This is a genomic window from Phytohabitans kaempferiae (genome assembly GCF_042433955.1).
Classification (GTDB): domain Bacteria; phylum Actinomycetota; class Actinomycetes; order Mycobacteriales; family Micromonosporaceae; genus Phytohabitans; species Phytohabitans kaempferiae.
Map to the genome: position 1 here is coordinate 1 of NZ_JBHLUH010000105.1, position 81747 is coordinate 81747.

The 81747-nt window shown below is 67.4% G+C and carries 68 protein-coding genes, 1 pseudogene and 1 riboswitch; of the genes and pseudogenes, 46 read left to right on the forward strand and 23 right to left on the reverse strand.

Annotation, left to right across the window (positions count from 1 at the left end; translation table 11 throughout):
• Positions 1 to 37 precede the first annotated feature (37 nt).
• The 7 genes and pseudogenes from ACFFIA_RS42065 to ACFFIA_RS42095 form a co-directional block, all read right to left on the reverse strand.
• Positions 38 to 757, reverse strand: coding sequence for an enolase-like domain-containing protein (locus ACFFIA_RS42065; RefSeq protein WP_512700744.1), 720 nt, complete (start codon positions 755 to 757; stop codon positions 38 to 40).
• Positions 758 to 822: 65 nt separating this feature from the next.
• The gene (locus ACFFIA_RS42070) at positions 823 to 1887 is read right to left on the reverse strand and encodes a LacI family DNA-binding transcriptional regulator (protein WP_377262773.1); all 1065 of its coding nucleotides are present in this window, start codon (positions 1885 to 1887) and stop codon (positions 823 to 825) included.
• A gap of 120 nt (positions 1888 to 2007) precedes the next feature.
• A pseudogene (locus ACFFIA_RS42075) lies at positions 2008 to 2544 on the reverse strand (acyl-CoA dehydrogenase family protein); the annotation flags it as partial.
• A 264-nt stretch (positions 2545 to 2808) separates the two neighbouring features.
• Positions 2809 to 3717, reverse strand: a complete 909-nt coding sequence (locus tag ACFFIA_RS42080; RefSeq protein WP_377262776.1) for an HpcH/HpaI aldolase/citrate lyase family protein — start codon at positions 3715 to 3717, stop codon at positions 2809 to 2811.
• Entirely contained in the window at positions 3714 to 4955 is a 1242-nt protein-coding gene (locus ACFFIA_RS42085) for a CaiB/BaiF CoA transferase family protein (RefSeq protein ID WP_377262779.1), read from the reverse strand. The genes ACFFIA_RS42080 and ACFFIA_RS42085 overlap by 4 nt, the downstream gene beginning before the upstream one ends.
• Positions 4952 to 5485 carry a MaoC family dehydratase gene (locus ACFFIA_RS42090; protein ID WP_377262782.1) on the reverse strand — a complete coding sequence of 178 codons (534 nt, stop codon included), beginning with the start codon at positions 5483 to 5485 and terminating at the stop codon, positions 4952 to 4954. Before ACFFIA_RS42090 ends, ACFFIA_RS42085 begins: the two co-directional genes overlap by 4 nt.
• Positions 5486 to 5573: 88 nt before the next feature.
• Positions 5574 to 6299 (reverse strand): FadR/GntR family transcriptional regulator, encoded by a 726-nt coding sequence (locus tag ACFFIA_RS42095; protein ID WP_377262785.1) that lies wholly within the window; start codon positions 6297 to 6299, stop codon positions 5574 to 5576.
• 134 nt (positions 6300 to 6433) lie between these two features.
• On the opposite strand from ACFFIA_RS42095, the gene ACFFIA_RS42100 reads away from it, so the two are divergent.
• From ACFFIA_RS42100 to ACFFIA_RS42200, 21 genes are all read left to right on the forward strand, one after another.
• A complete protein-coding gene (locus ACFFIA_RS42100) occupies positions 6434 to 7324 on the forward strand; it encodes an IclR family transcriptional regulator (RefSeq protein ID WP_377262788.1) in 891 nt (296 codons plus the stop codon).
• Positions 7321 to 8571, forward strand: a complete 1251-nt coding sequence (locus ACFFIA_RS42105; protein ID WP_377262790.1) for a CaiB/BaiF CoA transferase family protein — start codon at positions 7321 to 7323, stop codon at positions 8569 to 8571. The genes ACFFIA_RS42100 and ACFFIA_RS42105 overlap by 4 nt, the downstream gene beginning before the upstream one ends.
• Positions 8558 to 10456 (forward strand): CocE/NonD family hydrolase, encoded by a 1899-nt coding sequence (locus ACFFIA_RS42110; protein ID WP_377262793.1) that lies wholly within the window; start codon positions 8558 to 8560, stop codon positions 10454 to 10456. Before ACFFIA_RS42105 ends, ACFFIA_RS42110 begins: the two co-directional genes overlap by 14 nt.
• Positions 10457 to 10572: 116 nt before the next feature.
• Positions 10573 to 12099, forward strand: a complete 1527-nt coding sequence (locus ACFFIA_RS42115) for an ABC transporter substrate-binding protein (protein WP_377262796.1) — start codon at positions 10573 to 10575, stop codon at positions 12097 to 12099.
• Between the two features lie 28 nt (positions 12100 to 12127).
• Positions 12128 to 13069: an ABC transporter permease gene (locus ACFFIA_RS42120; protein WP_377262799.1), complete on the forward strand. Its 942-nt coding sequence runs from the start codon at positions 12128 to 12130 to the stop codon at positions 13067 to 13069.
• Entirely contained in the window at positions 13066 to 15015 is a 1950-nt protein-coding gene (locus ACFFIA_RS42125) for a dipeptide/oligopeptide/nickel ABC transporter permease/ATP-binding protein (protein WP_377262801.1), read from the forward strand. The genes ACFFIA_RS42120 and ACFFIA_RS42125 overlap by 4 nt, the downstream gene beginning before the upstream one ends.
• Positions 14981 to 16015: an ABC transporter ATP-binding protein gene (locus tag ACFFIA_RS42130; RefSeq protein ID WP_377262804.1), complete on the forward strand. Its 1035-nt coding sequence runs from the start codon at positions 14981 to 14983 to the stop codon at positions 16013 to 16015. Before ACFFIA_RS42125 ends, ACFFIA_RS42130 begins: the two co-directional genes overlap by 35 nt.
• Positions 16012 to 16209 (forward strand): alpha/beta fold hydrolase, encoded by a 198-nt coding sequence (locus ACFFIA_RS42135; protein ID WP_377262807.1) that lies wholly within the window; start codon positions 16012 to 16014, stop codon positions 16207 to 16209. The genes ACFFIA_RS42130 and ACFFIA_RS42135 overlap by 4 nt, the downstream gene beginning before the upstream one ends.
• Before the next feature lie 14 nt (positions 16210 to 16223).
• Complete coding sequence (locus ACFFIA_RS42140) at positions 16224 to 17051, forward strand: sugar phosphate isomerase/epimerase family protein (RefSeq protein ID WP_377262810.1); 828 nt, start codon at positions 16224 to 16226, stop codon at positions 17049 to 17051.
• 8 nt (positions 17052 to 17059) lie between these two features.
• Positions 17060 to 18109 (forward strand): Gfo/Idh/MocA family protein, encoded by a 1050-nt coding sequence (locus ACFFIA_RS42145; RefSeq protein WP_377262813.1) that lies wholly within the window; start codon positions 17060 to 17062, stop codon positions 18107 to 18109.
• Between the two features lie 260 nt (positions 18110 to 18369).
• Entirely contained in the window at positions 18370 to 19359 is a 990-nt protein-coding gene (locus ACFFIA_RS42150) for a LacI family DNA-binding transcriptional regulator (protein ID WP_377262816.1), read from the forward strand.
• A gap of 786 nt (positions 19360 to 20145) precedes the next feature.
• Positions 20146 to 21801 carry an AMP-binding protein gene (locus tag ACFFIA_RS42155; protein ID WP_377262819.1) on the forward strand — a complete coding sequence of 552 codons (1656 nt, stop codon included), beginning with the start codon at positions 20146 to 20148 and terminating at the stop codon, positions 21799 to 21801.
• The gene (locus tag ACFFIA_RS42160) at positions 21798 to 22595 is read left to right on the forward strand and encodes an enoyl-CoA hydratase/isomerase family protein (RefSeq protein WP_377262822.1); all 798 of its coding nucleotides are present in this window, start codon (positions 21798 to 21800) and stop codon (positions 22593 to 22595) included. Before ACFFIA_RS42155 ends, ACFFIA_RS42160 begins: the two co-directional genes overlap by 4 nt.
• Positions 22592 to 23347, forward strand: a complete 756-nt coding sequence (locus tag ACFFIA_RS42165) for an SDR family NAD(P)-dependent oxidoreductase (protein WP_377262825.1) — start codon at positions 22592 to 22594, stop codon at positions 23345 to 23347. The genes ACFFIA_RS42160 and ACFFIA_RS42165 overlap by 4 nt, the downstream gene beginning before the upstream one ends.
• 122 nt (positions 23348 to 23469) lie before the next feature.
• Entirely contained in the window at positions 23470 to 25443 is a 1974-nt protein-coding gene (locus ACFFIA_RS42170; RefSeq protein ID WP_377262828.1) for a CocE/NonD family hydrolase, read from the forward strand.
• Between the two features lie 127 nt (positions 25444 to 25570).
• Positions 25571 to 27082 carry an ABC transporter substrate-binding protein gene (locus ACFFIA_RS42175; protein WP_377262831.1) on the forward strand — a complete coding sequence of 504 codons (1512 nt, stop codon included), beginning with the start codon at positions 25571 to 25573 and terminating at the stop codon, positions 27080 to 27082.
• 48 nt (positions 27083 to 27130) lie between these two features.
• Complete coding sequence (locus ACFFIA_RS42180; protein WP_377262834.1) at positions 27131 to 28072, forward strand: ABC transporter permease; 942 nt, start codon at positions 27131 to 27133, stop codon at positions 28070 to 28072.
• Positions 28069 to 30054, forward strand: a complete 1986-nt coding sequence (locus tag ACFFIA_RS42185) for a dipeptide/oligopeptide/nickel ABC transporter permease/ATP-binding protein (RefSeq protein WP_377262837.1) — start codon at positions 28069 to 28071, stop codon at positions 30052 to 30054. The genes ACFFIA_RS42180 and ACFFIA_RS42185 overlap by 4 nt, the downstream gene beginning before the upstream one ends.
• Complete coding sequence (locus ACFFIA_RS42190; protein ID WP_377262840.1) at positions 30023 to 30868, forward strand: ATP-binding cassette domain-containing protein; 846 nt, start codon at positions 30023 to 30025, stop codon at positions 30866 to 30868. The genes ACFFIA_RS42185 and ACFFIA_RS42190 overlap by 32 nt, the downstream gene beginning before the upstream one ends.
• Positions 30831 to 31670, forward strand: a complete 840-nt coding sequence (locus ACFFIA_RS42195) for a sugar phosphate isomerase/epimerase family protein (protein WP_377262843.1) — start codon at positions 30831 to 30833, stop codon at positions 31668 to 31670. The genes ACFFIA_RS42190 and ACFFIA_RS42195 overlap by 38 nt, the downstream gene beginning before the upstream one ends.
• 19 nt (positions 31671 to 31689) lie before the next feature.
• Entirely contained in the window at positions 31690 to 32724 is a 1035-nt protein-coding gene (locus tag ACFFIA_RS42200) for a Gfo/Idh/MocA family protein (protein ID WP_377262846.1), read from the forward strand.
• Positions 32725 to 33415: 691 nt separating this feature from the next.
• Here the strand turns inward: ACFFIA_RS42200 and ACFFIA_RS42205 are convergent.
• Positions 33416 to 34729 (reverse strand): MFS transporter, encoded by a 1314-nt coding sequence (locus ACFFIA_RS42205; RefSeq protein WP_377262849.1) that lies wholly within the window; start codon positions 34727 to 34729, stop codon positions 33416 to 33418.
• Positions 34730 to 34735: 6 nt separating this feature from the next.
• Complete coding sequence (locus ACFFIA_RS42210) at positions 34736 to 35566, reverse strand: sulfurtransferase (RefSeq protein ID WP_377262852.1); 831 nt, start codon at positions 35564 to 35566, stop codon at positions 34736 to 34738.
• A 299-nt stretch (positions 35567 to 35865) separates the two neighbouring features.
• Here ACFFIA_RS42210 and ACFFIA_RS42215 point away from each other — a divergent pair, with 299 nt between their 5' ends.
• The 9 genes from ACFFIA_RS42215 (at position 35866) to ACFFIA_RS42255 (ending at position 47342) form a co-directional block, all read left to right on the forward strand.
• Positions 35866 to 36747 (forward strand): sulfurtransferase, encoded by an 882-nt coding sequence (locus tag ACFFIA_RS42215; RefSeq protein ID WP_377262855.1) that lies wholly within the window; start codon positions 35866 to 35868, stop codon positions 36745 to 36747.
• Between the two features lie 66 nt (positions 36748 to 36813).
• Entirely contained in the window at positions 36814 to 38190 is a 1377-nt protein-coding gene (locus tag ACFFIA_RS42220; RefSeq protein WP_377262858.1) for an NtaA/DmoA family FMN-dependent monooxygenase, read from the forward strand.
• Between the two features lie 32 nt (positions 38191 to 38222).
• Positions 38223 to 39248, forward strand: coding sequence for an ABC transporter permease (locus ACFFIA_RS42225; protein ID WP_377262861.1), 1026 nt, complete (start codon positions 38223 to 38225; stop codon positions 39246 to 39248).
• A 5-nt stretch (positions 39249 to 39253) separates the two neighbouring features.
• Positions 39254 to 40126 (forward strand): ABC transporter permease, encoded by an 873-nt coding sequence (locus ACFFIA_RS42230; protein WP_377262963.1) that lies wholly within the window; start codon positions 39254 to 39256, stop codon positions 40124 to 40126.
• Positions 40123 to 41796, forward strand: coding sequence for a dipeptide ABC transporter ATP-binding protein (locus ACFFIA_RS42235; protein ID WP_377262864.1), 1674 nt, complete (start codon positions 40123 to 40125; stop codon positions 41794 to 41796). Before ACFFIA_RS42230 ends, ACFFIA_RS42235 begins: the two co-directional genes overlap by 4 nt.
• Before the next feature lie 68 nt (positions 41797 to 41864).
• Positions 41865 to 43502 carry an ABC transporter substrate-binding protein gene (locus ACFFIA_RS42240; protein ID WP_377262867.1) on the forward strand — a complete coding sequence of 546 codons (1638 nt, stop codon included), beginning with the start codon at positions 41865 to 41867 and terminating at the stop codon, positions 43500 to 43502.
• A gap of 78 nt (positions 43503 to 43580) precedes the next feature.
• Positions 43581 to 44549, forward strand: a complete 969-nt coding sequence (locus ACFFIA_RS42245) for an LLM class flavin-dependent oxidoreductase (RefSeq protein ID WP_377262870.1) — start codon at positions 43581 to 43583, stop codon at positions 44547 to 44549.
• Complete coding sequence (locus ACFFIA_RS42250; protein ID WP_377262873.1) at positions 44546 to 45886, forward strand: NtaA/DmoA family FMN-dependent monooxygenase; 1341 nt, start codon at positions 44546 to 44548, stop codon at positions 45884 to 45886. The genes ACFFIA_RS42245 and ACFFIA_RS42250 overlap by 4 nt, the downstream gene beginning before the upstream one ends.
• A gap of 142 nt (positions 45887 to 46028) precedes the next feature.
• Positions 46029 to 47342 (forward strand): aminotransferase class I/II-fold pyridoxal phosphate-dependent enzyme, encoded by a 1314-nt coding sequence (locus tag ACFFIA_RS42255; protein ID WP_377262876.1) that lies wholly within the window; start codon positions 46029 to 46031, stop codon positions 47340 to 47342.
• A 258-nt stretch (positions 47343 to 47600) separates the two neighbouring features.
• Here the strand turns inward: ACFFIA_RS42255 and ACFFIA_RS42260 are convergent, their stop codons facing one another.
• Positions 47601 to 47981, reverse strand: a complete 381-nt coding sequence (locus tag ACFFIA_RS42260) for an alcohol dehydrogenase catalytic domain-containing protein (protein WP_377262879.1) — start codon at positions 47979 to 47981, stop codon at positions 47601 to 47603.
• Positions 47982 to 48021: 40 nt separating this feature from the next.
• Complete coding sequence (locus tag ACFFIA_RS42265; RefSeq protein WP_377262882.1) at positions 48022 to 49215, reverse strand: MFS transporter; 1194 nt, start codon at positions 49213 to 49215, stop codon at positions 48022 to 48024.
• Positions 49216 to 49274: 59 nt separating this feature from the next.
• Between ACFFIA_RS42265 and ACFFIA_RS42270 the strand changes: the two genes are divergently transcribed.
• Positions 49275 to 49667: a MerR family transcriptional regulator gene (locus ACFFIA_RS42270; protein WP_377262885.1), complete on the forward strand. Its 393-nt coding sequence runs from the start codon at positions 49275 to 49277 to the stop codon at positions 49665 to 49667.
• A gap of 296 nt (positions 49668 to 49963) precedes the next feature.
• Here ACFFIA_RS42270 and ACFFIA_RS42275 read toward each other — a convergent pair whose 3' ends face one another.
• Complete coding sequence (locus tag ACFFIA_RS42275; RefSeq protein ID WP_377262888.1) at positions 49964 to 50554, reverse strand: dihydrofolate reductase family protein; 591 nt, start codon at positions 50552 to 50554, stop codon at positions 49964 to 49966.
• 157 nt (positions 50555 to 50711) lie between these two features.
• Between ACFFIA_RS42275 and ACFFIA_RS42280 the strand changes: the two genes are divergently transcribed.
• A complete protein-coding gene (locus ACFFIA_RS42280) occupies positions 50712 to 50987 on the forward strand; it encodes an NAD-dependent epimerase/dehydratase family protein (RefSeq protein WP_377262892.1) in 276 nt (91 codons plus the stop codon).
• A gap of 166 nt (positions 50988 to 51153) precedes the next feature.
• On the opposite strand, the gene ACFFIA_RS42285 is transcribed toward ACFFIA_RS42280, so the two are convergent.
• The 6 genes from ACFFIA_RS42285 to ACFFIA_RS42310 all read right to left on the reverse strand — a co-directional run bounded on the left by ACFFIA_RS42285 (position 51154) and on the right by ACFFIA_RS42310 (position 57550).
• Entirely contained in the window at positions 51154 to 51846 is a 693-nt protein-coding gene (locus ACFFIA_RS42285; protein WP_377262895.1) for an ABC transporter ATP-binding protein, read from the reverse strand.
• Positions 51847 to 51859: 13 nt separating this feature from the next.
• Positions 51860 to 53611 carry an ATP-binding cassette domain-containing protein gene (locus ACFFIA_RS42290; protein ID WP_377262898.1) on the reverse strand — a complete coding sequence of 584 codons (1752 nt, stop codon included), beginning with the start codon at positions 53609 to 53611 and terminating at the stop codon, positions 51860 to 51862.
• Entirely contained in the window at positions 53608 to 54597 is a 990-nt protein-coding gene (gene nikB / locus ACFFIA_RS42295; protein ID WP_377262901.1) for a nickel ABC transporter permease, read from the reverse strand. Before nikB ends, ACFFIA_RS42290 begins: the two co-directional genes overlap by 4 nt.
• Entirely contained in the window at positions 54564 to 55961 is a 1398-nt protein-coding gene (locus ACFFIA_RS42300; RefSeq protein WP_377262904.1) for an ABC transporter substrate-binding protein, read from the reverse strand. The genes nikB and ACFFIA_RS42300 overlap by 34 nt, the downstream gene beginning before the upstream one ends.
• A gap of 209 nt (positions 55962 to 56170) precedes the next feature.
• Positions 56171 to 56351, reverse strand: a riboswitch (cobalamin riboswitch).
• 126 nt (positions 56352 to 56477) lie between these two features.
• Positions 56478 to 57200: a hypothetical protein gene (locus ACFFIA_RS42305; protein ID WP_377262907.1), complete on the reverse strand. Its 723-nt coding sequence runs from the start codon at positions 57198 to 57200 to the stop codon at positions 56478 to 56480.
• A gap of 2 nt (positions 57201 to 57202) precedes the next feature.
• Positions 57203 to 57550 (reverse strand): hypothetical protein, encoded by a 348-nt coding sequence (locus ACFFIA_RS42310; RefSeq protein WP_377262910.1) that lies wholly within the window; start codon positions 57548 to 57550, stop codon positions 57203 to 57205.
• A gap of 140 nt (positions 57551 to 57690) precedes the next feature.
• On the opposite strand from ACFFIA_RS42310, the gene ACFFIA_RS42315 reads away from it, so the two are divergent.
• From ACFFIA_RS42315 to ACFFIA_RS42325, 3 genes are all read left to right on the forward strand, one after another.
• Positions 57691 to 59736: a sensor histidine kinase gene (locus ACFFIA_RS42315; protein ID WP_377262913.1), complete on the forward strand. Its 2046-nt coding sequence runs from the start codon at positions 57691 to 57693 to the stop codon at positions 59734 to 59736.
• The gene (locus ACFFIA_RS42320) at positions 59733 to 60374 is read left to right on the forward strand and encodes a response regulator transcription factor (RefSeq protein WP_377262916.1); all 642 of its coding nucleotides are present in this window, start codon (positions 59733 to 59735) and stop codon (positions 60372 to 60374) included. The genes ACFFIA_RS42315 and ACFFIA_RS42320 overlap by 4 nt, the downstream gene beginning before the upstream one ends.
• 638 nt (positions 60375 to 61012) lie before the next feature.
• Complete coding sequence (locus tag ACFFIA_RS42325; RefSeq protein ID WP_377262919.1) at positions 61013 to 61831, forward strand: hypothetical protein; 819 nt, start codon at positions 61013 to 61015, stop codon at positions 61829 to 61831.
• Here ACFFIA_RS42325 and ACFFIA_RS42330 read toward each other — a convergent pair.
• Positions 61828 to 62970 carry a PucR family transcriptional regulator gene (locus ACFFIA_RS42330; RefSeq protein WP_377262922.1) on the reverse strand — a complete coding sequence of 381 codons (1143 nt, stop codon included), beginning with the start codon at positions 62968 to 62970 and terminating at the stop codon, positions 61828 to 61830. The genes ACFFIA_RS42325 and ACFFIA_RS42330 overlap by 4 nt on opposite strands.
• Before the next feature lie 124 nt (positions 62971 to 63094).
• Between ACFFIA_RS42330 and ACFFIA_RS42335 the strand changes: the two genes are divergently transcribed.
• Positions 63095 to 64021, forward strand: a complete 927-nt coding sequence (locus ACFFIA_RS42335; protein ID WP_377262925.1) for a proline dehydrogenase family protein — start codon at positions 63095 to 63097, stop codon at positions 64019 to 64021.
• A gap of 35 nt (positions 64022 to 64056) precedes the next feature.
• Complete coding sequence (pruA, locus tag ACFFIA_RS42340) at positions 64057 to 65724, forward strand: L-glutamate gamma-semialdehyde dehydrogenase (RefSeq protein ID WP_377262928.1); 1668 nt, start codon at positions 64057 to 64059, stop codon at positions 65722 to 65724.
• 95 nt (positions 65725 to 65819) lie between these two features.
• On the opposite strand, the gene ACFFIA_RS42345 is transcribed toward pruA, so the two are convergent.
• The 4 genes from ACFFIA_RS42345 to ACFFIA_RS42360 form a co-directional block, all read right to left on the reverse strand.
• Positions 65820 to 66533: a GntR family transcriptional regulator gene (locus ACFFIA_RS42345; protein ID WP_377262931.1), complete on the reverse strand. Its 714-nt coding sequence runs from the start codon at positions 66531 to 66533 to the stop codon at positions 65820 to 65822.
• A 130-nt stretch (positions 66534 to 66663) separates the two neighbouring features.
• Positions 66664 to 67428, reverse strand: a complete 765-nt coding sequence (gene istB, locus ACFFIA_RS42350; RefSeq protein WP_377262934.1) for an IS21-like element helper ATPase IstB — start codon at positions 67426 to 67428, stop codon at positions 66664 to 66666.
• A 10-nt stretch (positions 67429 to 67438) separates the two neighbouring features.
• The gene (gene istA / locus ACFFIA_RS42355; RefSeq protein ID WP_377262937.1) at positions 67439 to 68830 is read right to left on the reverse strand and encodes an IS21 family transposase; all 1392 of its coding nucleotides are present in this window, start codon (positions 68828 to 68830) and stop codon (positions 67439 to 67441) included.
• Positions 68831 to 68971: 141 nt separating this feature from the next.
• Positions 68972 to 71314 carry a S9 family peptidase gene (locus ACFFIA_RS42360; protein ID WP_377262940.1) on the reverse strand — a complete coding sequence of 781 codons (2343 nt, stop codon included), beginning with the start codon at positions 71312 to 71314 and terminating at the stop codon, positions 68972 to 68974.
• A 188-nt stretch (positions 71315 to 71502) separates the two neighbouring features.
• Between ACFFIA_RS42360 and ACFFIA_RS42365 the strand changes: the two genes are divergently transcribed.
• The 9 genes from ACFFIA_RS42365 to ACFFIA_RS42405 form a co-directional block, all read left to right on the forward strand.
• Positions 71503 to 73233 (forward strand): CocE/NonD family hydrolase, encoded by a 1731-nt coding sequence (locus tag ACFFIA_RS42365; protein ID WP_377262943.1) that lies wholly within the window; start codon positions 71503 to 71505, stop codon positions 73231 to 73233.
• 125 nt (positions 73234 to 73358) lie between these two features.
• Positions 73359 to 74453: a dipeptidase gene (locus ACFFIA_RS42370; RefSeq protein ID WP_377262946.1), complete on the forward strand. Its 1095-nt coding sequence runs from the start codon at positions 73359 to 73361 to the stop codon at positions 74451 to 74453.
• Complete coding sequence (locus tag ACFFIA_RS42375) at positions 74450 to 75247, forward strand: aspartate dehydrogenase domain-containing protein (RefSeq protein WP_377262949.1); 798 nt, start codon at positions 74450 to 74452, stop codon at positions 75245 to 75247. The genes ACFFIA_RS42370 and ACFFIA_RS42375 overlap by 4 nt, the downstream gene beginning before the upstream one ends.
• A 216-nt stretch (positions 75248 to 75463) precedes the next feature.
• Positions 75464 to 76957: a peptide ABC transporter substrate-binding protein gene (locus ACFFIA_RS42380; RefSeq protein WP_377262951.1), complete on the forward strand. Its 1494-nt coding sequence runs from the start codon at positions 75464 to 75466 to the stop codon at positions 76955 to 76957.
• A gap of 99 nt (positions 76958 to 77056) precedes the next feature.
• Positions 77057 to 77980, forward strand: a complete 924-nt coding sequence (locus ACFFIA_RS42385) for an ABC transporter permease (protein ID WP_377262953.1) — start codon at positions 77057 to 77059, stop codon at positions 77978 to 77980.
• Positions 77977 to 78867 (forward strand): ABC transporter permease, encoded by an 891-nt coding sequence (locus ACFFIA_RS42390; protein ID WP_377262955.1) that lies wholly within the window; start codon positions 77977 to 77979, stop codon positions 78865 to 78867. The genes ACFFIA_RS42385 and ACFFIA_RS42390 overlap by 4 nt, the downstream gene beginning before the upstream one ends.
• Before the next feature lie 54 nt (positions 78868 to 78921).
• Positions 78922 to 79950 (forward strand): ABC transporter ATP-binding protein, encoded by a 1029-nt coding sequence (locus ACFFIA_RS42395; protein WP_377262957.1) that lies wholly within the window; start codon positions 78922 to 78924, stop codon positions 79948 to 79950.
• Positions 79922 to 80917, forward strand: coding sequence for an ABC transporter ATP-binding protein (locus tag ACFFIA_RS42400; protein WP_377262960.1), 996 nt, complete (start codon positions 79922 to 79924; stop codon positions 80915 to 80917). Before ACFFIA_RS42395 ends, ACFFIA_RS42400 begins: the two co-directional genes overlap by 29 nt.
• 124 nt (positions 80918 to 81041) lie before the next feature.
• Positions 81042 to 81747, forward strand: a 706-nt coding sequence (locus ACFFIA_RS42405; protein WP_377262966.1) for a proline racemase family protein, incomplete at its 3' end; no start/stop codon positions are given.

The following is an 81747-nucleotide window of genomic DNA, read 5'->3' on the forward strand; positions in this document are numbered from 1 at the left end:
ATGGACACCCACTAAACCTGTACATTCCACCCTGAAGTTAACAAACCACCGCTAGTCGCTTGCCGAGCTTGGCCGCTTGGATGGGGGTCAGGCGGTGGTGTGCGTCGTGCAGCAGGGGCAGCTCAGGGCCGAACTCGGCGCGGACGGCCTCGAACACCGACGGAATGTGGCGTAGGTACGCGGCGGTGTCCCAGGTCTCCTCGACCGGGCGGGGCGCTCGACGGGCGGGATCGTAGTCGTAGCGTCCCCCACCGTCCGGGGTCGCCGACGAGGCCACACCGTATACCGTCGCCATGCCCGGCACGCCGGTCTGCACCCGCACAGCTTGGTAGCCCAGCCCCAGATGCGCCCGGATCGAGTCGAACAGTTCGGGCAGGTCCCTCCCACTCGCGTGTCCGTAGGTAAGGCAACCGGTCCGGCACCTACCGCCCAGGAGTTGGTACAGCGGAAGGCCGGCGGACTTCGCTTTGATGTCCCACAGGGCGGTGTCCACTGCGGCGATGGCCGCCATGGTCACCGGTCCGCGCCGCCAGTACGCGCCACGGTAGAGGTACTGCCAGGTGTCCTCGATGCGGTGCGCGTCCCGTCCGATCAGCAGCGGGACGACGTGGTCGGCCAGGTAGCTGGCCACGGCGAGTTCGCGGCCGTTCAGCGTCGCGTCGCCCAGTCCGACGTGCCCGTCCGATGTGGTGATGCGCAGCGTGACGAAATTTCGTCCAGGGCTCGTGACGAGGACTTCCGCGGACGCGATATGCATGCTTGTCACCTTCCGGCTGTACAGCTTCGTGAACTCGCGACCGGATCATTTCGGCACGGCGTGGACTAGCGTGGCAACCGGTTGCCACGAGTTGTCTTCGTCGGGTTCGGCCGACGCCCCGGACAGCGCCGAGCGGTCGAGTCCCGGATGATCAGGCGGACCGGCAGCACCATCGGCTGCCCGGTGTGTCCGGTCGCGCCATCGATCATGGTGAGCAGATGCTTCGTGGCGGCCGCCCCTTGGGCGAACAGTGGCGCCGCGATGGTCGTCAGTCGGGGAGTGACCAGGTCGGCGGCGACGATGTCGTCGAAGCCGACCACGCTGACGTCGCCTGGAACGTCGATTCCCAGTTGGCTCAGACCACGGATGAGCCCTATTGCCATCTGGTCGTTGTAGGTGATCACGGCCGTCGTGGGCCGTCGGCGCAACTCGTCGGCCGCCGCCCTCCCGCCATCAATAGTGGGACTGAACGGTCCGATCCGGCGGATCTTGATGTCGAGTGCCGTGGCCGCTTCGAGCACGGATCGCCAGCGGATCCCGTTCGCCCACGACGGCTCTGGCCCGGCGGCGTAGGTGATGTGGTCATGCCCCAACTCTCTGAGGTGTTCGGCCGCCCGGCGGGCACCATGCGGATTGTCGGTCACCACACAGGGGATGTCCGGAATATCCCGGTTTAGGACCACGATCGGCCGCTGCTTGGAGATCATCCGGATGGCGGCGTCCGACAGGCGGCTGCTGGCCAGGACGACGCCGTCGACGATCGGCAGCGCCCGCTCCAGCGCGGCGCGTTCCAAACGGTCCGACTCCTGTGCGTCGATCAACACCGTTGTCGACGCTGCATCAGCGGCGGCTTGCTGCACCCCTTGGACCAACTGCGCGAACACCGGGTTGGTGAAGTCGGCGACGACAAGAGCGATCAGATGGGTGCGCGCCGTGGTGAGTGCCCGAGCCAGTGGATTCGTCCGATACCCGAGTCGCTCGGCGACCTGCCGAACCCGTGCGGCTGTGTTCGAGTTGACGCGGCTCGGCTTGGAGAATGCCCTCGACACTGTCGAGGGCGCGACGCCGGCTTCGCGGGCGACGTCATAGATCGTGGTGCGCTTGACTGGCGATTGGTGGGGCTGGGACATCTCAGTGCTCCCGCAGCGGCAAACCGAGTGATCACTCTAAGCCACCCGTGACCTGCCGACCAATCACCGCGTGTGCTCCCCGCGGGGGCACCAGTCCGGCAGGCACTCGTGGCCGGCGCGCTAGCGAGTGTCTTTGAGTAGCCGTCGGGCCATGACGATGCGTTGGATCTGGTTGGTGCCCTCGTAGATCTGGGTGATCTTCGCGTCCCGCATCATCCGCTCCAAGGGGAAGTCGCGGGTGTAGCCGTAGCCGCTTAGCAACTGGGCCGCGTCGGTGGTAATAGCTATGGCCGTGTCGGAGGCGAAGCACTTGGCTGCGGCGCCGAAGAACGTCAGGTCCGGCTCGTCGCGTTCGGACTTGGCTGCGGCCGTGTAGGTCAGCTGCCTGGCCGCGGCGAGGCTGGCGTTCATGTCGGCGAGCATGAACTGTATGCCTTGGAAGTCGGCGATCGGCCGGCCGAACTGACGGCGTTGCTTGAGGTACCTGAGGGCGTAGTCATGGGCGGCTTGGCCGATGCCGACTGCCCCCGCGGCGATCGTCACCCGGGTGTGGTCCAGGGTGCGCAAGGCGGTGGCGAAGCCGGTGCCGGGTGTCCCGATCATCCGGGACGCGGGTATCCGGACGTTGTCCAGGTAGACCTCGCGGGTGGGCGAGCCGTCGGATGAGCCGGTGCCGGCGAGGTCGACGAGCAGGCTGGCGTTTGCCGTGGTCGGCGAACCAGCGCGCCGAGGCGTCGTGGGCGACGCCGGATGCCAGGTCTTTGCGGTAGGGCAGCAGGGTCAGCAGTGCCGGCACTGCATGGTTGACGAGGGACGGTGCAGATCGGCGGACAACGTGACGTCGGGTTCCGAGGTGGGGACGCGTACGCCACGGAGCACCTCGATGGATGCCTTGTCGGGCATTGGCGTCTCCGGTGATGGCTATGAGTGGTGGCGCAGGCTTTCGAGGGCGCGTAGGTAGATCGGGTGGTCGACGAACTTTCCGTCGACCCGCACGGCGGCCTGACCGTGTGCCCGAGCCTCCTCGAAGGCGGCCACGATGCGGCGTGCTCGCTGTACGTCCTCCTGGCTCGTCTCGGCGTACGCCAGGTCGACCGTTTCGTTCTGACGGGGATGCAGTGTGATGCGGCCCTGGAACCCGAGCCGCCGGGACCGCCGGCAGTCGCCGGCCAAGCCTTCGAGGTCATCCAGCCAGGTCCAGGGACCGTCGATCGGTGCGGTCAGGGCTGCGGCACGGGCCGCGATCACGAGCCTCGAGCGGGCATATTGAAGCTCCGCCGCCTCCGGCGTGAGATCCACGCCGAGGTCGGCGGTGAGGTCGCCGGACCCGAGTAGCGCGGTGAGGACTCGCGGTGGTGCGCCGGCCAGGATGTCGTCGCAGCGGGCGACGCCGGCGGCGGTCTCGATCAGTGGAAGGAGGCGGACCGCGCCGGTCGGTAGGCCTGCGGCCTGTTCGACACCGGTGATGAGGGCGTCGGCTTCCGCCAGTTCGCTGGGATCCTGGACCTTGGGCAGGATCACCGCGCCAGGGCCCGCGGCGACGACGGCGGTGAGGTCGTCGGCGAGCAGGCCGGAGCCGGTGCCGTTGACACGTACCGCCACGGCTCGCCCGCGGTATGCCGGCAGCCAGTCTTGGGCGGCAGCCCGCGCGGCCGCCTTCCTCTCGCTGGCGACCGCGTCCTCCAGGTCCATGACCACTACGTCGGACCGGAGTCCGCACGCCTTGCGTAGCTTGCCTTCGTCGCTGGCGGGTACGAAGAGCCACGACCGCCGGGGACGGTCGTCGAAAATCGCCGGAGGGCTGTTGTCGACGCCGGATCCGGGGTTCACCGTTCGCTCACAGCTGTGGAGGGAGCCGGTCTGGCCGGCGGCTCCGCGCCGAAGACGTGCGCCGCCCGGAGCCGCTCGACGACGGTCTGGTCGTAGCCGAGCAGGCCGGTAAGGATCTCCTCGGTGTGCTCGCCGCGGCGTGGCGCACGATGGTGCCGCCTACGGTCAATCCCGACCCGCACCGGCGATCGGACCATCCTCACCTGGCCGAAGACCGGGTGGTCGGCAGTTACGACGAGCCGCCGCGCGGCGGTTTGTTCCTCGTCAAGGGCCTGGGAGACGTCGTTGACCGGCGCGCAGGGTACGGCGGCGGCGCGTAACAGGTCCAGCCACTGTGCGACGGTCCGGGTGGCCAGGACACCGTCGAGGATGTCCTGGAGTTCGGCTTGGTGTACGGCCCGGTCCTTGAAGGTGGCGAACCGTGGGTCGCCGGCGAGCTCGGGCCGGTCGAGCGCCTTGACCAGACGATGCCAGAACTTTTCCTTCGCGCACCCGAGGACAAGCCAGCCGTCCTTGGCGGAAAAGACCTGGAACGGTACCAGAGACGGGTGCGCCGAGCGGCGTGTGCGCCCTGGTTCGTACCCGGCGTTGAGGTGCCATGTCGCTAGGTAGGTCAGCATGCCCATCGCGGTGTCGTAAAGGCTGAGATCGCAGTCCATTCCTACGCCGTCGCGGCGGGCGGCGTGGACCCCTGCCAGCAGCGAAATGGCCGCTACGAGGCCACCGCTGTAATCCACAAGGGATGGTCCGGTCTTGGCTGGCGGCCCGTCGGGTTCGCCGGTGAGCGTCATCCATCCGGCGAGCCCCTGCAACACGTAGTCGTAGCCGGGCTCCGCCGATCGCGGCCCGGTCATTCCGAATCCGGAGAGCGAGCAGCAGACGATGCGGGGGTTGACCTCCTTGAGGTCGTCGTACCGGATGTGCAGCTTGGCCGGCACGTCGCCGCGGAGGTTGGAGTACACGGCGTCGGCGTTGCGGACCAGGTCTTCGAAGACCGCGCGCCCCTGCGGATGGCGGATGTCCAGGCCGATGCTGCGCTTGTTTCGGTTGAATGTCTCGAAGAACAGCGAGTCCTCGCCGTCGGCGTACGGGGGGACGTACCGGCCGACGTCACCGCCGGCCTCCGGGTCCTCAATCTTGATCACGTCGGCGCCGAGGTCGGCGAGGTGCACCGAGCCGAACGGGCCGGCCCCGTACTGTTCCAGGGCGATGACGCGGATGTCGGCCAGCGGCATCATGGCCGCTCCTCGGCCGTCGCGGTGAACGGTGTCGTGGCGGTCGGGAAGCTGCGGCGTGCGCCCTCCGCGCCGCGCTTGTACACATAGAAGGTGCGCAGAAACGACAGGACCTCGTCGCCGTGCTGGTTGAGCGCCCGCGTCTTGATCGTGACGATACCGGCCTGTGGCCGACTGGCGGACTCTCGCACCGCCACCACCATGGATTCGGACCACAAGGTGTCCCCGGCGAACACCGGCCGGGAGAGGACCACGTTGTCGAAGCCGAGGTTGGCGAACGCGTTGAACGTCGTGTCGATGACGCTCTGCCCGACGGTGATGGCGAGCGTCAGGGTCGAGACCACCAGCGACCGGCCGAACTCGGAGGAGCGGCCGGTCTCGGCGTTGAAGTGCGTCTCGGCCGTGTTCATGGTCAGCAGCGTGAACCAGGTGTTGTCCGTCTCGGTGATCGTCCGGCCCAGGGGGTGCTGGTAGACGTCGTCGATCTCGAAGTCTTCGAAGAAGCGGCCCTGCCAGCCTGGCTTGATCGTCACTGCGGTTCCCTCCCGTCATCGCGACGCGACGATGATCAACAGACGGAGTCGCGTCGCCCGGGAGCATAAACCTCTGAGGTTTAGGTGGTCAATCGCCGGGATTCAGCTCGCGGTCGATGCGCTTGTACGTCCGTGTGAGGTACCTCAGGTGAGCCCTGGCCGCCTCGCGCGCGCCCGCCTGGTCGCGGGCCTCGAGGTGGCCGAGGATCTCGCGATGGTCGGCGTCGACCTGATGCCAGAACCGCTCTGGCGCGCGGTCGCGCAGGAGGCGCTCCTTGATCACCGCGAAGATGGGCTCCACGACCATCTCGATCATCGGGTTGTGCGCGGCCCGCAGCACTGCGATGTGGAAGTCGCGGTTCGAGGTGAACACCGTCGCCGGATCGACCTGGTCGGGATCGAACAGGGCCTGGCGGATCGCTGAGATCTCCTGCGTGGTGTGGCGCAGGGCCGCCATCTCGGCCGCTGGCACCTCGAGCAGCTCCCTCATCTCCAGCAGGGCCGCGATCGACACGTGGGTACCGGCGGTCAATCGCACCAGGGAGTTCTGCAAGGTCTCGCTGACCTGTTCGGGATCGGGGGGCGCCACGAAGACTCCGCCGGCCACGCCGCGCCGGATCGTGACGAAGCCCTGGCTCGCGAGGGCGCGGAGCGCCTCCCGGGCGGTGCTGCGACTGACCTTGAAGCGGCTGGACATCTCCGGCTCGGTCGGAAGCCGATCCCCGGGACGCAGTTCTCCGGCGAGGATCTGGTCGCGGATCGCCTCCGCGAGCCGGTCGTACGCGGTCGCCACTGATCCACTCCGGCCAGGCATCGTCCCCACCCTGATTTTGATCACGAAGAGCGCTCGAGGCCGGCAGCCCCGCCAGCTTTCTTGACGGACCGTCGACCCGACGTTAACGTACCCCAAAAGCTCAGAGGTTTCATCACTGTGAAGCCCGTGTGTCGATGAGTCCACAGGCGGCGATCGGTTCGCTCTTGCGTTCGCGGCAACACCGCCTTAACGTGCCCTTACTCATCTGGCAAAACTTATTCTCACCACATGAGAGGGCTGCAGTGAGTCAAGCGGCGGAGAAGGCGTTGATGGTGTTGGAGCATGTGACCTCGGCCAGGGAACCGGTCAGTGCCATGGCGGTCGCCGGGGAGTTGGGGCTGGACAAGTCCACCGGCTCGCGCCTGCTCGCGATGCTGACCGAGCGGGGCTGGCTGGTGCGCGACGACCGGACCCGCCTGTACAGCGTGGGACCGACGATGGTGCGGCTCGGTGCGAGCGCCGCGGCGGCGAGCACCTCGTTGCGGGTGATCCTGCTGCCGTTGCTGACCCGGTTGCGCGACCACACGGAGGAGACGGTCAGCTTCCACCGGCTCATCGGTGACCGCCGGGTCTGCGTCGCCGGGGTGGAGAGCGAGCGGGTTATCCGGCGCGCGTTGCCGATCGGTGAGGCGTTCGCTTTACACATCGGACCGACGGGCAAGGCGATCCTGGCCTTCGTCGATCCGGCGCAACGCGAGCAGGTGCTGCAGGCGGCGGGGACAGAGGCGGACCAGGTGCGCGCGTACCTCGACGCGGCGGTCCGGACCGGTGTGGTGTCGACCGATGGCGACCACGCCCCCGAGGTCGCCGGCCTCTCCGTGCCCGTGTTCGACCAGACCGGGGTCTTCGGCGCGCTGACCGTGGCCGGGCCGGTGCACCGGTGGGTGCCGGCGCTGCGGGCCCAGGCCGCGCCGGTGGTGCTGGCGGCCGCCCGGTCATTGTCGGAGTCGCTGGGCGCGTCCAGTGGCCGGTACTTGGGCTGGGAGAAGACATTGCAGGCCGTGCCGCAGGGAGCGCCGGCGTGAGCCGCGGCGGGATGCTGGACGGTTGCACCGTCCTGGACATGTCGACGCTGTTCGCCGCGCCGCTGGCCGCGACGCTACTGGCCGACCACGGCGCCGACGTCATCAAGATCGAGCATCCGCGTGGCGACGACCTACGCCACTGGGGGCCGCGCAAGGACGGCCACGCCCTGTGGTGGAAGGTCGTCAACCGCAACAAGCGCAACCTCGCGATCGACCTGCACCACCCTGCCGGGCAGGAGGTGGTGCGGCGGCTCGCCGGTACCGCGGACGTGCTCATCTCCAACTTCCGTCCGGGCCGGCTCGACGCGTGGGGCCTGGGCTGGTCCGTGCTGCACGAGCTGAACCCGCGGCTGATCCTGGCCGAGGTCACGGGCTTTGGGCAGCGCGGCCCGTACAGCGGACTGCCCGGGTTCGGCACCCTCGCCGAGTCAATGAGCGGGTTCGCCGCGGTCAGCGGTGAGCAGGACGGACCGCCGTTGCTGCCGCCGTTCGGGCTCGCCGACGGGATCGCCGGCGTCACCACCGCGTTCGCCGTCGCCGGTGCTCTGTGGGCACGGGAGCGTAGCGGCGTCGGGGTCCGTATCGACACCGCGCTGTACGAACCGTTGATGTGGATCGTCGGCAGCCACCTCGTCGAGTACGACCAGCTCGGTATCGTCCAGGAGCGGATGGGCAACAAGGTGCCGCAGATAGTGCCGCGCAACGCCTACCGTACGAGCGACAACCAGTGGGTGGCCCTGTCCGGCGCCGCCCAGGCGGTCACCGCCCGGCTCTTCGCCATTGTCGGCCGACCTGACATGGTCGAGGACTCCCGGTTCGCCACCAACGCCGCCCGCCTGCGGCACCGAGACGAGATCGACTCGATCCTGGGCAAGTGGATAGGCGAGCGCACCCAGCAGGAAGTCGTCACCGCCCTGCGGCAGGGGGACGTCGCCATCGCCCCCATCTACGACGCGACCCACATCCTCGCCGATTCGCATTTTCGCGACCGCGGCAGCATCGTCCAGGTCGCGGACGACGATCTCGGCATGCTCCAGATGCAGGGCGTCTTCCCGGTCGTCGACGGCCGGCCCGGATCGGTGCGCTGGAGCGGAAACAGCCACATCGGCGCCGACACGACATCGATCCTCAGTGGACTCGGATACAGCGACGCGGAGATCCAAGCCATGCACGGGCAGGGCGCCGTCGCGGGCAGCCGCCCGCCCGCGAGTCAGGAAGGCGAGGGCCGCGACGATGCCGACCGCTGAACCGACTGTCGAGATCCAGATCGTCCGGGACGCCCGCGTGCCCGGACCGTACCCCGGCTACACGCTCTCCGCCGATCTGTTCCTGCCCGCCGGGGGTACACCGGTCCCGGCGCTGGTCACCGTCCTTCCGTACCGCACGGATCTCGGCGGCGCGCACGATGCGTCGTACCGCTGGCTTGCACGGCACGGATACGCCTGCGTGCTGGTGAACCAGGCGGGCGTCGGGTCGTCCGACGGCCTGCCGCACCAGCCGTGGGGGCCCGGCGAGACCGACGACGCCGTCGCGGCGATCCGGTGGGCCGCGGCACAGCCGTGGTGTACCGGCGACGTCGGCATGTGGGGCACCTCCCACGGCGGCTTCACCTCCATGGCCGCGGCCGGCCGGGGCCTGCCCGCGCTGAAGGCGATCATCGCGATGGAGAACGCCCTGGACGTCGAGCACGACATCATGCACCCGGCCGGCGAGCGTGGCGACTTCCTGCGACTGGCCTCGTGGGGCGGGCGGATGCTTCTCCAGCAGATCCTGCCGCCACTTCGGAATCACACATCCCTGGCCGAGCAGCGCCGGTGGCGCCGGCGGCTGCACGAGGTCGAGCCCTACCTCGTCGAGTTGGCGAGTATGGGGCCGGGTGATCCCCGGTGGCGCGAGCGCGCCGTCGACCCGACCGCCGTGACCGTGCCGACGATGTGCGTGGGCGGCTGGTACGACCCGTACGCAGACGCGGTGCCACGCGCGTACGAACAGCTGACCGTCCCCAAGAAGCTCATCATGGGCCCGTGGGGTCACGTGTTACCGCACGAGTCGCCCTCTGATCCCATCGACTTTCTCGCCATCGCGCTGCGATGGTGGAACCGCTGGCTGCGCGGTATCGACGACGGGTTCATGGACGAACCCGAAGTCGTCCTCCATGTGCGGGGCCACAACGCCGGGTGGCGAGCGTTCGAGGCGTGGCCGCCCGGCAAGGACCAACTGGTGCTGGGGACCGGGGCCAGCACGGTCCTGTGCACCACACCCCGCGCGGAAACCGCGCCCGCGCCGATCGCCGCCTACGACCCGGATCCGACCGCCGGAGCGCTCAGCGGCCTGCGCGGCGTCGCCGCCCCCGCCCGCCCGCTCGACCAGCACACCGACGACATGCGTGCCCTCCATTTCACCAGCGAGCCGTTGCCCGCCGACGTGTTGCTCTGCGGCCGTCCCGAGGTCTCGGTCCGGGTCGCCGGTACTGGTGCACTGCCGCAGCGGCTGGTCGTACGGCTGACCGACGTGGACCCCGACGGCCGGTCGACGTTCGTGACCGACGGGATCCACCGTCCCGGCGCGCCGGCGGCCGAACATCGGGTGACGCTCGGCGCCGCCGCGTACCGGCTACGGGCGGGCCACCGGCTTCGCCTCGTGGTCGGCGATGCCGACTTCCCGCGGCTGACCCCGCTGCCGGAGCCGGCGGCCTTCCAGGTCACCGCCGTGGCCGTGGTTCTCGCCACGGTGGCCGACGACGCCGGCAGCCCGGTGGACGTGCCGCCGCTCGGCACCGCCCCGACCGACCGGCGCGACCGGCAAGCCGGGTGGGCGCTCACCCGTGCCCCGGTCGCAGACAGCGTCGAGATCAGCGTCGGCAGTGAGACCGGCCCGGTGCTCACGCCGGACGGGCACCGCCTCACCACAAACTCGGACGTCCGGGCGCGGGTGCGCCGCGACCACCCTGAGGAATCCGTCGTCACGGCCATGCACACGGGCACGGTCCGTACCGATGCCGGCGAGACGATCGCCGGCCACGTCACGCTGCGCTGCACGCAGACTGCGCTGCACGCGCGCGCGACCCTGACCATCGACGGGCTCACCACCTACGAGAAGGCATGGGACGTGCCGCTCGTCCCGCTCAGCTGAGCGGCGTGGGCGACGCGGCCCGGCCGCGATCCGCAATCTTCCACTTTGGAGCGCATATGTCACCGATACGAAAAGGCACCCCCGTTCCCGGACCGTTCCGCGTCAGCCGGCGCGCCTTGCTCAAGACGACCGGCGCGGCGGCCGCGGCGACCGTATTCGCCGGCGCCTGCTCCGGCGACAGCGGCGGCACCTCGCCGTCCGGGCCGGCCACGACGCTCACCATTGGACAGACATACGGCCCTAACAGCCTCGACCCGGCGAAGACCAACGGCGCGTTGCAGATGTACGTGTGGCCCGCCTACGAACCGCTGGTGTACTGGGCGCCGGACGGCAGCCTCCAGCCGCGGTTGGCGACATCGTGGAAGTACGTCGGCACGGGCAACACGCGGTTCGAGATGACGCTGCGGCCCGGCGTCAAGTTCAGCGACGGTTCACCACTGAACGCGGAGGTCGTCAAGGCGAACATCGAGTACGCCAAACAGGCCGGCGGCGAGATCGTCCCGCTGCTGGCACCGATCGCGTCCGTCGAGGCCGTGGACGAGCTCACCGTAGGGCTGTCGCTGTCCGAGCCGTTCCCGCTGCTGCCCACGCTCTTCACGCAGAGCCGCGGCTCTGGCCGCCCGATCAGCGGCGAGGCGCTACGGCGGCCCGAGAAGCTGGCCACGGAGTCGTTCGGAGCGGGGCCGTACATGCTGGACCCCGCGGCGACCGTCGCCAACGACCACTACGCGTACGTGCCCAACCCGCACTACTGGGACACGGCGTCGGTGCGCTACGAGAAGGTCGTCGTCAAGATCCTGCCGAACCCGAACACCGCATTGGCGGCGCTCAAGACCGGCCAGGTCGACGTCATGCCCGGCAGCCCCACCACGATCGAAGCCGCCAAGGCCGCCGGCCTGGACGTGCGGCACGCGCCGGTCTCCTTCTCCGGCCTGGCGTTCGCCGACCGTACCGGCGATCTCGTCCCGGCCCTTGGCGACGTACGGGTCCGGCAGGCCATCAACCACGCACTGGACCGGGAGAAGATCACGAAGGGCCTGTTCGGTGAGTACGGTGCCCCGGCACAGCAGATCGTCGCGCCGGGCATGGACGGCTACAACGACACCACCTTCTACAACTACGACGTGGCCAGGGCGCGGCAGCTGATGGCCGAGGCGGGCTACGCGGACGGCTTCGACCTGCCGGTGCTGACCAGCGCCAACACCAACCTGATGGGGCAGGCGATCGCGGACGAGCTCAGGCAGATCGGCGTCCGGGTGAGGATTTCCAACCAGGCGGAGGCGGCGAACTACCTCAAGGAGATGGCGACCGGGAAGTTCGCCGCGTACGTCATCGGCTATGGCATGAACCAGGTCGTGCTGATGGGCCCGAACCTCTTCCTGCCAAAGTCGGTGCAGTTCAACCCGCGCAAGAGCTCCGACCGGCAGATCGAGGCCTGGTATCAGCAGGCGCTCGCGGTCGACGACGCGGCCCGGGGCGAGCTGACGAAGAAGATCGTGGCACGCCTCGCCGAGCAGGCGTGGTTCGCCCCGGTCACCTACACCTCGGCGTCGGTCTACTCCCGGTCCACCGTGTCGGACGTGCAGATCACGGCGCAGCGCCCTTCGCTGTACCCGCTCGAGTGGAAGCCCGCGACGGCCTAGCCGGGCCCGAGGAGAGCGAGGAACTCACGTGGCGCGACTTGTCATTCGCCGGCTACTGGTGTCAATACCTCTAATTCTGGTCGTCACCTTGTTGACGTTCCTGCTTCAGGCGGCGGCACCGGGCGATACGGCCCGGACGATCCTGGGCGAGAACTACACACCCGAGGCGTACGAGCAGTTGCGTCACCAGTTGGGCCTGGACCGTCCGGTGCTGGTGCAGTACTGGGACTGGCTGACCGGTGCAGTGCGCGGCGACCTGGGCACCTCGCCGATCAGCGGGCTGGAGGTGAGCTCGGAGGTGGCGAACCGGCTCGGGGTCACCGTCTCCCTGGCGGTGGCGACCTCGCTGGTGGCGGTACTGATCGGTGTCGGCCTGGGCGTGGTCAGCGCGATCCGCGGCGGCTTCCTCGGCCGGCTGGTGGATGTCGTGTCGCTGCTCGGGCACGCCCTGCCGAGCTTCTGGCTCGGGCTGGTACTCGTCACCCTGTTCGCGGTCGCGATCCGGCTGCTGCCCGCCACCGGGTATGTACCGATCCAGCAGTCGCCCGAGGCGTGGGCGCGCAGCCTGGTGCTGCCGGTGGTCGCGTTGACCAGCGGTATCGTCGCCTCGCTCGCCAAGCAGACGCGGGACGCGATGCGTGAGGTCATGTCTCGCGAGTTCGTGCACGCGCTGCGCGCTCGGGGCGTCTCGGAGACGTCGATCATCTTCCGGCACGGGTTGCGGAATGCCTCGATCCCGATCCTGACCGTCGCCGGGCTGCTGTTCGTCGGCCTGTTGGAGGGCACGGTGCTGATCGAGGCCGTGTTCGCCATGCCCGGGCTTGGTGGACTGGCGATCCAGGCAACGACCCAGCACGACCTGTTGACGCTGCAAGGTGTGGCTCTGACGTACACGCTCTTCGTCGTCGTCGTGAACCTCGTGGTGGATCTCGCCTACGGTTGGCTCAACCCCAGGGTGCGTGTCGCATGACCACGACTTCGGGAACTGGGCCGGTCGGCCGGCGGCCGCGGCGACCGTGGCAGACGGTGCTGCGTCGACCGGTGGCGGTCGCCTCGCTCGGCTACCTTGTCGTCGCGCTCGCCGCGGCCGTGGCGGCACCGCTGTTCGCGCCGTACGATCCGACCGCCACCGACCTCAACCATGTGCTCGCCGGGCCGAGCGCCGGCCATCTGCTGGGCACCGACACGCTCGGCAGAGACGTGCTGAGCCGGTTGATGTACGGGGGGCAGGTGAGCCTGCTCGGCGTCGCGCAGGCCGTGGTGACCGTGCTGGCCATCGGGGTGCCGCTCGGGCTCCTGTCCGGCTTCCTCGGCGGATGGTTGGACCGGCTGATCAGCTCGATCGTCGACATCGCGCTGGCCATCCCCACACTGGTGATGCTGCTGGTCGTACTTGCCATCTTCGGCAGCAACCAGGCCGCCGCCATGATCACGCTCGGTGTGCTCGCCTCGCCCGGATTCGCCCGCGTGGTCCGGGGAGCCACCCTCGCCGTGCGGCACGAGCTGTACGTGGCGGCCGCCCGCGTCGCGGGGCTGCCGCCCCGGCAGATCATCGTCAAGCACATCCTCCCGCGGGTGGCCGGCCCGATCATCGTGCGCACGTCGCTGTTCGCCGGGGGTGCGCTGCTGGCCCAGAGTGGGCTGAGCTACCTCGGACTCGGGGTGCAGCCCCCCACCCCCACATGGGGCGGGATGGTCGCCGAGGCGTCCGTCGTCATCGACCAGCAGCCGTGGTTGCTGGTGCCGCCCGGTGTGGTGATCGGGCTTGCCATCCTCGCCTTCGGGCTGGTCGGCGACGCGGTCCGGGATGCCACCGCGGACCGGTCGCTGCGGCCAGCCGTCCGCCGTCCGCGTCGGGTGGCACCAGCGGTCAGCGACGGCGGGGCCGAGGCGTCCCGGTCCGCCCTGCTGTCGCTTCGCGGGGTGTCGGTGGAGCTGCCCACCGCCGACGGCCCGGCCATCGTTGTGCAGGGCCTCGACCTGGACATCGCCCCTGGCGAGACGGTCGGCCTGGTTGGTGAGTCGGGATGCGGAAAGTCGATGACCGGCCGCGCGATCCTGGGGCTGCTGCCGGAAGGCGGCCGGTTGAGCACCGGTCGAGTGGTCTTCGACGACATCGACCTGACCACCCTGGGCAGGCGGGCATTGCGGCGGCTGCGCGGGCGCCAGATCGCTCTGGTGTCGCAGGAGCCGATCGCCAGCCTCGACCCCGTCTACCCGGTGGGCCGGCAACTGGCCGAACTTGTCCGCTGCTACGACCGCCGGCTACCCCGAGCCGCCGTACGGAAACGGGTCCACGAACTGCTCGCCACCGTCAACCTGCCCAATCCAGAGCAGGTGGCGCGGCGGTACCCGCACGAGTTGTCCGGAGGAATGGCGCAGCGGGTCGCCATCGCGGCGGCCCTCGCCGGACGGCCCCGGCTGCTCATCGCCGACGAGCCGACCACCGCGCTGGACGTGACCGTACAGGCGGAGATCCTGGACCTGCTCCGCCGCCTCCAGCGGGAGACTGGCATGGCGATCCTGCTGGTCACCCACGACTGGGGTGTGGTCGCGGACATCTGCCGGCGCACCTACGTCATGTACGCCGGCCAGGCGGTCGAGGCCACCACCACGGAGCGCATGTTCGACCACCCCAAACACCCCTACACCGCCGGCCTTCTCGACTCCACACCACAGCCGGACCACAGGGGACACCGGCTGCCGGCGATCCCCGGCACCGTGCCCAGCCCTGGCCGGTGGCCGGACGGCTGCCGGTTCGCTCCCCGCTGCCCGTACGCGACCGCCGAATGCACCGCCGCCCCGGTGGCGTTCGCCGAACCGCAGCAGGGCCATCTGACCCGCTGCCTGCATCACGAGCAGGTCAACAAGGGAGGTGACCGTGACCGCACCGCAACCGCTGCTGGAACTGCTTGACCTCACCGTCGACTACCGCGCCGGCACCGGCCGCAGGCGACGCGCGCTGCGCGCGGTGGACCAGGTGAGCCTGACCCTGGCGGCCGGCCAGACGCTCGGCCTGGTCGGCGAATCCGGCTCCGGCAAGTCCACCATCGGCAACGCGGTGCTCGGCCTCACCGCCGTCACCAGTGGACAGATCCTCTTCCGGGGGCAGGACATCGCTCACGCCACCGCCGCACGACGGCGCGACCTCAGCCGGCACCTACAGGTGGTCTTCCAGGACCCGTACAGCTCGCTCAATCCGTCCCGCACGATCGGCCAGACCCTCACCGACCCGCTGCGCGCGCACGGCGGCACCAGCCGCGCCGAGGCCGCCGCGCGCGTCGGTGACCTGCTCGAACGCGTCGGCCTCAACGCCGACGCCGCCGGCCGCTACCCGGGCCAGTTTTCCGGTGGTCAGCGCCAGCGCATCGCCATCGCCCGGGCCCTGGTCCTGGAGCCAGAACTGATCATCTGCGACGAGCCCACCAGCAGCCTCGACCTGTCCGTCCAGGCTCAGGTCCTCAACCTCCTGCAGGACCTGCAGGACAAGCTCAACGTCGGGTACCTGTTCATCTCCCACGACATCGGAGTCATCCGCCACCTGTCCCACAACGTCGCCGTTCTCCTGCACGGCCACCTGGTCGAGTACGGAGCAGTCGACGCTGTCGCCGACCATCCCGCCCACCCCTACACCCGCACGCTCCTGGCCGCGACGCCGGTAGCCGACCCGCGTCACCAGGCGGCTCGCCGCGCCGCCCGCGGCCGTCTGGGCACACGGCCGTCCACCACGCCCGACCAGCACACCGGCTGCCCCTTCGCCAGCCGTTGTCCCTCCGTCATGGCCATCTGCGCGAGCCAGCGACCCGCCCCCCGATCGGCCGGGGCTACGCAGGCCGCCTGCCACCTGTACCCAGACCACACCACTGCCGATACGCCAGCGCCAACCACCGGCGCCAGCGCGGAAGGACGTATGTGAGCGACGCAATCCTGTCCACGACCGAATACGGCAACCCCACCGGCACACCGGTCGTGGCCCTGCACGGAGGCCGCTGCACCCGGGAGTACTGGCTACGAACGGCCACCGAAGGCATCCCGCGACGGCGCTGGATCTGCCCGGACCTGCGCGGGCACGGCAGGGTCACCCATACCGGGTCCGCGACGATCGCGTGAGGAGTGTCTATCCGATGTGGACGCTTTCAGGGTTCTCGGACGAAATCTCGGCAGACCTGCAAACGCAATGCCGCACGCTGGCGAGCCTCGGGCTGACGCACCTCGAGTTCCGCAGCGCCTGGGACGTCAACGTGCTGGACCTCGACGACGACCAACTCGACCTCGTGGCCGCGATGTTGCCGCGGTACGGGCTCGCCGTATCGTCAATCGGCTCGCCCATCGGCAAAGTCCCCATCGACGCCGACCTCGATGAGCACCTGCGGCGGTTCGACCGGGCACTGTACGTCGCCAAGGTGCTGGCGGCGCCGTACATCCGCGTCTTCTCCTTCCTCATGCCGGCCGGTTCCACGGCCCGTGACCACCGCGACGAGGTACTGCGGCGGATGACCGCACTCGCCGCACGCGCCGACGGCCACGATGTCGTTCTGCTCCACGAGAACGAGAAGGGCGTCTACGGCGACTCGCCAGAACGCTGCCGCGACCTCGTCGAGAGCGTCGGCTCACCGCGGCTGCGGCTCGCCTGGGATCCGGCCAACTACGTCCAGTGCGGCTTTCGCCCGTACACCGACGGCTACCGCCAGCTCCGCCCGTACCTTGAGTACGTGCAGGTCAAGGACGCGTTGCTGACGAGCGGAGCGGTGGTCCCGGCGGGGGCCGGGGACGGCGAGCTGCGCGACACGCTCGCGGCTCTGCACGCCGATGGGTTCGACGGGTTCTTCTCCCTGGAGCCGCACCTGGCCGAAGGCCACGACCTCGGCGGGTTCAGCGGGCCGGAGCTGTTCGCCACCGCCCACCGAGCGCTCGTGGACATCCTCCACGAGCAAGCGATCGCGTACCGGTAGGGGAGAGCATGCCAGCGCTACGCTTCGCCGTCGTCGGATGCGGGGTCATCGGCCGGGTCCACGCTGCCGCCATCGCGTCGCTCGCCCCGCACGCGCGGTTCGTCCTGGCCGTAGACGAGGACCTCCGCCACGCCGAGGCCCTCGCACAGCGGTACGACGTGAAGGCCACCGACTCTGTCGCCGACGCGCTCAACCGCGACGACATCGACGCCGTCGCCGTCTGCACGCCCAGCGGCACTCACGCCGACCTGGCCATTGTGGCGATGCGGTCAGGCAAGCACGCCGTGGTGGAAAAGCCGCTGGACGTCACCGTCGATGCGGCCCGGCGAGTAGCCGCCGTACAGCGGCAGACCGGACGGACGCTGACCGTCATCAGCCAGCACCGCTTCGATCCCGCCAGCCAGGCCGTCCACGAGGCCATTCGCGGTGGACGGCTCGGGCGGCTCACCTCAGGTGTCGCCAGCGTCGCCTGGTGGCGCGACCAGTCCTACTACGACTCCGCCGGCTGGCGGGGCACCTGGGCGCTCGACGGCGGCGGCGCCGTGATGAATCAGGGCATCCACACCATCGACCTGCTGCTGTGGATGCTCGGCACACCGGTCGAACTGTTCGCGTACGTTGACTTGCTCGCCCACGAGCGAATCGAGGTCGAGGATACGGCCGCCGCCGCCATCCGGTTCGCCAGCGGAGCCCTCGGTACCATCCACTGCACCACCGCCGCTCACCCGGGCCTTACCGCGAGGCTCCAGATCCACGGCGACCGCGGCTCCGCCGCCATCGACAACAATGAGCTGAGCTACCTCTACCTGAACGGGAACCAGCCTGGCCCGCCGTCCCTCGATCCCACACCGGCACGGTCCACAGCGGCGGATCCAGCCGCGCTGGAAGCCGCTGCGCACGCCGCCCAGTACCGGGACTTCGTGGCTGCGGTGCGGGACCGCCGTGAGCCCTTGGTCACGGTCGCGGACAGCATTCGCAGTGTCGGCGTGATCAGCGCCATCTACCAGTCGGCGCGCACCCGCCAACCGGTCGACCTTCAGGGTCTGCCGTTCGCCTGACGCAGATGGTGGCTCGAGGGTGGAGTTTGGCGATGCCCGGGGTTCGACTGGCGTGAAAGTGGCCTTCGCGCCTTACGCGGTCGCGCGTTTCGATGTGCCTCCAGGCTGAGGTGGCCGCCGGCACCTTCCGAGTCGCCTGACCGCCGGGGTGCGCTCGGTGTGGTATAGAACGTGGGCGTGGCGCTGGCCATGTCGGGTCGGGCAGCGACGGTCGTATAGTCGAGAGAGCGTCGAACTCCTCCGATCGAACGGGTGGCTTGGTGGCAACGATCTATGACGTCGCGAAACTCGCGGAGGTCAGTCCCTCGACCGTGTCGCTCGCGCTCAACAATCCGGGCCGAGTCAAGCCGAGCACGTTGCAGCGCATTCTGCAGGTCGCCGACGAGATCGGGTTCGTGCCGAAGACCGAGGCCGTGACGCGCGCTCGTCGTGGCGTTGGACGGCTTGGCGTGATGGCCCCGCTGACGTCGTATCCCTCTTTTGGGCGTCGGCTGAACGGCGTTCTTCGCGCTACGCGGGACAGCTCGTGGGAGATCGTCGTCTACGACCAGGAGTCGGCCGCGGTAACCTCGCCTACGCTGGCCATGATCCCGTTGACGCGTCGGCTCGATGGCCTGATCATCATGTCTTTGCCGGTGGATGACGTGGTCGCCCAGCGGCTGGTCACGCAGCAGCTGCCTACCGTTCTGGTTGATACCCAGCACTCGCTGTTCAGCAGCGTGGCCATTGACGACGGTGAAGGCGGCCGGCTTGTCGCGGAGTACCTTCTCGAACGCGGCCATGAGCGGTTCGCGTTCGTCAGTGAGGAGAAGCGGGGGCAGCGTGGCCATCTACGACCGGAAGCGCGGTTGGAGGCGTTTCGGAAGACGTTGGCCGGCGCCGGGCTCGACCTTCCCGACAGCCATGTGCGGCATGTGTCGTACATGGTCGAAGGCGGGCGCCGCGCGGCGCACGAGCTGCTCAACCTGCCCGTCCGGCCGACGGCGATCTTCGCGCATGACGACATCCTGGCCTCGGGGGTCCTGATGGCCGCACGCGACCGAGGACTTCGAGTGCCGGAGGAACTCGCGGTCGTCGGGTTCGACGACGCCGATGTCGCCGAGCCACTGGGATTGACGACCGTTCGGCAGCCGCTGGAGGAGTCCGGTGAGCTGGCCGCGCAGATTTTGCTTGGCCAACTCGCCACGCCGGGGCGAAGCGTTCACCAGACGACCTTGCGACTGTCGCTGGTCGTGCGGTCAAGCGCGTAGCACGGCGCCCGGAACCCTCTTCGCGCTCGGCGACTACTCTACGTAATCGCAAGTGGGTCAATTCTGGTGTCTCTTCGTCAGACATCGCCAGAGCTTGCTTCGTGGGCCAACGTTCTATAGTCGCCGTGCGACAACGTGACCAGGATGGTGGACCCGGCGAGGCCGGGTTCATTCGCTTGCGCTGACACCACGCTCCCGCGTGCCGTCGTGGTTGCGGCTTGTAATCAAACTGCTCCGATAGGAGGGGTTGACAAGTGTGTGTCGTCGGTGTTTCCTGTGAGCTAACTCGCCGTGACGAGGGCGGGAGCAGGTAAGACAGGCGCCCCTGACCCGTCCCACGCCGAACGCGGAGGGACTGACGACTGGCGCACAGTGGAGGCGATCGTGGCTCTTGGCGAGATTGTCGAAGACGTGCCGTCGCGTGGCCCGCACGCGGTGGCCGTGGCCCTTGACGCTCAAACCTTCAGAGACAGCACGAACCGGTGGCGTCGACCAGCGGCGCCTGGAACGTGCCCGCGACCGGTTGAAGCACCGGACGTGCGACGGCAGCCGCCGGCGGCGTCCCCGACGGGCGATCCGAGGCACAGGGGGCGAGCGACCTTGCCCAGGTAGGACCTGGCGACGGCTGCGGGCAGACGCGGTCACGCGTGCAGGACCGGCGATGTACCAGACAACGCCGTGATTGCCGTCGACGACGGCTTCGTTCCCACCTCGGGTTCGCATTCTGCGACCCGCCACCAACACGGCCATCAAGAGATGGCAGCGCTAGCCCTCAGGAGGTCGACGGTGTCCACGCCGCTGCGGCGATCGCTTGATCTGCTCGCCGACTATCAGGCCGCCGGCGCCTGCGCCGCGCAGATCCTGTGTGATCGGCACGATCCCACCGCCCGGGCTTTCACGGTAATCAATGATGACCTGACCAGCGAAGATCTCACCTACGGGCAGCTGCGGGCCGAGTCGACGGCGGTGGCGGGCAGCCTCGCCCGACTCGGGGTCGGGCCCGGTGACCGGGTGGCGACGCTGGCAGGGAAAAGCCGACCGTACCTGGTTACGGTGATGGCGATCTGGCGCCTCGGGGCCGTGCACGTGCCGCTGTTCACAGCGTTCGCGCCGGCGGCCATCGCGGAGCGGTTGGCGGCCAGCCGCGCGAAGGTGGTGGTGTGCGACACCAGGCAACGACCGAAGCTCACACAGGGACGCGGCATCACTGGTGCCTACCCGTCCCACGTCGTCGTCATCCGGGACGCGGACGACGCCTTGGACCCTGCGGACCTGGACTTCGCTGAGCTCGCTACGTTCGCCAACTCCGCGGATCCGACCGCGGCGGTCGGCGGGGACGCGCCGATGGTGCAGATCTACACCTCGGGCACGACCGGCCGTCCCAAAGCGGTCGCGATACCAGTCAAGGCGCTGGCGACCTGGCAGACATATCTGGAGTACGGGCTCGACGTCACGGACGATGACGTGTTCTGGTGCGCCGCCGACCCGGGCTGGACCTACGGCCTCTACGTCGCGCTGGCCGGCCCGCTGGCCGCAGGGCGTCGCTCGTTGGTTGTCCGGCCGCAGTTCAACCCCGCCACCACCTGGTCCGTCCTGGCGAGGTTTGGGATCACCAACTTCGCCGCCGCTCCAACGATCTACCGGGCCCTGCGCGGCCTGCCCACCATCCCGGAGCGGCCTCGGCTGGCGTTGCGGCGGGCGTCGAGCGCCGGCGAACCGCTTACGCCGGAGGTCAACCAGTGGGCACCTGACGCGATCGGCGTCCCGGTTCATGACCACTTCGGACAGACCGAGGCCGGGATGCTGCTGTGTAACCACCACCATGCGGACCTCGCTAGGCCGCTGCGGCCTGGATCGATGGGTCATCCGGCGCCCGGCTGGTCCGCCGCGGTTCTGTACGAGGACCGGGACCAGCCAGCCCCACCTGGAACGGTCGGTCGCATCGCCTTCAACCTCGCCGACAGCCCGATGGCGTGGTTTACCGGCTACCTGGACGAACCCGACAAGACAGCGGAGAAGTTCACCGCGGACGGCCGCTGGTACCTTACCGGCGACACAGGAAGCTGCGACGACGACGGCTACTTCCGCTTCCACGCCCGCGACGACGACGTCATCATCATGGCCGGCTACCGCATCGGCCCGTTCGACGTCGAGTCGGTGCTGTCCAGCCACTCAGCTGTCGCCGAATGCGCCGTGATCGCCGCACCCGACCGAATGCGCGGCGAGGTCATCGAAGCGTATGTCGTCCTCGCCGGCGGCACGGATCCGAGCCCGGACCTTGCCACTGAGCTTCAACAGTGGGTGAAGGACGGCTACGGGGCTCATGCACATCCACGCACAGTCCACTTCGTACCCGACCTACCCAAGACGCTCAGCGGAAAGCTTCGCCGCAACGTCCTACGGGACCAGCGCCGTGCCGAACTCGCCGAGGTGAACGGATGACCACGGTCGACAGGGGAGGCCCGCCGCTGACTGTCGAGCGGCGATCGAACCGGGCGTGGCTGCGGCTCAACCGGCCGGCCAAGCGCAACGCGCTCAACCCGGCACTCGTCGGCGCACTCGGTGCTGCGGTGCGGGACGCTGTCGACGACGAGCGGGTCAGGGTCATCGTCATCGCCGGTAACGGACCTTCCTTCTGCGCCGGTGCTGACCTCGGCTACCTGCACGACTGTGCTCGATTGGGCCGTGACCCGCTGACATTTCTGCGGACGGTCAGCGACATCTTCACGGCCATCGCGCACAGCCCCAAACCGGTCGTCGCCGCCGTCCACGGTCACGCCGTAGCCGGGGGCCTCGAACTGGCCCTGGTCTGCGATGTCGTAGTCGCTCAAACCGGAACTCTGATCGGCGACGGGCACGTGCGCAACGGACTGGTGCCTGGCGGCGGTTCCAGCCTCCGGTTGCCGCGACTTGTCGGGGAGCCGCTGGCACGCTGGCTGCTCCTGACGGGAGAACTCGTCCCCGCCGAGCAGTTGCTGCCGAGCGGCCTCGTGCACGCGGTCATACCACACGAGGGGTTTGACGAGGGAGTCGATGACGTGGCGGCACGCCTGGCGGGCGTTCACGCCGGAGCCCAACGTGTCGTCAAGACACTGCTCCATCAGGCGCGCCGCCACGACGACGCCCTCCTGGACGCCGAACTCGCGGCGTTCGCTTCTCACTGGGCCACCACGGACATGGCGTCCAACCTCAACGCGTTCCGTCATGCCGGTCCAGCAGAGGTTGATGCCTCATGAGCGTTTTCAACGGACACGTCATCGCCATTACCGGCGCAGGACAAGGACTCGGTCGAGCGATGGCACAGCGGTTCGCTGCCGAAGGCGCTGTCGTCGCCCTCGCCGACCTCAACCCAGAGTCCGTAGCCAGGGTTGGCGACGATCTTCGCCGTCGGGGCACGACCTGCCGAGCGGATCAGCTCGACGTGGCTTCGCCCACCGATGTCAATCGATGGATTCGCGACCTGTGCCAGGAGTACGGCCGCATCGACGTCATGGTCAACAACGCGGGCGTGATTCGCGACAACCGAGTCGAAAACATCACCGACGACGACTGGCGCCGAGTGCTCGACGTCAACCTGACCGGCGCCTTCCATTGCGTACGGGCCGTGCTCCCGGTCATGCGATCTCGGCAGTACGGGAGGATCCTGTTCTTCTCGTCCATGTCGTGGCGCGGCAATTTCGGGCAAGCGAACTACGTCGCCGCCAAAGCTGGGATCGTCGGCCTCACGCGTGCCGTGGCCCTGGAGGGAGCAAGGGACGGCATCACCTCCAACGCCATCGCTCCTGGCCTCATCGAGACGCCGATGCTGGCTTCCATGAACGATCGAGCCAGGGACAAGCTCGTCGGCAAGGTTCCCATGGGCCGTACCGGTCAACCTGGCGACATCGCGGAGGCGGCGACATTTCTCTGCTCCCCGGCGGCCGGCTACATCACCGGTGTCGTCCTCGATGTCGACGGCGGCGTATCAATCGGGTCTTCGCTGCGATGACACGGCCCGCAAACGAATCGGAACGAGGCGAATGATGACTTGTCGGCCGCGACACCGCCTCACCGGTACCGCAGTCCCTGCGCGATAGGTACGGCCAGATGAGCCGAGTCAACGGAGGAAGCATGTCCGCTGTCCATGAAGCTGTATCGGCATCGTCCGGACGCGCCCCCTACGGCGTGTCCGTGCTTCGAGACGTCCGCATCCCGACCGAAGATCCGGCGGTCACGCTCTCGGCCGACCTGTTCCTACCGGTCGGCGCGGCGGCGGTGCCCGCGTTGGTCATGCTGCTGCCCTATCGCAAGGACGCCGTGTGGGGCATCCGCGACACCGCGACGTTCCGCTGGTATGCCAGGCACGGCTACGCCAGCGTCGTGGTCGACTTCCGAGGCTGTGGTTCGTCAGACGGCCTGCAACGCCCTCCCTTCGACTCAGGTGAGGCCTTCGACGGCGTGGCCGCCGTCGAATGGGCGGCGAAGCAGCCGTGGTGCAGCGGAAATGTCGGCATGTGGGGTCCCTCGTACGGCGCCGTGACATCGTTGCGCACCGCGAGCCGGCAACCGCCATCGCTCAAAGCCATCATGCCGATCGTCGGCATGACCGATCCAGAACGCGATTTCGTCCACCCATCCGGCATGCGAGGCATGGGGTCCATCGCCTCCTGGGGGTCGCAGCAACTGCTGTATCAGCTCCTGCCACCGCTGCGGGAATACCACTCCGCAGTCGAGCAGCAGCGGTGGCTGAGCCGCATGCACGCGGCGGAGCCCTGGGTTCTGGACCTCGTGCGACGAGGACCAGGCGATCCGGAATGGCGGCTCCGCGCCATTGAGGCCTCGAACGTCACCGTTCCCGCCTTCTGCATCGGCGGCTGGCGTGACTTCTTCCTCGAGGGGACGTTTCGGGCCTACGAACAGATCGACGCCCCGAAGAAGCTGCTTGTCGGACCGTGGATGCACGACCTGCCCGATGCTCAGCCGGTCGAACCCGTCAACTTCCGCCAGCTGAGCCTGCGGTGGTGGGACTACTGGCTCAACGGAGTCGACAACGGTGTCATGGACGAACCGGCCGTCACCTTGTACCTGCAGGGCGACAAGCCGAGATGGCACCAGTTTCCGAGCTGGCCGCCAACCCAGGACGAAGTCCGGCTGGCAACCGCTGGCAACACCGCCCTTGTCAGATTGGCGGACAACGAGACGGGGGGCGATCCGAGTGGGATCATTGGTGAAGCTCCCATGGACCCCACCGTCGGGATCCTGAGTGGACTGTCGACGGCGCCAGGCGGGGGTTCGGGACGTGCCCTCGACCAGCACGACGACGATATGCGCAGCCTCACCTGCACCAGTGAGGCCCTCACCGACGCGCTGGTGATCGCTGGCCGTCCACGAGTCGCGTTGCGTCTGGAGAAAGGCCGCTCCCCAGCGCGAGTGGCGATACGGCTCGCCGAGGTCGATCCCCGCGGGTCCTCGAACCTCATCGGGGCGGGCGAGGTCGCGCATCCCGGGACTGCCTGCACCGTGACGCTGACACCGACCTACCACGAGGTCGCCGCGGGAAACCGCCTGCGTGTCGTCGTGAGCGATGCGGACTTTCCCAGGCTCTGGCCGGTATCCGGCGCCGCCGAAGGCGGGCACCGGCTGCGCGTGGCTGCGGCCGAACTCAACCTGCCTGTCGTGTCCGACCCGGTCAGCGTGGAGGTGAGCCTGCCGGCGCCCGAACAGGCCGCTCCCGAGAGCAGCGGTGTGGCGTTGCAACGCCCGTCGTGGACGCTGACGCGGGACCACGTCAACGACACGGTCAAGGTGAGCGTCGCCCATGAGATGGTCGCCCCGACGCCCGAGAGCAGGCATCTGCTCGAGATCTACAAGGACATGACGGCCAGCGTCAACCGTCGAAACCCGTCGGCCGCGGTCGCTCGCGGCACTGCCTCGGCCATCGCTCGGCTGACCAGCGGCGAGACCGTCGACGTTCGCGCGTCCCTGCAGATCACCGGCGCGGCTCTGTCCGCCGACGCCGAAATCCACGTCGACGGCCTGACGGTCTTCTCCCGCCGGTGGGACCTGGCGGTTCCCGGCCCAACCCCTGAAGCGCCGGGCGAGTGAGGTGAGCTCCTTGACCACTTGGCACGCCCCGTCTACCTGACAGAAAGGCCTGCAAATGAGAGCTGATAACAGAGCCGACAGCAGAGCAGACACATCCTCGTCGGTCAGGACCCTCGTAGGACGCGTCATGGCCGTCGGTATGTCCGCCGCGGTACTTCTGACCACCGCGTGCACGCTCGATGGGACCAACGAGGAAAGCGGATCGGCTCCCACCCTCAACATCGGCTTTCAGTTCCAACCGAACAGCCTGGATCCCGCGAAGATCAACAGGGCGTACGCATGGTACGTCAACCTGGCCTACGATTCGCTCATCTACTGGGCGCCTGACGGCAGTCTTCAGCCGCGGCTGGCGACGTCGTGGAACTATGCCGGGTCGGACAACCGGATATTCGAGATGAAGCTCCGGCCGAACGTCACCTTCAGCGACGGATCGACGCTGACCGCGGACACGGTCAAGGCGAACATCGACCATTTCCGCGCCGCGGGCACCGTTACCTCACCCTTCCTGGCGGCGGTTGCCTCCGTCGAGGTGGTGGACCCGTCGACCGTCCGGCTCAACCTGTCGAAGCCCAACCCGGAGCTGCCGAGGATTCTCACACAGCACTACCTGGCTGGAAGCGTGATCAGCGGTGAGGCGTTGAAGAATCCGGAGCAGCTCGCCACCATGACAGCCGGCGCTGGGGCATACGTCCTTGATCCTTCCGCGACTGTGGCCAACGACCACTACACCTACAAGCCCAACCCTCGATACTGGGACGAGGCGAACATCCACTACGACAAGGTAGTGATCAAAGTCCTGCCCAACCAGAACACGGCGCTGAGCGCGATGAAGACCGGGCAGATCGACATACTCCAGGGAGTCATCGACACCGCGGCGGCGGCCAAGTCGGCGGGTTTTCAGGTCGTCTACTCTCCGCAGGTCTTCCAGGGGCTCGCCCTCGCCGATCGAGGCGGCGAGGTGCTCCGGCCACTCGGGGACGTACGCGTCCGGCAAGCACTGAACTACGCGGTCGACCGAGTGAAGATCACAAAAGGGCTCTTCGGAGAGTACGGGCTGCCGACCGAACAGATCGTCCTTCCCGGTGTCGACGGATACAACGACGCGACGGTGTATCCGTACGATCCGCAGAAGGCCAAGCAGCTCCTCGCGGACGCCGGGTACCCAGCAGGCTTCACGCTTCCGGTGCCGACCACCTCCGTCAACGTCAAGATCGCGCAGGCTATCGCAGACGACCTGGCCGCTGTCGGCGTGCGGATGGAGATCAAGAACAGCGACAACGCCAACAACTACTTCACCGACATCGCCAGCAAGAAATTCCCCGCGTACGCCATCAACAACGGGTCCGAGACGATGTACCTGAAGGGTCCGCTGCTGTTCCTGCCCGAGGGGGCGCAGTTCAACCCGTTCCGGAGCTCGGACGGGGAGATCTCGAGGCTCTACGACGAGTCCGCCACGGCTGACGCGAGTACAAGAGTCGAAATCGACAAGAAGATCGTCGCCAGACTCCGCGACCAGGCGTGGTTCGTTCCCGTTTCGTTCGTTCCCGTGTTCTTTTTCGCCCGGCCGACCGTGGCCGGTGTCCAGTCAACGCCGAACCTGCCCACGCCCTGCCCGAATGAATGGCGGCCGCAGCCCTAGGGGCGTCTTCGCCAGGGCGGTCCGCGAACGAAAGGTTGGCGATCTACGATGTGGCGTTTGATCGTTCGGCGCCTATTAATGTCGGTTCCCTTGTTAGGCGTCGTCTCGTTGTTGACATTCGTGCTGACTGCGCTCACGCCGGGCGACACGGCACGGACGATCCTTGGCGAGAGCTACACGCCCGAGGGGTATGCGCAGCTTCGACACCAACTGGGCCTCGACCGGCCGCTGATAGCGCAGTACGGAGACTGGCTCGCAGGGGCGGTCCGCGGAGATCTCGGCATATCGCCCATCAGCGGGCTGAACGTCAGCGACCAGATCGTGTCCCGGATGGGCACGACACTGTCGCTCGCGATCGTGACCACGGCTTTGGCGACAGTTTTCGGTGTCGCGCTGGGGGTGATGAGCGCGGTCCGCGGGGGAGCGATCGGCAGGTTCGTGGATGTTCTCTCGCTCACCGGGTTCGCCCTCCCGAACTTCTGGTTCGCGCTCGTGCTGGTCACCGTGTTCGCGGTGCATCTGAGGCTGCTGCCGGCTACCGGCTACGTTCCTATCAGCGCCTCGGCGTCGGGATGGGCCAGAAGTTTGATCCTGCCGGTTGTGGCGTTGGCTGTGCACGCGGTCGCGGTTATCGCCAAGCAAACCCGGGACGGGATGCTGGAGACGCTCAGTCGGGACTTCGTGTTCAGCCTGCGCGCGAACGGCGCCTCGGAGGTATCTGTCGTGTTCCGGCACGCACTTCGGAACGCGGCGATCCCAGTGGTCACGGTGATCGGCCTGCTCGTTGTGAACCTGCTTGGCGGCGTGGTGCTCATCGAGGCGGTATTCGCGATGCCGGGACTGGGCGGGCTGGCAGTGGACGCCACGCTGCAGCACGACGTGCCAGTGATCCAGGGCGTCGCGGTGACCTTCACCGTGATGGTCGTCCTGGTCAACCTGCTTGTCGACCTCACGTACGGCTGGCTCAATCCAAAGGTCCGCACATCATGACGGCAATAGTTCAGGGATCTCTCGCGTCAGACAGCCCTGGCGGGGCGACCTCGACGAGGGGATTGGCACGGATCCTCTGGAGTGGACTACTTCGGCGTCCGGTGGCTCTCGCATCACTGGTCTACCTAGGCCTGGTGGCTGCGGCATCCGCTGCGGCACCACTGCTCGCGCCATACGATCCCGCCGCGACCGATCTGGTCAACGTCCTGACCGGACCGACAGCCGATCACCTGCTCGGCACTGACGACCTCGGCCGTGACGTGCTGACGCGGCTGATGTACGGCGGGAGGATCAGCCTGATCGGTGTGGCCGAAGCCGTGGCCACCCTCCTGATACTCGGCGTCTGCGTCGGCGTGGTGGCCGGGTACGTCGGCGGCTGGGTCGACCGTTTGTCCTCCTGGGCGATCGACATCATGCTCGCCCTTCCAGGCTTCGTCATTCTGCTCGTCGTGCTGGCCGTGTTCGGAACCAGCGACACCATCGCCATGGTCGCACTTGGCGTCCTCGGCGCACCCCAGGTCGCTCGCGTCGTCCGGGCCGCGACCTTGTCCGTCCGCGCCGAGTTGTACGTCACCGCCGCCCGCGTCGCCGGCCTTCCCACATGGCGCATCATCCACGGCCAGGTCCTGCCGAGACTGACTGGTCCTATCCTGGTGCAGGCCGCCATCCATGCCGGCGGCGCTCTGCTGGCCCAGGCCGGGCTGAGCTATCTCGGACTCATCGCACAGCCCCCCACACCGACCTGGGGCGGCATGGTCGCCGAGGGCTCCGCCGTCATCGACCGGCAGCCTTGGCTGCTCGTACCGCCGGGCGTCGTGATCGGACTGGCGATCCTGGCGTTCGGCCTGCTGGGAGACGCCATCCGCGACATCACCGCCGAGCGTATCGCCCGCTCCCCGGCGGCCGTGCGGTCGGCGAAGGGACCTGCGGTCGGGCAGGAGACGGTAGACGACCACAGCGAGCCCGAACCGGGATCGATCCTGTCGCTGCGCGACCTGACCTTCGCCATCACCTCGAACGCAGGCCCCGCCACCGTCATCGAGTCCGCCACCCTGCACGTCAACAAGGGTGAAACCGTGGGCCTCGTCGGTGAATCCGGCTGCGGCAAGTCCCTTACCGGGCGCGCGGTGCTTGGCCTCCTACCGCCTGGCGGACGCATCGTCTCCGGACACATCCACTTCGACGGCAAGGAGCTGACCACCCTCACCCGCGCCGCATGGCGCAAGAACCGCGGGACGGGGATAGCGCTCATCTCACAAGAACCGCTGAGCAGTCTCGATCCAACATTCACCGTCGGCCAGCAGGTCGCCGAGCTCGTCCGCCGCCATAACGGCGGCAGCAGGAGAGCAGTGCGCGAACGCACCTTGGACCTGCTGCGGCAGGTGCGCCTGTCCGACCCCGAGGCCGTGGCGCGACGCTACCCCCACCAGCTCTCGGGAGGAATGGCACAGCGGGTAGCCATCGCCATCGCGCTCGCCGGAAACCCGAAGTTGCTCATCGCCGACGAACCAACCACCGCGCTCGACGTCACCGTCCAGTCCGAGATCCTCGACCTGATTCGCGCCCTCCAACGGGAAAACGACATGGCAGTCCTGCTCATCAGCCACGACTGGGGCGTGATACGTGGCATCTGCACACGGGCCTACGTGATGTACGCCGGGCACATCGTCGAATCCGCGCCGGTCGCGGACCTCGTGGACCAGCCTCGGCACCCCTACACCGCGGCTCTACTGGCCTGCAGCCCAGGCCGCGCACAGCCGAGAACCCCTTTGGCGACGATCTCCGGCGCGGTGCCAGCGCCGGGCGCATGGCCGACAGGATGCCACTTCCACCCCCGATGCCCCTTGGCCGGGCCGGAATGCACCCACAGCCCCATCCCACTCATCGACGCCACCAGCACTCATGACACACGCTGCGTCCATCACACACAGGTGACGAAGGAAGGTGCACATGGCCGAGCCGCCGCTCCTCAACGTCCGTGACCTGACCGTGTGCTATCCGGCCCGGCGCCGGCAACGCGCCGTGCAGGCACTGGAAGAGGTGAGCATCCATCTGGCAGCGGGGGAGACGCTCGGCGTCGTCGGCGAGTCCGGTTCGGGCAAATCCACCCTCGGCAACGCCATCCTCGGGCTCGTGCGGCCCACCGCTGGCCGCATCATGTTCGACGGCGACGACATCTCCCACACACCGAGACGGGCGCGTCGCCGCTTGGCCACCCGAATGCAGGTCGTCTTCCAGGATCCGTACAGCTCACTGAACCCCTCCCGCACCATCGGCCACACCCTGGCCGAGCCGCTGCGAGTGCACCGAGAGCTGTCTCGCGCAGAGGCAGTGGCCCGTGTCGTCGACGTCCTCGACCGTGTTGGTCTGTCCAATCAGGCCGTAGACAAGTACCCTGCCCAATTCTCCGGCGGGCAACGCCAGCGAATCGCGATCGCCCGTGCACTCGTCCTCGAACCCGAACTCGTCATCTGCGACGAGCCGACCAGCGCACTCGACCTTTCCGTGCAGGCGCAGATCCTGAACCTTCTCCTCGAACTCCAGCACGACCTCGGTCTGGCCTACCTGTTCATCTCCCACGACATCGAAGTCATCCGGCACATGGCCCATCGCGTCGCGGTCCTCCTGAAGGGCAGGCTGGTGGAAGAGGGGTCGACGGACCAGATCGCGGCGGCTCCAGCACACCCATACACCCGCACGCTGCTCGCCGCCGCACTGCCGCACACAAAATCATCCGTTCACTCGCCGGAACGTCTCGATGGAGGGCGCGATGTGGGTACTCTCCGGGTTCGCTGACGAGATCTCCGCTGACCTGGATGTGCAATGCCGCACGCTCACCGAGCTGGGGCTGACGCATCTGGAGTTTCGCAGCGCCTGGAACGTCAACGTGCTCGACCTGGAAGACGACCAGCTACGGACCGTGGCGAGCATGCTGCGCCAAGCGGGCTTGTCGGTCTCGTCGATCGGCTCACCGATCGGGAAGGTCGCGATCGAAGCCGACTTCGACCAGCACCTGCGCCGCTTCGACCAAGCGCTGCGTGTCTCCGAGATTCTCGCGGCGCCTTACATCCGGCTATTCTCCTTCCTCATCCCAGACGGGACCGATCCCGGCAAGCACCGAGATGAGGTGCTACGGCGGATGGCGCTTCTCGCCGACCGCGTCTCGGGCCACGACGTCACCCTGCTGCACGAGAACGAGAAAGGTATCTACGGCGACTCGCCCGAACGCTGTCTGGACATTGTGGAAAGTGTCGGTTCACCGAGACTGCGACTGGCATGGGATGCCGCCAACTTCGTGCAGTGTGGGTTCCAGCCGTACACGGACGCGTACCAGAAGCTGCGGCCCTACCTGGAGTACGTCCAGGTCAAGGACGCACGGCTGGACACCGGACGAGTGGTGGCCGCGGGCCTGGGCGACGGTGAGGTACGGGAGACGGTCGCGGCCCTGCACAGCGACGGATTCGACGGCTTCTTCTCGCTGGAGCCGCACTTAGCCGACGCCGGCCACCTCGGCGGGTTCAGCGGCCCCGAACTGTTCGCCGTGGCGCATCAGGCGTTCGTCCGCGTGCTGAACGAACAAGGCATCGAATACCGCTAGAAGAAAGGGTGCTCACAAAATGCGCTTCGCCGTCATCGGCTGTGGAACCATCGGTCAAGTACACGCCGCCGCGATCGCCGGGCTGGCGCCGCGAGCCCGATTCGCGTTGGCTGTCGACGAAGACCCCACACGCGCCAAATCCCTCGCCGCCGCCCACGGCGCCGATGCGGTCAGCTCGATAGACGAAGCGCTGACGTGGCCTGGCATCGACGCCGTCGCGGTGTGCACCCCTAGCGGCACCCACGCCGACCTGGCGATCCGTGCCATGCGGGCCGGCAAGCACGTCGTCGTGGAAAAACCCTTGGACGTCAGCCTGGACGCGGCTCTGCCAGTGGCCAGGGCCCAGCGCGACACCGGCAAGACCGCAACCGTCATCAGCCAGCACCGCTTCGACCCCTCCAGCCAGACCCTGATCCGAGCTGTCCGAAGCGGAACGCTCGGCCGGCTGACCTCCGGTGTCGTCAGCGTCTCCTGGTGGCGGGAACAGTCCTACTACGACTCGGCCCCTTGGCGTGGTACCCAGGCACTCGACGGCGGCGGCGCCCTGATAAACCAAGGCATCCACACCATCGACCTGCTGCTCTGGATGCTCGGCACACCAGCGGAGGTATTCGCCCACACCGCCTGCCTCACCCACGAACGCGTTGAGATCGAGGACACTGCCACCGCAACCATCCGCTTCACCAACGGAGCCCTCGCCGTGGTGCACTGCACAACCGCCGCGTACCCAGGGCTCACAGCCCGACTTCAGATCCACGGCGACCGCGGCTCGGCCGTCATCGACAACGATCAGCTCACCTACCTGTACCCGAACGCAGACCCCGCCCAACCAACCAGCGTCGCTGACCGCGGCGCACAACCAACGACATCCGCAATCGCGGACCCCACGTCACTCCCTGGCGCTGCCCACGCCGCTCAGTACCAGGACTTCGTCGCCGCCATACGAGAGGACCGCCCACCGCTGGTCACGATCGAAGACGGCATCCGTAGCCTCGCGGTGATCAGCGCCTTCTACCAATCCGCACGAACCCGCCAGCCAGTCAGCATCGCGTGAGCGACACTCCACGCCTAACCGCGGCTACGATTCGGGCGGCGACCTCATACCGGGGCTGCCACCTGGGTACGTCCGTAACCACCGCACGGCTTTGGCTGTCGACGCCGACCGGCGTAGGCCGAGCACAGGTGTCCATCGTCCACCTTGGAATGTGGGCGCCGTATCTGGGGCCAAGTCGACGCAACGGATCCGGTCGCGGTGCTGGGGCACACACCGAGGGCGGATCGCCCGCCCTGATCGTCCCTGATTCAGTCACGTCGTCATCCCATTCCATGCCCAGGCTCCGGTGGAGCACCCGATCCCTGAAGTCGTCGGACAAGGCGGTATTCACCGCGGTCGTCGCCGTGTGCGTGTGACCGGGCTGCCCCTGTATCAGCACATCCCCTCGGTCACCGCCTCGCATCAGGATCTGTCGACCGGAGCGCCGCCGAGTCGCTTGCATCGCTGGATGGCGGCGTCCCGGTGTGCGGGCTCGGCGTCCACTGCCCGACACCGGCGGTTGCCGCCCGCCCGTTGTTCCGCAGCACCTCTTGTCGGCGAGCATCACTTTGGCGCCGGCCTGGGCGGCGGCGAATCTCCTTCCCCGTCCCCGCCGGTCTGCAGCTTGCCACGAGGATGTCTGAGCTGACCTCCAGGCCGTTGGTGTCGTCTTGCACGATCTGTGGCCGCGGTCGTTTGGCCGGAAAGTGGGTCATGGGGTCGGGTTCTCGCCGTCGTAGGCGTGGAAGGTGTGGTTGCCTCGCGCGAGGAGCCAGATGAGGAGGGTCATGGTGAGGCCGCCGAACAGCAGTGGGCTCCATGCTGCGGTGGCCGTGGCGACGGCACCGGTGAGGACCCCGCCGAGCCGCGGCCCGCCCTGTACGACGGTGCTGAACACGCCCTGGACACGTCCGCGCAGGTGGTCGGGAACGGCGGACTGCAGCATCGTCATCCGGAAGATCGTGGCGATGTTGTCGGTCACGCCGGTGAGCACCAGCACCAGTGTGAGGACGCCGATCGTGACCGGTCGGGCAATCTCGCCGGGATCAGGTAGGAGGCCGTAGCCGAGCAGCACTGCGCCGGCTGCCGCCATGGCGAAGGCGTACGCATGGGTGGAACGGACGATCGCGCGGCCGTGGTAGCGGACCTTGCCGAGCCTGCCGGAGAAGATGCCGGACAGGATGGTGCCGGCGGCGCTTCCGGCGGTGAGGACGCCGACGGTGGTGGCGCCGCCGCCGAGCACGCTCGCGCCGAGCGCCGGGAAGAGCACCCTCGGCTGGGCGAGTGTCATCGCGACGAGGTCGAGCAGGAGGGCGAAGCGGGTGTTGGCGGCCGAGGCCAGGAACGCGATGCCTTCCTTGAAGGTGTGCATAGCGTTCTTGATCGGCTTGTGGTCGGGCAGGATTGCCGGTAGCGAGTAGATGCCGAGGAATGCCGCGGTGTGTAGTACCAGGTCGACCCAGTAGGCGAGGGTGAAGCCACCGGTGGTGACGGCGGCGGCCGCGAGCAGCGGCCCGACGGTTGTCATGATGCCGAGGTTGATGCCGTTGAGGGCGCCTGCGGCCGGTAGCAGATGGCGGGGTAGCAGGCGCGGGACGATGGCCCGGCGGGTGATGTTGCCGGCCGTCCCGGCGACCGAGTTGATCAGGGTCAGGCCGTAGAGCAGCCACAGCAGGTCGCCGCCGAGCGAGGCGTGGGCGGTGATGCCGCCGATCGACAGCCACGAGACGATGGTGCAGCCCAGTGCCAGTCGCCGCCGGTCGAGGCGGTCGGCCAGCGTTCCGGCGTAGAGCCCGACGAACATCATGGGTATTAGTGCGGTGCCGGCGACCATGGCGACGGCGAAGGTGGAGCCGGTGAGAGCGTAGACCTGCAGCCCCACCGTCATGACGGTCATCTGCTCACCGATGCTGGCGACGGCGGTGCCCAGCCATAGCCGGCGGAACGCCTTGTTGGTGGTCAGTGGGCTGAGGTCGAGGAGCACCCGATCGCGGGCCGGGGGTGCGTCGGCCGGTGCTGAGGTCATCGGCCGCTATCGGACGAGGGGGCGGTTCGGGTCGGCCGTCCACTCCGAGGCCGAGCCGACGTAGAGCCGAGCGGTCCTGCCGAGGGTGGCGAGGACGAATACCTCCATCGCCGCCGCGACGCCGCTGCCGCAGTAGGCGCCGAAGGGGGTATCGGTGTCCAGCCCGTGGGGCATGAAGCGGACCTGCAGTTCGTCGGCGGGCAACAGGTATCCGTCGTCGGTGAAGTTGCCGTCCGCCGGGACGTTGATTGCACCCGGGATGTGTCCGGCGCCGTCGGCGGTGCCCGCGAACCGGACCGCCGGGCGCGCGTCGATGAGCCGCCCCACCCTGGCCAGCTCGGCGACGTCGGGCAGTTCGACGTTTGGTAGCTGGCCGGGCTTGATCACGAACTCGCTCTGGGCGGGCCTGGGCTCGTGTCCCTGCGCGAGGGCTCCTCCGGCGGAGGCCCAGGCGTCCAGCCCACCGTCCAGCAGTTTGACCGACTCCACACCCGCCCAGCGCAGCAGCCACCAGGCCCGGGCAGGCGCGGCCGATCGGGTCGCTCCGTAGACGACGACCGGGGTGCCACGGTCTATGCCCCACCGCCGGACGGTCGCCTGGAAGGTGTCGGGGTGGGGGAGCGGGCGTCGTCCGTTGCTGCCTGTGCTCGTCCCGGCAAGGTCGGCGTCGAGGTCCGCGAACTGCGCGCCGGGCAGGTGCCCGTCGAGGTAGCCGGCACGGTTCGGATGCTCGGGGCCCACCTGGCGGACGTCCAGCAGCATGGGTGCGCCGCTGACGAGTAGTGCGTTCAGGTCGGCAACCGAGATGAGGTTGTCTCGTCGCGGATTGGATGTCATGTGTTCACCTGGCCGTCCTCGGTATGGCGCGGTTCGATTTTTGTATCAGGTATGCCTATAACAAAGTTGCTGATGGCGGCGGAGATTGTTCCATCGGCTGGTTCAGTAGCCCTTCTTCTGGTACTGGGACTAGTTTCGTCGGCTTGGTGCATGCCTGGGCTGCTGTGGGAGTTCCCTGCATCTCAGTCGACTCAACGATCGGGTAGGGCTGCCGGGCATCCCTCCACTATGGAGGTAACAGTTATCCCAAGTTCTGAGACAGTTCCTTGAAAACCTATAGGCTTAGTATAGATTACCGGATGACGGTAAGCGAGATCAGGGAAGGTGCCATGGCCGACTCGGTGGTACGACCCGAGCTACTACGCGAGCAACTCGACGACCCCCACTTGGCGGTGATCGAGGTCCACGCTTCCGCGGCGGCGCGCGACCAGGTGGAGGGGCTCATCCCCGGATCGCGGCCGGTGTTCTGGAAGGATCTGGCCTGGCATCCGACCGACCGGCTACTGGCTGGCGGAGAGGAGATCTCGAGGCGGCTGTTCGCGCTGGGCGCCGGCGAGGGCTCCCGGATCGTGCTCGCCGGCGACCCGACCCAGTTCGCGTCGTACGTGGTTTGGGCCGCGCGGGTCCGCGGCTACCACGGCATCGGCTACCTGGACGGGGGGTTGGAGGCCTGGCGAGCACTCGGCCTGCCGACGTCGGCGGAGAGGCAGGTGGCCAGGCAACCACCGACCCGGCCGCTGGCCGTCCCGACCGCGGCGGCGCGAGATACCGGCCAGCTGATCGGCCGCGACGAACTGCGCGGCCTGCTCGGCGAGCCGGGGGTCGCGATCGTCGACTTCCGCAGTCCTGAGGAGTACGCCGGCGAGCGGGTCAGCGGGCTCAACGCACCCATCGACCACGGAGCCGAGCGACACGGCCGCATCCCCGGCGCCCGGCACCTGTTCTTCCGCGAACTCCTCGACGAAACCGGCCGCATCCTCCCGGCCGAACAGGCCCGCAAAGTGGCCGAGGCGCGCGGGGTCTTCGAGGCCGAGCGGGTCGTCGTCTACTGCCGGCTATCCCACCGCTCGACGCTGGGCTGGCTCACCCTCACCGAGGTTCTCGGCCTCGACAACGTGCGCGTCTACGACGGCTCCTGGACCGAGTGGGGCAGCATCGTCGGCTTCCCCGTCGAGAAGTAACGCTCACCGGACACCCGACACCGCTGGCACACCTACCCCGCACAAAGCACCACGGAGAGGCGCACCATGACCGAGAAGCAGCCGAAGTCGCTCACCCTCAACCTCAATCTCATCCCGGGCGGGGTCTTCCCGGGTGCGTGGCGTACCGGCACAGACGGCCAGCATTTCAGCACCCTCGACCACTACATCGAGGCCGCGAAGATCGCAGAGCGCGGCCTGTTCGACGCCGTCTTCCTCGCCGACACCCCGGTATGGCGCTACCGCGGCGAATACCGCCCGTTCCGGGGCCTGGACCCGACGCTGGCACACGCCGCCATCGCGCAGCACACTAGCCACATCGGGCTTGTCGCGACGGCGTCGACGTCGTACAACTCCGCCTACAACCTGGCCCGCCGCATCGCCTCTCTGGACCACATCAGCAACGGCCGGGCCGCCTGGAACATCGTGGCGACCAACGGTGACGACGTCGCCCAGAACTTCGGCCTTGAGTACGGGCTCGACCACGCCGAGCGCTACCGGCGCGCCCACGAGTTCGTCGAGGCGGTGTTGCGGCTGTGGGACAGTTGGGCCGACGACGCCTGGGTGGCCAACACCGAGACCGGCGTCTACGTCGACAACGCAAGGATCCGCGACGTCGATTACGCGGGGGAGTACGTCACCGTCAAGGGACCCCTCAACCTGCCCCGGTCCCCGCAGGGACATCCGGTGCTCATCCAAGCAGGCTCCTCGGCGGACGGCATCGGCCTGGCCTCCCGTTTCGCCGACGCCGTCTACACCGTCCAGAACACCATCGAAACCGCGCTCGCCTTCCGCAAGAAGATCCGCGACCTGGCCACCGGATGGGGCCGCGACCCCGACACGGTCAAGGTGCTGCCCGGCCTCATCACCATCGTCGGTGACACCGAGGAGGCCGCCCGCAGACGCGAACGCGAGCTGCAGGAGCTGCACACCGAGCACTACGCCATCAATGCCCTCGCGCTGCAGATTGGCGTGCCTGTCGAGGCGCTGGAGCTGAACAAGGAACTGCCTTGGGACCTGGTGCCGCCGGACGGCGCTCTCGGTGCCTCGGGAGGCCACTTCGCCGCTCTCATCGCGAGCGCGAAGCGCGACTCCCTCACGGTGCGGCAGATCATCGCGCGCCAGGGCGGCGGACTTACTCACATCTCCGCCATCGGCTCTGCCGAACAGGTCGCCGACCAGATCGAGACGTGGTACCGCGCCGGCGCCAGCGACGGCTTCAACGTCATGTCGGCGGCGCTGCCCGAGGTGGCGGAGAACTTCGTCGACCACGTCGTCCCGCTGTTGCAGAGCAAGGGCATCTTCCGCACCGAGTACCCCGGCACCACCTTGCGCGACACCCTCGGCCTGCCTCGCCCCGCCGACGGCTGGGAGGGCTTCATCAACACCGCACGCGGGCCGGCCGGGGAGGCGGCCTTCAGCTGAGGTCGGGCGTGGGCTGACACGGACGGAGCACCATGAGCATCGCACCACCACAACGACCGGCCGAGGTGGACGCCGAACACGCGGAGTCCATCCTGCAGGTGTCGGCGGCCGCACGCGTCAGCGCGCACCGCCGGTTCGTCGCGAGGTACGTCACCGAGAAGGTACTCTCGGCCGTCTTCGTCCTGTGGGCAGCCGCATCGCTGAGTTTCCTGGCCGTGCACCTGGCGCCCGGTGACCCCGCCCTCATGCTCATGGGCGAGGTCAAGACACCCGAACTGCGCGCGACCATCGAGGCCGACTGGGGGCTCGACGAACCGCTGATCACCCAGTACCTCGACTACTTCGGCCGGCTCCTGAGCGGCGACCTCGGCTACTCCTACGTCCAGCGCGTGCCGGTCAACGAGATCCTGTTCGGGCCGCGGCTGCTCAACAGCGCCAAGCTCACCGTCTTCGCGGCGCTACTCGCCGTCCTCCTCGCGGTGGTGGTCGCCGTCCTGTCCGCCTCGCGGCGTGGTCCGGGGTCGGCCCTGCTCAACATCGTCGAGCTGACCTTTGCCTCGGTCCCCTCCTTCTGGCTCGGCCTGGTTCTCATCAGCGTCTTCGCGTTCGGACTGGGCTGGTTCCCGGTGACAGCCGGCAGCGAGTTGCAGAAGCTGATCCTTCCCGGCTTCACTCTCGCACTGCCGCTGGCCGCGGTCCTGGCGCAGGTGATCCGGGAGGGGATCGAGCGATCCCTCGAACAGCCCTACTCGGTGACCGCTCTGATGCGCGGGATCAGCCACGCACAGCTCAAGCGGCGCCATGCCCTGCGGCACTCCCTCATCCCGGCGACCACCCTGGCCGGCTGGTCGGTGGGCGGGATGCTGACGGGCACGGTCATCGTCGAGCAGGTCTTCGGCCGCTCCGGAATCGGGCAGGCGACCGTCACCGCCGTGCGCCAGCAGGACATCCCAGTCGTGCTCGGGATCGCCCTGGCGGCGGCAACGATCTACGTCCTGGTCAACACGGTGGTCGACATCCTCTATGTCTGGATCGACCCCCGCCTCAAGGCGGCGTGAGCATCATGGCCAGCGCCAACCCGACCCTCGCCCCGGCACCCGGGGTGATCGCGACCCGCAAAGTCTCTGCCCGGCTGCCGTTCGGAGTCGTCGTCTCCCTGCTCTACCTGGCCGTCCTGACCCTCGCTGTGGTGGCCCCTGGCCTGCTGGCGACACAGGACCCACTGTTCTCCGACGTGACCCGGGCGCTGCTCCCGCCGAGCCTGCACAACCCGTTGGGCACCGACCACCTCGGCCGCGACGTGCTCACCCGGATCATCCACGGGGCGAGGTACTCCCTGTTTATCGGTGTCGCCTCCACCGTGCTCGGCGTCGCCGTCGGGGTCGTCCTCGGCCTTGTCGCCGGCGCCTCGCACCGGCTCGTCAACGAGGGCATCTCCCGCTTCTTCGACGTCATCGGCGCGTTCCCCGACCTGCTGTTCGCCCTCATGCTGATCACCTTCACCGGGCCCGGGACGTGGAATCTCATCTTCGCCATCGGAATTGCCTCGGCACCGCGCTACGGGCGGATCGTGCGCGCCGAGACGTTGAGGGTCAAAGAGTCGGAGTACGTTGCCCAGGCCCGGCTCACCCTGACCTCCGGCGTCCGGAACGCCGTCAAGCACATCCTGCCCAACGCCCTCGGCACGGTGCCGATCCTGGCGACCCTCGGCGTGGGTACCGCCATCCTCGGCGCGGCCGGCCTGAGCTTTCTCGGCTTCGGCCCCGAGCCGCCACAGCCGGAGTGGGGCTCGATGCTTTCCGAGGCGCGCAGCGACCTTCGCGTCGCCTGGTGGGCCGGATTCTTTCCCGGCCTGTTCATCACGCTGACCGTCATCGCCGTCTCGGTGGTGGGCCGGCATCTGCAGCTCAGGTTCGAACGGAGGCGCGAAGCATGACCGCCCCGCTGCTGTCCCGGGATGGGGATGCCACCCGACTTCCCGACCAGGCTGCCGATACCCTTGTCACGATCCGTGGCCTCAAGGTCTCCTTCGACGGGGTCCGTCGCCTCGACGGCACACACCACCACGTCGTCGACGATGTCGACCTGACCGTGACGCGCGGCAAGATCCTGGCCGTCGTCGGCGAGTCCGGCTCGGGCAAGTCGGTCACCGCCCGCACCCTGGTCGGGCTCGCCGGAACCGGCGCCCGGGTCACCGCGCGGCGATTCGACATGTTCGGCGAGGACGTCACGAACTACACCGAGCGCGACTGGCGGCGGCTGCGTGGCCGCCGCGTCGGTTTCGTCCTGCAAGACGCCCTCACCTCCCTGGACCCGCTCAAGACGATCGAGCAGGAGATCGCCGAAGGGCTCGACCCCACGCTGTCCAAGACCGGCCGCGCCGAACGTGTCACCGAACTCCTGGCGGCCGTCGGCATCCCGGAGCCGCAGGAGCGCCGCCGGCAGTACCCGCACCAGCTCTCCGGCGGCCAGCGGCAGCGCGCTCTCATCGCCTCCGCCATCGCCGGTGACCCCGGACTGCTCATCGCCGACGAACCCACCACGGCGCTGGACGTCACGATCCAGGCACAGATCCTTGAGTTGATCGCGGGCATGGCACGGCAGGGCCGCGGCGTGATCCTCATCAGCCACGACCTGTCGGTGGTCGCGAACCTCGCCGACGAGGTCCTCGTGATGCACGAAGGACGGATAGTGGAGTCCGGACCGGTGCGGCAGGTCATCGACACGCCCTCGCACGACTACACCCGCCAGCTCATCGCGGCGGTTCCCGGTGCCCACTCCCGTGGGCGGCGCCTGGCGCTGGAATCGGCTCCACGCGTCACCACCCGGACCGCGCCGCTTTCGGACAGGCCGGCCGTGGTCGAGGTCAACGGTGTCGGCAAGTGGTACCGGGCCCGGGGCGGCCGTGAGTTCCGTGCCGCAGAGCAGGTCAGCTTCGTCGTACGCCCCGGCGAGATCGTCGGCCTCGTCGGTGAGTCGGGATCCGGAAAGTCGACGGTCGCGAAGATCGTGACCGGCCTGCTGCGGCCGGACGCCGGCGAGGTCGTCGTCGCCGGCACCGAGTGGAGTTCGAGCCGCACCCGGCGGGCGCACCTCGGGCTGGTCCAGCTGATCGCCCAGGACTCGCTCGGCTCGTTCGATCCGCGCTACACCGTCCGGGAGATCATCGCCGAGACGGTCCGGCTGCGCATCCGGGACCGGCGCCAACGCAACCGCCGGATCGCCGAGCTACTCGATTTGGTACGGCTGCCCGCGGACACCATCGACCGGCTGCCCAGGCATCTGTCCGGCGGGCAGCGTCAGCGGGTCTCGATCGCCCGGGCGCTCGGCTGCGAGCCACGGGTGCTCGTCTGTGACGAGCCGGTCTCCGCACTCGACGTGTCGGTCCAAGCCCAGATCCTCGACCTCGTCGACGACCTCAGGGCGCACACCGACGCCGCCCTGCTGTTCATCTCCCATGACATCGGCGTCATCCACCACCTGGCCGACACCGTGCTCGTGATGCACCGCGGGCGCATCGTCGAACGCGGTGCGGCACATGAAGTGTTCACCAACCCCACCGATGACTACACCCGCAGCCTGATCAGTGCCGTCCCGGTCCTGTAGGCCGGCGGCGCCGGGTCGATTGTCCAACCCTCCACAAGAAACGGAAAGCCATGAGGTACGCGAGCAGAATGAGACGACGCACAGCCGTCACGGCCGTGTTGATGCCGGTCCTGATCGGACTCGCCGCCTGCGGCTCGGAGTCCACATCGGCCGGTTCGAGGGGCGAGCCGCAGTCGGGCGGTACGCTGACGATCGCCCTGCCGAACTATCCGGAAGAGGGCCTCAACCCGCACCTCGGCGGCGCCATCGGCCCGACACAAGTGCTGCGGAACTCCTTCGACAGCCTGGTGGCAGCCGACTACGACGAGAGCTTCCATCCCTGGCTCGCCGAGAGCTGGACGATCTCCGAGGACGGCCTGGTCTACGAGTTCAAACTCCGCAACGACGTCACCTTCCACGACGGCGAGAAGTTCGACGCCGCGGCGGTCAAGGCCAACTTCGACCTCGTCATCGACGGCCAGTACGCACCCGCGGTGAAGAACTCGACTTTCCGTACGTTGAAGTCCGCCGAGGTCGTCGACGACTACACGGTGCGCCTTACCCAGTCCGAGCCCGCAGCCGACTTCCTACACACACTCTCCTCCCTGCAGGGGGCGATCGTGTCCCCGAAGTCGCTGAAGAGCGGCATCCGCGACTCCGGCGGCGTCGGTCTCGCCGGCACCGGGCCGTTCATCCTCACCAGGGTGGTACCCGGCCAGGAGCTCGACTTCGAGAAGTACAAGGACTACAAGTGGCCTCCCGGAACCGCCCACCACCAGGGCGCCGCCTACCTGGACAAGCTGGTCGTCAAGTACGCCCCCGAACCTTCGGTCCGGGCCGGCCTGCTCTCCTCCGGTGAGGTCGACGCCATCGCCGCGGTGGCTCCCAACGACGTCCCGCTGTTCAAGGACGCCGAGGGCTTCCAATACGAGTACAAGGGCTCCAACGTGGCACCGACATCGCTGTACTTCAACACCACCAGCGGCCCCACGAAGGACGTCCGCGTGCGCAAGGCGCTGCAGAACGGCGCCGACGTTGACGCGCTCGTCAAGGCCGTCCTCAAGGACAACGCCGAGCGCGCCTGGGGCATCGTGCAGCCGCAGAGCAAGTTCTACGACAAGAAGGTCGAAAGCGCCTACGGCAATGATGTCGACCTCGCGAACAAGCTGCTCGACGAGGCCGGCTGGACCGGGAAGAACGGTGAGGGGATCCGCACCAGCACGGCCGGAGAGCCCTTGGTCGTCCGGCTCATCGCCACCGAGCCGGTGCCGACGCTGAAAACCATCCTGGAGGGCTACCAGGCCCAGCTCCGGCAGAACATCGGTGTCAACGTCGACCTGCAGTTCCGTGACGAGGGCACTGTCGACAAGGTACGCGAGACCAACGCCTACGAACTGTTCCCGCGCAGCGTCGGCGGCGTCTACCCCGGCGTGGTCCTCGACAAGGTCTACTCCAGCACCGGTGCCATCAACGGTCCCAAGCTCACCGACCCGCAGGTGGACGGCTGGCTGGACGCCGCGCGCTACGCCACGGACGAGAAGGTCGTGAAGGAGAACTTCGACAAGGTCGCCCAGTACGCCCTGATCGACCAGGTCACCACGCTGCCGCTGTACACCGACCGTTCCTCGGTGGCCGCGAAGTCCACAGTGCACGACATCACCTACTTCATCGACCCGCCGCGGGGCCTGCTCAACGGGTGGGCCTACAACACCTGGATCGAGCAGTAGCGAGTCAACGGGATCCGGGCGCAAGGTTCCGGCGCCCGGATCCCGCAGATCATCGCCCACCCAGGAGAGAGAAGTCCCGTGCCCGACATCGGCATCATGTTCCGGCTCAACGACACCAGCGCCGACCCAGCGAGCCAGTACGAGGCCGGCCTACGGCTGATCGAGCACGCCGAAGCGATCGGACTCGACAGCGCCTGGATCACCTCCCATCACTTCCGGTCCGACAAGGGCACCATCTCCTCGCCGCTGCTGTTCCTCACCGCCGCCGGACAACGCACCTCCCGCATCAGGCTGGGCGCGGCGGTCGTCTTACTGACCCTCGAGGAACCGGTCAGGGTCGCCGAAGACGCCGTCGTCGCCAACCTGCTTAGCGGCGACCGGCTCGAACTCGGGCTCGGATCCGGCCTCGAGCCGTGGCCGTTCCCCGGCTTCGGGATCGACTGGGAGGCTAGACACGAGGTGTTCGACGCCAAGCTCGCCCGGCTGCGGGCCGCGTTCGCCGGTGCCGACCTGGGCGGCGGCCGACAGCTCTACCCGCCACCGGGGCCGCTGCGCCGCCGTGTCTGGCGAATCGCCACGAATCCCGCCGCCGCCACCGACATCGCCCGCCATGGCGAGAACCTGCTGCTCGGCAGCTCCAAGAAGCTCACCGCCGCCCAGAACAAGGCCAACCGGGCCGCCGCGATCGACGCCTTCCGCGAGCACGCCCGGCCCTGCCAGCGCATTCTCGCCTCGCGCTCGATCTTCGTCCGCCCGGACGCGGCCGTGGCCCGGCGGGAGTTCGTCGCCGCCACGCCGGCCGGCACACCGCAGGAGTACAAGACGGCGGCGCTCGTCGGACATCCCGCCGAGGTCCGTGCCCGCCTAGAAGAGGACACCGAGATCCCGCTCGTCGACGACTTCCTCATCCAGACCATCCCCGCCCACCTCACCCGCGGGCAGTGGCAGGGCTCGCTGGCGCTCGCCGCCCACGAGATCTTTCCTCCCGGTTCGCCGCTGCGCGCAACCGCCCGCGGCATACCTCAACTCCACGGGACACCAGCATGAGCAACGACGCTGGCCTCATCCTCAACCTCAACCTGCTCCCGGGAGGCACCGGGAAGGGGTCGTGGCGCGTCTCCGAGCGCGACCCGGACTGGTTCATCAGCCACCACCACTACCTCGAACTTGCCGAACTCGCCGAGCGCGGCAAGTTCCAGGCACTCTTCCTCGCCGACACCCCGGTGTGGACCGAACCGTACTGGCACCACCCATGGCGTGCGCTGGCTCCGTTCATCGCGCTGACGACGATCGCCGCGCACACCAGCCACCTCGGGCTGATCGGAACCGCTTCGACGTCGTACAACGACCCCTACAACCTGGCCCGGCATGTCTCCTCGCTCGACCTGGTCAGCGACGGCCGCGCGGCCTGGAACTTCGTTGTCACGGCCGGGGACCAGACGGCCCGCAACTTCTCCCAACCGGCCGCCTACTCCAAGCCGGAGCGGTACGCCCGAGCCGCCGAGTTCGTTGAGGCAGTGGTCCGGCTGTGGGAGGCGTGGGAGCCTGACGCCATCCTCGGAGACAAGGCCACGGGGCAGTATGTCCGGCCCGGCGGCGTGCAACCGGCCGCGTTCGCCGGCGAGTGGCTGCAGGTCGCCGGCGAGCCGCTGGTCCCGCCGTCACCTCAGGGACGGCCGCTGCTGGTACAGGCCGGCGCTTCCGAGGCGGGGATCGCCCTAGCGGCGCGGTACGCCGACGCGGTCTACACCCACCAAACCGAGATCGAGGGCGGGATCGCCTACCGCAAGCTACTGCGGCAGCGGGCGGCCGACACCGGGCGTGACCCCGACACGATCAAACTGCTGCCCGGTTTCTACGTCGTGGTCGGCGACACCGAGGAGGCGGCGCGCGCCAAGCACAGGGCACAGGACGAGGCCACACCCGATGCCGTCAAGGTCGGGTTCTTCACCCGCCAGCTCGGGCTGCCCCCAGGCGCATTGAAGATCGACGAGCCGATCCCGTTCGACCTCATCAACGCCAACGAGCTCAGCCGCAGCGCCGCCAGCAGCCTGGACGGGCTGCTCGACAAGGCGGCCAGCGACAGGCTGACCGTGCGGGAGGTGCTCGCCCTGCGGAAGAACGGCTCACAGCACGTCTCGGTCATCGGCACGGCCGAGCAGATCGCCGACACCATCACGGCCTGGTACCGTGCGGGCGCCGCCGACGGCTTCAACCTCCACATCGGCAGCTCGCCCGACGGACTGCGCGACATCGTCGACCACGTCGTTCCGTTGCTGCAGACGCGCGGGGTCTTCCACGTCGATTACGAGCACTCGACGCTGCGGGGCAACTACGGCCTGCCCGAACACCGGCTTTCACGCCGCTCACCCGCACCGGTGTAGCGAGCGTCAGATGGCACAGAACGCGGGCTGACTTGGCACAATGGGAGGTGGCCCGACCCGAGACTCACGGCAAGGTCGCCGCGACAGCTAAGGAAAAGGCGTGACAGTAAGTCCACCAACCGCTGAGTGGCTCGCCTCCAGGGTGACCGGCCGTCGGGCGCGCGAGATCGCCGACGACCTGGAGATCCTGATCGACTCCGGTGAGCTGCCGTCGCACACCCAAATGCCGACACTGCGCGCGTTCGCCGAAGCCATCGGCGTCAGCGTCGGAACCGTGATGTCGGCGTGGAACATCCTGCGCAATGACGGCCGCATCCAGACGCGGCGGCGCGGCGGCACGATCGTTACCGACCGCCGCAGCCGCAGATCGGCGCCGTTCCCGGGCTGGTCACAGATCGACCTCTCCCTGGCGACCCCGGACTACGGACTCCAACCCGACCTTAGCCAGGCGTTACTGATGAGCCTGGCCTGTGAGCGACTGAACCGGACCGGGCGCGAGTACATCACCCCCGAACTGCGGGAGCGGGTCGAGGCGATCTGGCCCTTCGAGCCGCAGGCGTGGAACACCGCCGGCGGTGGCAGTGAGGCGCTAATGCTCGCCACCGAAGCCGCCGCACCCGCCGGTTCGGTAGTGGCCGTGGAGGAACCGGTCACCCCCGGCTACCTGGACACCCTGATCGACCTCGGGCTGCGCGTCGTCGGCGTAGCCGCCGACGACCAGGGACCGACACCGCAATCGCTGCACGCCGCACTCGCCCGCAAGCCGGCCACCCTGGTACTGCAGCCATCAGCCGGGTTCGCCTTGGAGGGCGCCCTCACCACGCCACGCGCGGCCGAACTCGCCAACATCATCGGCCGCGAGGCACCCGACATCTGGGTCCTGGAGGACGACGCCACCGGAGCGCTCACCGGCCTCGAAGCGCCATCGCTCGGCACGCAGCTCCCGGACCGCGTACTTCGCATACGCAGCTACTGCAAGGCGTACGGCATCGACGTCAGAACATCGGTGCTGGGCGGCGCGCGCGAACTCGTGGAGCGGACCATCCAGCTGCGCAGCCACGGCATCGGCTCCAATAGCCGCATCCTCCAGAACGCCCTCGCCTACCTCATCGACGACCCGCCGACCGAGAAGCTGCTCAAGATCGCCCGCACCATCTACGCCAACCGGCGCGACGCCCTTGTCACGGCCCTGCAGAAACAAGGGCTGACACCCGAGGCACCAGCACCCGGCTCGCTGGTGATCTGGCTCGAGGTCCAGAACGAGACAGCGACGCTCGTCGCCCTGGCACACCGTGGCATCACTGTCGGGGCGGGAGGTAGGGCCTTCGTGAGCGCCCGGCATGGGCTGCTGCGGATCTCACCACTGCAGCTTCCCGACGACCCGGCACTCATCGAGAAACTCGCTGCCGAGATCAGGCGCTCCCTCGACGGGCCGCCACGCGAGTACTTCGACTAACAGCCGCATCCGCACTCGGAGAGTTTGCTCTGCACCTCGATCACCTTGCTGACGCGGACGCGTTGCGGCCGATTACACCCCGTGATGGGGGAGGAGCAGCGCGAGAGATAGCCGCGCCGCCTACGAGGTGGAGCGGGAGTTGCTGCTTCGTATGGCGGATCCCGCCGTGCTGGCGGCTGCGCTGGACCAGCACGGGGACAGGGCGCGACGCCGGTACGGTGTCCGAGTCGGCCGCGAGGTTCGGTCTGATGCGCCGCCTCATCGAGGCGGCCACACGGCACCCGCGCTGGGGACTACGTCTCGGTCTTCGGCCAAGTGGCGATACGACCCGAGAGCAGCACGGTCGTCGGCGACTTTGACGTCGAGGTGCGCGCGTCCTCGACAACGTCCGCGCGTTCTGTCGTGCTGCGAGGGGAGACCTTGGCGGCAGGCCCCAGATGGTTCAACCGTAGCCAGATCCCAGCCGAGGGTGGCCGGCAACCGGCCGATATCCCAGGCGCGGGTCTTCCAGTCCACCGGGTTGAGGCTGCTGGCGGCGGTGCGCACCAGCACCTCGCCCGCGGCGGGTTGTGGATCGGGCGCCATGGCGACGGTGAGCACCTCGGGACCGCCGTGGCGATCGATACGGACAGCACGCATGAGCTCTCCTGTTCGTTGAATCCGACGACGTGAAGCCGGGTCAGGACACCGGAGCCGGTTTTGGTGCCGCCTGCGCGGCCGGTTCTGCCGTCGAGGAGCCGCGGGGAACGGCGAGGTAGGACAGTGCCAGTCCGAGCAGGCTGAACAGCGCGCCCGCCAGCCCGGTCCAGCGCAGGCCGCCGGCGGCGACGATCGCGCCGCCGAGCGCTGAGCCCGCAGCGGCTCCCAGGTTGAACGCACCGACGTTGACCGATACCGCCAGCGTCGGCGCCGCGCCGGCGTGCTTGAGGATCAGGCCCTGTAGCGGGGCGATCGTCGCGGTCGCCAACAACCCGAGCAGCAGCACCGCGACGATCGCGGACGGCTTCCACACAGCAGCCACCGGGAACACGACGAGCACCCCGACCAGGCCACCGAACACGCCACGCACCGTCGCACTCAGCGACCAGTCGGTGAGCCGTCCCGCGGCCAGGTTTCCTGCGAAACTGCCCGCCCCGTATGCCAGCAGCAGCAGTGACACCACCGGCGCGGTGAACCCGGTGACCTGCGTCAGCAACGGCGCGATATAGGTGAAAACCACCATGACACCGGCGAACCCGACCGCTGTCGTGGCGATCGTCACCAGCACCGGCCGCCGCGTCACCACCCGCAACTCCTCCCGGATGCTGGTGCGTTGAGCGGCCTGCCGTGGCAGCACCGCAGCCAACAGCGCGGCGCCCGCCAATGCCAGCACCGTCAACACCACAAACGGCGCCCGCCACCCGGCACGCTCACCGAGCAACGCGCCCAACGGCACGCCGAGCAGGGTGGCGACGGTGAAGCCCGACGCCACGGTCGCGGCCGCACGACCCACCCGCTCGGCCGGCACCACCTGCGTCGCCGTCACCAGCGCCAACGCCAGGAACGCGGCGTGGCTCAGCGACGACACCACCCGCCCGGCCAGCAGTACCGCAAACACCGGCGCCCAGGCGCTCAGCGCGCTACCGGCGGCGAACAGCAGCATCAACCCCAGTGCCACGCCCTTGCGCGGCAATCGTGCGGTCGCGATCGTCACCAGCGGACCGCCGATCACCACACCAAGCGCGTAGGCGGTCACGGCCTGCCCGGCCGTCCCGACCGACACCCCGAGATCCCCACCCACCTGAGGCAATAGTCCGGCAATCAGATACTCGCAAGTCCCGACCACGAACACGCTGGCGCACAACGCCGCCAGAATCACGTAACTCTTCCTCACGAACCGGACGCTAGACTCTGACACGAATGTCAGAGTCAAACGTGAGTGAGTGGGGTCACATGCGCATCGGGGAACTGTCGCGCCGCACCGGCGTCCACGAACGGCTACTGCGCTATTACGAACAACAAGGACTACTCCAGCCCGCCCGCCGCCCCAGCGGCTACCGCGAATACTCCGACAGCGATATCGAAACCGTTCGACGCATCCGAAGCCTGCTCGCCGCAGGCCTGAGCACCAACACCATCGCCACCGTGCTGCCCTGCCTCCGCGACGACAACCAACGCCTGGTACCGATCTGCTCCGACCTCGTCACCGAACTCTGCCAGGAACGCGACCGAATCACCGCCGCCATCACCGAACTGCAGGCATCGCACGCCATGCTCGACACCGTGATCAACGCCGCACCCGACGACGTCGCCGCCCGCGCCAACCTCGCCGCCCTCAACAGCTGAAGCCAGGACTGATCCCGTCATCTGCGGGAAACCTGCTGTCCGCCACCGTGTGACGTCCCGTGTCCGCGACCGGGGAGATCCTGGAGTCCGCTAACACCTGGTGACGCCTTTCATGGCCTCAACAACGACCGGGTCGAGTCCGGGTCTCTGCTTCTCCCACATCGACTTGTCGCCGAGCGGGGCTGGCTTGACTACCGACACCCACGGCGTGACTGCCTCTTCGGAGGCGGAGCCGCCAGCGCCGACCACACCAGGTCCGGCGTGGCGGTCGTTCTGACCACCGGGCCGCCGATCCGCTATCGACGGATGCGGTAACGCATGTGGGTGACCCGGTCTGCTTGGACGATCTGCGGGTCGTCCAGGAGCGCTGGTGGACCGTCGTATGCGCCGAAGAACCGTACGCCCTTGCCGAACACGACTGGGACCAGGTTGACCTGGAGTTCGTCCACGAGGCCGGCGGCCAGGGCTTGGCCTAGCAGGTTGCCGCCGGTCAGTGAGACGTCCTTGTCGCCGGCGGCGGCCTTTGCCTGTGTGATCGCGCTTGCCAGGCCGTCGGTGACGAAGGTGAACGGCGCCTCGGGGAACGGCCAGCTCGTCGGTGGTTTATGGGTGACCACGAAGACGGCTTCGCCGGCGGCGGGGCGGCCGTTCCAGCCGTTGGTGATGTCGAACAGGCGACGGCCGATCACCGCGGTTCCGATCCGTGACCAGGTTTCCTGCAGGTAGGCGGCGCTGGTGGCTGAGACGTGGAAGACGCGCTCGGGGTCACCGCCGTTGAAGGGGACGTCTCCGTTGTTGTACCAGTCGAAGAGCGGACCGACCTGGTCGGATTCGTCGGCGATGAAGCCGTCCAGCGAGACCGTCGCGCTCGCGATTACCTTGCCCATGGTCTGTGCCTCCATTCCATCACCTGGATCTATCCAGGACGTCGGAGCCGTAACACCAGACCGGACATCGACACGAGCCTGCGCCTGGACAGTGAGTAGCATCGCAGGCCGGAACCCGAGACCGGCAGACCTCCCACACCCGACCGACACGCCATCGATGCTCATCAACCGAGACGCCGACGCGGGCCACGACCCAACATCAAATCGGTGGATCCAGGCTTGGGGCGCGACAAAGCTGGCCAGCGAGTGGGTCGGCGCCGACGCGGCCCGCGCGGGCAGCCTCAGCTGCGTCATGCTGCGCTACTTCAACGTCGCCGGGGCCTGGGCCGGTGCCGCCGACAGGCCCGCCCATGCCCGCAGGCGTACCGGAACCGGCCTGGTACTGCTGGCCGTCAGCTCGGTTGGCGAGCCGGGTACGGGCTGTCCGAGATGATCCACGACGAATGCCAGATCCGTGGCGTCGACGCCCAGCGCGGGCCCCTCGGGCCGCCACACCACCACGCAGCCACCCAAACAAGCCCGACCGTTGGAACGACTGCAACCACAATCATCCCGCCTCCGCCGGGAGCTACCGCCCGCCCTCACGGTTCACTTTCGGATTAGCCGAGCGGGTAGCGCAGGCGTGGTGTGTCGGCGATGAGTTGGCGGGTGTGCGGGTGCTGCGGTCTGGTCAGTAGGTCCGCTGCCTGGGCGTGCTCGATCACGCGGCCGCCGTCGAGTACGAGCACGCGGTCGCAGAGTGCGGTGACGACGGTGATGTCGTGGGAGATGAACAGGTAGGCCAGGCCGCGGTCGTGGCGGATAGCGCGTAGCAGGTCGAGGATCTGTGCCTGGGCGGGCAGGTCGAGGGCGGAGAGCGGTTCGTCGAGAACCAGGAGTCGGGGGTCGGGGACGAGCGCACGGGCGATGCAGACTCGCTGGCACTGGCCGGTGGACAGTTCGTGGGGATACCGGTCGAGCAGGGCGGGGTCGAGGCCGACCTGGGTGAGCAGGTCGCCGCCCGGTTCGGGGAGGCGGAAGTTGTGGGCCGGCTCGCGCAGGCAGCGGCGTACCGTCCATCGTGGATTGAGGCTGGTGCGCGGGTCCTGGAAGACGATCTGAACGGCATGTCGTGGGGTGCGGCGGATCGGCGTTCCGTCGAAGGCGATGGTGCCGCGCGTGGGGTGTTCCTGGCCGGCCAGGCAGCGGGCGATGGTGCTTTTGCCGGCGCCGGAGGTGCCGACCAGGCCGACCGCTTCGCCTGCGCCGATGTCGAAGGTGACGCCGGTGAGCACCGGCGTCTTTCCGTACACTTTGGAGAGTTCATCAACCCGTAGCACGTGCCTGCCGATCGTCGGTGGGGAGCGCGGCGAGGAGCCGGCGGGTGTAGGGGTGCGTCGGCGCGGTGAACAGCGTCCGGGCGTCGGCGTCTTCGGCGACGGCTCCCTGGTGGAGCACGACGACTCGTTCGGCGACCTGGGAGACAAGCCGCAGGTCGTGGGAGATGAAGAGCAGGCCGATGCCGAGTTCTTCGCGGAGCCGGGCGAGTTCGTCGAGGATCCGGGCCTGGGTGCTGACGTCCAGGGCGGTGGTCGGCTCGTCGCAGACGAGGAGGCTGGGTCGGTTGACGACAGCGGTGGCGATGGCGACACGCTGCCGCATGCCCCCGCTGAGCTGGTGGGGGTATGCGTCAAGGCAGCGGGGCGGCAGCCGCACGAGTTCCAGCGCGGCGCGGGCGCGGGCGCGGGCCTCGGCGCGGGAGACCCGGTGGTGGGCGCGGACCGCCTCGGCGACCTGTGTACCGACGGTCAGCACCGGGTTGAGCGCGTTGAGCGGGTCCTGGGACACCAGTCCGACGTGCCTGCCGCGTACCTGCCGCCAGTCATCGCCGTCCCAGCCTGCGGTGTCGTGGCCGAGCACGGTGACGGTGCCGGAGTCCACCCGTAGCGGCGGCCGGAGCAGCCCGAGCAGCGTGGCGGCGAGGGTGGACTTGCCGGAGCCGCTCTGGCCGACCAGCCCGACCGTCTGGCCGGCCGACAGCCGCAAGGTGACGCCGGCGAGGATCGGCGTATTGCCCGCGCTGACGTGTACGCCGTCGAGGCGGGCGAGCTCCACCGTATCCACCGAGGTGGACGCGGCGCGGGCGTGGCGTTTGATCGCGGTGGCCCGCTGCCGCCGCGCCGCGTGCCGCTCGCCCCGCCGCCACGGCGGTGTCCACACCGGACGCTGGGGCAGGCGGGGGAGGCGGGGTTCGAGGGCGTCGCGGACGGCGTCGCCGAGGTAGTTGACCGCGAGCACGACAAGGAAGATGGCCAGGCCGGGGGCGAGGAACATCCACGGCGCGTCCTCGATGTACGGGCGGGCCTCGTTGAGCATCGCGCCCCATTCGGGGGCCGGCGGGCGCACTCCGAGGCCGAGGAAGGAGAGGCCGGCGATGGCGAGGATGACCTCGCCGACGTCCACCACGGCCAGCACCAGCACGGGGCCGGTGATCGCGCCGGCGACGTGGGTACGCACGATCCGCCACCACGGGGTCCCTGCGCAGCGGGCGGCCTGCACGTACCCCTCGTCCCGGATCTGCAGCGCGTAGCCGCGGACCAGGCGGGCGTAGCCGGGCCAGGAGACCAGCGAGACGGCCAGGACCACGCCGGCCACGCCACCGCCGAGCAGCGCGGCGAGGGCGATGGCCAGTACCAGGCGGGGGAAGGCCAACAGCACGTCCAGCAGGCGGGTGACGGCGAGGTCGAGCGGGCCGCCCACGTACCCGCAGACAGCGCCGACCGCGGCCCCGACCGTCACGATCACCGTGACCGCGACAGCGGCCGTGGCCAGCGACACGCGCCCGCCGTACAGCACGCGGGTGAGCACGTCCCGCCCGAACGCGTCGGTGCCGAACGGATGCTCCAGCGACGGCGGCAGGCTGGCCTGGAGGTAGTCGACGGCGGTCGGGTCGGCCGGTGCGATCCACGGTGCTGCCACGCAGACCGCGACGACCGCGAGCAGCAGCGCCATCGCCGCGCCGGCCAGCCGGTCGACACTGGGGATCGCCCGCAGCCGCAGCGCGGTACGGCCGGTCACGCGCGAACGCCCTCGACCCGCACCCGCGGGTCCGCGAAGCGGTAGGCGATGTCGACCGCGAGGTTGACCACCACGTACAGCACCGACATGGCCAGGACGAACGCCTGGATGACCGGGTAGTCGCGGCTGGCGATGGCGTCCACGATGTACCGCCCGACGCCTGGCCAGGAGAAGACGGTCTCGACGATCACCGCGCCGCCGAGCAGGCCGCCCACGACGAGACCGGTGTTGGTGAGCACCGGCAGCAGCGCGTTGCGCAGGGCGTGCCGCAGCAGCACCGCCCGCCAGCGCAGCCCTTTCGCCTCTGCGGTCACGATGTACGGCTGGGACAACGCATCGAGCAACGCGGCCCGCAGCAGCCGGGACACGCCGGCGGCGAGCCCGAGCCCGAGCGTGACCGCCGGCAGCACCAGGTGCGCCGGCGTGCCCCGGCCGAACGTGGGCAGCCAGCCGAGGCGGGCTGAGAAGCCGTACATGAGCAGCAGACCGAGCAGGAACCCGGGCACCGAGACGCCGACCAGCGCGAGCAGCCGGGCCAGCCGGTCAGCGGCGGTGCCATGGTGGGCCGCGCCGACGATGCCGGTCGGCACGGCGACCACGACCATGACGGCGAACGCCGCCGCGGCGAGTTCGAGCGTTGCGGGCAGGCGCAGCAGCAGCTCGTCCAGGACGGGGCCGCCGCTGCGCAGCGAGGTGCCCAGGTTACCGGTGGCCACGTCGCTAAGCCACTGCGCGTACTGCACCGGGTAGGGGCGGTCCAGGCCGAGGTCGGCCCGCAGCGTCGCCAGATCCTGCTCCAGCCGGCTGATGTCCGCACCGGGCTCCACCATCGACAGCAGGATCGCGTGGCTCGGGTCGCCCGGGATGAACCGCACCATGGCGAAGACGACGACGCTGATACCGAGCAGCACCGGCACGGTGACGGCGAGCCGGAGCCCGATGTACCGCAGCATCAGCCGGCGATCCACATCGACGGCCGGACCCACCGGGCGAGGTTGGGATCCACCCCGCGCACGCCAGTCGAGTACGCGGCCGCCCACTGGGTGGAGGCGTACAGGTAGATCAGCGCCACGTCGTCGTGCACGATCTGCTGCACCCGTTTGGCGAGCTCGTGCTGCCGCCCCGGGGCGAACTCCGTGCCGAGCTCGTCCACCAGCCGGTCCACGATGGGGTTCGCGTAGCCGCCGTAGTTGGAGACGACACCGGAACGGTAGAACGAGCGCAGTTGCCCGGGGATGTCGCCGGTCGCCGAGCCGCACGAGCAGTACGTGGCGATCTCGAAGTCGCCGTCGAGCATCATCTGGTTGGACGCGGTCGTCTCGACCGGCTCCAACTGCGTGGAGATCCCGATCCGCTTCCACTGGCTTTGCAGCGCGATCGCCAGCGGCTGAAACACCGTGTATGTGAGGATCCGCAAGTGCAGCCGCTGACCGTCCTTGGCCCGTACGCCGTCCGGGCCAGGCCGCCAGCCAGCCTCGTCCAGCAGCCGCGCCGCGGCCGCCAGGTCCGTGGTGGTGCCGGTGTCGATCGCGTACGGCAGGCCAGCCGGGAAGTGGCCAGTGGCCGCAGCGGCGAAGCCGTGGTTGAGCCCGTCGATCAGCTCGGTGCGGTCGGCGGCCAGGTCGAGCGCCCGGCGGACGGCCAGATCGCGCAGGGCCGGCACCTTGGCCATGTTCAGCCAGATGTTGCGAGTGGTGGGCGCCGGCGCATACACGGTGAAGCGGTCCTTGTTCCGCTCGTACTGTAGCCGCTGGTCGATCTCCACATTGAACTCCGCGTCGGCGTCGCCGCCGCGCAGCGCCAGCATCCGGGTCTGCGGGTCGGTGCCGAGCCGCGCCTCGATACGCCGCAGGCTCGGCTGCCCCGCCGGCGGCTTGCCCCAGTAGCCCGGGTTGGCCTCCGCGACGAGGGTCTCGCCGGGCACGAACTGAACCGGCTTCATGAACCCGGTCAGGTCAGGCTCGGCGCCGAACGCGTCGCCGCGCCGGTCCGCCTCGGCCGCGTTGTGCACCGCGTACGTGGCCAACCGGAAGGGGACGCTCGGATCCGGGCTGCCCGTGGTGATCCGCAGCCGGTCCGAGGCCACCGCGGCGAACGTCATCACACCGAGCGCGGACTTCGCACGCGGGTTCTTGGCCCGATGTCGTTCGAACGAGGCCACGACAGCGGTCGCGTCGACCCGTGTGCCGCTCCAGAACGTGACACCCGCCCGCAGGTCGAACTCCCACACGGTCGGCTCGACCGACCGCCACGCCGTCGCCAGGCCGGCCGCGAGCGTGCCATCGTCGCGCAGGACGACCAGCGGCTCGCCCAGCCCGTTCTCCAAGATCCGCTGCGCATCGATGTGCACCGGATCCAGCGAACGCGGCATGTTAATGGTCAGCAGGCGCAACACCTGCTCAGCCGCCGGCCCGTCGCCAGCGGCGCGCGGTCCACCCGCGCAAGAGGTCAGCACCAACGACACGGCAACCGCGGCAGCGGCCAGCCAGCGGCGGCGTTTCATGGGCAGGGGGCATGCAGCATCGAAGATCCGCCTTCCAGCACCTCGTGGACAGGGCGTGCGTATCGCACGCCGTGGCCGGTCTCCTGGCTGACGGGTTGTCGCGTCTCCGGCCGGCCTTCCCAGGCAGGCGCCCAGTGACCTCATGCATGACGAGGGCCAGAGACATCCCGATCACAGTGGCGAGGGCCGCGCCGGCATCACACCGGCTTCCCGAGCACCACGGCGCGGCCAGACTAACCCGCCATACCGAACCAGGTCACGTGTGGATCTCGTCACTGCCCGGCGGACGCGCCCCGGACGGTGAGCCGCACGGGTGGCCATCGGTCGGAACCGGCCGATGGCCACCCGTGCGTCGTGCGTCGGCTAGGTGAGTGGTGCGGGCCGGCCGGGCGGTAGGTCGAAGTCGTCGTTGCGCATGCGTAGCAGAGCCAGGCTGGCCCCGGCGAAGCCGAGGGCGGCGACGAGCAGGCCGATGCCGGAGGCGACGTGGCCGGGCATGAACGGGTGGGTGAACCCGCCGACCGCGAGCGCGATGCCCGTCCAGGCCGGGGCTGCTTTGCTGCGCCATAGGGCCAGGCCGAGCAGCAGCAGGCCGAAGACGATACCGATGATGAACAGCAGGCCGCCCAGCGCGGCGGTTGGCTGTGACTCCAGTGCGTCCTGCAGCTTGGCCATGGTGGCCACGTCGAAGCCGTTCTTCACCGTGGTGTAGGCCAGTAGGTCGCCGCCTTGGTTGAGTGGGAAGCCGGCCAGCTGCCCGGTCAGTGCGAGCAGCGCGCCTGCGGTGGCGAGCCGGGGAGCGCCGCGCCGGGCCACCCAGGCGACCGCGAACGTGGCCGGGATCAGCAGCACCAGGAACGGCACGCCGAGGTACTGGATGACCTCGACCCGGTCCAGATGGTCGGCGTACGCCGCGGCGGTCTGTTCGAAGGACGTTCCGCCGTCGACCGGACTGAGGATGTAGTACAGACCCATGCCGATCATCGGCAGCGGCGCGATGACAGCGAGTACGATCCGCCAGAACCCGCGCACGTCCCGCGGCGCCTGACGGGTCGGCGCCTTCGCGGTGCTGGTCTTCTCGCTCATGGTCAGCTCACCGGCGCCGGGTTGGCCGGCCGGACCTTGGCGTACAGCAGCGCCAGACCCAGTCCGGCCGCGCTGAGCACGAGCCCGATGACGGCGCCGTCCCAGCTCTTGGCCAGTGCGATGACGGCGCTGGCGAGGTTGACCGCGCCGACGGCGATCACCGCCGGGGTGGCCCAGGCGGCCGACCGGAACAGGCCGACAGCGGCGACGATGCCGGCCAGACCGAGCAGGCTGATCAGCCAGGCGACCGGTGTGGGCAGGCCGATACCGCCGTCGTCGACGGCGATGGGCAGGTTGAGCAGTGACATGACGATGGTCGCGACGCCGGCGGCGTAGCGGAGGGTTCTCATGACGGTCTCCCTTGTCCGTGTAGTGGGACAAGGTTGGGGGTGGCCGCGTTCACTGGCCCAGGGCTGCGGATCCCGCGTCGCCGGGGCGGCTTCCCGGGCGATCGGGAAGGATGCCCCGGCCAAGTCGGGAACCGCGGTCGTTGATCGCGTCACGGCCGGATCGCGATACTCTCCGTATCGACACCACGCCTGAACACCCGCGACGCGACGGCAGCCGGTGGGCGGCCGCGACGCTGACGGCTGTCCTGGTCGGCGTCACGTTCCTGACGTTCTGGGTGATCACCGGGCGGCCGCTGCCCAACCCGGACAGCTCACCGGCCCTCTGGCTGGAGCCGCTGGTCACGATGCTCGCCTACGGGGTGGCCGGCGCCCTGCTCGTCGACCGCCGCCCGGACCTGCCGTTCGGCTGGCTGCTGGCCGGGGCCGCGCTGCTCATCGTCGTCCAGGTGCTGGTCGTGCCGGTGGCCTATGACGCCGCGCTGGACGGCGACCGGAGCCCTCTGGTGCGTTGGGCGCTGACCGCGGGCGCCTTCGGGTTCGCCCCGATCGCCGCGCAGGGTCTGATCAACATCCGGTTTCCCAGCGGCCGGCCGGCCACCCGGTGGGGCGCGGCCGGCGAGAAGATCCTCATAGGGTCCACCGGTCTGGTCATCCTCGGCGGCATCTTCGGCAGCTCCACCCTCGCGGACCTGCCCACCGGCGTGCCCGGACTGTCCCATCCGCTGACCGCCGGCACCCCGGCCGGCCGCATCGCCGACGCTGCGGTCGTCTTCGCGCCCGTCGTCGTGCTGGCCGGCCTCATGGCCGGCATCGGGGTGGTGGTCCGGTTCTTCCGCGCCGAAGGCATCGCCCGGCAGCAGCTGAAGTGGCGGGCCGCCGGCGTGCTTGTCTCGCTGTGCCTGTTTCCGCTCGCGGTGACCGACCGGACGCCGTTCTTCGACACCAGCCTCGACGCCGTGGTGTTCGTCCTGACCCTTGTCGTCCCGGTGCTGCGCTACAAGTTGTGGTCCATCGACACCATCCTGCGCCGCTCCCTGCTCTACGGTGCGATCACCGCCGCGCTCGTGCTCGCGTTCGCCGGCCTGGCCGCGCTCGGCGCCCTGGTCGTGTCCCGCCAGATCGCGACACCAGCCGCGGCGGCCGCCGTCGCGCTGTGCTTCGTGCCGCTACGCACCCGCACCCAACGCCTGGTCGACCACCTCTTCTACGGCGGCCGCCAAGACCCCTACCGGACGCTGCGCGACCTGAGCCACCGGCTCAATGCTGTGCCGGGCGGCGACGCGCTCGGCTCGTTCGGCCACGCCGTCGCCACCGCGCTGCGGCTGCCGTACGTGGCTGTGCAACGCGGCGACGGCACCCCGCTGGCCGCGTACGGCACACCGGTCGAGCCGCTCGACCGGTGGCCGCTGGCCTACGACGGGCAGATCGAAGGCTTTCTCGTGGCCTCCGCCCGGCGCGGAGAGGACGGCTTCGATGACCGCGACCGGGCGTTGCTGTCCGACATCGCCGGGCAGCTCGGCATCGCCCTGCACACCCGCATCCTCACCACCGAACTGCTGCTGTCCCGGCAGCGCCTCGTCACCGCCCGCGAGGAGGAGCGCCGCCGGCTGCGCCGCGAGCTGCACGACGGCCTCGGCCCCGTCCTGACCGCGATCGGCCTCACCCTCGACGCCGCCCGAGCCCGCGTCGACACCGATCCGGACGCCGCCAGCCGGCACATCGCCGACGCCCGCCAAGCGGCCGCACAGGCCCTGGCCGACCTGCGCAAAGTGGTACACGGACTGCGCCCACCCGCCCTGGACGACCTCGGCCTCGCCGGCGCCCTGCGCTCGCAAGCCGACCGGCTCACCGCCGGCGCACCACTACGAGTCACCATCGACGCCGACGGCCTCCCGCAGCTACCGGCGGCCGTCGAGGTGGCCGCGTACCGTACCGCCGTGGAAGCGATCACCAACGCGCTACGCCACAGCGACGGCAAACACTGCCGGGTGCGCATGACCGCCACACCCGGCACGCTCACCCTCCAGGTCACCGACAACGGCACCTCCACCGGCCCCTGGCTACCCGGCGTCGGCGTCACCGCGATGCGCGAACGGGCCGCCGAGCTCGGCGGCACCTGCCACGCCGCACCCGGCCCCGGCGGCGGCACCGTCACCGCCCACTTCCCGCTCCCGGAGACGCCATGATCCGCGTCCTGCTCGCCGACGACCACCCCCTGGTACGCCAAGGACTGCGGGCGGTCTTCGACACCGTCACCGACATCGACGTCGCCGGTGAGGCCAGCGACGGCCACCAGGCCCTGCGCCAAGCCGTCGAGCTACAACCCGACGTCATCGTCATGGACCTGCAACTACCCGGCCTGCACGGCATCGACGCCACCCGCCAGATCCAAACCCAGGTCCCGCACGCCGCCGTACTCGTACTCACCATGTTCGAAGACGACGCCACCGTCTTCGCCGCCGTCCAAGCCGGCGCCCTCGGCTACCTCGTCAAAGGCGCCGACGCAGCGGACATCATCGCCGCCGTCCGCGCCGCCGCCAGCGGCCAACCCATCTTCGGCGCCGCACTCGCCAGCCGCCTACGCACATGGTTCGCCACCCCACCCACCCAGAACATCCCGTTTCCCCAACTCACCCCGCGCGAACGCGACATCCTCGACCACCTCGCCGCCGGCCTCACCAACGCTCAGATCGGCCAACGCCTACACCTGTCCAGCAAAACCGTCGCCAACAACATCACCGCCATCCTCGCCAAACTCCACCTCACCCAACGCAGCCAAGCCATCATCCAAGCCCGCGACGCCGGACTCGGCCGCCCCCACTAACCCTGACCGCCACGTCACCCAGTCCCCATAGGACAGTCGGACCTCACCCGCGACGCACCCCATCTGCCCCCGTTACCTAATGAGTCTCGAACGGCCCGCCGTGGCTGACGGGATGTCTGCCCCTTACCTGGCCTCTGCGGCGGCTGCGTCGTCGTCTCTCGTCGACTACCGGCTGGCACCAGAGCATGCCTACCCGCCCCGGAGTGGTCCTGTGCGTCGGCGGCGTGCTCACGCATATTTGGCCAGGTGGTTGTATGCATCAAGCGGCCGGTATAGGAGTCCCACCTGTCGCACGATCCCGTCGCGATCCGACTCGTGCCGCTGTACGTAGGCCTCGGGCACAGACACAGCGTCACCCGCCGCGGGCCAAGCCTCGCGACTTTGTCCGCGGTGAGGCCCACCGTCGTCTTCGGCGAACCCAGCTACCACGGCAGGACCTGCAGATCGTTACGCAGCCGATGCATCTACGGGACACGGGCGACGCTCGGACGGGGGCGGCGGGCCATGCCTGGCAGCCCCTGACCAAACCCGGCAACGGGCCCGCCGCCTTGGGCGGACTGGTGACCGGGATCGACCTCGATGTCGTGCCCATGGCGGCGTCCAGCCGGCGTCCGCCGCGGTGACGCCGCTGGCCAGCGGTGGTCGCGAGCGTCGTGGCGGCTCTGCTGCTCGGTGGCGGTGCCGCGCCGGTGCGGCAGCCCTGGGACCGGCCCGCCGTGCTCGACGGCGTGCCGCGCTGGCGCCGCGACGGTACGGTCCGGCTGATCGACCGGGTGGCCGGGCTGGTCGTGCTTGAGGAACTGACCGCGCCCGTCGCCGACCAGACAGCCGGCCTGCCTCGGGCGTCGTACCGGTTGGTGGAGCTGGCAACCGGGCGGGAGGTGTGGCCCTGGGCCGTCCGCCCGGTCGTTGAGACGCTGGTCGCGGTCGCGGTCGCCGGTGACGACAGCGGCCTGACGGGGCTGCTGCAGCGCGACAGGGCCGGTCGCACGCTGTTGCACGACGTGGCCACCGGGCAGAGTCGGCCGCTGGTCGACCCTCCGCGGGTGACGGATGCCTACCGCTCGGGCGACGACCTGCTGCTGCTCGCCGACCACGGGACCGGGGCGGAGCTGGTCAGGTACGACTGGGTCACGCTGCGCCCACGCTGGCTGGTCGCCGAGCCGGTGGGTGTGCTGCTGGGCCGTTGCGGTCCATGGCTCTGCATCGTCGGTGGGGACAGCACGGCCGCCGTGGACCCGGCCACCGGGCAGGTCCGCTGGCGGCCCCCCGGCGCGGCCGCCGTCCCCGGGCACCCGCTGGTGCTGCACGAATACAGCGCCACCGCCCGGTTGTCTTACGGCTGGGCGGTCAGCAACGTGGAGACGGTGAGGAAGTGGAAGCCTTTGGCGTGTAGGCCGTCGATCATCGTGGGTAGGTCTTTCAGCGCGAGGAGGCGGTCCCCAAAGCACTACTAGGACAGCGGCAGGAAGTCACCCAGCATCAAGGCGAGGTGGAGGTAGGTCCGGTCCGCTCCGCGTTTGAGGTCGAGTCCGGTTCGGCGTTCGACCTGCGCGAGGCGGTGATAGAGGCTCTGGCGGTGCAGGTTGAGCGCTGATGCTGTGTGGGCGGCGCTGCCAGCGCAGTCGAGGTAGACGCGTGCGGTGCGCACAAGCTCCGCGTTGCGGTCGTTGCTCAGGAATGCCATGAGCTGTTCGGAGACGATCGCCTCGGCCAGGTCGTGATCGGCGGCGGCTGAGAGTAGTTTGAGGACGCCGAGTGAGGCCCATTCGGTCGGTTTACCCGGGTGGTTTGCCCGTGCGACTCGAAGAGCGGTCAGGGCGCCCCAGCGGGATCGTCGCAGGTCTTCGAGCATGCTGACCTGCGGCCCGATTCCCACGAACGGCGCAGTGGTCGGTGGTCGAGGCCGGCGGAGGTACCCCAGGCGTGTGAGGAGCTCGATTGAGGACGGGTCCTGCGTCTTGATGCGGCCGCGCACGATGGCGCTGGCGATCGTGGGTGACTCCTGGACCCAGACGACGCCGTCGCGGCGTGTTTGTACCGAGAGGTTCTCGATGGGTGTCGGGTGCTCGACGAGGAGGCAGGTGACCGGGTCGCCGATGCGTAGGTCGGAAGCGAGGACGATCTCCTTGGCGGCCGCGCGTGCCGTCATCCGGTCACCTTCGACGAGGTCCCGGTAGAACAGGTTCAGCCGGGTTTGCCGCCGGGTCGACTGGCTCAGCAGCAGTGCGGCGATCTCGGCGATGCGGGTCGCGGCCGGCCAATCGTGCTCGGAGATGGCCTCGTCGGGGTCCAGGAGCCAGAAGTATCCCTGGACGCGGTTGAGGTGCCGGGCGGGGATGCACAGCCGGGCCGAGATGCCGAGATCCGGGTCGGCGGGTGTGCGGATCGGCGTGGTCGATGTGCGGATGCCCTGAGCGTGGAACCAGTCGCGCACCTGGCTGGTCGCCCGCCGTTCCAGGATCGAGCGCTGCCGAACAGCGTCCACATCGCTCTGGCCCGAGTAGCCGAGCACATTGAAGTCGGCATCTTCAAGGGTGCACGGTGCGCCCAGCAGGACGGCCATCTCGTCGACCAGGTCGTCCAGCTCCGTCACTAGACAAATGTAACAGTCTTCGGAGCTGTGTTTGTGGCATCCGTATCTCGTTGTGGGCGGGCCCGCCCTCCTAGGTTCTGCTTGGTGGTGCCGTTGGGGGCACTTCGCACCTCAAGGAGGGCACGTGCTGGGACCCACGTTGCTGAGGGCATCACGCAACAAACGGCTGCGCGACGTGATCGAGCGCAACCCGTTGACACGCAAGGTCGTCACGCGATTCGTGGCCGGGCAGGACCAGGATGCGGTGCTGGCCGTCGTCCATCGCCTGCACTCGCGCGGCATGACGACGACCCTGGACTTCCTCGGGGAGGACGTCTCTGACCTGGCCGGTGCTCGTCGCGTCCGGGATCAGTATCTGTCCTTGCTCTACCGGCTGCATGAGGCCGGCGACGCGGAACGGTCCGAGGTCTCCGTCAAGCTCTCCGCCGTAGGGCAGTCCATCCCGAAGGACGGCCACGAGATCGCCCTGGAACATGCACATCAGATCGCCGTCGCGGCAGCCGCCGTCGGTTGCCGGATGACCCTGGACATGGAGGACCACACGACGGTCGACTCCACCCTCGCGATCGGCCACGAACTGCGACAGCAGTTCCCACTGACGGGGAACGTGCTGCAGGCCAACCTGAGGCGAACGGCCGGCGACCTCGCCCACCTCGCCGGCTCCGGAGCCCGCGTCCGACTCGTCAAAGGCGCCTACCGGGAACCCGAATCGGTTGCCTACCAGCGCAAGAACGAGGTCGACCACGCGTACCGGCAGGGTCTGCATCAGCTGATGGCATCCAGCTGCTACCCGATGGTCGCTACCCACGACCCGGCGATGATCCGGGAGGCGAGCGACACGGCTCAGCGATGCGGCAAGGGACTGGGCGACTGGGAGATCCAGATGCTGTACGGCATCTCCGCCGGCCTCCAGGCCCAGCTCGTCAGATCCGGCCACGCACTACGGATTTACATCCCGTACGGCACGGACTGGTACGGGTACTTCATGCGGCGGCTGGCCGAACGGCCGGCCAACGTCGCCTTCTTCCTGCGCGCTCTCGCCCGCGGTTGACCTTCCTTCCCGATTCGACGACACCTGGAGCGCCTATGCATGCCATCACCACGCCGCCTGCTCCCATCAACGAGCCGAACCTGACCTACGCGCCGGGCACCCCCGAACGCCAGGCCCTCCTCACGGAGATCGAGAAGCTCGAACAGCAGCAGCAGGACCTGCATGGCTACGTCGGCGGGTGCTGGAGGCCCGGCGGCGGCGCCGAGATCCAGGTCGTCCAGCCGCACGACCACCAGCACGTGCTCGGCACGCTGAAGAACTCGACCAAGGCCGACGCCAGCGCCGCGATCAACGCCGCGGCCGACGCCGCGCCGGGCTGGCGCGGCATGGACTTCGACGACCGGGCCGCGGTCCTGCTCAAGGCCGCCGACCTGCTGGCCGGCCCGTGGCGCCAGCGCCTCAACGCCGCCACCATGCTCGGCCAGTCGAAGACGCCGTTCCAGGCCGAGATCGACTCGGCCTGCGAACTCATCGATTTCTGGCGCTACAACGTCCACTACGCGCGCCAGATCCTCGCCGACCAGCCGATCGCCAACAGTCCTGGCGTGTGGAACCGCACCGACCACCGCCCCCTGGAGGGCTTCGTCTACGCGATCACGCCGTTCAACTTCACCGCGATCGCCGGCAACCTGCCCACCGCCCCGGCGCTGATGGGCAACACGGTCATCTGGAAGCCCTCATCGACCCAGCAGCTCGCCGCGTCGCTGACGATGGAACTGATCGAGGAAGCCGGCCTGCCGCCGGGCGTCATCAACATGCTCCCCGGCGACGGGCGGCAGGTGACCGAGGCGCTGCTCGCGCATCCGGATCTCGCGGGGATTCACTTCACCGGTTCGACACCTCTCTTCCGGCACCTGTGGCGCGAAGTCGGCAACAACATCCACAACTACCGGTCGTATCCGCGTCTGATCGGGGAGACCGGCGGCAAGGACTTCATCGTCGCCCACCCCTCGGCCGACCCCGAGGTGCTACGCACCGCGATGATCCGCGGCGCGTTCGAGTTCCAGGGCCAAAAATGCTCAGCCGCCTCCCGGGCATACGTCGCTCGGTCGGTCTGGAAGAAGATGAAAGACTCATTCGTCTCCGAGGTCGAGTCAATCACGGTCGGCGACCCGACCGACTTCTCGAACTTCATGGGCGCGGTCATCGACGACCGGGCGTTCGCCAAGCACACAACGGCGATCGAGCGCGCCAAGCACTACCCAACACTTGACATCCTCGTCGGCGGCGAACTCGACGACTCGGTGGGATACTTCGTCACCCCGACCGTCGTCGAGGGCAGCGACCCCACCGACGAGATGTTCACCACCGAATACTTCGGCCCGATCCTCGCCCTCCACGTCTACGAGGACGGCGACTTCGAAAAGGTCGTCCGGGGCATGGAGTCGATCACGCCGTACGCCCTGACCGGATCGATCATCGCTCAGGACCGCCGTGCGATCGCCTGGACACAAAACGAACTCCGGTTCGCGGCCGGCAACTTCTACATCAACGACAAGCCAACCGGCGCGGTCGTCGGTCAGCAGCCGTTCGGCGGCGGCCGCGCCTCGGGCACCAACGACAAGGCTGGTGCCGCGGTCAACCTGCTCAGGTGGACCAGCCCTCGCTCGATCAAAGAGACGTTCGTCCCGCCGACCGACTACCGCTACCCCTACCTGACACAGCCACCTCGGACACCGATGCACGGTGAGCCAGGCGCATGAGCGGAGTGACCTCTTGTCTTGAGTTCACTCAGCAGGCGAAGGCGGCGGACCTCAAGCACGTGTCATCTCCAACGCAGTTGGGGCCCGAACCAAGACTAGTTCTTGCGGAACTGTGGTGCGTCTGGGGTTGGAAGGCGCATTTCGCCGCGAAGATACGCCTCGACATATGTTTCCGCTCGTTGAGCAGCTCGGCTCAGATGCGACTGGACCGCGTCGATCGCCAAATCGACGTCTTGGTCCTTTATGGCTGTGTAGATGCGCTGGTGCTCGTGGAGGAGCAGATCCCAGTGGGGCTCCGAGAGATGAAGTGACAGATTCATCATGAGTCGGACCGGGTCTTTGAGGCTGTTCCACATTCCAGTAAGGCGGCCATTGCCCGACCATTTGTAAAACAGCTCATGGAACTCAATATCCACACGGACCAGTGTCTCTGCCGAAGCCCCTGATCGGATTCGCCGGTCAAAGTCGGCGATACTTTCAGCCATCTCTTCACGCAGGCTTGAACTGTTTCGCGAGATCGCTGTCCGCGCTGCGAACTCTTCGAGGGCCTGACGAAGACTGAAGAGGTCGTCGACATCGGCGCGTGTTGTCGGTGCGACAATCGAGGGCTTTCGTTCGCGTCGAAGAACGAGGCCGGTCGTCTCCAACGCACGAAGAGCCTCGCGCACTGGCCCTCGGCTGACGCCGAGCTCTTTGGCAAGTTCGTTCTCAGGCAATGTTGAGCCTGGGGGCAGCTCGCCTGAGAGTATCCGGCGGCGCAACTCCTCTTGAACGACCTCCCAGCGGTCTTGGAACACGATCTCCGTCACGTCTTTGATCCCTCCTCATGCGAATGGCGCTCCACGATGATCCAAGATGGCCCGCGGGAACTCTTGTCCGCGTACGACCTAACATGTCGGCGGGGGTACGACCTGACGTGTCGGTCTCCGGCGGCGCCGATCATGACATGGTGGGTGCTTCCGGCGCTACCCGGTCCTTGAGTCGATAGCTGGGGCCGTTGATTGACAGTATGGCGCAATGGTGCAGGAGCCGGTCGAGAATAGCAGTGGCCAGAACGTCGTCGGAGAACACTGCGCCCCATTCTGAGAACGCATTGTTCGAGGTGAGAATAATGCTGCCGCGCTCGTATCTGCGCGAGACCAGTTGGAATAACATGTTGGCTTCCGCGTGATCCACCGGTAGGTAGCCCACCTCGTCGACAACGAGGACCGCGGGCCGTAGGTAAGCTTGGAGTTGGCGGGCGAAACGATTGGCGCGTTCGGCTTCTTTCAGCTTGCGGACAAGGTCGTCAAGCGTGGTGAAGTAGATCGAGTACCCGGCTTTGCACGCGGCGATCGCCAGCCCGACGGCTAGATGCGTTTTGCCTACTCGGGGTGGTCCCAGCAGAGCAGTATTGGACTTCGCGTTGACGAACGACAGGGTGGCCAGGTCGCGGACTTTACGGGTGTCGAGTTCCGGTTGGAAAGCGAACTCGAAATCGTCGAGGGTCTTGTGATGGGGCAGGCCGGACAGCTTCAGCGCGGTGCGGAACCGGCGGCCGTCGCGTTCGCCGAGTTCTTCTTCGAACGTCAGGTCGAGGAAGTCCCGGTAGCCCATCTTGGTGTCCTCGGCCCGGCGCAGCAGGACATCGATCTGGGCGGCGATGTGTGGTGGGCCGAGTTTGGCCGCGGTGGCCCGGATGCGGGTGCTGGTCAACTGGCTCAACGGGTTTCCTTCACGGTCGTGGGTGGGTGAGGCCGGCGGCGGTGTCGTAGCTGGACAACGGGCCGCGAGACCGGGATCTGGGCCGCGGCGCTGCGGGGTGAGCAGCACCGTCAGGGGGTTGGGGGCCGCTCTGCTCGTCATCGCGGTCGTGGCGTGCAGGCGTATCGAGGGTGGTGGCGCGGGTGTGGCCGTCGGGCAGCCCGTCCCAGTGCGTTTGGTCAACGACCCAGCTGCCGGCCTGGGTGGCCCGCGGGTGCGCGGCCAGCAGGGTGACCCCGACCTCGTCCAGGGTCAGGGCGTGGACGGTGACCGTCGATGCGGTGGCGCGGATCTCGACCTGCTGCCCGGCGCGGACGTTGCGGGCCGGGACGGAGTACAGGCTGGTCTGGAACGAGACCGGGCAGTCCTTGCCGACCCGGCGCAGGTGCTTGTCCGCGACCAGATACGGCCGTGCGGGCAGAGCCAGCAGCCGGTTGCGGTCACGGGTGGCGCGCACCGCGATGACCTCGCCGTGGGTGCGGTGGGTCTTCCCGCGGCGGATCGGCAGCCATGCATCGAACGCCGCCTGCAGGTCGTCCAGGCTGTCAAAGACCCGCCCGGTGATCACATGGTCGCGCACGATGGCGACCTGGCGTTCGACACGGCCCTTGCCGGTCGGGCGGTACGCGGCCAGCACGTCGATGGCGAACCCGTAGTGCTCAGCGAACGCGGCGGCCTCCGGGTGCAGCGGCACTGCCGCCCCCGGGGCCACATGGCGACGCACGACGGTCTTGGTCCGGTCGTAGACGATGCTGCCCGGCACACCACCGAAGTGGGCGAACGCCTGACGGTGACAATCCCAGAACGCCGCCATATCCATGCTGGTGGTGAAGCAACAGAACGGGTCTCGGGAATACGACAACGTCATGTGGAACGCGTAGACGCATCCGAGCCCGGCGACCAACGCTGCTTCTTCGCCCCAATCGACCTGGGCCTGCGAGCCGGGTGTCACCTCGAACCGGCGATGCAATCCCGCCATGTCATCGGTCAGGACGCCCAACTCGGCGAGAATTCGCGGGCGGGCTTCCTGCAGATACATCTTCACCCGCTGGTAGTTGCCGGTGAATCCGTACTGCGCGACGAGGCGTTCGTGGATCACCGACCCTTTCAGCCTGGGTTCGGCCCGCAACCACGCATCCACCACGTCGACGAATGGAGTAATGACTTTCGGCTGGCTGCCCATACAAGCCGGCGCCCGCGGCGGTGTCGATGGTGCGTCTGGGGCCAGATACTTCTTTACCGTTCGCCAATCACAACCAGTCTCCCTGGCGATCTCAGCGAACGTCGCGCCCGCCGCGTGCAACGCGCGGAACGGCGGATATCCATCCAACCTCCCGGATCGAGGATCATGGAAAGCTGACATCACCCTTCGGACCTCATGCCTGGCAGCATTCAAGATCCGAAGGGTGACCAGCTCTCCCGGCCACACCACCGGAGACCGACCTACACGTGAGCCCGTACACACACCGTCACGTCATCCCTTACGCGGACAACTCTCATTCAATCAGTCGCCATTGGATGGTTCGGACGGCCCCTCGCCTGCAGCGAAGACACTCGTCAGCGGGACCTCACCATCACGCGCGAGCCGGTATCGGGGTGGCTCCACGCCGTGTAGGTGCCTGACAAGGTAGTCCCACGTCCGCCTTGTGACGTATGCCTCGCAGCCATGGAACGCGTGATCTCCTCGAGGAAGGATCAGGAGGTCGAAGTCCTTGTCGGCGTCGACGAGGACTTGGACGAGGCCCAAGGTTTGATGCAGCGGGACGTTCTCATCCATTGCCCCGTGGATCAGGAGCAGTTTTCCATCGAGATGATCCGCCAATGAGGCGTTGGCTAGTCGCTGCTGGCTCGCGGACCACTGCGCGGAGCTGTCAGGTATCCCATCGAACACTTCGGGCCACGCTGCATTCTGCCGATACATGTCATGGTTTCCCGCCGCAGAGACCCCCACTCGGTAGAAGTCCGGGTATCGCATCATTGCTCGTACGGTCATAAACCCACCGCCAGACGCACCACAAATGCCGACACGACTCATATCCATCCACGGGCGGTCTTTGGCCAGTTCTTCGAGGGCCGCAACGTGATCCGCGAGACAACTCGCGTCGTCAAGGTGCCCGTAAGCGTAGTCATGGAACGACCGGTCGCGGCCAGGCGTGCCGCGGCCGTCGATTAGAACTACCACGAAACCAAGTGCGGCCAGGGACTCGGCGGTTGTACCGAAGACCGCGCGTGCGCCGAATGCGGTGTCGCTAGAGGTGAAGGGAGAGGCTCTTGTCAACTGAGGCCCTGGATAAATGTGCTCCACCACGGGATAGGTAGCATCGGCTGAGAACCCGTGAGGTTTGTAGACGAGGCTATAGATGTCAGTCTCGCCGTCGGCCCCCTTCGTTCGTACGCGCTCGGGACCCGTCCAACCAAGTCGAACGAGTCGCGCGGGGTCCGCGGTCTCAAGCTCCGCGACAACCGCGCCAGTGGCGTCTAGCACCACGGTTCTGGGCGGGTCCGTGAAGGTAGAGGTGGTATCAACAAGCCAGCGTCCATCGGGCGACACGCTCACGACGTGGTCAATGTTGACATCGCCAAGAATTACCAGTTCCCCGGTATCGATCGACAACCGAGCAGGCACCCTAAAATATGGGTCCGTTACGCACATCCCAGCGATAGTCACTATCGCTGTGCGACTCGCATCATCGACGTGTTCGACGGACCTGACAGAGAACTCTCCCGAAGAGACTTGCCGTGGATTGATGCTCGTGTCGGCATCGTAGCGGTACAAGTGCCCGCGACCGTCTCGCTCAGACCACCACAGCGCGGCTGCTCCGTTGTCAAGAACGTGATATGGATGTGCCCCAAATAGTCTCCGCTGGACGGCTCGCTCCCCTCGCTCCACCACGAGCGTCACAACGCTTCCTGTCGCGACGTCCATCCTCTTCAGACGCTGAACGCGCGGGTCGCGATCATGATGCACATAGAAGACGTATCGAGAATCGGCTGACCACCTGAGCTCCTCCAGGAGGAGCTCAGGATGCTCCCGGAGCAGGAACTCGGGGTCAGAGAACTCGATGCGACGGCCGTCGATGGTGTCAAACGCGACCCAGGTGCCGAGGGGCATCTCCTCGCCAGGAAACCCGTACTTGTACGCGTGAAGTTTGGGGCGGGAGCCATCAAGCGGCGACGTTTCGAGCAGCCACAGGTCGCTCATGCGTGACTGATCGCAGATGTAGGTCAGAAGGACGCGCGAGTCAGGGGACCAGCTCGCGAAGAGGGGGTCGAGCTTACTCTTGGAGAGCTGGAGCGCCTGGAACGGAACGAAAGCGTCGGCGTACGCACCGTAGCTTCGCAACGACTCACCGTCGTTCGTCAGACGAACCAACTCGCCATGCGCCGTGGTCACGACGACATCGTGCCCGTTCCGCGCTGCCCGCTTGGAGCCATCGGGAGAGACCCGTTGCCCAAACAGGGTTGCCCGTGGACCGCCCAAGTTCGCTAGCACGTCGTTGTGAGCATCGTAGGACCACGCGTAGCCGACGCTGTCGAATGTCGCAACGCCCCCATCTACTCGTAGTTCTCTGAGTGGTAGCCGGTTGGGCTCGAGGATCGACCCCGATGCCTCCATGAGGCGGTTCGCCAGGCGCTCGTGGTCGAAGGCAGGTCGCCTTGTGCCGAGGGCGGGACAGACGGACATGTATGCCCAGCCTTCGGGAGTCTCGGATCGATACCAAAGGTCAGAGGACTGCATGTCCCAGATCGGGACTACGCGCGCGTTGTCGATCAAGGTGTCCCAGCGACTGCCAAGCACCTCCGCACGCCGGTAGGCGTCCAGCATCGCGCCAGCGGTCGCTTCCACTGCTCATCTCCCAAGTAGGGCCGTTGGTCACCCGTGGTCGTCGCTCACCCTTCCATCTGACTGGTTGCCGGTCAACCGTTGACAGGTAACCAGAGGTGGTGCAGTCTCCTGTTAACAGGTGACGGTCACCCGGACGGTGCCCGGCGCTCCCGGAGACGTGCTCGCAAGCGATAGGTGGATCGGAAACCATGAGCCGGCTAACCCAGCAGAGTCAGCAGCGACTGGGAAAGTTCGAAGTCGATATACAATGGGATGTGAAGGTTCCAATGCGCGACGGAACCCAACTGAGCGGTCTCCTTTATCTGCCGGATCCCTTGGAAACTCCTCGACCGGCGATCCACCAGCTGACGCCATACGTGGCGCAGACCTATCACGAGGTCGGTGTGTACTTCGCCAGCAACGGATACCCCTACCTTGTAGTGGATATTCGGGGCCGCGGAAACTCGCCGGGAGAGTTCTACCCCAACGAGACCGAAGCTGAAGACGGCTTCGACATCATCGAATGGCTCGCGCGACAGTCGTTCTGCAATGGTCAGGTCACCGCCACCGGCGGCTCATACAGCGGCATGACGCAGTGGCTCGCGGCCAGGGAGATGCCAGAGCACCTGAGCACCATCATCCCTGTGTCCTCGCCCTTTCGAGGTGTCGATACACCCGTTCGGAACAACCTGTATGCCAACTATTCGATGCAGTGGCTGACCCTGACGGCGGGAATCACGAGCCAGGATCAGATTTTCTGGGGACAGAAGCCATTGTGGGGCTCCCGATTCCGCAGGTGGCATGAGTCCGGTCGACCGTTCCGTGAACTCGACTCTTTCCTCGGCATGCCGTCCAAGTCCTTCCAGACCTGGGTCGCGCATCCCACGCGTGATGACTACTGGGACAGGTTTAGTCCCTCCCCGGAACAGTACGCGGCCATCGACATGCCGATCCTCACCATCACTGGCCACTACGACGTGAACCAGCCGGGCGCCCTCGAGCACTACAAGCGTCACAACCGATATGCCCCGGATGACGCGACGGCGAAGCACTACCTGATCATCGGGCCTTGGAACCATCAAGGAACTCGCGAGCCGGTCACCGAGTTCAGCGGCCTGACCGTGGGGGACGCAAGCCTTCTTGACATCCGCCAGCTGCACTTGGACTGGTACGACTGGACACTTTCCGATGGTCCGCGGCCAGACTTTCTTCGTGATCGCGTCGCCTACTACGTCATGGCGGCAGATCACTGGCGGTACGCGCCGACCCTCGAGGCAGTCACGGACCACTCCGAACCACTCTTCCTCAGTGCCGACCGCAATCCCACCGACGTCTTTCGGGCTGGCAGGCTGTCGGGTTCGCCAACTGACAGCGAACCGTTCACGTTCGAGCACGATCCACGAGACATCGCCACGGCTGTGGTGGAAGAACACGTGGACCCGTCCAACGTCACAGATCAACGCATGCTGTTCGCGAAGTCAGGCAAGCTGCTGGTGTTCCACACCGAGCCGTTCACGGAGCCTCGCGAGGTCACTGGCTTCTTCAGAGCGGACCTTTGGATCTCGATTGATCAGCCGGATTGTGACTTCCGGGTATCGGTCCACGAGATCGGACTCGACGGAAGCAGTGTTCAACTGTCCTACGACACCATCCGAGCGCGCTATCGAGAGAGCGATAAGGAAGAGTCGCTCGTGTCCACGACGGAACCCCTTCACTATGGATTTGATCGCTTCCCCTTCGTCTCACGCGAGATCTCCGTCGGCAGCCGCCTTCGGTTCGTGATCGAGCCGATCCACTCGATCTATTTCCAGCGGAACATGAACGCTGGCGGCGTCGTCTCCGATGAATCGATAGAGGACGCCCGCACCGTCCAGGTCGCCGTTTTCGCCGACTCCTCCCGTCCGAGCGCCATTCACGTTCCCTATGGGCGCCCATCGTGACTTTCCCACCGGAGGACTCGAACGCCATTGTGCAGGCCACCGGGTGGCCGGCACAGTTGGAGGCATTCGACTTCGGCCTGTCACGCGAGCAGGAGTCGCGCGCGGCGGGCTTGCATGCTTCCAGCGTGGTGGTCGACATGGTGTCCCGCGGAGCCGGTAGTGAGATCTTCGATGCCTATCAGGGCGCATACAAGGGGCAGCTAACCACCCTGATCGAGGAGGTCCGCCGGCAGCCATCCCGACTGTCCGAGGTGATGAACTGGCCCTTTGAGACCGAGTTGGCCGGCGGCCCCGACCTCCTACGGCAACGCATCCAAGACAGCGGACTCACGTGCGGTACCTATGAACCGACTCTGTCTCTCCCAGCCGATCTCACTGACTGCTTTGCATGGGATTGGGCCGAAGCGATTCGTAGGTACAGCGCACTCCCCTGGGTGATCCACGCAACGGAGCAGTCCGACGTCAGAAGGGCTAAACGCGAAGGGAGCGTCGCGTTCTTCTCCTACTTCCAACCTCTGTATCCCAGCCCCCATGATCTAGGCGCCTTCGATCACGCCTTCACACAGGGTCTGCGGTCCTACATGTTGACCTACAACCACATGGATCATCTGGGGGTCGGATGCCTTGAGCGGGTCGACTGCGGGCTCTCCACGTTCGGAATCAAGGTTGTCGAGAGATGCAACCGACTGGGTGTCATCGTCGACCTCAGCCACTGTGGGGAGGCAACGACCCTCGAAGCGTGCCGGATATCCACTCAACCTGTAACGGCCAGCCACACCTCGGCACGTCGTGTCTATGAACATCCCCGGGCGAAGAGTGACGATGCCTTGCGAGCTGTCGCGGACACGGGAGGCGTCGTGGGCGTCTACGCCGTTCCTGCATTCTTGGCGAACACCCCCGAGCCCTCCATCGACTCGATGCTGGACCACATCGAGTACATGATCGATCTAGTGGGCTGGCAACATGTGGGGATCGGGACTGACTGGCCCTGGGCAATCCCCAGCGAGTTGGACTCCTCGCTAGGGGAGATCAATCACAAACGGTTGGCTTTCAAACCCCAAGACGAGGCAGGTCGAGCTGCGCGACTCAGAGGCTATCGAGATTGCCGAGACCTGCCGAACATCACGCGCGGCCTCGTAGGTCGCGGATACTCTGATGAGCAGGTGCAGGGAGTTCTCGGAGAGAACTTCCTTCGCGTGTTCGGGACGGTGTGCGGATGACTCCGCTGCGCCAGGTAGGCGCGCCACCATCCTCAGACCTGCGAGTGGTGCTCCTCGGCCTTGGAGCGATCAACCGCCGAGTGGCTCAACTTGTGACCGACCTGCTTCCCAACGTGCGTGTCGTTGGTTCGATCACGCGCGGTGGGCGTCCGCTCGACGTGGCACTTCCACCGATCCGCGACGCCGGCCAGCTTGCAGCCGTACGCGCGGACATCGTCGTGGAAGCGGCGGGGCACGAGGCTCTGAAGACATGGGGCCTTCCAAGCGTTAGAAGCTCGCGAACCTTGATCATCTCCTCGGTGGGCGCACTAGCGGATGACAGCTTCCGTCAGGAGCTGGAGCGTGAGTCCGCGATGTGTGGCAGCAAGGTCGTACTGTCGCCCGGTGCCGGTGCGGGTGTTGAAGCGCTTGCGGCTGCAAGCACGCTCGGCATCACATCCGTTATTCATCGGATCGTCAAGAGCCCGGAAGCACTGGGAACGATCGGCGTAGAGGATCGCAAGGTCGTGTTCGCTGGTACCGCCCGTCAGGCGGCCGCGAGGTACCCGAGAAACGCAAACACTGTTGTGACGACAGCGCTGGCCAGCGCCGGTCTCGATGAAACCCGAGTCGAGATCGTCGCGGACCCTGCGGCGACCCGCAACTCGCACGAGATCCTGGCGGAAGGCCCTGCGGGCAGGATCAACGCCCGCATCGACAACGTGCCGATTCACAGTTCACCGAAGTCGTCTGAACAGGCGGCTTTGGCCATCGTGCGACTACTCCGATGCGCAGCGTCTCCACTGGTGATTTAGCAGTGGCCCAAGGACGCAAACTCCGATGGACTCAGGATGGTGCAAGTTGACATGAAAGGGCGTTTCAAAATGATCCACGACCGACAACACCGTGGGTTTTCACTAAGAGGCCAAAAAGCGCGGTTGCTAGCTGCGCCAATTGCCGTAGTCCTGGCAGTTGCCGGATGTTCGAGCGAGTCGAACTCCACCGCTGACGGTGGGAGTTTTAGCGTCGCTGTGACCGAACCGGACCACCTGGTGCCTGGCTGGGTTGCAGCTGGCTCCTCGTTCTCGATCCTGAACGCCCTCTACGCACCCCTAGTGGCGTTGAAACCCGATGGCACTCTCGACTATGTCCAAGCCGAATCGGTCTCGTCCGAGGACAGCCGCGTGTGGACGATCAAGCTCAGGGAAGGATGGACCTTCCACGACGGCACGCCCATCACCGCTCAAGACTATGCCAACACTGTCAACGCCGCGGCATACGGCCCGAATGCCTGGGGAACGAACGGGCTGACGATCAACATTGAGGGATATGACGCCCTGAACCCGGAGAGCGGCGAGCCCAAGACCGACAAGCTGACGGGTGTGGAGGTCGTCGACGACCTCACGCTCCGAGTGACCCTCAAGGCCCCTAACGGCGGATTCCCACTTTGGCTCCTCCATCCGGGGTCGCCGTTCAAGGCGCTGCCGCCAGCCGCATTCGATGACATGGCGGCGTTTGAGGAGAGCCCTGTGGGAAGCGGCCCGTTCATGATGGACGGCAAGTGGGAACACAACCGTGAGATCCCAATGAAGCGATTCGACGACTACCAGGGTCCCAAGGCGAACGCCGAGAAGTTGGTCTTCAAGATCTACCAAGACGGCGGCGCCGCCTACACCGATCTGGAGGCCGGCAACGTCGACATCCTCGGCGGGTTCCCGGCGGTTCCAAGCGGTCGGGAGAGCCAACTGGAAGACCGCTTCGGCAAAGACCATGTCGTTGTGTCCGATGCAATCGGTGCGACTTGGCTCGGCGTCTCCAAGTCAGACGAGCGCCTCCAAGATGTGCGGATTCGTCAGGCGTTGTCCATGGCAGTGGACCGGGAGGGCATCAATGAAGCAGTGTTTGGAGGCTACAGGGTTCCGTCGACCGGTATCTACCCACCGGGATGGTTCGGTGGATCTACCGAGGCGTGTGGCCCCACGTGCGACTTTGACCCTGACGAAGCCAAGAAGGTGCTCGATTCGGCAGGAGGAATCGAGGGTGAGTTGGTCTTGTACTACACACCCCAGGGACAGCCGAAGGAGATGGTCGAGGCCATCGCCAACAGCTTCCGACAAAACCTCGGCATCGATGTGGGGATCAAGGCATACCCGACCGCAGCCGACTACTTCGAGGATCTCGCGAAGTTCGAGGCCCGGGGGCTCGTGGTGGGAGGCGTCCTTTCATCGATACCGCTTCGCGACTATGGGCTGCGCTCCTTCCAGTGCACTGGTCAGTACCTCATGACCACGGGTGGGCACTGTGACGAGGCCATTGACGCACGAATTGCAGCCGCAACGGCCAAGCCCGCTGAAGAGGCCGTGTCAGACCTGCAGGCTGTCGAAGAGGACCTGATGGCGAAGGCGTACGTTCTGCCTCTGCTGTGGAATGGAACCATCTTCGTGGGCGGGCCGCGTGTCAGTGAGATGCCGACAAAGCCGGGCTCTGCATACCTGGACTACGCAGGCGTGCAAGTCAGCGATTGACAAGTTCGTTGTTCCGTCGGGACGTAGGTGTGGGTTCGGACGTCAAGTCCATTGGCGTCCGAACCCACGGCCTGTCGAGGAGAGAGTAGGACCGAAGTCGTGCTGCGATTCGTTCTGGGACGGCTGGCGCAAGCGGCCTTCGTACTGCTGGGTGTTACTTTCATCATCTTCGTATGTGTTTGGGCGCTGCCGGGTGATCCCGTTATGTCCCTGGCAGCTGGTCAAGAGCTCTCGCCGAGCACCATCGCCGCGATACGCCAGGCCCACCACCTCGACGATCCGCTACTGGTCCAGTATGGCCACTACATGAAAGGCCTCTTGACGTTCGATCTCGGCAACGATTTCCAAGGTCGGCTGATCGCCGACGAAATGTCGCGGCGATGGCCAGTGACCGTGCAGCTCGCTCTCACCGCGTGGGTATTTCAAGCCCTCTTCGGGCTTGGGCTCGGGATGCTCTCTGCCATCCGGCATCGACGCCTGATTGACCATGCGGTTCTCGGTGCCAGCATGCTGATGATCTCTGTCCCGATTTTCGTTCTGGGGTTCTTCCTCCAACTCGTCTTTGGATCCAGGCTGGGGTGGCTGCCTGTGGCCGGCCCAAGTGCGGGATGGCCGACAAGCTACGTCCTGCCCGCGATCGTCCTGTCGGCGTTCGGGACTGCCTCGGTCATCCGTCTGCTGCGCTCCGAGATGATCGACAGCCTTAGATCCGAGTATGTTCGTACAGCACGTGCGAAAGGGCTCAGCGCTCGCAGGGTTTACGTTCGCCACGCCTTTAGAAACTCTCTGATTCCGGCCGTCACGCTCCTGGGCATCGAACTAGGCATGCTTATGACCGGCGCGATCATCGTTGAGGGGATCTTCAACCTGCCAGGCATCGGCCAGTACCTCTATCAATCGATCAGTCGCCAAGAAGGTGTAGTCGTCGTGACGCTGGCGACCATGATGATCCTTGTATTCCTCGTGGCGAACATCGTGGTCGATCTTCTCTACGCCGTCCTGGACCCAAGGATCATCCGGTGAAGCGCCGAACGCGAGGGGGCGAACTGACCCGTCGGGAGTCACTAGCCCGTGATGCGTGGCGAGACCTGCTCAGGAACCCGTTGTTCGTCATTGCTGCCATATGTGTCGCAGCGCTCATCGCGATGGCCGCGTGGCCCGGGTTGTTCGCGGGCTGGTTCGGGAATGGTGACCCACGCGCGTGCGATCTCGCCAACAGCAGTCGGGGGCCGGCGGCCGGACATCCATTCGGCTTTGACACGCAAGGGTGCGACCTCTATGCGAATGTGATCTACGGCGCTCGCGCCTCTGTTCTCGTCGGAGTTCTCGCCTCCTTGATCTGTTTCTTGATCGCTGTCGTCTCAGGGCTCCTTGCAGGCTACGGCGGTCGCATTCTAGACGTCGGCGTTTCTCGACTTGCGGACGTATTTCTCGGCTTTCCTTTCATACTCGGCGCGATCATCATTCTGACCACTATCGAAGACCGATCGATTCTTCTAATAGCGCTGGTCCTGGCGTCGTTTGCATGGCCGACGTGGACGAGGTTGATGCGCGCATCCGTCGTGCAGGTAAATCACTCAGATTACGTCAACGCGGCCCGGACGCTCGGTTCTCCACACCTCTGGATTGTCTTTCGTCACATCGTGCCGAACTCGATCACCCCGCTAGTGGTCTACGCGGCCCTTGGCGTTGGTGGCTTCATCGCTGCCGAATCGGCACTGACCTATCTGGGGGTTGGACTCGAGTATCCGGCCATCTCCTGGGGACTCCAGCTCGCGAGCGCTGAGACAAGATTCTCGGTTGCCCCACACCTGCTGTTGTTTCCGGGCGCCGCTCTTTCAATCACGGTGATCAGCTTTGTCGTGATCGGCGATCTTCTTCGTGACGCTTTCGACCCTAGAGCGCGATAAGAATGTCCGGCCGACGTTCGCACAGTTCCATGCCCGACCCCGAGGAGATGGCAGATGGATAGATCCCAGAGTCGCTCCGCGGCCGAAAGTCCCGCCCTGTCCGTTCGCAACCTGGCGATCGACATCAGGTTGCGCACCGGGATCGTGACAGCCGTAAAGGACGTCTCGCTCGACGTTCAGGCCGGGGAGACAGTCGTCGTGCTAGGCGAGTCCGGTTCGGGTAAGAGCCTCACAGCAATGTCGATGATGGGGCTACTTCCTGAACGGGCTTGGGCTTCTTCCGGCGAGGTGATCTTCGGAACTGACGATCTGCTGTCGCTAGACGCTCGAGGGTGGCGACGTGTCCGTGGTCCCGGCATGGCGATGGTGTTCCAAGACTCCCTGGCGGCGCTTAACCCTGTGCAGTCGATCGGCGCGCAACTGACCGAGTGTTTCCGGGTGCACCTAGGTAGCGGTCGCCGCGAGGCGAGGGCTCGGGCCATTGACATCCTGGCGCGGGTCGGAATCCCAGACCCAGCTGGACGCCTCTCGGCCTACCCTCATCAGTTCTCTGGAGGGATGCGCCAAAGGGTAATGATCGCCATGGCCATCGCGCTGAGGCCGAAGATCCTGATCGCGGACGAGCCGACCACCGCTCTAGACGTCACAGTCCAAGCGCAGATCCTCGAACTATTCGAGAGCCTTGTCGATGAGATCAAGATGGGGTTGGTGCTCATCACGCACGACCTGGGTGTTGCGGCGCAGGTCGCCGATCGAGTCATCGTCATGTACGCCGGCAGGATCGTAGAAGAGGGGCCGGCCGACCAGGTGCTCGAGTCGCCTATGCATCCGTACACAGCGGCGCTCTTGTCGTCAGTGCCATCCGCTGAGACTGCACGAGGTCAGCTCACCGCAATCAAGGGCTCTCCACCGCTGCTGTCGGACGTCCCGCAAGGCTGCAGTTTTGCACCGAGATGCTTGTGGGCATCGACCGAATGCCTAGGGCATGTTCCCTCGCTCGCTGATGTCGCCCCGTCGCGCGCCGTCGCTTGCCACAACTGGAGGGAGTTTGCCAATGAGTGGCATGTCCAGCAGCCCCGCTGACCCGGTGCTTGTCGTAGATGGCGTCTCGAAGGAGTACGGCGTCGCCGGCCGCCGCATCGCCGGGCATCGCCCGGTTCTACGGGCCGTTGAAGGCGCCAGCTTCACACTCGGGGTCGGGGAGACGCTCGGCATCGTCGGAGAGTCTGGGTGCGGGAAGTCCACTCTCGCACGCCTCCTTGTGGGGCTTGAACGGCCCACCCGTGGCACAGTACAGATCTTCGGACACCAGTTCGCTCGACTCTCCCGCACAGAATCACGCCAGCTACGTCGGTCCATCCAACTGGTGATGCAGGACCCCTATACCTCACTCGACCCCAGAATGACCGCGGGCCAGATCGTCACAGAACCGCTGCAAGTCCATCGGGACGTGGTTGCGCGGCCCGACCGTGACCGCTATGTAGGCGAACTGTTCGAGATGGTTGGGTTGAACCCCGACCATAGAAACCGATATCCCCACCAGTTTTCCGGCGGTCAGCGTCAACGAATCGGCATCGCTAGAGCCCTGGCGTTGCATCCCAAGATACTCGTGTGCGACGAGCCCGTTTCCGCGCTCGATGTCTCAGTCCAGGCGCAGGTGCTCAATTTGCTGTCTCAGCTCCAGGTGGAGCTTGGCCTGTCGTATATCTTCATCGGTCACGACCTGTCGGTAGTGCGTCACATCTCAGATCGTCTCCTAGTTCTGTACCTTGGCAAGGTTGTCGAGTACGGGACGGCCGCCGGAATCTACGGCCGACCGGCGCATCCGTACACCGAAGCACTGCTGTCGGCCATCCCCGGGAAACGGGGAGGCAGTAACGGCCGCATCGTGCTGCCTGGCGATCCTCCAAGCCCAACCTCAAGGCCGACCGGGTGTGTGTTCCGGACTCGATGCTGGAAAGCCTCAGCGATCTGTGAGGAGGTCGACCCTCCGCTGATCGAGCTCCACAGGGGCGGGCAGGAGGTCGCGTGCCACTTCCCGAACAACTGAACGTTCACAGACGGCGTCGTCAAGACACGTTCGCCCACAGGAACCAACCATCGAGGAGACGTGCATGGACGTCGGAACGCTAAGAACGATCGACTATCACACGGGGGGAGAGCCCTTCCGCATCATGGCTCGAGTCCCCGTCGACATAGAGGGCGCGACTGTTGCTGAGAGGCGAGCACGAGCGACCCCAGGAACCGCGATCGATGACCTTCGACGGGTTCTCTGTTTCGAGCCCCGAGGTCATGCGGACATGTACGGCGGCTTCATCACGCCCCCCGACAACGATGGGGCCGACTTCGGCGTTTTGTTTTGGCATAAGGATGGGTTCTCAACGGCCTGCGGCCACGGGACGATCGCACTCGGAGCCTGGGCGATCGAGAACGGCGTGCTGCCGCCCGACTCGAGCGGCCTGAGCACGGTGACGATCGATGTGCCGTCGGGCCGAGTGCAAGCGATGGTGCATCATCCAGCCGGTCCGGTGATTGGGGTGGACTTCGTGAACGTCCCAAGCTACTTGATAGCGCAGGACGTTCTGCTCGAAACCAGTCGAGGGTCAGTGTCGGTCGACATCGCTTTCGGCGGAGCCATCTATGCCCAAGTCAACGCAGCTCACGCGGGCCTCTCAGTTGAACCCGCTTCAACGAATGAGCTCATCGGCTTCGGCCGAGAGGTCAAGCAGCAGCTCATTGATAGTGAGTTCGCCAAGCACCCCACGGACTCACGACTCGACGGAATCTACGGCACAATCCTGTTCGAGGACCTAGGTAACAGCGCACGGCCCCGGCGTTGTTCCGGGTTGAGGTGTTCTGTCCAGGTTGAGGACCGGACAG

Coding starts and splice junctions, on each gene's coding strand:
- ACFFIA_RS42095 (WP_377262785.1), bottom strand. CDS start 6,299: ATGCCTGGCCGGAGTGGATCAGTGGCGACCGCGTACGACCGGCTCGCG.
- ACFFIA_RS42395 (WP_377262957.1), top strand. CDS start 78,922: ATGGATAGATCCCAGAGTCGCTCCGCGGCCGAAAGTCCCGCCCTGTCC.
- ACFFIA_RS42240 (WP_377262867.1), top strand. CDS start 41,865: ATGAGACGACGCACAGCCGTCACGGCCGTGTTGATGCCGGTCCTGATC.
- ACFFIA_RS42260 (WP_377262879.1), bottom strand. CDS start 47,981: ATGCGTGCTGTCCGTATCGATCGCCACGGCGGTCCCGAGGTGCTCACC.
- istA (WP_377262937.1), bottom strand. CDS start 68,830: ATGTCAGCTTTCCATGATCCTCGATCCGGGAGGTTGGATGGATATCCG.
- ACFFIA_RS42235 (WP_377262864.1), top strand. CDS start 40,123: ATGACCGCCCCGCTGCTGTCCCGGGATGGGGATGCCACCCGACTTCCC.
- ACFFIA_RS42100 (WP_377262788.1), top strand. CDS start 6,434: ATGAGTCCACAGGCGGCGATCGGTTCGCTCTTGCGTTCGCGGCAACAC.
- ACFFIA_RS42225 (WP_377262861.1), top strand. CDS start 38,223: ATGAGCATCGCACCACCACAACGACCGGCCGAGGTGGACGCCGAACAC.
- ACFFIA_RS42270 (WP_377262885.1), top strand. CDS start 49,275: ATGCGCATCGGGGAACTGTCGCGCCGCACCGGCGTCCACGAACGGCTA.
- ACFFIA_RS42220 (WP_377262858.1), top strand. CDS start 36,814: ATGACCGAGAAGCAGCCGAAGTCGCTCACCCTCAACCTCAATCTCATC.
- ACFFIA_RS42365 (WP_377262943.1), top strand. CDS start 71,503: ATGAGCCGGCTAACCCAGCAGAGTCAGCAGCGACTGGGAAAGTTCGAA.
- ACFFIA_RS42140 (WP_377262810.1), top strand. CDS start 16,224: ATGTGGACGCTTTCAGGGTTCTCGGACGAAATCTCGGCAGACCTGCAA.
- ACFFIA_RS42125 (WP_377262801.1), top strand. CDS start 13,066: ATGACCACGACTTCGGGAACTGGGCCGGTCGGCCGGCGGCCGCGGCGA.
- ACFFIA_RS42275 (WP_377262888.1), bottom strand. CDS start 50,554: ATGGGCAAGGTAATCGCGAGCGCGACGGTCTCGCTGGACGGCTTCATC.
- ACFFIA_RS42170 (WP_377262828.1), top strand. CDS start 23,470: ATGTCCGCTGTCCATGAAGCTGTATCGGCATCGTCCGGACGCGCCCCC.
- ACFFIA_RS42320 (WP_377262916.1), top strand. CDS start 59,733: ATGATCCGCGTCCTGCTCGCCGACGACCACCCCCTGGTACGCCAAGGA.
- ACFFIA_RS42065 (WP_512700744.1), bottom strand. CDS start 757: ATGCATATCGCGTCCGCGGAAGTCCTCGTCACGAGCCCTGGACGAAAT.
- ACFFIA_RS42070 (WP_377262773.1), bottom strand. CDS start 1,887: ATGTCCCAGCCCCACCAATCGCCAGTCAAGCGCACCACGATCTATGAC.
- ACFFIA_RS42145 (WP_377262813.1), top strand. CDS start 17,060: ATGCCAGCGCTACGCTTCGCCGTCGTCGGATGCGGGGTCATCGGCCGG.
- ACFFIA_RS42195 (WP_377262843.1), top strand. CDS start 30,831: ATGGAGGGCGCGATGTGGGTACTCTCCGGGTTCGCTGACGAGATCTCC.
- ACFFIA_RS42160 (WP_377262822.1), top strand. CDS start 21,798: ATGACCACGGTCGACAGGGGAGGCCCGCCGCTGACTGTCGAGCGGCGA.
- ACFFIA_RS42280 (WP_377262892.1), top strand. CDS start 50,712: ATGCTCATCAACCGAGACGCCGACGCGGGCCACGACCCAACATCAAAT.
- ACFFIA_RS42310 (WP_377262910.1), bottom strand. CDS start 57,550: ATGAGAACCCTCCGCTACGCCGCCGGCGTCGCGACCATCGTCATGTCA.
- ACFFIA_RS42400 (WP_377262960.1), top strand. CDS start 79,922: ATGAGTGGCATGTCCAGCAGCCCCGCTGACCCGGTGCTTGTCGTAGAT.
- ACFFIA_RS42305 (WP_377262907.1), bottom strand. CDS start 57,200: ATGAGCGAGAAGACCAGCACCGCGAAGGCGCCGACCCGTCAGGCGCCG.
- ACFFIA_RS42190 (WP_377262840.1), top strand. CDS start 30,023: ATGGCCGAGCCGCCGCTCCTCAACGTCCGTGACCTGACCGTGTGCTAT.
- ACFFIA_RS42215 (WP_377262855.1), top strand. CDS start 35,866: ATGACGGTAAGCGAGATCAGGGAAGGTGCCATGGCCGACTCGGTGGTA.
- ACFFIA_RS42175 (WP_377262831.1), top strand. CDS start 25,571: ATGGCCGTCGGTATGTCCGCCGCGGTACTTCTGACCACCGCGTGCACG.
- ACFFIA_RS42205 (WP_377262849.1), bottom strand. CDS start 34,729: ATGACCTCAGCACCGGCCGACGCACCCCCGGCCCGCGATCGGGTGCTC.
- ACFFIA_RS42200 (WP_377262846.1), top strand. CDS start 31,690: ATGCGCTTCGCCGTCATCGGCTGTGGAACCATCGGTCAAGTACACGCC.
- ACFFIA_RS42230 (WP_377262963.1), top strand. CDS start 39,254: ATGGCCAGCGCCAACCCGACCCTCGCCCCGGCACCCGGGGTGATCGCG.
- ACFFIA_RS42375 (WP_377262949.1), top strand. CDS start 74,450: ATGACTCCGCTGCGCCAGGTAGGCGCGCCACCATCCTCAGACCTGCGA.
- ACFFIA_RS42185 (WP_377262837.1), top strand. CDS start 28,069: ATGACGGCAATAGTTCAGGGATCTCTCGCGTCAGACAGCCCTGGCGGG.
- pruA (WP_377262928.1), top strand. CDS start 64,057: ATGCATGCCATCACCACGCCGCCTGCTCCCATCAACGAGCCGAACCTG.
- ACFFIA_RS42180 (WP_377262834.1), top strand. CDS start 27,131: ATGTGGCGTTTGATCGTTCGGCGCCTATTAATGTCGGTTCCCTTGTTA.
- ACFFIA_RS42165 (WP_377262825.1), top strand. CDS start 22,592: ATGAGCGTTTTCAACGGACACGTCATCGCCATTACCGGCGCAGGACAA.
- ACFFIA_RS42210 (WP_377262852.1), bottom strand. CDS start 35,566: ATGACATCCAATCCGCGACGAGACAACCTCATCTCGGTTGCCGACCTG.
- ACFFIA_RS42085 (WP_377262779.1), bottom strand. CDS start 4,955: ATGATGCCGCTGGCCGACATCCGCGTCATCGCCCTGGAACAGTACGGG.
- ACFFIA_RS42250 (WP_377262873.1), top strand. CDS start 44,546: ATGAGCAACGACGCTGGCCTCATCCTCAACCTCAACCTGCTCCCGGGA.
- ACFFIA_RS42110 (WP_377262793.1), top strand. CDS start 8,558: ATGCCGACCGCTGAACCGACTGTCGAGATCCAGATCGTCCGGGACGCC.